Source organism: Micromonospora sp. NPDC092111, assembly GCF_044755745.1.
Taxonomy (GTDB): Bacteria; Actinomycetota; Actinomycetes; order Mycobacteriales; family Micromonosporaceae; genus Micromonospora.
Genome location: NZ_JBIVRQ010000007.1, coordinates 115,344 through 203,068, shown reverse-complemented (window position 1 = coordinate 203,068; position 87,725 = coordinate 115,344). Strand labels below are relative to the sequence as shown.

Annotated in this window: 84 protein-coding genes and 2 pseudogenes (1 of these 86 only partly in view); 54 read left to right on the top strand and 32 right to left on the bottom strand. The window is 74.2% G+C overall.

Annotation, left to right across the window (positions count from 1 at the left end):
- Positions 1-312 precede the first annotated feature (312 nt).
- The 3 genes from ACIQG9_RS16790 to ACIQG9_RS16780 all read left to right on the top strand — a co-directional run bounded on the left by ACIQG9_RS16790 (position 313) and on the right by ACIQG9_RS16780 (position 4,049).
- Positions 313-2,157 (top strand): glycoside hydrolase family 15 protein, encoded by a 1,845-nt coding sequence (locus ACIQG9_RS16790; RefSeq protein WP_400402910.1) that lies wholly within the window; start codon positions 313-315, stop codon positions 2,155-2,157.
- Entirely contained in the window at positions 2,157-2,936 is a 780-nt protein-coding gene (locus ACIQG9_RS16785) for an SDR family oxidoreductase (protein ID WP_400402907.1), read from the top strand. Before ACIQG9_RS16790 ends, ACIQG9_RS16785 begins: the two co-directional genes overlap by 1 nt.
- 168 nt (positions 2,937-3,104) lie before the next feature.
- Positions 3,105-4,049: an NAD(P)/FAD-dependent oxidoreductase gene (locus tag ACIQG9_RS16780; protein ID WP_400403221.1), complete on the top strand. Its 945-nt coding sequence runs from the start codon at positions 3,105-3,107 to the stop codon at positions 4,047-4,049.
- Positions 4,050-4,115: 66 nt separating this feature from the next.
- Here the strand turns inward: ACIQG9_RS16780 and ACIQG9_RS16775 are convergent, their stop codons facing one another.
- Positions 4,116-5,411: a cation:proton antiporter gene (locus ACIQG9_RS16775; RefSeq protein ID WP_400402904.1), complete on the bottom strand. Its 1,296-nt coding sequence runs from the start codon at positions 5,409-5,411 to the stop codon at positions 4,116-4,118.
- A gap of 104 nt (positions 5,412-5,515) precedes the next feature.
- Positions 5,516-7,639: a SpoIIE family protein phosphatase gene (locus tag ACIQG9_RS16770; RefSeq protein WP_400402902.1), complete on the bottom strand. Its 2,124-nt coding sequence runs from the start codon at positions 7,637-7,639 to the stop codon at positions 5,516-5,518.
- Positions 7,640-7,839: 200 nt separating this feature from the next.
- Here ACIQG9_RS16770 and ACIQG9_RS16765 point away from each other — a divergent pair, with 200 nt between their 5' ends.
- On the top strand, positions 7,840-8,715 hold the full coding sequence (locus tag ACIQG9_RS16765) for a hypothetical protein (protein ID WP_400402899.1): 876 nt from the start codon (positions 7,840-7,842) through the stop codon (positions 8,713-8,715).
- Between the two features lie 63 nt (positions 8,716-8,778).
- On the opposite strand, the gene ACIQG9_RS16760 is transcribed toward ACIQG9_RS16765, so the two are convergent.
- A complete protein-coding gene (locus ACIQG9_RS16760) occupies positions 8,779-9,144 on the bottom strand; it encodes a DUF6401 family natural product biosynthesis protein (RefSeq protein WP_400402896.1) in 366 nt (121 codons plus the stop codon).
- 164 nt (positions 9,145-9,308) lie between these two features.
- Between ACIQG9_RS16760 and ACIQG9_RS16755 the strand changes: the two genes are divergently transcribed.
- On the top strand, positions 9,309-9,770 hold the full coding sequence (locus ACIQG9_RS16755; protein WP_400402894.1) for a hypothetical protein: 462 nt from the start codon (positions 9,309-9,311) through the stop codon (positions 9,768-9,770).
- A 210-nt stretch (positions 9,771-9,980) separates the two neighbouring features.
- Here the strand turns inward: ACIQG9_RS16755 and ACIQG9_RS16750 are convergent, their stop codons facing one another.
- A complete protein-coding gene (locus tag ACIQG9_RS16750; protein ID WP_282272823.1) occupies positions 9,981-10,193 on the bottom strand; it encodes a hypothetical protein in 213 nt (70 codons plus the stop codon).
- A gap of 161 nt (positions 10,194-10,354) precedes the next feature.
- Here ACIQG9_RS16750 and ACIQG9_RS16745 point away from each other — a divergent pair, with 161 nt between their 5' ends.
- Complete coding sequence (locus ACIQG9_RS16745) at positions 10,355-11,890, top strand: MFS transporter (RefSeq protein ID WP_400402889.1); 1,536 nt, start codon at positions 10,355-10,357, stop codon at positions 11,888-11,890.
- A 431-nt stretch (positions 11,891-12,321) separates the two neighbouring features.
- On the opposite strand, the gene ACIQG9_RS16740 is transcribed toward ACIQG9_RS16745, so the two are convergent.
- The 4 genes from ACIQG9_RS16740 to ACIQG9_RS16725 all read right to left on the bottom strand — a co-directional run bounded on the left by ACIQG9_RS16740 (position 12,322) and on the right by ACIQG9_RS16725 (position 14,776).
- Positions 12,322-12,585: a hypothetical protein gene (locus ACIQG9_RS16740; protein WP_400402887.1), complete on the bottom strand. Its 264-nt coding sequence runs from the start codon at positions 12,583-12,585 to the stop codon at positions 12,322-12,324.
- Positions 12,586-12,809: 224 nt separating this feature from the next.
- A complete protein-coding gene (locus ACIQG9_RS16735) occupies positions 12,810-13,271 on the bottom strand; it encodes an SRPBCC family protein (protein ID WP_400402884.1) in 462 nt (153 codons plus the stop codon).
- 51 nt (positions 13,272-13,322) lie between these two features.
- The gene (locus ACIQG9_RS16730; RefSeq protein WP_400402882.1) at positions 13,323-13,739 is read right to left on the bottom strand and encodes a DUF2795 domain-containing protein; all 417 of its coding nucleotides are present in this window, start codon (positions 13,737-13,739) and stop codon (positions 13,323-13,325) included.
- Between the two features lie 53 nt (positions 13,740-13,792).
- Positions 13,793-14,776, bottom strand: coding sequence for a YihY/virulence factor BrkB family protein (locus ACIQG9_RS16725; RefSeq protein WP_400402879.1), 984 nt, complete (start codon positions 14,774-14,776; stop codon positions 13,793-13,795).
- A 160-nt stretch (positions 14,777-14,936) separates the two neighbouring features.
- Here ACIQG9_RS16725 and ACIQG9_RS16720 point away from each other — a divergent pair, with 160 nt between their 5' ends.
- A complete protein-coding gene (locus tag ACIQG9_RS16720) occupies positions 14,937-15,338 on the top strand; it encodes a ChaB family protein (protein ID WP_400402876.1) in 402 nt (133 codons plus the stop codon).
- 57 nt (positions 15,339-15,395) lie between these two features.
- Here the strand turns inward: ACIQG9_RS16720 and ACIQG9_RS16715 are convergent, their stop codons facing one another.
- Positions 15,396-16,829: an aldehyde dehydrogenase family protein gene (locus ACIQG9_RS16715; RefSeq protein ID WP_400402874.1), complete on the bottom strand. Its 1,434-nt coding sequence runs from the start codon at positions 16,827-16,829 to the stop codon at positions 15,396-15,398.
- Positions 16,830-16,900: 71 nt separating this feature from the next.
- Between ACIQG9_RS16715 and ACIQG9_RS16710 the strand changes: the two genes are divergently transcribed.
- A complete protein-coding gene (locus ACIQG9_RS16710) occupies positions 16,901-18,505 on the top strand; it encodes a phytoene desaturase family protein (RefSeq protein WP_400402871.1) in 1,605 nt (534 codons plus the stop codon).
- A 42-nt stretch (positions 18,506-18,547) separates the two neighbouring features.
- Here ACIQG9_RS16710 and ACIQG9_RS16705 read toward each other — a convergent pair whose 3' ends face one another.
- Positions 18,548-19,315 (bottom strand): polyprenol monophosphomannose synthase, encoded by a 768-nt coding sequence (locus ACIQG9_RS16705; protein ID WP_400402868.1) that lies wholly within the window; start codon positions 19,313-19,315, stop codon positions 18,548-18,550.
- A gap of 302 nt (positions 19,316-19,617) precedes the next feature.
- On the opposite strand from ACIQG9_RS16705, the gene ACIQG9_RS16700 reads away from it, so the two are divergent.
- The 8 genes from ACIQG9_RS16700 to ACIQG9_RS16665 are packed head-to-tail and all read left to right on the top strand — an operon-like array spanning position 19,618 to position 28,373.
- Positions 19,618-21,339 (top strand): HAD-IIIA family hydrolase, encoded by a 1,722-nt coding sequence (locus ACIQG9_RS16700; protein ID WP_400402865.1) that lies wholly within the window; start codon positions 19,618-19,620, stop codon positions 21,337-21,339.
- The gene (locus ACIQG9_RS16695; protein ID WP_400402863.1) at positions 21,336-22,310 is read left to right on the top strand and encodes a glycosyltransferase; all 975 of its coding nucleotides are present in this window, start codon (positions 21,336-21,338) and stop codon (positions 22,308-22,310) included. The genes ACIQG9_RS16700 and ACIQG9_RS16695 overlap by 4 nt, the downstream gene beginning before the upstream one ends.
- Positions 22,295-23,512, top strand: coding sequence for a glycosyltransferase (locus ACIQG9_RS16690; RefSeq protein WP_400402860.1), 1,218 nt, complete (start codon positions 22,295-22,297; stop codon positions 23,510-23,512). The genes ACIQG9_RS16695 and ACIQG9_RS16690 overlap by 16 nt, the downstream gene beginning before the upstream one ends.
- Positions 23,512-24,285, top strand: coding sequence for an SIS domain-containing protein (locus ACIQG9_RS16685; RefSeq protein ID WP_400402857.1), 774 nt, complete (start codon positions 23,512-23,514; stop codon positions 24,283-24,285). Before ACIQG9_RS16690 ends, ACIQG9_RS16685 begins: the two co-directional genes overlap by 1 nt.
- Positions 24,282-25,763, top strand: coding sequence for a PfkB family carbohydrate kinase (locus ACIQG9_RS16680; RefSeq protein ID WP_400402854.1), 1,482 nt, complete (start codon positions 24,282-24,284; stop codon positions 25,761-25,763). Before ACIQG9_RS16685 ends, ACIQG9_RS16680 begins: the two co-directional genes overlap by 4 nt.
- Positions 25,760-26,461, top strand: coding sequence for an SDR family oxidoreductase (locus ACIQG9_RS16675; RefSeq protein WP_400402851.1), 702 nt, complete (start codon positions 25,760-25,762; stop codon positions 26,459-26,461). The genes ACIQG9_RS16680 and ACIQG9_RS16675 overlap by 4 nt, the downstream gene beginning before the upstream one ends.
- Entirely contained in the window at positions 26,458-27,387 is a 930-nt protein-coding gene (locus ACIQG9_RS16670) for a glycosyltransferase family 9 protein (RefSeq protein WP_400402848.1), read from the top strand. The genes ACIQG9_RS16675 and ACIQG9_RS16670 overlap by 4 nt, the downstream gene beginning before the upstream one ends.
- Before the next feature lie 2 nt (positions 27,388-27,389).
- A complete protein-coding gene (locus tag ACIQG9_RS16665) occupies positions 27,390-28,373 on the top strand; it encodes a DNA topoisomerase IB (RefSeq protein ID WP_400402845.1) in 984 nt (327 codons plus the stop codon).
- Positions 28,374-28,565: 192 nt separating this feature from the next.
- Here the strand turns inward: ACIQG9_RS16665 and ACIQG9_RS16660 are convergent, their stop codons facing one another.
- From ACIQG9_RS16660 to ACIQG9_RS16645, 4 genes are all read right to left on the bottom strand, one after another.
- Positions 28,566-29,585: a helix-turn-helix domain-containing protein gene (locus tag ACIQG9_RS16660; protein WP_400402842.1), complete on the bottom strand. Its 1,020-nt coding sequence runs from the start codon at positions 29,583-29,585 to the stop codon at positions 28,566-28,568.
- Between the two features lie 149 nt (positions 29,586-29,734).
- Positions 29,735-30,238 (bottom strand): hypothetical protein, encoded by a 504-nt coding sequence (locus ACIQG9_RS16655; protein ID WP_400402839.1) that lies wholly within the window; start codon positions 30,236-30,238, stop codon positions 29,735-29,737.
- Positions 30,239-30,317: 79 nt separating this feature from the next.
- Positions 30,318-31,949 carry a RecQ family ATP-dependent DNA helicase gene (locus ACIQG9_RS16650; protein WP_400402836.1) on the bottom strand — a complete coding sequence of 544 codons (1,632 nt, stop codon included), beginning with the start codon at positions 31,947-31,949 and terminating at the stop codon, positions 30,318-30,320.
- 129 nt (positions 31,950-32,078) lie between these two features.
- A complete protein-coding gene (locus ACIQG9_RS16645) occupies positions 32,079-32,201 on the bottom strand; it encodes a hypothetical protein (RefSeq protein WP_400402833.1) in 123 nt (40 codons plus the stop codon).
- A gap of 141 nt (positions 32,202-32,342) precedes the next feature.
- On the opposite strand from ACIQG9_RS16645, the gene ACIQG9_RS16640 reads away from it, so the two are divergent.
- Positions 32,343-33,830, top strand: coding sequence for a glycoside hydrolase family 3 protein (locus tag ACIQG9_RS16640; protein WP_400402830.1), 1,488 nt, complete (start codon positions 32,343-32,345; stop codon positions 33,828-33,830).
- 11 nt (positions 33,831-33,841) lie between these two features.
- Here ACIQG9_RS16640 and ACIQG9_RS16635 read toward each other — a convergent pair whose 3' ends face one another.
- Both ACIQG9_RS16635 and ACIQG9_RS16630 read right to left on the bottom strand, forming a co-directional pair.
- Positions 33,842-34,129 (bottom strand): GNAT family N-acetyltransferase, encoded by a 288-nt coding sequence (locus ACIQG9_RS16635; RefSeq protein WP_400402827.1) that lies wholly within the window; start codon positions 34,127-34,129, stop codon positions 33,842-33,844.
- A complete protein-coding gene (locus ACIQG9_RS16630; RefSeq protein WP_400402824.1) occupies positions 34,126-35,352 on the bottom strand; it encodes a cysteine desulfurase-like protein in 1,227 nt (408 codons plus the stop codon). The genes ACIQG9_RS16635 and ACIQG9_RS16630 overlap by 4 nt, the downstream gene beginning before the upstream one ends.
- A 96-nt stretch (positions 35,353-35,448) precedes the next feature.
- Between ACIQG9_RS16630 and ACIQG9_RS16625 the strand changes: the two genes are divergently transcribed.
- From ACIQG9_RS16625 to ACIQG9_RS16595, 7 genes are all read left to right on the top strand, one after another.
- Entirely contained in the window at positions 35,449-35,811 is a 363-nt protein-coding gene (locus ACIQG9_RS16625; RefSeq protein WP_400402821.1) for a hypothetical protein, read from the top strand.
- A gap of 61 nt (positions 35,812-35,872) precedes the next feature.
- The gene (locus ACIQG9_RS16620) at positions 35,873-36,694 is read left to right on the top strand and encodes a DUF1206 domain-containing protein (protein ID WP_400402818.1); all 822 of its coding nucleotides are present in this window, start codon (positions 35,873-35,875) and stop codon (positions 36,692-36,694) included.
- 80 nt (positions 36,695-36,774) lie between these two features.
- Positions 36,775-38,010 (top strand): mechanosensitive ion channel family protein, encoded by a 1,236-nt coding sequence (locus ACIQG9_RS16615; RefSeq protein ID WP_400402815.1) that lies wholly within the window; start codon positions 36,775-36,777, stop codon positions 38,008-38,010.
- 174 nt (positions 38,011-38,184) lie between these two features.
- On the top strand, positions 38,185-38,619 hold the full coding sequence (locus ACIQG9_RS16610; protein ID WP_400402812.1) for a phage holin family protein: 435 nt from the start codon (positions 38,185-38,187) through the stop codon (positions 38,617-38,619).
- Positions 38,616-38,966 (top strand): DUF3618 domain-containing protein, encoded by a 351-nt coding sequence (locus tag ACIQG9_RS16605; protein ID WP_400402809.1) that lies wholly within the window; start codon positions 38,616-38,618, stop codon positions 38,964-38,966. Before ACIQG9_RS16610 ends, ACIQG9_RS16605 begins: the two co-directional genes overlap by 4 nt.
- Positions 38,963-39,235, top strand: coding sequence for a DUF4235 domain-containing protein (locus tag ACIQG9_RS16600; RefSeq protein WP_400402806.1), 273 nt, complete (start codon positions 38,963-38,965; stop codon positions 39,233-39,235). Before ACIQG9_RS16605 ends, ACIQG9_RS16600 begins: the two co-directional genes overlap by 4 nt.
- 299 nt (positions 39,236-39,534) lie before the next feature.
- The gene (locus ACIQG9_RS16595) at positions 39,535-39,738 is read left to right on the top strand and encodes a cold-shock protein (RefSeq protein WP_013732668.1); all 204 of its coding nucleotides are present in this window, start codon (positions 39,535-39,537) and stop codon (positions 39,736-39,738) included.
- Between the two features lie 132 nt (positions 39,739-39,870).
- Here the strand turns inward: ACIQG9_RS16595 and ACIQG9_RS16590 are convergent, their stop codons facing one another.
- Together ACIQG9_RS16590 and ACIQG9_RS16585 are read right to left on the bottom strand one after the other, a co-directional pair.
- Entirely contained in the window at positions 39,871-40,065 is a 195-nt protein-coding gene (locus ACIQG9_RS16590) for a hypothetical protein (protein ID WP_400402803.1), read from the bottom strand.
- 88 nt (positions 40,066-40,153) lie between these two features.
- A complete protein-coding gene (locus ACIQG9_RS16585) occupies positions 40,154-41,137 on the bottom strand; it encodes an aldo/keto reductase (protein ID WP_400402800.1) in 984 nt (327 codons plus the stop codon).
- A gap of 85 nt (positions 41,138-41,222) precedes the next feature.
- On the opposite strand from ACIQG9_RS16585, the gene ACIQG9_RS16580 reads away from it, so the two are divergent.
- Positions 41,223-42,017, top strand: coding sequence for a trans-aconitate 2-methyltransferase (locus ACIQG9_RS16580; RefSeq protein ID WP_400402798.1), 795 nt, complete (start codon positions 41,223-41,225; stop codon positions 42,015-42,017).
- Complete coding sequence (locus tag ACIQG9_RS16575) at positions 42,014-43,039, top strand: adenosine deaminase (protein ID WP_400402795.1); 1,026 nt, start codon at positions 42,014-42,016, stop codon at positions 43,037-43,039. Before ACIQG9_RS16580 ends, ACIQG9_RS16575 begins: the two co-directional genes overlap by 4 nt.
- Positions 43,040-43,410: 371 nt before the next feature.
- Here the strand turns inward: ACIQG9_RS16575 and ACIQG9_RS16570 are convergent, their stop codons facing one another.
- Positions 43,411-44,811 carry an ATP-binding protein gene (locus tag ACIQG9_RS16570; protein ID WP_400402793.1) on the bottom strand — a complete coding sequence of 467 codons (1,401 nt, stop codon included), beginning with the start codon at positions 44,809-44,811 and terminating at the stop codon, positions 43,411-43,413.
- A gap of 29 nt (positions 44,812-44,840) precedes the next feature.
- A complete protein-coding gene (locus tag ACIQG9_RS16565) occupies positions 44,841-45,530 on the bottom strand; it encodes a response regulator transcription factor (protein ID WP_400402790.1) in 690 nt (229 codons plus the stop codon).
- Positions 45,531-45,603: 73 nt separating this feature from the next.
- Between ACIQG9_RS16565 and ACIQG9_RS16560 the strand changes: the two genes are divergently transcribed.
- Positions 45,604-46,524 (top strand): ADP-ribosylglycohydrolase family protein, encoded by a 921-nt coding sequence (locus tag ACIQG9_RS16560; protein ID WP_400402788.1) that lies wholly within the window; start codon positions 45,604-45,606, stop codon positions 46,522-46,524.
- A 2-nt stretch (positions 46,525-46,526) separates the two neighbouring features.
- Here ACIQG9_RS16560 and ACIQG9_RS16555 read toward each other — a convergent pair whose 3' ends face one another.
- The gene (locus ACIQG9_RS16555; protein ID WP_400402785.1) at positions 46,527-47,432 is read right to left on the bottom strand and encodes a DUF1775 domain-containing protein; all 906 of its coding nucleotides are present in this window, start codon (positions 47,430-47,432) and stop codon (positions 46,527-46,529) included.
- A gap of 221 nt (positions 47,433-47,653) precedes the next feature.
- On the opposite strand from ACIQG9_RS16555, the gene thrS reads away from it, so the two are divergent.
- Together thrS and ACIQG9_RS16545 are read left to right on the top strand one after the other, a co-directional pair.
- Positions 47,654-49,660, top strand: coding sequence for a threonine--tRNA ligase (thrS, locus tag ACIQG9_RS16550; protein ID WP_400402783.1), 2,007 nt, complete (start codon positions 47,654-47,656; stop codon positions 49,658-49,660).
- A gap of 166 nt (positions 49,661-49,826) precedes the next feature.
- A complete protein-coding gene (locus ACIQG9_RS16545; protein WP_400403219.1) occupies positions 49,827-50,339 on the top strand; it encodes an HIT family protein in 513 nt (170 codons plus the stop codon).
- Between the two features lie 76 nt (positions 50,340-50,415).
- On the opposite strand, the gene ACIQG9_RS16540 is transcribed toward ACIQG9_RS16545, so the two are convergent.
- Positions 50,416-50,937, bottom strand: a complete 522-nt coding sequence (locus tag ACIQG9_RS16540; RefSeq protein WP_400402780.1) for a hypothetical protein — start codon at positions 50,935-50,937, stop codon at positions 50,416-50,418.
- 67 nt (positions 50,938-51,004) lie between these two features.
- Between ACIQG9_RS16540 and ACIQG9_RS16535 the strand changes: the two genes are divergently transcribed.
- A complete protein-coding gene (locus tag ACIQG9_RS16535; protein ID WP_400402777.1) occupies positions 51,005-52,063 on the top strand; it encodes an aldo/keto reductase in 1,059 nt (352 codons plus the stop codon).
- A 121-nt stretch (positions 52,064-52,184) separates the two neighbouring features.
- Here the strand turns inward: ACIQG9_RS16535 and ACIQG9_RS16530 are convergent, their stop codons facing one another.
- The gene (locus ACIQG9_RS16530) at positions 52,185-54,338 is read right to left on the bottom strand and encodes an elongation factor G-like protein EF-G2 (protein ID WP_400402775.1); all 2,154 of its coding nucleotides are present in this window, start codon (positions 54,336-54,338) and stop codon (positions 52,185-52,187) included.
- Positions 54,339-54,591: 253 nt separating this feature from the next.
- Here ACIQG9_RS16530 and pgsA point away from each other — a divergent pair, with 253 nt between their 5' ends.
- The 8 genes from pgsA (at position 54,592) to ACIQG9_RS16490 (ending at position 61,255) form a co-directional block, all read left to right on the top strand.
- Positions 54,592-55,212, top strand: a complete 621-nt coding sequence (gene pgsA / locus ACIQG9_RS16525) for a phosphatidylinositol phosphate synthase (protein ID WP_400402772.1) — start codon at positions 54,592-54,594, stop codon at positions 55,210-55,212.
- A complete protein-coding gene (locus ACIQG9_RS16520) occupies positions 55,209-56,150 on the top strand; it encodes a phosphatidylinositol mannoside acyltransferase (protein WP_400402769.1) in 942 nt (313 codons plus the stop codon). The genes pgsA and ACIQG9_RS16520 overlap by 4 nt, the downstream gene beginning before the upstream one ends.
- Positions 56,151-56,164: 14 nt before the next feature.
- Complete coding sequence (locus ACIQG9_RS16515; RefSeq protein ID WP_400402767.1) at positions 56,165-57,334, top strand: glycosyltransferase family 4 protein; 1,170 nt, start codon at positions 56,165-56,167, stop codon at positions 57,332-57,334.
- 17 nt (positions 57,335-57,351) lie between these two features.
- A complete protein-coding gene (locus ACIQG9_RS16510; RefSeq protein ID WP_400402765.1) occupies positions 57,352-57,846 on the top strand; it encodes a hypothetical protein in 495 nt (164 codons plus the stop codon).
- Positions 57,847-58,041: 195 nt separating this feature from the next.
- Positions 58,042-58,959, top strand: coding sequence for a pyridoxal 5'-phosphate synthase lyase subunit PdxS (gene pdxS / locus ACIQG9_RS16505; RefSeq protein ID WP_400402762.1), 918 nt, complete (start codon positions 58,042-58,044; stop codon positions 58,957-58,959).
- Between the two features lie 70 nt (positions 58,960-59,029).
- On the top strand, positions 59,030-59,638 hold the full coding sequence (gene pdxT / locus ACIQG9_RS16500) for a pyridoxal 5'-phosphate synthase glutaminase subunit PdxT (RefSeq protein WP_400402760.1): 609 nt from the start codon (positions 59,030-59,032) through the stop codon (positions 59,636-59,638).
- A 244-nt stretch (positions 59,639-59,882) separates the two neighbouring features.
- A complete protein-coding gene (locus ACIQG9_RS16495) occupies positions 59,883-60,635 on the top strand; it encodes a YebC/PmpR family DNA-binding transcriptional regulator (RefSeq protein WP_400402757.1) in 753 nt (250 codons plus the stop codon).
- Positions 60,636-60,640: 5 nt separating this feature from the next.
- Positions 60,641-61,255: a DUF402 domain-containing protein gene (locus tag ACIQG9_RS16490; RefSeq protein ID WP_400402755.1), complete on the top strand. Its 615-nt coding sequence runs from the start codon at positions 60,641-60,643 to the stop codon at positions 61,253-61,255.
- Positions 61,256-61,271: 16 nt separating this feature from the next.
- Here ACIQG9_RS16490 and ACIQG9_RS16485 read toward each other — a convergent pair whose 3' ends face one another.
- The 6 genes from ACIQG9_RS16485 to ACIQG9_RS16460 all read right to left on the bottom strand — a co-directional run bounded on the left by ACIQG9_RS16485 (position 61,272) and on the right by ACIQG9_RS16460 (position 66,814).
- Complete coding sequence (locus ACIQG9_RS16485) at positions 61,272-62,333, bottom strand: ABC transporter permease (RefSeq protein WP_400402752.1); 1,062 nt, start codon at positions 62,331-62,333, stop codon at positions 61,272-61,274.
- Positions 62,330-63,223, bottom strand: a complete 894-nt coding sequence (locus tag ACIQG9_RS16480; RefSeq protein WP_400402750.1) for an ABC transporter ATP-binding protein — start codon at positions 63,221-63,223, stop codon at positions 62,330-62,332. The genes ACIQG9_RS16485 and ACIQG9_RS16480 overlap by 4 nt, the downstream gene beginning before the upstream one ends.
- 81 nt (positions 63,224-63,304) lie before the next feature.
- Positions 63,305-64,018: a response regulator gene (locus tag ACIQG9_RS16475; RefSeq protein WP_400402747.1), complete on the bottom strand. Its 714-nt coding sequence runs from the start codon at positions 64,016-64,018 to the stop codon at positions 63,305-63,307.
- Positions 64,015-65,301, bottom strand: coding sequence for a sensor histidine kinase (locus tag ACIQG9_RS16470; RefSeq protein ID WP_400402746.1), 1,287 nt, complete (start codon positions 65,299-65,301; stop codon positions 64,015-64,017). Before ACIQG9_RS16470 ends, ACIQG9_RS16475 begins: the two co-directional genes overlap by 4 nt.
- Positions 65,302-65,510: 209 nt before the next feature.
- Positions 65,511-66,476: a permease prefix domain 1-containing protein gene (locus ACIQG9_RS16465; RefSeq protein ID WP_400402743.1), complete on the bottom strand. Its 966-nt coding sequence runs from the start codon at positions 66,474-66,476 to the stop codon at positions 65,511-65,513.
- The gene (locus ACIQG9_RS16460; protein ID WP_400402741.1) at positions 66,473-66,814 is read right to left on the bottom strand and encodes a PadR family transcriptional regulator; all 342 of its coding nucleotides are present in this window, start codon (positions 66,812-66,814) and stop codon (positions 66,473-66,475) included. Before ACIQG9_RS16460 ends, ACIQG9_RS16465 begins: the two co-directional genes overlap by 4 nt.
- 200 nt (positions 66,815-67,014) lie before the next feature.
- Between ACIQG9_RS16460 and dnaE the strand changes: the two genes are divergently transcribed.
- Positions 67,015-70,548, top strand: coding sequence for a DNA polymerase III subunit alpha (gene dnaE, locus ACIQG9_RS16455; RefSeq protein WP_400402738.1), 3,534 nt, complete (start codon positions 67,015-67,017; stop codon positions 70,546-70,548).
- A 186-nt stretch (positions 70,549-70,734) separates the two neighbouring features.
- Here dnaE and ACIQG9_RS16450 read toward each other — a convergent pair whose 3' ends face one another.
- Positions 70,735-71,595: an SPFH domain-containing protein gene (locus ACIQG9_RS16450; protein WP_400402736.1), complete on the bottom strand. Its 861-nt coding sequence runs from the start codon at positions 71,593-71,595 to the stop codon at positions 70,735-70,737.
- A 147-nt stretch (positions 71,596-71,742) separates the two neighbouring features.
- Between ACIQG9_RS16450 and ACIQG9_RS16445 the strand changes: the two genes are divergently transcribed.
- The 8 genes from ACIQG9_RS16445 to ACIQG9_RS16410 all read left to right on the top strand — a co-directional run bounded on the left by ACIQG9_RS16445 (position 71,743) and on the right by ACIQG9_RS16410 (position 80,322).
- The gene (locus ACIQG9_RS16445) at positions 71,743-72,780 is read left to right on the top strand and encodes an aminotransferase class V-fold PLP-dependent enzyme (protein WP_400402733.1); all 1,038 of its coding nucleotides are present in this window, start codon (positions 71,743-71,745) and stop codon (positions 72,778-72,780) included.
- A 337-nt stretch (positions 72,781-73,117) separates the two neighbouring features.
- Positions 73,118-73,879, top strand: coding sequence for an ABC transporter ATP-binding protein (locus tag ACIQG9_RS16440; RefSeq protein ID WP_400402730.1), 762 nt, complete (start codon positions 73,118-73,120; stop codon positions 73,877-73,879).
- Positions 73,866-74,558, top strand: coding sequence for an ABC transporter ATP-binding protein (locus ACIQG9_RS16435; RefSeq protein WP_400402728.1), 693 nt, complete (start codon positions 73,866-73,868; stop codon positions 74,556-74,558). The genes ACIQG9_RS16440 and ACIQG9_RS16435 overlap by 14 nt, the downstream gene beginning before the upstream one ends.
- Before the next feature lie 38 nt (positions 74,559-74,596).
- The gene (locus ACIQG9_RS16430; RefSeq protein WP_400402726.1) at positions 74,597-75,853 is read left to right on the top strand and encodes an ABC transporter substrate-binding protein; all 1,257 of its coding nucleotides are present in this window, start codon (positions 74,597-74,599) and stop codon (positions 75,851-75,853) included.
- A 55-nt stretch (positions 75,854-75,908) separates the two neighbouring features.
- Positions 75,909-76,790, top strand: coding sequence for a branched-chain amino acid ABC transporter permease (locus tag ACIQG9_RS16425; protein WP_400402723.1), 882 nt, complete (start codon positions 75,909-75,911; stop codon positions 76,788-76,790).
- The gene (locus ACIQG9_RS16420; RefSeq protein WP_400402720.1) at positions 76,787-77,797 is read left to right on the top strand and encodes a branched-chain amino acid ABC transporter permease; all 1,011 of its coding nucleotides are present in this window, start codon (positions 76,787-76,789) and stop codon (positions 77,795-77,797) included. The genes ACIQG9_RS16425 and ACIQG9_RS16420 overlap by 4 nt, the downstream gene beginning before the upstream one ends.
- A 339-nt stretch (positions 77,798-78,136) precedes the next feature.
- Positions 78,137-79,702, top strand: a complete 1,566-nt coding sequence (locus ACIQG9_RS16415; protein ID WP_400402717.1) for an MFS transporter — start codon at positions 78,137-78,139, stop codon at positions 79,700-79,702.
- Positions 79,703-79,713: 11 nt separating this feature from the next.
- Complete coding sequence (locus tag ACIQG9_RS16410) at positions 79,714-80,322, top strand: TetR/AcrR family transcriptional regulator (RefSeq protein ID WP_400402715.1); 609 nt, start codon at positions 79,714-79,716, stop codon at positions 80,320-80,322.
- A gap of 3 nt (positions 80,323-80,325) precedes the next feature.
- Here the strand turns inward: ACIQG9_RS16410 and ACIQG9_RS16405 are convergent, their stop codons facing one another.
- Complete coding sequence (locus ACIQG9_RS16405; RefSeq protein ID WP_400403216.1) at positions 80,326-82,245, bottom strand: helix-turn-helix domain-containing protein; 1,920 nt, start codon at positions 82,243-82,245, stop codon at positions 80,326-80,328.
- 14 nt (positions 82,246-82,259) lie between these two features.
- On the bottom strand, positions 82,260-83,042 hold the full coding sequence (locus ACIQG9_RS16400) for a 3-hydroxybutyrate dehydrogenase (RefSeq protein ID WP_400402712.1): 783 nt from the start codon (positions 83,040-83,042) through the stop codon (positions 82,260-82,262).
- Between the two features lie 181 nt (positions 83,043-83,223).
- Between ACIQG9_RS16400 and ruvC the strand changes: the two genes are divergently transcribed.
- The 7 genes and pseudogenes from ruvC to secD form a co-directional block, all read left to right on the top strand.
- Positions 83,224-83,751, top strand: a complete 528-nt coding sequence (ruvC, locus tag ACIQG9_RS16395; RefSeq protein ID WP_400402710.1) for a crossover junction endodeoxyribonuclease RuvC — start codon at positions 83,224-83,226, stop codon at positions 83,749-83,751.
- Positions 83,748-84,350, top strand: a complete 603-nt coding sequence (gene ruvA, locus ACIQG9_RS16390; protein ID WP_400402707.1) for a Holliday junction branch migration protein RuvA — start codon at positions 83,748-83,750, stop codon at positions 84,348-84,350. The genes ruvC and ruvA overlap by 4 nt, the downstream gene beginning before the upstream one ends.
- Positions 84,347-84,673 (top strand): annotated as a pseudogene (locus ACIQG9_RS16385) (Holliday junction branch migration DNA helicase RuvB); the annotation flags it as partial. The gene ruvA and the pseudogene ACIQG9_RS16385, both read left to right, overlap by 4 nt.
- A gap of 18 nt (positions 84,674-84,691) precedes the next feature.
- A pseudogene (locus tag ACIQG9_RS16380) lies at positions 84,692-85,363 on the top strand (LAGLIDADG family homing endonuclease); the annotation flags it as partial.
- Positions 85,352-86,419, top strand: coding sequence for a Holliday junction branch migration DNA helicase RuvB (ruvB, locus tag ACIQG9_RS16375; protein ID WP_400403214.1), 1,068 nt, complete (start codon positions 85,352-85,354; stop codon positions 86,417-86,419). The pseudogene ACIQG9_RS16380 and the gene ruvB, both read left to right, overlap by 12 nt.
- Before the next feature lie 193 nt (positions 86,420-86,612).
- The gene (yajC, locus tag ACIQG9_RS16370; protein WP_400403212.1) at positions 86,613-86,906 is read left to right on the top strand and encodes a preprotein translocase subunit YajC; all 294 of its coding nucleotides are present in this window, start codon (positions 86,613-86,615) and stop codon (positions 86,904-86,906) included.
- Positions 86,907-87,133: 227 nt separating this feature from the next.
- Positions 87,134-87,725 carry the 5' portion of a protein translocase subunit SecD gene (gene secD / locus ACIQG9_RS16365; protein ID WP_400402706.1) on the top strand. The gene runs 1,334 nt beyond the window's last position, so only the first 592 of its 1,926 coding nucleotides appear in the window; its start codon is at positions 87,134-87,136; the stop codon falls past the right edge of the window.

Here is an 87,725-nt window from a genome sequence, read left to right as displayed (position 1 = left end):
CCCTGGTCGAGGAGTCCCGCCTGGCCCGGGTAATGCGGCCCTGGTCGAGGAGTCCCGCCTGGCCCGGGTAATGCGGCCCTGGTCGAGGAGTCCCGCCTGGCCCGGGTAATGCGGCCCTGGTCGAGGAGTCCCGCCTGGCCCGGGTAATGCGGCCCTGGTCGAGGAATCACGCCCGGCCCGGGTAGCCGCGGCCCGGTCGAGGAATCACGCCGGGTGTGGTAATGCGGCCCTGGTCGAGGGATCCTGCCCGGCCTGGGTAACGCGGCGCCGGCCGAGAGGAATGCTGCCCGGCACGCCCGGGTAAGCCGGGCCGTGGACAGCGGACGGATCAGCGACCACGGATTCCTCGCCGACGGGCGCAGCGCCGTGCTGGTGGACCGGGACGGCTCGGTCAACTGGTGGTGCCCCTCCCGCTTCGACGGCCCATCGGTCTTCGGCCGGATCCTCGACGACCGGGCCGGGCACTGGTCGATCGCCCCCGAGAGCGACGCCCGGGTGGAGCGTTCCTATCTGGACGACACCCTGGTGCTGCGGACCGTCTTCACCACCGACAGTGGGGTGGTCGCGTTGACCGACGCGCTGGCGTTGGAGCCGGGGGCCCGTGGGCACGACATCGGCCTGCGCTCGCCCCGGGTGCTGGCCCGGGTGGTCGAGGGGCTCTCCGGCGAGGTGCCGGTGCGGATCGACTACCGGCCCCGGTTCGAGTACGGGCAGGTCACCGCGTACCTGATGGAGTCGTCCGGGTCGATCGACGCGGCGGCCGGCGCCTGCCGGCTGAGCCTGCGGTCGGACCCGCCGCTGACCTGCCGGGACGGCAACGCCACCGGGCGGGTCACCGTCCGGGCCGGGGACACCCTCCGGTTCACCCTCGGGTACGCCCCGACCTACGACGCTGCCGGTCCGGCGCTGCCCGACGCGGACCGGGTGGTGGCCGACGCGGTGGCCGGTTGGCGTTCCTGGGCCGGTCTGCACGACTACCAGGGCCGCTACCGGGACCAGGTGCGGCGCAGCGCGATGGTGGTGCAGGGCATGACGTACCAGCCCAGCGGGGCGGTGGTGGCGGCGGCGACCACCTCGCTGCCGGAGGAGTTGGGCGGCGACCGCAACTACGACTACCGCTTCGTCTGGGTCCGCGACTTCAGCCTCACCCTCCAGGCGTTGTGGCGGGCGGCCTGCCCCGACGAGGCGAACCGGCAGTTCTCCTGGGTGGCCCGGGCGATGGGCCGGATCGACGACGGCCGGGTGCCGATCATGTACGGCGTGGAGGGCGAACGGGACCTCACCGAACACGCCCTCGACCACCTGCGCGGGTACGCCGACAGCCGGCCGGTGGTGGTCGGCAACGACGCGTGGAAGCAGCGGCAGACCGACGTGCTCGGCGAGATCCTGGACGCCGCCTGGCTGATGCGGCACTACCTGGACCCGATGTCGCCCGACGTACGGCACCTGCTGCACGCGCTGGCCGACCAGGCGGTGCGGGACTGGCACCGGCCGGACGCCGGCATGTGGGAGGCGCGCGACGCCGAACGGCACTACACCTCGTCGAAGGTGCAGTGCTGGACCGCGCTGGACCGGGCGGTGCGTTTCGGGCCCCGGATCGGCGACCCGGCCGACCTGGCCCGCTGGGCGCGGGCCCGCGACGAGGTCCGGGCGGCGGTGCTGGAACGGGGCTGGAACGACCGGCTCGGCGCGTACACCGGGGCCTTCGACTCCGACCGGCTGGACGCCTCGGTGCTGCTCATGCCGCTGGTCGGCTTCCTGCCGGCCGACGACCCGCGGATGCGCGCCACGATCGACGTGGTGGAGCGCCGGTTGTCCCGCGGCGGCCTGCTGCGCCGTTGGGACGGCGACCCGGCGGGCTTCGTGATCTGCTCGTTCTGGCTGGCGAGCTGCCTGGCGCTGGCCGGTCAGCGGGACCGGGCGGACCGGCTCTTCGGGCAGCTCGCCGACCGGGTCAACGACCTCGGGCTGTACGCCGAGCAGATCGACCAGGCCACCGGGGAACACCTGGGCAACTTCCCGCAGGCGTTCTCGCACATCGGTCTGATCAACGCCGCCGGCCGGCTCACCGAGGTCGACGAGCGGCACCGCGACGTCGCGGCACGGTCGCGGCAACCCGTGCCGACCGGCACGGGACCGACGGAGGGAGCACGCTGATGACCGGACGACTGACCGGCAAGACCGCCCTGATCACCGGCTCGGACTCGGGCATCGGGCAGGCCACCGCGATCGAGTTCGGCCGGGAGGGCGCCGACGTGGTGGTGCACTACCTGCACGACCACGCCGGGGCGAACCACACCCGGGCCGAGGTCGAGAAGGCCGGCCGGCGCGCGGTGGTGGTGCAGGGCGACATCAGCGTCGAACACCAGGTGGAGGCGATCTTCGACGAGGCCCTGGCGGAGTTCGGCGCACTGGACGTGCTGATGAACGACGCGGGGGTGGACGCCTCCGGCATCCCTGTCGCCGACCTGGACACCGAGACCTGGGACCGGTGCATCCGTACCAACCTCTACGGCATGTTCTTCTGCGCCCGCCGCTTCGTCCGGCACCGCCGCGACCAGGGCGGCCACGGGAAGATCATCAACATCACCTCGGTCCACCAGGAGGTGGCCCGGGCCGGCGGCGCGGACTACGACGCCAGCAAGGGCGGCATGCTCGAACTGGCCAAGAGCCTCGCCCTGGAGGTCGCGCCGATGCGGATGAACGTCAACAACATCGGACCCGGGATGGTGCTGACCCCGTTCAACCAGGAGGCCATCGACAACCCCGACTACCTGCACGAACAGGTGCAGAGCATCCCGTGGAAGCGGGCCGCCGAACCGGCCGAGATCGCCAAGCTGGCCGTCTTCCTGGCCAGCGACGACGCCGACTACGTCACCGGGTCGACGTACTTCATGGACGGCGGCCTGATGCAGAACCAGGGCCAGGGCGCCTGACCGGCGGCCCGTACCGAGCAGCGGGTCCCACCCGGGGGGAGAACGGCCCCGATGCGCGCGGCGACCCGCGCTGACACCCACCGACCCGCAGCGACGGCCGGGACCGGCCCGCGTCGCTCCCGGCCGACCACCCCGCCGGCCACCTACGATCACCTGGTGGATTCGGGTGTGATCGTGGTGGGCGCCGGCATCGCCGGGGTGGCCTGCGCCGGTGAGCTGGCGCGGGCGGGGATCCCGGTGGAGATCCGGGAACGCGGCCGGGTGCCCGGCGGCCGGATGGCCAGCAGGCGCTTCGACGGCCGCCCCGCCGACCTCGGCGCGGCGTACCTCACCGTCGACGATCCGGACTTCGCCGAGGTCGTCGGGCGGTGGCAGGCCGCCGGGCTGGTCCGCGAGTGGACCGACACCTTCGTCGCGTACGGCCCGGACGGCCGGCGCGAGGTGCCCGGGCCGGTGCGCTGGGCCGCCCCGGGTGGGCTGCGCTCGCTCGTCGAGGAGCTGGCCCGGGACCTGCCGGTGACGGTCGACCGGCTGGTGATGACCGTCGCGCCCGGCCCGGTGGTGGACGGCCGGAGCTGCGCCGCCGTGGCGCTGTGCATGCCCGGCCCGCAGGCCGCGCTGCTGCTCGACCCGGCGCTGGCCGGGGCCACCCGGGCCGCGCAGGGGCAGCGCTGGTCGCCGGCGCTGGCCGGGGTGCTGGGTTTCCCGAACCGGCGGTGGGCCGACTTCCGGGGCGCCTTCGTCAACGAGCACCCGGTGCTCGCCCTGGTCTGCGACGACGGCGACCGGCGCGGCGACGGCGCACCGGTGCTGGTCGCGCACACCACGCCGGAGTTCGCCGCCGGCCACCTGGCGCAGCCCACCGCCGCCGGCCCGGCGATCGAGGAGGCCGTCCGCGACCTGCTGGGCCTGCCCGAGCCGGCCGAGCTGACCCACGTGCACCGGTGGACGTACGCCCGGCCCGTCGGGCCCGGCCCGGACGCCGGGTTCCACCTCGACGACGACGGCGTCGGGCTGGCCGGGGACGTCTTCGGCGTACCCCGGGTGCAGACCGCCTGGCGCTCCGGGCGGGACCTCGGCCGGGCCCTGGCACGGCGACTGGCCGGTGGCTGACCGCTCGTGGTGCGGGTGCCGGTGGTCCCGGTCCCCCAAGCAACCCGGCGGAGCGTGGGGGACCGGTCAACCTCGGACGCCACCGAGCGCCGGCTCGTCCCGCCGGCTCCGCTCCGACGGGTCGCTGGTCCGCTCTCCGGCCCGGTCCAGTAGCTGCATCACCGGGGTGGCCGCGACCCCGTGCACCACCACCGAGACCACCACCACCAGGCCGACCGTGGCCCAGACCAGGTCGGCCTGCGCGAAGTCCGCCTTCGTGGTGGCGTACGCCAGGTAGTAGAACGAGCCGACGCCCCGGATGCCGAACAGCGAGATCACCCAGTGCTCGGCCGGTCGGCCCGGCGCACCGCGCAGCGACAGCCACCCGAACAACGGCCGGATGACGAACACCAGGGCCAGGCCGACGGCCGCCGCCGTCCAGGTGAGCGGGGCCAGCAGACCGGTGATCACCGCACCGCCGAAGAGCAGCAGCAGCAGGACGGTCAGCAGCCGCTCGGTCTGCTCGGCGAAGTCGTGCAGCACGGTGTGGAACTCGTGGGTCCGCTCGGCGGCCCGGATCGCCCGGGCGGCGACGAAGACGGCCAGGAAGCCGTACCCGCCGGCCACCTCCACCAGCCCGTACGCCAGGAAGGTTGCGGCCAGCGCGAGGAAGCCCTCGGCGTGCCGGGCCAGTCGCAACTCGCTCGGGGCACGGAAGAAGAGCCGGCCGAGCAGCCAGCCGATCAGCAGCCCGCCGCCGACGCCCACGGCCAGCTTGTAGAGCACGTCGACGGTGAACCACTGCGCGAACCACCCGGCCGGGGCCAGCCCGCTGCCGGCGACGGCGATGGCGGCGTAGACGAACGGGAAGGCCAGCCCGTCGTTCAGGCCGGCCTCGGAGGTCAGCGCGAACCGCACCTCGTCCTCGGAGTCCTCGACGTCGGTGGGCTCGCCGACCTGGACGTCCGAGGCGAGCACCGGGTCGGTCGGGGCGAGCGCCGCGCCGAGCAGCAGCGCGGCGGCCGGCACCAGGCCGGCCCACCACCAGCCGAGCAGGGCCACCGCCGCGATGCACAGCGGCATCGCGATCGCCAGCAGCCGCCAGGTGGACGACCACCGCTTCCCGCCCAACGGCCGGTCGAGCTTCAGGCCGGCACCCATCAACGCGACGATCACCCCGATCTCGGTCAGGTGTGTGGCGACCTGCGGGTACCTCAGCGGGTCGGGCGCGGGCAGCCCGAGCGGGAGCGCGAAGACCAGCATCCCAAGGCCGAGGAACGCTATCGGCATGGACAGCGGGCGGCGTTCCAGCACCCGGGGAAGGATCCCGGCCAGCAGGGCACCCACGCCTACCAGCGCGAACTCGACGTCGACCAGCTCCACCCCGACCACCTCTCGCCCAGCCCGGGACGCCCGGGCGGAGGTGGGGACTGTGCCCCGTGGCCCGGGGAGCTAAGCCTGGTCGGCGGTCCCGTCCTGCCGGTCGGTCAGGCGGGGAGCAGGATCTCGAACCAGACCGTCGAGCCGCGTACCGTCGGGTCGGTGCCCCAGGCGTCGCTGAGCTGCTCGATCAACCCGAGCCCCCGGCCCCGGCTGCTCAGCGTGTCGGTCTGCGCCCGGGTCACCGTGCCCCGGGTTCCCGAGTCGGCGACCGACACCAGCAGCCGTTCCGGGCTGAGGTCGATCTCCACCCGGGCGGCGGTGCCGGCGTGCAGCAACGCGTTGGTGGTCAGCTCGCTGGTGCAGAGCACCGCCGCGCCGATCACCGCCTCGGGGACCTGCCACTCGGTGAGCTGTGCCGTCATCCAGTGCCGTACCCGGCTCGGCGCGGTCGGCTCGGCCGGCATCTCCATCCCGGCCGAGCGGCTGGGCTTGAGCGCGTGCTCCACCGCGAGCACCGCGACGTCGTCCTCGGTGGTGCCGGCCACCGCCCCGGTGGCCACCGCGCAGAGCGCCCGAGGGTCGCCGCCGGCCGCGCCGGCCACCGCCGTGGCCAGTGCCGCCAGCCCGGTGGTCAGGCTCTGCCGCCGCCGCTCGACCACCCCGTCGCTGTAGAGCAGCAGGGTGTCCCCGGGGCGGAACGGCACGGTGGCGGTGCCCGGCCGGCAGCCCAGCCCCAGCGGCGCGCCGGCCGGCACCTCGACGAAGGTGGTGGTCGCCGTGCCGTCGGCCGCGTACCGCCGGATCAGGGGTGGCGGGTGCCCGGCGCTGGCCAGGGTGAGCTGGCTCCGGTCGGCGTCGATCACCCCGAAGACCACGGTCACGAAGAGTTCCTGGCTGCCGGTCTCGGTGCCGAGGCTGGCCACCAGCCGATCCAGCCCGGCCAGCACGGCGTCCGGGTGCGGGTCGGTCAGCGCCAGCGCGCGCAGCGCCGCCCGGACCTGCCCCATCCGGGCGGCGGCCTGCACGTCGTGCCCGGCGACGTCGCCGAGCACCACGCCGAGGCCGCCGGAGGGCAGCAGGAACGCGTCGTAGAAGTCGCCGCCGGCGGCGTTGCCGTCGACACCCGGGGCGTACCGGGCGGCGATCCGCAGCCGGGGCAGCGCCGGAAGCTGTTCCGGCAGCATGCTGCGTTGCAGGAGCTGCGCGGTGCCGTGCTGGGTCTCGAACCGGCGGGCCCGCTCCGCCGCCTGGCCGACCAACTCCGCCGAGGCGGCCAGCAGCGCCCGCTCCGCCGCCGACCAGCCGTGCGGGGCCTGGTGGCCGACGGAGATGCCGCCACGGATCACCGACGAGCGCAGCGGCAGGGCGGCCAGCGAGCGGATCTTCTGGTCGTGCCGGTCCACCGCGCTGTCCCGCAGCGGCTGGCCGTCCCCGGCGAAGAACGGCACCCCGCTGCGGGCGGTCACCACGACCGGTTCGGAGGTGTCGGCCGGGATAGGCCGCCACAGCGGCGGTAGCCGCTCGTCGGCCTCGTCCAGCAACTCGCCCCGGATCCGCCGGACCGTCCGCCAGGCCGCGCCGTCGTCGACCGCGAACGACACCCGGTCGGCGTCGAAGGAGTGCAGCGCGTAGCGCAGGGTCACCCGGGCCACGTCGTCGAGGGTGAGCGTGCCGGAGAGCGCGGCGGCGAAGTCGGACAGGCTCTGCAACTGCTGGGTGAGCTGGGTGGTCTGGGCGGCGACGGTGAGCACGGCGACCACCCGGCCGGTGCTGTCCCGTACCGGGGAGTGCCCCCGGGTGAAGACGGCGTGGTCACCGGTGGCCGCGAGGTGCCGGTCGACCGGCAGCACCGACTCCTTCTGGAGGAAGGACTCGCCGTGCCGGTAGGCGCGTTCGATCACCTCACCCACGCCCGGGACGTGCCAGAGGTCGGCGAAGACCTCGGGGGCGGGCCGGCCGAGGGCGCCGGGGTGCCGGTCGCCGAGCAGCTCCGAGTACGCCTGGTTGTAGACCATGACGAAGTCGTCGCCGTAGTAGAGCCCCATCGGCACGGGGCAGGACAGGATCGCGTCCACCAGGGCGCGGACCGCCCCGTCCCAGTCCTGCCGGGCGCCCAGCGGGGTGTCGGTCCACGGGTGGGCGAGCACGGCGGCGGCCACCTGCGAGACCGCTGCCGGTCCCGGGGCGGCGGCTGGTGACGTCGGGGTCCGTCCGACCGTGCCTGGCATGTCCGCAGCCTAGCCGGAGCTGTCCCGAGGCGTTCCGATCATGCCCCGCGACGCTCCGGCGGCCCCGCCGGCCGGCGCTGTTCGTGCAGGTCAGGGGGTATTTCAGGAGACATGTCGGGAAATTGCTGATGGTCTGCACGGCGTGCCCCTGCGGTCACCGGGTAACCGGGCGGCGCAGTCCATTGGACAGGAGGGACATCATGCCGGAAACCCTTGCGGTCAGGCAGGTCGACATCGGCACCGCCCTGACCGACATGTGGCGGTCGGTGCTGCTCTTCATCCCGAGGGCCGTCGCGTTCATCGTCATCCTCGTGGTGGGCTGGCTCATCGCCCGCGCGGTGCTGAAGATCGTGGACGCGGCGCTGGAACGGGTGGGTTTCGACCGAGCGGTCGAACGGGGTGGCGTCAAGCGGGCGCTCGAACGCACGAAGTACGACGCCAGTGACATCCTGGCGAGACTGGCGTACTACGCGGTGCTGCTGTTCACGCTGCAGTTCGCCTTCGGGGTCTGGGGCCCCAACGCGATCAGCGACCTGATCCGGGGGGTGGTGGCCTGGCTGCCACGCGCCTTCGTCGCGATCGTCATCGTGGTCGTCGCCGCGGCGATCGCCAACGCCGTGCGGGATCTGGTCTCCGGTGCGCTCGGCGGCCTGTCCTACGGCAAGGTGCTGGCGGACCTGATCGCGGTCTTCATCCTGGCGCTCGGCGTGATCGCCGCGTTGAACCAGGTCGGCATCGCCACCACGGTCACCACGCCGGTCCTGATCGCGGTGCTCGCCACCGTGGCCGGCATCCTGATCGTCGGGGTCGGCGGTGGTCTGGTGAAGCCGATGCAGGCCCGCTGGGACGGCTGGCTGGACCGCGCGGCCGAGGAGTCGCGGGCGGTCCAGGAGCACCGTCGGGCCCGTTCGGCCGGGCAGGGCGACATGAACCGGCAGATGGCCGACCGGGCCGGCGAGCGGACACAGCACATGCCGCGCGTCGACGAGGCCCGGTCGATGGCCGGTGGCCAGGGCACCTACCAGTCCGGCAACGCCGGCGACCAGACCCAGCAGTTCGGTCGTCCGGGAAGCTGAGTGGGCGTCACGGGGGAGGGTGTCCGCGCGTGGTGCGGACGCCCTCCCGTCGTGCCCGGTGGCTCAGGCGCGGTCGAGGTGCCGCGGGTCGAGCGTGCGGGCCAGCGCGCAGACCGCGAGCAGCCGGGTCTGCACCCAGTCCGGCTCGGCCCAGTCGAACGCCCCGCCGGGGAGCAGGCCGTGCTCGACGGCCGTCGCCCGGACCCCCTCGGCGTACCCGGCCAGCGTCGCCGGGGTCAGCGGCCGGCGGTCGCCGTCGAGGCTGTCCCGGACCGCCGCGGCGTGCTGGTCGACCAGCGCGAGCAGACCCGGGCGGGCGGCGGCCACGGCGAGGCCGGGGGCACCGACCGACGCGGTGAGCAGGGCAAGGCTGGACCGCGCCGCGCTCACGGCGGTGCCGGTCGGGCCCTGGGGGTACGGCGCTCGCATGAAGACCGAGGCTAACCACCGGGTAACCGGGGTGCCCTCGGCCGCTCGGCCGGTCCCGGGTCCCCCTCCGGCCGGTCGGCCTCCGCCACCGGGATTGACCCGGCCCACGGCGGGCAGAAGGAGAACCGCGCGCACCGGGCGCGTTCGGCACCACGGAGGTACGGATGGGACAGCACGAGGACGGCCCGGACCGCCGGCACCGCCGGCCCGACGGCGTCAGCGACCAGACGGTGGCCGCGCTGGGCCGGCTCAGCGAGGCGCTGGAGACGGTGGAGCGGGCCCGCGGGCACCTCTACTCGATGCACCAGCTCATCGGCCACGCCGACCTGATGCTCGACGACGCGGTGGCGCAGTTGCGCGCGGCCGGCCACCACGGGATCGCCGACCGGGTCGTCACCGAGCTACTCGGCCGCAACGTGATCGCCGGGCGCTGGACCTTCCAGATCGTCGAGGACTTCGACGACAGCTACTACGACCTCTTCCGGACGCTGGACCGCGAGGCCCGCGACGAGCTGGTCGGCGGCCGGCGGCACCTGTACGAGGCGGAGATGAAGGAGCGGCGGCGCACCCCTGGCCGGCCCGGGCACGAGGCCCGCCCCGGCGGGACCGACTCAGGTGACGGGTGACCCGAGCAGGACGGTGCCGGCGCAGGGCAGGACCTTCAGCCCTGCCGGCGCGCATCCCTGCCTGCGCGCATCCCTGCCTCCGCGCATCCCTGCCTGCGCGCATCCCTGCCTCCGCGCAGCCCTGCCTGCGCGGCTTCGTCGGGGTCGTCAGCGGTGGGCGCGGGAGGGACGGGAACGGTGACGTTCCGTCGGTGGGACCGATGCCGTCCGTCAGTCGGCGGAGGTGGCGTCGGCCGGGCGGCGACGGCCGGCGTCGTCGGCGATGATCACGGTGGCCACCATGAGGGCGACGCAGAGGCTGAACAGCCACGAGTCGTCGGTGGCGAACCTGGCGGCGACCGGGGCCTGGACGGCGGCGAGCAGGAAGCCGAGCCAAGCCAGGCGGCGCTGACGTGGGGTGAGGAAACCGGAGCCCTGTTGCATCCCGAAAGTCTTGCGCGATCACCCCGGCTTGCCGTCCCCCGAACGGTGGATTCTGGATGTCCTGTCCGGATTCCTGCCCGTCCGGGCGTGGCATTTTGCCGATTCGGTGGAGGCGACGGTCACATCGACCCGTTCTCGTTGATGCGGCAGGATGGGGCTTCGTGTCCGCTGCCCCGCCCCGTGCCTCCCTGCTCCTCCTCGCCTACCTCGCCTTCGTCAGCCTCGGCCTGCCCGACGGGTTGATCGGCGTCGGCTGGCCGTCGATCAGCGCCGACTTCGACGTACCGACCGGGGCGGTCGGCCTGGTGCTCACCGCCGGCACCGTCGGCTACCTCACCTCCAGCGTCCTCGCCGGGTTCACCCTCGCCCGGCTCGGCGTGGGCCGGCTGCTCGCCGGCAGCACCCTGCTGGCCAGCCTGGCGCTGACCGGGTACGCCTCGGCCCCGGCGCTGACCGTGATGATCTGCTGCGCGCTGGTGCTCGGCCTCGGCTCCGGCGCCATCGACTCCGGCCTCAACGCGTACGCGGCCGGGGCGTTCGGCCCGCGCCACATGAACTGGCTGCACGCCTTCTTCGGCCTCGGCGTGGCGATCGGCCCGCTAGTCATGACCGCGATGCTCAGCACCGGCGCGGGCTGGCGCTGGGGGTACGCGGTGACCGCCGCCGCCCAGCTCGCCCTGGCCACCGCGTTCGCGTTCACCGTCCGGGCCTGGCGGGAGCGGCCGGCGGGTACGACCCCCCGACCCGCCCCGGCCGACGCCGGGCCGCTGCACGCCGACGACCCGGCGATGCCGGACGGGCCTCAGGACAGCCCGATCCCCGCACCGGCCGGTCCGGCCGTGGACGCCCGGCCGCCGTCCGGTCCGGCCGTGGACGCTTCGGCCCTGGGCGGTCCGGCCCTGGGCGGTGCGGCTGTGGACCGTGCGGCCGTGGCTGGTGCGGCCGTGGGCGGTGCGGCCGTGGACGCTTCGGCACTGGGCGGTGCGGCCCTCGACGATCCGACACCGCACGATCCGACACCGCACGATCCGGCATCGCATGTTCCGGTACCGGCCGCTTCGACGCCGGATGGCCCCACGGCGGGCTCCGCGGGGCAGGGGGAGTCGGTCGCCGTGCGGGTGCGGGAAACGCTCCGGCTGCCCGCCGTCTGGCTCGGCGCGCTCGCCTTCGCCGTCTACGTGGCGATCGAGGTATCCGCCGGGCTCTACGCGTACCTGCTGCTCACCGAGGGGCGGGGGCTGGCCGGGGCGACCGCCGGGATCTGTGTCTCCGGGTACTGGGGCAGCCTGTTCGTCGGCCGGGTGGTGCAGGGGCTGGTCGCCGAGCGGCTCGGGACCGGGCGGGTGCTGCGGGGGAGCCTGCTGGGGATGGCGGCCGGGGCGGTGCTGGTCGCGCTTCCCGCGCCGGCCTGGGTGACGGTTGCCGGTCTCTTCGTCATCGGTTTCGCCGCCGCGCCGGTCTTCCCGCTGCTCACGCTCACCACCGCCGAACGCGTCGGGGCGGCGCACGCCGACCGGGCCATCGGCGTCCAGATCGGGGCCGCCGGGATCGGTGCGGCACTGATCCCGGCCGGGTTGGGAGTACTGCTCGGCGACATCTCGGTCCGACTGCTCGGCCCGGTGCTGACCGTGCTGGCGGTGGCGCTGCTGCTGGCGCACGCCGCCGCGACCCGCCGCCCGACCCCGCCGGTCGCCTGACACTCCGCCCGACCCCGCCGGTGGCCTGACACTCCGTCTGGCCACGCCCGGTGGCCTGACACTCCGCCTGGTCCCGGCCGGTGGCCTGACACTCCGCCTGGTCCCGGCCGGTGGCCTGACGACTCCGCCTGGTCCCGGCCGGTGGCCTGACACTCCGCCTGGTCCCGGCCGGTGGCCTGACACTCCGCCTGGTCCCGGCCGGTGGCCTGACACTCCGCCTGGCCCCGCCCGTCCCGTGAGCGACGCGGCCGCCTGACGTCGGGCGCTGCCCTGACCCGCGTTGATCGACTCCAGATCGCCGATATGGCGGCATCTGCGGACCGGGATACCGCCATATAGCCGAAACGGAGTCCGGGACCTAACCGGCCGGCCGGCGGCGGCGGGCGGCGGCGGGCGGCGGCGGGCGGCGGCCGGCGGGGCCGGCGGGGTGGTCACATGGTGTCGGGGCCGGTGCGTCCCGTCGTGGAGGGGCGGTAGGCGCGCTCGGTGTCGGTCATCTCCCGCCGCTCGGCTGCCGGGCCGGCACCCCGGTCCACCGGCTCGGCACCGTGCCCGAAGGCGGCCTCCTCGCCGGCGTCGTTGGCGGTCGGATCGTCGCCCTGCCCGTCGATGGTGGACCGGGCGATGGCCCGGTCCAGCTCCTCCAGCGGCGTCTTCTGCTCGTCCCGCCAGACCCTGTCGTCGTTGTCCGTCATCCCATCGCGGTACCCCCGGCGGATGATCGCAAACGGCCACCGGCTGTACGGAGTGACTCGTTGACGCCATCAGCTCGACAGCGTCCTAACGGCCACACCGGATCCCCCGCCCAGCGCATCGCCAACCGCCCCTGGCCGGGCGGACCGGGCGTCTCCGGCTCGATCGAGGACGGCCGCCGGGGCGATCCGGCGGCCGTCGGTGGACCTGGTGTCCGGGGGAGCGATCAGGGCTGCGGACGGTCGACCGACCCGCGCCAGGCGCCGGTCTCCTGACCACGCCGCTCGATGAACTGCTTGAACCGCTCCAGGTCGCCCCTGGCCCGGCGGTCGACCACGCCCAGCTTGTCGCCGGCCTGCTCGACCACGCCGTGCGGCGCGAAGTCCATCTGGAGGGTGACCCGGGTGTTGTCCTCGTCGAGCCGGTGGAAGGTCACCACGCCGGCCTGCTGGGTGCCGCCGGTCGACTTCCAGGCCACCCGCTCGTCGGGGAGCTGCTCGGTGATCTCGGCGTCGAACTCGCGCGTGACCCCGGCGATCTCCACGGTCCAGTGGGTCATCCGCTCCGACAGTTGCCGGACCTCCTGGACCCCCTCCATGAAGTGGGGGAACTCCTCGAACTGGGTCCACTGGTCGTAGGCCGTCCGCACCGGGACGGACACGTCCACGTGCTCGATAACTCCGCTCATCAGGGATCCTCCTCTACCCGCTGGTGGCTCGCCGGATCGTGGTCGATCCGGTCACCAGCGCGTCGTCTCGTTGCGGTGTCCGAGTGCGGCCCACACCTCGGACACCGTGCGGTACCGCGTACCGTCGGGCAGCCGTTCCAGCGCGGCCACGAGGTCGTCGGGCGCCTCGTTCTCCCGGGCGTTGGCGACCAGCGCCGTCCGGTCCCCGGGCAGGGCCGTCATCGTGATGAACCGGCCCAACCGGCTGCGCGCCTCCACGTCCTCCGAACTCATCCCCTGCGGGGTGCCGGTACGCAGGTCGCCCGCCGGCGCCGTGGTGGTGCCCGGCTGGTCCTCGCCGGAGGGTTCGGGGTCGCGGAACTCCTCGGCGCGCGAGCCACCGATGCCCGGCCCCTGCACGAGGCCGCTCACCTCCTGGCTCATCTGGTCGTCGATCCTCGGTCCGTGCTTGCTGCTGCCACGTTCCATGCCCTGTGTGCTACCCGCGCCGGCCCCCCGGAAACGCCGCACCCGGCACCCGGTCACGAACCGGCGGCGGCCTTCGGCGGGAGCACCGGCTGGCCCGGGTCCGCCGCGCCCGCCTGCAACATCCGTCCCCGCTGCAACTCGGCGTTGATCTGCACGCCGAACATCAGCGCCGAGTTGGACAGGTAGAGCCAGACCAGGAAGGCGATCACCGCGCCGAGGCTGCCGTAGGTGACGTCGTACGAGCCGAAGTTGGCCACGTAGAGGCCGAAACCGAACGAGGCGACGACCCAGCAGACCAACGCGACCGCGCCGCCCGGGGTGAGCCAGCGGAACCGGGGCTGGCGGACGTTCGGGGCGATCCAGAACAGCAGCGACAGCAGCGTCATCATCACCAGCGCCAACACCGGCCACTTCGCGACGCTCCACACCGTGCGGGCCAGCCCGCCCGCGCCCACCAGGTCGCCCACCGCGTCGGTCACCGGGCCGCTGACGATCAGGGCGACGGCCACCACGGCGAGCAGCAGCAGCGACAGCGCGGCCAGGCCGATCTGCAACGGGCGCAGCCGGTAGAACGGCCGGCCCTCCGCCACCCCGTAGATCGCGTTCGACGCCCGGGTGAACGCGCCGATGAACCCCGACGCCGACCAGAGCGCGCCCAGCAGACCGAAGCTGAGCAGCACCTTCGCCCCGCTCTGCTGGTCGACCACCGTCCGGACCACCGAGACGAAACCCTCGTTGCCCACCACCGCACCGGCCCCGATGTCCCGGGCCAGCTCCAGCACCGTGTCCACGGTCCGCTCCCCGTCGGAGACCAGGCCGACCAGGGCGACCACCACCACCGTGGACGGGAAGAGCGCCAGCACCCCGTAGTAGGTCAGCGCGGCGGCCCAGTCGGCGCAGTTGTCCCGGACGAAGCTGCTGGCGCTGCGGACCAGCACCCCGCGCCAGGTGGCCCAGCTCAACTGGCGTACCCGCCGGGGCACCCGCAGCCCCGGCCGGCCCTCGGCGACCGCGGTCGGCTCCGTCGTCGCTGCCATGTCCCGCTCCTCGTCGCCCGGTGGCCGGGCGGTCCGACGTCCGGCCCGCACCTGGGCGGGGCGGTACCCGGCGGCCGGCACCGGCAAACCCGACGACGGGTTTGCCGGTGCCGGCGCAGGGAACGTCGACACCGAGACAGTCGACGCGGAGGAGGACCAGATGCCCGGGCGCGAGGTACTGCCCAGCACGCTGCGGCGCTCTCCGGACAAGGCGCAGCGCACCTGGGAGAAGACACACGACTCGGCGGTGGAGACCTACGGCGAGGGGGAGCGGGCGCACCGTACCGCGTTCGCCGCGGTCAAGCACCAGTTCGAGAAGGTCGGCGACCACTGGGAGCCGAAGGGACGCAAGGGTCCCAGCGACCGGCAGGCGGCCGGTGGCGGTCCCGCCCGGCGGGCCCCCACGGCCGGCGGGGTGGACGCCAACGCCACCAAGGACCACCTGATGGCGGTGGCCCGCAAGCTGGACGTCCCGGGCCGGTCCCGGATGACCAAGCCGGAACTGGTCACCGCGATCGAGAAGGCCAACGACCGGCAGACCCGCAGGGCCCGCGGCGACTGACCGGGGGTATCCGCCACGACGGGGGCTGTCCTGACCGGGACGGCCCCCGTCCGGGTCTCACCAGTGGCCGCCGCCGGGTGCCTCCAGGTGCACCGTCTTGACCGTGCTGAACTCGTCCAGCAACTCCGGGCCGTACCCGAAGCCCTGACCGCTGCCCCGGCGCGGCTGCGCGGCACTGCCCGGCGCCCCGCCGAAGACCGCGTTGATCTTCACGGTGCCGACCGGCAGTTCCCGCCAGGCCCGCTGCGCGTGGCTCATCGAGGCGGTCAACACCGTCCCGGCCAGCCCGTACGGCGAGTCGGCGGCGCACCGCAGCGCCTCGCTGAACGAGTCCACCGTGACCACCGCCGCGACCGGGCCGAACGTCTCCTGGCGGACCAGCGTCATCTCCTGCCGGCAGTCGGCCACCACGGTGGCCGGGTAGAACGCGCCCGGCCCGTCCGGCAGCACCCCGCCGGCCCGCAGCGTCGCCCCGTCCGCCACCGCCGCGGTGACCTGCCCGTGCACGTGGTCGCGGTGTCGCCGGTCCACCAGCGGGCCCAGCTCCGTCGCCGGGTCCCGGCCCGGCCCGACCGTCAGCGCCCCGGCCCGCGCGACCAGCGCGTCGAGGAAGTCCTCCACCACGTCCCGGTGCGCGTAGATCCGTTCCACGGCCACGCAGATCTGGCCCGCGTTGGCGAACGCGCCGAGGGCCGCCTGACCGGCCGCCCAGACCGGGTCCACCCCGGCGTCCACGATCAGCGGGTCGCTGCCGCCGTTCTCCAGCAGCGCCTTCGCGCCGGTCCGGGCGCAGGCCGCGGCGATGGCCCGGCCGGTCGCCGTCGAACCGACCTGGGCCACCACGTCCACCTGCTGCGCGGCCAGCGCCGCGCCCACCTCGCCACCGCCGGTCAGCAGCGACAGCACCCCGGCCGGCAGCACCCCGTCGAGGATCCGGGTCAGCAGCCAGCCGGTGGCCGGGGCGCGCTCGCTGGGCTTGTACAGCACCACGTTGCCGGTGACCAGGGCCGCGCCGAGCAGCCCGCAGGAGACCGCCACCGGGTCGTTCCACGGGGTGATCACGGCGACCAACCCGCGCGGCTCCGGCGCCATGAAGTCGATCGCGTCGGCCCCGCCGTGCAGCGTCCGGCCGCCCCGCAGCGGACCGAGTTCGGCGTACTGGCGCAGCGTGCCGACGCCGGCCTCGACACCACCCCGGGCGTCGCCGAGCGGCTTGCCCATCTCCGCCGTCGTGGCGGCGGCCAGCTCGTCGGCCGCCGCCGCCAGCGCGTCCGCGGCCCGGTGCAGGGCCGCCGCCCGCGCCGCGGCGGGCGTCGCCGCCCACTCGGCGGCCAACCCCCGGGCCGCCTCGACCGCCTTCGCCACCTCGTCCGGCGTCGCCACCGGCACGGTGCTGACGGGGGAGCCGTCGGCCGGGTCACGGACCGTCAACTCACCGCCCGCGCCGCCCGCGCCCCACACCCCACCGATGAGCTGCTCACCCCGGTACATGCGGCGGGGATGCCCGGCTCGCGGCCTGGCAAACGCGCTTCGCCCGGTTGCCGAACGGGTAGCCTGACCCGATGATCTCGGCCGACACGGGCACCGCGGACGCCGTCGTCGTCGGGGCCGGGCACAACGGCCTGGTCGCCGCCAACCTGCTCGCCGACGCCGGCTGGGACGTGCTGGTGCTGGAGGCGACCGCCGCCCCCGGCGGCGCGGTGCGCTCCGCCGAGGTCACCGCCCCCGGCTACCTCAGCGACCTGTACAGCTCCTTCTACCCCCTCGGGTACGCCTCCCCGGTGCTGCGCGGCCTCGACCTCGACCGGTACGGCCTGACCTGGACCCACGCCCCCGACGTGCTGGCCCACCTGCTGCCCGACGGCCGGGCCGCCGTGATCAACCGGGACCTGGACGCCACCGCCGCCTCGCTGGAGCAGTTCGCCCCCGGCGACGGGGACCGCTGGCGGCACGCGTACGCCGAGTGGGAGCAGGTGGCCGGGCCGCTGCTCGACGCCATCACCACCCCCTTCCCACCGGTACGCGGCGGGCTGGGCCTGCTGCGCCGGCTGCGGGTCGGCGGCGCGCTGCGGCTGGCCCGCCGGCTGGTCGTCCCGGTCCGCAGGCTCGGCGACGAACTCTTCGCCGGGGCGGGCGGTCCGGCGCTGCTGGCCGGCTGCGCCCTGCACACCGACCTGTCGCCCGAGGAGGCCGGCTCCGGCGGGTACGGCTGGCTGCTGGCGATGCTCGGCCAGCAGATCGGCTGGCCGGTACCGGTCGGCGGGGCCCAGCGGATCACCGACGCGCTGGTCGCCCGGCTGGTCGAACGCGGCGGGCGGATCACCTACCAGGCCCCGGTGGACCGGGTGCTCACCGCCCGGGGCCGGGCGATGGGGGTACGCACCGTCGGCGGGGCCACCTGGCGGGCCCGCCGGGCGGTGCTGGCCGACGTGCCCGCGCCCGCGCTCTACCTGGACCTGGTCGGGGCGGCGCAGCTACCGCCCCGGCTGGTGGCGGACCTGGCCCACTTCCGGTGGGACGGCTCCACCCTGAAGGTCGACTGGGCGCTCTCCGGCCCGCTGCCGTGGACCAACCGGCAGGTGGCCGGCGCCGGCACCGTGCACCTCGGCGCGGACCTCGACGGCCTCACCGGGTACGCCGCCGCACTGGCCCGGGGGCAGCTTCCCACCGACCCGTTCCTGCTGGTCGGGCAGATGACCACCGCCGACCCCAGCCACTCACCGGCCGGCACCGAGTCGCTCTGGTCGTACACCCACCTGCCGTTCCGGCGGCACTGGCGGGGCGAGGACGTCGACCGGCAGGTGGAGCGGATGGAGCAGGTGCTGGAGGCCGCCGCCCCCGGCTTCCGCGCGCTGATCGTCGGCCGGCACGTCGCCGGACCGGCCGAACTGGAGCGGGGCGACCCGAGCCTGGTCGGCGGGGCGTTGGGCGGTGGCACCGCCGCCGCGTACCAGCAGTTGTTCCTGCGCCCGATCCCCGGGCTGGGCCGGGCGGACACCCCGGTGGACCGGCTCTTCCTGGCCAGTGCGTCGGCGCACCCCGGCGGCGGGGTGCACGGCGCGCCCGGCGCGAACGCCGCCCGGGCCGCGTTGGCCCGGGACCGCACCGTCACCGGCGACCTGTACGCCGGGCTGATCGGCGCCGCCCACCGGACGCTCTACCGCTGAGCCACGGTCGGCCCGACGCGGCGCGCGCCGGGCCGAGCGTGCTCAGGAGTCCAGGTTGCGGTGCCGGGTACGCAGCTTGAACGGCATCAGCGCGCTCTCCACCTTGGTGGCGGTGGTCATCTTCGAATCGCCGTCGCGCCGCTCCTCGAAGCGGATCGGCACCTCCAGGATGGTGTGCCCCAGCTTGGTGGCCAGGTAGTGCATCTCCACCTGGAAGCTGTAACCGTTCGACTGCACCCGGTGCAGGCCGATGTCGCGCAGCGCGTCCGCCTGCCAGATCTTGAAGCCGGCGGTCAGGTCGCGGATCCGCACCCGCAGCAGGGTGTGCACGTAGAGGTTGGCCCAGCCGCTGAGGGCCCGCCGGTAGAGCGGCCACGCCTCGTCGAGCTGGCCGCCGGGCACGTACCGGGAGCCGATGACCACACCGGCCTGGGTGGAGAGCAGCGCGCCGAGCATGCCGGGCAGCGCCTCCGGCGGGTGCGACAGGTCGGCGTCCATCTGCGCGACGAAGTCCGCCCCGCCGTCCAGGGCACGGCCGATGCCGTCCACGTACGCCCGGCCCAGGCCCTCCTTGCCGGCCCGGTGCACCACCTGGATCCGGTCCGGGTGCTCGATGGCCAGCTTGTCCGCCACCTCACCGGTGCCGTCCGGCGAGTTGTCGTCGGCGACCAGCACCTTCAGGCCCGGCAACGGGAGGGCGAGGAGCCGGTCGACCAGCACCGGGAGGTTGCCCGCCTCGTTGTAGGTGGGGACCACGACGGTCAGGCGCGCGTCCCGCCACGGTGACGGCAGCTCCACGGGTTCGATCATCTCGGACATCCTCAGTCGGCGGACGGCGGTCCCCCACAGGGTAGCCAGTGGCCCGGCCGGGCCCCGCCGAGGCTCCCCGCGACCGGCCGGTCACCCCTCGGCACGGTCGCCCGCCGGCAGCCGGACGGCGAGGTCGGCGAGCCGGCGGGCGGTCTCCCGCTTGCCGGCCCGGCCGGTCGCGTTAGCTTCTCCGGGGCGACGGGTAACGCTCGACCGGTCAGCAGTGCCCGGACCGGACGGCGAGCCGCCGTACCGCCGGGTAGCTGATGTTTACACCCCGGGGCGCCGGGAACCCGCCGCCCGTGCGACGGGACGCGGAGCCGTATCAGCGCAGGCCAGGCCGGGTCGACCCGGTCGCTGGCCCCGGCGCGGACGGTCCCGTCCTGTACGACGCGGTGCTGCTGGACCGCGACGGCACCCTGGTGGAGGACGTGCCGTACAACGGTGACCCGGGCAAGGTCCGGCCGGTGCCGGGAGCGCGGGCGGCGCTGGACCGGCTGCGCGCGGCGGGACTGCGGCTGGGGGTGGTCACCAACCAGTCGGGGCTGGCCCGGGGACTGTTCACCGCCGCGCAGCTACGGGCCGTCAACGCCCGGGTGGAGGAGCTGCTCGGGCCCTTCGACACCTGGCAGTTCTGCCCGCACGACGAGCGGGCCGGCTGCGCCTGCCGCAAACCGGCCCCCGGCATGGTGCACGCCGCCGCCCGGTCGCTCGGCACCACCCCGCAGCGTTGCGTGCTGGTCGGGGACATCGGCGCCGACATGACCGCCGCCGGCGCGGCCGGGGCGGCCGGCGTCCTGGTGCCCACCTCGACCACCCGGCCCGCCGAGGTGGCCGCCGCCCCGCACGTCGTCGCCGACCTGCCCGCCGCGGTGGACCTGATCCTGAGCCGGGCCGCCCTGGTCGCCGGCCCGGCACCCCGCCGGGCGGGCACCGTGCTGGTGGTCCGCAGCGACTCCGCCGGGGACGTCCTGGTCACCGGCCCCGCCGTGCGCGCCGTCGCCGCCCACGCCGCCCGCGTCGTCCTGCTCTGCGGCCCGCGCGGCCGGGACGCCGGCAGCCTGCTGCCCGGCGTGGCCGAGCTGATCGAATGGCCGCTGCCCTGGATCGACGGCGACCCGGCACCCGTCGACCCGCGGGACATCGACCGGCTCACCGAACGGCTCCGGGCCGTGCACGCCGACGAAGCCGTCGTCTTCACCTCCTTCCACCAGTCGGCCCTGCCGCTGGCGCTGCTGCTGCGGATGGCCGGGATACCGCGGGTCAGCGCCGTCAGCGACGAGTACCCCGGCTCGCTGCTCGACGTCCGGCACCGGGTCCCCGACGGGCTGCCCGAACCGGAGCGGGCGCTGTCGCTGGCCGCCGCCGCCGGGTTCGCGCTGCCCGCCGACGACGACCCGCGCCTGCGGATCCGCACCGACCGGCTGCCGCCGGCCCCGGCCGGGCTCGGCGGCCCCGGGTACGTGGTGCTGCACCCCGGCTCGGCGGTGCCGACCCGGGCCGTGCCGCCCGAGCTGGCCGCCCGGATCGTCCGGGTGCTCACCGCCGCCGGCCACCGGGTCGCGGTCACCGGCGGACCCGACGAGACCGCGTTGACCGCCCACGTGGCCGGCGACACCGGCGTCGACCTGGGCGGGCGGACCGGGCTGGCCGACCTCGCCGCCGTCCTCGCCGGGGCGGGCGCGCTGGTGGTCGGCAACACCGGACCGGCGCACCTGGCCGCCGCGTTGGGCGTACCGGTGGTCAGCCTCTTCGCCCCCACCGTCCCGTACGGACAGTGGGGGCCCTACCGGGTGCCGGCGGTCCGCCTCGGCGACGCCGCCGCGCCCTGCCGGGACACCCGGGCCACCGTCTGCCCGGTGCCCGGGCATCCCTGCCTGGCGGCGGTCGAGCCGGGCCGGGTCCTCGACGCGGTACGGCTGCTGGGCGTCCCGGCCGACCCGCCGCGCGCCGGTCTGACCCCGACCGCCGGTGGGCCGGACGTGGCGGCGCCGGTGGCCGCCGGCCGGGGAAGTGCCCGATGAACATCCTGGTCTGGCACGTGCACGGGTCCTGGACCACCTCCTTCGTGCACGGCAAGCACCGCTACCTGGTGCCGGTCACCCCCGACCGGGGCCCGTACGGGCTGGGTCGGGCGCGCACCTACCCGTGGCCGGACAACGCCGTCGAGGTCACCCCGCAGCAGCTCCGCCGGGAAGCCGTCGACCTGGTGCTGCTGCAACGCCCGGAGGAGTTCGACCTGGCCTGCGACTGGCTGGGCCGCCTCGTCGGCCGGGAGGTGCCGGCGATCTACGTCGAGCACAACACCCCGAAGGGCGACGTGCCGCACACCCGGCACCCGATGGCCGACCGGGACGACCTGCTGCTCACCCACGTCACCCACTTCAACGAACTCTTCTGGGACAACGGCGCCACCCGCACCGCCGTCGTCGAACACGGCGTCGTGCCGCCCACCGTCGAGTGGACCGGCGAGCTGGGCCGGCTCGCCGTGGTCGTCAACGAGCCGGTCCGCCGCTGGCGGGTCACCGGCACCGACCTGCTGGCCCGGTTCGCCGAGATCGCCCCGCTGGACGTGTTCGGCATGCGGGTGGCCGGGCTGGCCGACCACCTCGGCCTGCCGGCCGACCGGTTGACCAGCTACGACGACGTCCCGCAGCACCGGATGCACGCCGAGCTGGCGCGGCGGCGGGCGTACCTGCACCTGTGTCGCTGGACCTCGCTCGGGCTCAGCCTGGTCGAGGCCATGACGATCGGCATGCCGGTCGTCGCCCTGGCCACCACCGAGGCCGTGATCGCCGTGCCGCCGGGCGCCGGGGCGCTCTCCACCCGGGTCGACACCCTGCTGGAGGCCGCCGCGCGGTTCGTCGCGGAGCCCGCCGAGGCCCGCCGGGCGGGCGCCGAGGCGCGCGCCGCCGCCCGGGGGCGCTATGGCCTGGACCGTTTCCTCGCCGACTGGGACCGCCTGCTGGAGGAGGAAGTATGCGCATCGCGATGATCTCCGAGCACGCCAGCCCCCTCGCCGTGCTGGGCGGTGAGGACGCCGGCGGGCAGAACACCCACGTCGCGGAGCTCTCCGCCGCGCTGGTGGCCGCCGGCCACGACGTCCGGGTCTACACCCGGCGTGACGCCGTCGACCTGCCGGTCACCGTCCGCGCTCCCGACGGGTACGACGTGGTGCACGTGCCCGCCGGGCCCGCCGAGCCGGTCGCCAAGGACGCCCTGCTGCCGCACATGAAGGAGTTCAGCCACTGGCTGCTGGCCCGGTGGCGGGGCGGGGACTGGACCCCCGAGGTGATCCACGCGCACTTCTGGATGAGCGGGCTCGCCGCGCTCACCGCCGGCCGGCAGACCGGGGTGCCGGTGGTGCAGACGTACCACGCGCTCGGCACGGTCAAGAAGCGCTACCAGGGCGTGCAGGACACCAGCCCGGCCCGGCGGATCGCGTACGAGCGGGAACTGGGCCGGTCCGTCGACCGGGTGGTCGCCCAGTGCCGGGACGAGGTGGGGGAGCTGGTCCGCCTGGGCGTACCCCGGTCCCGGATGACCGTCCTCCCGTCCGGGGTCAACCTGGACACCTTCGCCCCGCTCGGCCCGGCCGCCGACCGGGAACCCGACCGGCCGCGCATCCTCACCGTCGGCCGGCTGGTGGAACGCAAGGGCTTCCAGACGGTGATCCGGGCGATGGCGCTGGTGCCGGACGCCGAGTGCGTGGTGGTCGGTGGGCCGCCGGCCGGGCTGCTGGAGACCGACCCGTACGCCCGCCGGTTGCGGGCGCTCGCCAGCACCTGCGGGGTCGCCGACCGGGTCCGGCTGGTCGGCGCGGTGCCCCGGGAGGAGATGGGCCGCTGGTACCGCTCGGCCGACCTGCTGGTCGCCGCCCCCTGGTACGAGCCGTTCGGGCTCACCCCGCTGGAGGCGATGGCCTGCGGGGTGCCCGTGGTGGGCACCGCCGTCGGCGGGATCCGGGACACCGTGGTCGACGGGGTGACCGGCGACCTGGTGCCGGCCCGCGACCCGCAGGCCCTCGGCACCGCGATCGGCCGGCTGCTCGGCGACCGGATCCGCCGCTTCGGGTACGCCACCGCCGCGTTGCAGCGGGCCCGCCGCAGCTACTCCTGGGCCGCGACCGCCGACCGGCTGGCCGAGGTGTACGCCGAGGTGGCCGCCGTGCGCCGGCCGAGCCGGGTGGTCGCCTGATGACGGCGTCGACCCGGGCCGGGGAGGCCGGCCTGCTGGACGTGCACCTGACCCTGCTCGCCGAGGCGCTGTTGCCGTACCGGTCGGCGGAGTCGCTGCTGGGCCGCTGGGGCACCGAGTTGGCCGGGATCCTGGCCGGCGGTGGCCGGCTGCTGGTCGCCGGCAACGGCGGCAGCGCCGCCGAGGCCCAGCACCTCACCGCCGAGCTGGTCGGCAAGCTCCGCGGGGACCGTCAGCCGCTGTCGGCGATCGCCCTGCACGCGGAGACCTCGGCGCTGACCGCGATCGGCAACGACTACGGCTACGACGAGGTCTTCGCCCGTCAGGTACGTGCCCACGGCCGGCCCGGTGACGTCCTGCTGCTGATGTCCACCAGCGGGGCCAGCGGCAACCTGCTCGCCGCCGCCCGCGCCGGACGGGAGACCGGGCTGCGCTGCTGGGCGTTCACCGGTCCCGCCCCGAACCCGCTCGCCGGGGCCTGCCACGAGGCGCTCGCCATCGCCTCCCCCGACGGGCAGGTGGTGCAGGAGCTGCACCTGGTCTCCACCCACGTGCTCTGCGAGTACGTCGACCGGGCGTTGCCCGCGGCGCTCGCCGCCGCCGGGTCGGCGACCGCCGCTGGGTCGGCGACCGCCGCTGGGTCGGCGACCGCTGCTGCGCCGGCGACCGCTGCTGCGCCGGCGACCGCCGCCGGGCCGGTGCGGTCCGGGGTCGAGGTCGTCGTCGACGGCGCCGACCAGCCGATCGAGGCGGGACGGGGAGGCACGGCGTGAGGGGACCTCTGGTGGTGATCGGCGACACCCTGCTGGACCGGGACGTCGAGGGCGTGGTGAACCGGCTCTGCCCCGACTCGCCGGTCCCGGTGCTGGACGAGACGGCGCACGCCGACCGGCCCGGCGGGGCCGGCCTGGCCGCCGTCTTCGCCGCCGCGCAGGGCGCCGAGGTGGCGCTGGTGACCGCGCTCGCCGACGACGCCGGGGGTGCCCGGCTCAGCTCCCTGCTCACCGCCGCCGGGGTGCAGGTGTACGGGTTGCCGCTGGCCGGGACCACCCCGGAGAAGATCCGGCTGCGGGCCCGGGGCCGGGTGTTGCTGCGACACGACCGGGGCGGCACGGCGGCCGAGCCGGGGCCGCCCGCCGAGGCGGTGCTCCGGCTGATCGCCCGGGCGTCCGCCGTGCTGGTCAGCGACTACGGCCGGGGCGTGGCCCGGCAGCCGGCGCTGCGTGCGGCGCTGGCCGCGACCCGGGCCCCGGTGGTGTGGGACCCGCACCCGCGCGGCCCGGCCGCCGTGCCCGGCGTGCAACTCGCCACCCCGAACGAGTCCGAGGCCCGGGAACTGGCCAAGGTGCCGCCGGGCGGGTCCCGGCTGGCCGTCGCCGCGAAGGGCGCGCAGGGGCTGCGCGACCGCTGGCGGGCCGGTGCCGTGGCGGTCACCCTCGGCGGCGACGGCGCGCTGCTCTGCCACGCCGGTGCGACGCCGCTGGTGGTCTCCGCGCCGGCCAACGCCGAGGGGGACACCTGCGGGGCCGGTGACCGGTTCGCCTCGGCGGCCAGCCTCGCGCTGGCCCGGGGGGCGCTGGTCTCCGAGGCGGTCCAGGAGGCGGTGGCCGAGGCGTCGGCGTACGTGGCCGGCGGGGGAGTGGCCGCCGCGCTGCCGCCGCCGGTGCGTACCCCGCCGGCGGTGCTGGTCGGCGGTGGCGGGGACCGGATCGGGGCCGCCGCGGCCGGCGCGGTGGTCGCCGAGGTGCGGGCCGCCGGTGGCACCGTGGTGGCCACCGGTGGCTGCTTCGACCTGCTGCACGCCGGGCATGTGGCGACCCTCCAGGCCGCCCGGCAGCTCGGGGACTGCCTGGTCGTCTGCCTCAACTCCGACGCCAGTGTCACCGGGCTGAAGGGCCCGGACCGGCCGGTGACGTCGCAGGGCGACCGCAGCCGGCTGCTCGCCGCGTTGAGCTGCGTCGACGCGGTGGTGGTCTTCGACGAGTCCACCCCGCACGCGGCGCTGAGCTGGCTGCGGCCCGACGTCTGGGTCAAGGGCGGCGACTACGCCACCGGTGCCGGCGACGAGCCGACCCTGCCCGAGGCCGAGGTGCTGCGCCGGTGGGGCGGGCACACCGTGGTGGTGCCGTACCTGGACGGGCGCTCCACCAGCGGCATGATCGCGGCGGCCCGCGGTGAACGCGGCGCCACCGCGCCCGCCGGGACCCGGGAGACGGGTCCGGCACGTCCGACGGCGGAGGGAGCGCGATGACCACCAGCCCACCCGGTGCCGGCCCGACCGTCCTGGTCACCGGCGGGTCGAGCGGACTCGGCGCGGCGGTGGTCACCGCCGTGGCCCGGGCCGGCGGACGGCCCCTCGTGCTGGACCGGCACCGCCCCGGCGACGGGGTGCCCTGGATCGAGTGCGACCTGGCCGACACCCGGGCCGCCGAGGACGCCACCCGGGCCCTGGCCGAACGCTCCGGCGGGCTGGACGCCGTGGTGACCGCCGCCGGGATGGACGTGCCGGGGAAGCTGGTCGACGTCCCGCGCGACACCTGGGAGCGGATCGTCGTGGTGGACCTGCTCGCCACGGTGGCGGTGGTCCGGGCGGCGCTGCCCTACCTGGAGGCGTCCCGGGGCAACATCGTCACCGTCGCCTCCACCCTGGGGGTCAAGGCGGTCAGCGACGCCACCGCGTACTGCGCGGCGAAGTTCGGGGTGGTCGGCTTCACCCGGGCGCTCGCCGCCGAGCTGGCCGGCGCGGTCGGGGTGACCCTGCTCATTCCGGGCGGGATGCGGACGGGCTTCTTCGACGACCGCGACCCGCAGTACCGGCCCGGCCCGGACGCCAAGCTCAACGACCCCGCCGACACCGCCGCCGCGGTGATGTTCGCGCTCTCCCAGCCGCCCGGTTCCGCCGTCAAGGAGCTGGTGGTCTGCGCCGAGCAGGAGACCTCGTACCCGTGATCCTGGTGCTGCGCGCGCTCGGCGTGGGGGACCTGGCCACGGCCGTGCCCGCGCTGCGCGCGCTGCGGTCGGCGTACCCCGGGGAGGAGCTGGCGCTGGCGGCGCCGGCCTGGCTCGGCCCGCTGGTGGACCTGGTCGGTGGCGTCGACCGGCTGGTGCCGACCGGTGGTCTCGGCCCGCCGCCGTGGCCGGGACCGCCCCCGCAGGTCGCGGTCAACCTGCACGGGCGCGGCCCGCAGTCGCACCGGATGCTGGCCGGCGCGGGCCGGCTGCTCGCCTTCCGCTGCCCGGCGGCCGGGCACCGGACCGGCCCGCCCTGGCGCGCCGACGAGCACGAGGTCGATCGCTGGTGCCGGCTGCTCGACTGGTACGGCATCCCGGCCGACCGCGCCGACCTGGCGCTGCGGCGCCCGCCGCCGGGCCGGACCCCGGCCGGGGTGACCGTGGTGCACCCCGGCAGCAAGATCGCGGCGAAGCGTTGGCCGGCGGACCGCTTCGCCGCCCTGGCCCGGCACCTCGCCGACCGGGGGCACCGGGTGGTGGTGACCGGCTCGGCCGACGAGCGGGACCTGGCCGCCCGGGTGGCGGCCGGCGCGGGACTGCCGGGCGCGGCGGTGCGGGCCGGGGAGACCGACCTGGCCGAGCTGGCCGCGCTGGTGGCCGGGGCCCGGCTGGTGGTCAGCGGGGACACCGGCGTGGGTCACCTCGCCACCGCCTACGGCACCCCGTCGGTGCTGCTCTTCGGCCCGGTGCCACCCGCCCGGTGGGGGCCGCCGGCGGACCGGCCCCGGCACCGGGTGCTCTGGGCCCCCGGTACGGGACGGTCGCATCCGTCGGGGGCGGGACCGGGCCTGACCTTGGCGGCCCTCCCGGTCGACCGGGTGCTGGCCGCGGTGGACGAGGCCGAGGAAACGGTCCGGGTCTGACCGTGCGACTACGGCGGAGCGATCCGGGTCGGCCGGGGTACCGGCGTCGCCGGCGCGGCAAGGGCTGGGCCTTCCTGGACCGGTACGGCGAGCCGGTCCGGGACCCCGGCGAACTGGCCCGGCTCGGCGAGCTGGTCATCCCGCCCGCCTGGCAGGACGTCTGGATCGCGCCGTACCCCAACGGGCACATCCAGGCCACCGGGATCGACGCGGCCGGGCGCAAGCAGTACCTCTACCACCCCGAGTGGCGGCGTCGGCGGGACGAGGCGAAGTTCGACCACGTGCTGGAGGTGGCGCACCGGCTGCCGACGCTGCGCGACCGGATCGCCCACGACCTCGACGGGCGCGGCCTGAACCGGGACCGGGTGCTGGCCACCGTCGCCCGGCTGCTCGACATGGGGACGTTCCGGGTCGGCAACGACCAGTACGCGGTCGGCGAGGACGCCACCTTCGGCGTCTCCACCCTGCGTCCCGAGCACGCCCGGTCCCGGGGCGGCTGTGTGGTCTTCGAGTTTCCCGCCAAGGGCGGCGTCGACCAGGTCCGCCGGATCGAGGACCCGGAGCTGTGCCGGGTGCTGACCCATCTACGCCGCCGGCGGCGGACCGAGGAACGGCTCTTCGGCTACTGGGACGGCCGGACCTGGCGGGACGTGCGCAGCGACGAGGTCAACGGATACCTGCGGGACGCCAGCGGCGGCGAGATGACCGCGAAGGACTTCCGTACCTGGCACGCCACCGTGCGGGCCGCCACTGAGCTGGCGACGGTCGGGGTGCAGCGGTCGGTGACCGCCCGCCGGCGGGCCGTCGCCGGGGTGATGCGGGAGGTGGCCGAGCTGCTCGGCAACACCCCCACGGTGGCCCGGACGTCCTACGTGGACCCCCGGGTGGTCGACCTCTACCACGACGGGGTGGTGACCCCGGTCGGCACCGGTTCGGCCCGGGAGGAGGCCGAGCGGTCGGTGCTGGAGTTGCTGGAGGATGCCTGACCAGCCCCGTCGTCAGCCCTGGGGGAGTGCGACGGGGCCGGCGTGGGTGCGGCCGGGGGACGCTGGGCGCGGCGTCGACCGCACCCGGCGGCTGCGGCACCGGGCGGCCGCCCGTGACCCAGGGCCACGGGCGCCACGCCGCGGTCCCCCGTTACCGTCGGGCCGGGCGGTCGGTCGACCGTCGGCCCACAGTCAGTATGTCGGCCCGGAGTTGACTTCGGACGCCGCGCTGTTGACGATCCGTGCCTGTTCGACGTGGACCGTCCGGTACTCCTGGGGGGTCAGCCGGTGGGTGGCCCGGAAGGCCCGGCTGAAGTGCGCCTTGTCCCGGAAACCCCAGCGCGCCGCGACGGTCTGGATCGGGCGGTGCTCCAGCGCCGGGTCGGCCAGGTCCCGCCGGCACCGCTCCAACCGCAGGTCGCGGATGTACGACGCCACCGTGGTCGCCTCCTCCTCGAAGAGCCGGTGCAGGGTCCGCACCGAGACGTGGTGTGCCTCGGCGATGGCGCGCGGGGTCAGGCCGGCGTCGCCGAGGTGCCGCCGGATGTAACCCCGGACCTGGGTGAGCAGGGCGCGTCGGCGCACCTCCCGGGGCAGTTCGTCCTCGGCGACCAGGTGCCGGCCGAGCATGGTGGCGATCAGGTCCAGGGCGACGGTGCCCAGCCGCTCGGCATCGGCCGCCTGGTACTGCTCCGGGTACGTGGTGATCTGGGTCAGGTACTGGGCGACCAGCGCGCCCACCCCCTCGTCGGCGGACATCCGGCCGGCGAGCAGCGGAGCGAGCCGGTCCGCCGACAGCGGCAGCGTGCCGTACGGGATCAGGGCCACGATCGAGCCGGCGGGCCGTCGGCCCCGGTCGTCGCCGAGGTGGCTGACCTCGTGCGGTCGTGAGCCGTCGTAGAAGGTGAACTCGTCGGTGTCGAGCCGGCTCTGCCGGCCGGCCTGCCCGGCGACGCCGGTGCCATGGGTGGTCAGGGCGAGCAGGTGGTAGTCCACCTCGGTGCGGCGGACCAGCTTCGCGGTGCGGACCGCCTCCAGCGACGGGTACCGGTACCGGACGAGCTGGAGCGGGCCGAGGTCGACGAACTCCGCCCGGGCGACGAAGTCGTTCTCGTGGTCGGAGCGGATCCGCAGCGGCGCGGAGGTCCGGGCGACCAGGTCGAGCCACATGCCGAACCGGTCCGCGGGTGGTAGCTGCTCAGTGTCGATCACCGTGCGGTGCACCATGTCCGGCCCTCCCCGTCGGTGGGTACGTGCCGTTCCATTCTGGACGGAGCGCGAGGCGGTGCCGGGGCAGGGCGGGCCAGCACGACGATCCGCGCGGCCCGGAGGGGGCCGCGCGGATCGGAAGGACCGGGGGATCAGTCGTTGAGCACGTGGGAGAGCCGGTCCCGGAACCGCCGCTCCGAGTCGCTCACCTGGTCGCCGCCGAGGCCGAGCAGGCCGCCGCTGGACGCCGCCCCGACGACCTGCTCGGCGATCTCCACCAGCCAGTGCCGGTACGCCCCGGCCTCCCCCTCGTCCACCTTCGTGCCCAGCAGGGCGGACGCCTGCCCGGCCCGGACCAGCACGTCGTCGATGAGCGACTGCGGGTCGGTCGGCGAGATCACCGGCAACTCCTCGCCGGCCTCCGGGTCGCCGACCCGGGACACGATCTCCCCGGCGACCGCGGCGACCAGCGGGCTGGCCGACTCCCGGCCGGTGGAGATGGTCTCCAGCCCGGCGGCGTTCTCGGCGCGGGTGCGCCGGCTCCCGTCCGACTCGGCGGCGCTCGCCGCGGTCAGCACCGACTGCGGCAGGCCGACCAGCAGCCCCCACTCCTCGTCGGAGAACCCGAACCCGGTGTACGCCGGCTGTTCGATCACGACTGAGCCCCTCTCGGTTTGTTTCGGTGCGGGCGCCGCACGCGTCCGGTCCGGTGCGGGCGCGGGCGCCCGGATCAGGCTAGTCCAGCGTCAGCAGGCCCTGTTCGGACACCACGCGTACGGAGAGCGTCTTGTAGCCCACCTCGTCGAAGAGCACCGTCATCCGGTCGTCCTCGTAGTTGAGCACCAGGCCGGGGCCCCACTCCGGGTGCCGGACCTGGCTGTGCACCGGGAACGGGCCGACCGCGCCGTTGTCGGCGACGCTGGTGCCGGCGTGGCAGTTGTCGCAGTGCCCGCAGACCTTCGACATCTGCTCACCGAAGTACGCCAGCAGCACCTGACCCCGACAGCCGGTGGTCTCGGCGAAGGCGCGCATCATGTCGGTGCGGGACCGGGTGACGGTCTGCTGCCGCTCCGCCTCGGCCAGGGCCGCCGCGGCGGCGTCGGCCGGCGTGGGGGAGTAGCGCGGCGCACCGACCCGCTGCCGGGCCCGCGGTACGGCCGCCCCGATCTGCTCCAGCAGCGCCAGGTACTGGCCGAGCTTGCGCGGGCCGAGCCCGGTGAGTTCGCGCAGCTCCGCCTTGGTCACCGGGCCACGGCGCAGCAGCGCGGCCAGGTCACGCAGCTCGGTCTCGTCGGGCAGCCCGCCGGAGAAGAAGCGTTGCAGGCCGACGTCCTCGGCCCGCCAGAGCAGCAGCACCCGGGCCGGCGCTCCGTCCCGGCCGGCGCGGCCGATCTCCTGGAAGTAGCTGTCCGGCGAGTCGGGCAGCGCCATGTGCACCACCCAGGCGATGTTCGGCTTGTCGATGCCCATCCCGAACGCCGAGGTCGCCACCATGATCGGTACCCGGTCGGCGAGGAACGCCTCGTGCAGCTCGTGGCGGGCGCCGGTGGGCATCCCGCCGTGGTAGTGCCGCGCCGGGTGGCCGGCGGTGGTCAGCCGCTCGGCCAGCTCCTCCGCGGCCCGCCGGGTGGGCACGTAGATGATCCCCGGCCGCCCGTCGTCGCGCAGCAGCGCGACCAGCCGCCGCCAGCGGTAGTCGTCGGTCGGGCAGTGGGCGACCTCGACGAAGAGGTTCGGCCGGTCCAGCCCGGAGACCACCACCTCGGGGTCGCGCAGCCGTAGCCGGTCGATGATGTCGTCGCGTACCGGCGGGGAGGCGGTGGCGGTCAGCGCGACCACCGGCGGGCGGCCGAGGCCGTCGATGAGGTGGCCCAGCGCCAGGTAGTCGGGGCGGAAGTCGTGCCCCCAGGCGGAGATGCAGTGCGCCTCGTCGATCGCCACCAGGGCCGGCCCCAGCGACCTCACCTCGGCCATCCGGTCGGGGTTGCTGAGCGCCTCCGGGGTGATGAAGAGGAACTCCGCCCGGCCCTCGCGGACCTCGGTGATCGCCTCGGCCTGTTGGGTCGGGCTCTCGTCGGAGCTGATCCGGACCGCGCGCAGCTCGGGGCGTCGCCGTTCGTTGAGCGCGGCGATCTGGTCCTGTTGCAGGGCCAGCAGCGGGGAGATCACCACCGTCGGCCCGGGGATCAGGCTCGCCGGGATCTGGTAGATCGCCGACTTGCCCGCCCCGGTGGGCAGGACCACCAGGGCGTCGCGTCGCTTCATCACCGCGCGCATGGCGGCGAGCTGGTTGGGCCGCAGCGCGGTCCAGCCGAAAAGGCTGCGCGCCGCGCGGCGCAACGTCGTCGAATGCGTGGACAGCTTCATCGAGGGCCGGAGGTACCCGGCTGGATCAGCGCCGAAACCGGGCACCCCTCCGCTCCACGGTCGTCCGACGGGCCGGCCGGGACCAGGGCCGGCGCGGTGTGATCACGGGTGCCAGCGCGTCCGTGCGGGTCAGCGGCGGAACATGGCGCGGATGGCGGCGAGCAGCAGCAGCCCGCCGACGACCAGGCCGAGCAGGCGTACGCCCGGCACGTCGGCCGGCGAGGTGGCGTCGGCGAGCGGCAGCGGGTCCATCCCCGCACTGTCGCACGCCGGCCCGTCGGCCGCCAGACCGTAACAGTAAGGTTTATTGACTATTACGTCGCGCGGTGTGACCATGGCAGCACCGCGACGGCACAGGGCCGTCGGCACGCGACACGGGGGTACCGGGGCCGGATGAACGAGCGCAACCTGGCGGGCCTGGCCGCCACCGTCCTGCAACCCGGCTTCGTCGGCACCACGCCGCCCGAGTGGGTCTGCCGGTGGCTCGCCGAAGGGCTCGGCGCGGTGGTGCTCTTCGCCCGCAACGTCGTCGACCCGGAGCAGGTCGCCGCGCTCACCGCGACGCTGCGCGCCGAGCGTCCCGACGTGCTGGTGGCGATCGACGAGGAGGCCGGCGACGTCACCCGGATCGAGTCGGCCCGGGGCAGCTCCCGCCCCGGCAACCTGGCCCTCGGCGCGGTCGACGACCCCGGGCTCACCGAGGAGGTCGCCCGCGACCTCGGCACCGAACTCGCCGCGCTCGGCGTCACCCTCAACTACGCCCCGGACGCCGACGTCAACCTCAACCCGGCCAACCCGGTGATCGGCGTCCGGTCCTTCGGGGCCGACCCGCAGCTCGTCGCCCGGCACACCGCCGCCTGGGTACGCGGCCTCCAGTCCGCCGGGGTGGCCGCCTGCGCCAAACACTTCCCCGGGCACGGCGACACCCGGGTCGACTCGCACCACGACCTGCCCCGCATCGCCGCCAGCCGGGACCGCCTCGACACCGGGGAACTGGTCCCCTTCCGGGCCGCCGTCGCCGCCGGGGTGCAGGCGGTGATGACCGGGCACCTGCTGGTCCCCGCCCTCGACCCCGAGCTGCCCGCCACCCTCAGCCCGCGCATCCTCGGCGACCTGCTCCGTGACGACCTCGGCTTCTGCGGTGTGGTGGTCACCGACGCGGTGGAGATGCGTGCCGTCGCCGACCGGTACGGCTTCGCCGGCGCGGCCGTCCGGGCCCTCGCCGCCGGGGCGGACGCGATCTGCGTCGGCGGGGAACGGGCCGACGAGGAGGCCGCCCGGCACCTGCGCGACGCCATCGTCGCCGCGGTGCTCGCCGGTGAACTGCCCGAGGAGCGGCTCGCCGAGGCCGCGAAGCGGGTCGGCCAGCTCGCCGAGTGGACCGCCGCCGCCCGGTCCGGCCGGCCCGCCCCCGGCCCCCGGCCCGCCGACGGCTCACCGGTCGGCCTGGCCGCCGCCCGGCGGGCGGTGCGGGTCAGCGGCGACCCGGCCGGCCGGCTGCCGCTGGCCGCCGCCGCGCACGTGGTCGAGTTCGCGCCGCCCCGCAACATCGCGATCGGCTCGGAGACCCCGTGGGGGATCGGCGACCCGCTCGCCGCCCTGCTGCCCGGCACCACCACCGTGCGGCTGGCCGAGGCCGACCTGCCCGCCGACCCGACCGCCGGCGCCACCGGTCGGCCGCTGGTGCTCGTCGTCCGCGACCTGCACCGGCACGGCTGGATGCGGGCTGCGGTCGGTCGGGCGCTCGCCACCCGGCCGGACGCGGTCGTGGTCGAGCTGGGCGTGCCCGAGCTGGTCACCGGCCGGGTGCACCTGGCCACCCACGGGGCCACCCGGGCCGCCGCCCGGGCCGCCGCCGAACTCCTCGCCGGGGTGCACTGACGGGCGGCGGGTCAGGCCGGCGCGACCACCAGGTCGGCGTACTCGGGGTGCCGCTCGATGAAGGCCCGCATGAACGGGCACCGGGGCACCACCCGGCCGCCCTGCTCACGGACCTGGTCCAGGGTGGACCGGATCAGCGCGCTGCCGACCCCCCTGCCCGCGAACTCGGGGCGCACCTCGGTGTGGGTGAAGACGCGTGTCTCGCCGCGGGGCAGATACGCGGCGAAACCGGCCAGCGCGTCGTCGACCAGGATCTCGAAGCGGTGCTCGGCGGGGTTCTCCTCGACCAGGTAGCTCACCGGGACATCCTCTCTCCCCGGGCGGCCAACCGGTCCAGTTCGGCCAGCAACCGGTCCACCTCGTCGGTGGTGTTGTAGTGGTAGACGCTGGCCCGGACGGCCCCGCCGCCCGCGCGCAGCCCCATCGCCTGGAAGTACTCGTAGGCGTAGTAGTCGCCGGCGGAGAGGCAGAGGCCGGCGGCGCCCAGCCCGGCCGCCAGCCCGGCCGGCGTCCAGCCGGCCAGCCGGAACGACACGGTGGGGCAGCGGCGCACGGCGGCGCCGTACACGGTCACCGCGGGGCGGGCGGTGAGCCCGTCGAGCAGCCGGGCGAAGACCGACTCCTCGTACGCCTGCGCGGCGGCCAGCCCGGCGCGGACCCGGGCCCGCCGGTCCCCGGTCGCCGCCGGGTCCAGCCCGGCCAGGTGGTCCACGGCGGCGGTCACCCCGGCCAGCAGCGGGAAGCTCGGAGTGCCGGCCTCGAACCGGTCCGGCACCGCGTCGGAGGAGGGAATCAGCTTCGCCGGGCGCAGCGACGCCCAGCGGTCCGGGTCGGCCACCATCGCCGCCAGGTGCGGACCGGACCACTTGTAGGCGCTGGTGACCAGGAAGTCGGCGCCCGACGAGGCGAGGTCGGTCGGGCCGTGCGGCACCGAGTGCACCCCGTCGACGCAGACCAGCGCGCCGGCCGCGTGCGCCGTCCGGGCGATGGCGGCCACGTCCGGCACCGTGCCGATCGCGTTGCTGCCGGCGGTCACCGCGACCAGTCGGGTCCGCGCGCCGACCAGGTCGGCGTACTGGCCGGCGGGTAACTCGCCGGTGGCCGGGTCGAACTCGGCCCAGCGCACCGTCGCCCCGGCGGCCTCGGCCGCCTGCACCCAGGGTCGGACGTTGGCGTCGTGGTCCAGCCGGGAGACCACCACCTCGTCGCCCGGACGCCAGGTGTCGCCGAGCGTCCGGGCCAGGGTGTACGTCAGCGCCGTCGCGCTCGGCCCGAGCACCACCCCGTCCGGGACGGCGCCGAGCAGGTCGGCCACCGCCGTACGGGCCCCGGTCACCAGGTCGAGCGCCCGCCGGCCCGGGGCGGAGGCGGGGCTGCGGTTGCCCAGCGCGGCGCGCATCGTGTCGGCGACCGCGTCGATCACCGACCGGGGGGTCTGGGTGCCGCCGGCACCGTCGAAGTGGGCGAAGCCCTCCGCGAGCGCGGGGTACGCGGCCCTGGTCCGGGCGATGTCGAACGGCATGATCCGGACCCTAACCCGGCCCGCCGGCCCGCCCGTCGCCCGGTTCCGACGATCTTGATGGTGGCGGTGTGGGTCGGCTCTCGTACCCTTGGTCGGGTGACGAACCGAAGCGCTGCCCCGCAGACCCCCATCCGTCGGACCGCCGGCCTGCTGGCCGGCCTGGCGCTCGGCGTGGCCGTGCTCGCCGGCTGCAGCTCGGACGGCGCCGACACCGACTGCGGCCTGGACGCCTGCACGATCACCTTCGAGCGGGGCGTCGAGGCCAGCGCCTCCATCCTCGGGGTCGAGGCCAAGCTGGTCGGCGCGCAGGGCGACCAGGTGACCGTCGAGGTCGCCGGGGAGCAGCTCTCGCTGACCACCGGCCAGCAGGCCAGCGAGGTGGGCGGCTTCGCGGTCACCCTGGACAGCGTCACCGACCAGCAGGTCAAGATCCGGGTGGCCCGGAGTTCCGGAGGCTGACCTGCCGCCGGGCGGCGGTACGCCACGTTTGGGGATCTTCCCAATCGGAGATTGTGCCGCCATGTCACTCACCCGGAACGCCGAAGCCACCGCCGCCCGCACCGCGGACAGCCGCTGGCTGGAACTTCTCGCCCGGGCCGGTTTCGTCGGCTACGGGATCGTGCACCTGCTATTCGCCTGGGTGATCCTGCAGATCGCCTTCGCCGACTCCGGCGAGGAGGGCAACCAGAACGGTGCGCTGCGCGCGCTGGGGGCCCAGCCGATGGGCAAGTTCCTGCTGATCGCGATCGCCGTCGGCCTGGTCGCCATGGCCGTCTGGCAGGCCCTGGAGGCGGCCGTCGGGCACCACGCCCAGCAGGGCAGGGAACGCCTCTTCGAGCGGATCGCCTCGGTGGTCCGTACCGTCGTCTTCCTCTGGCTGGCCTGGACCGCCGTCCAGGTCGTCCAGGACGCCAGCGCCAACAGCGCCGACCAGCAGGAGCAGTTCAGCGAGAAGCTGATGGCCTCCAGCGGCGGGCGCTGGCTGGTCGCGCTCGCCGGGCTGGTGCTCGCCGCCGTCGGCATCGGCATGATGATCTACGGGTACAAGAAGAAGTTCGAGCGGAACCTGAAGACCGGTGAGATGAGCCCGAGGACCCGGACGCTGGCCCGTCGGCTCGGCCTGGCCGGCTACCTCGCCCGGGGCGCGGTGTTCGCCGTCGCCGGCCTGCTGGTCGTGGTCGCCGCGATCAACTACGACCCGGAGAAGGCGCGTGGCCTGGACGCCGCGCTGCGTACCCTGCGGGACCAGCCGTACGGCCCGTTCATCCTGGCGCTGATGGCCCTCGGCATCGCCGCCTTCGGGGTCTACTGCTTCCTCCAGTCCCGCTACCGGAGGGTCTGAGCGTTGGCCGATTCCGGGAACGCCGGGCACCATAGGGCTTTTGCCGCGAACTGATCAGCCCGGCGGAGGGAGACAACCACGTGCAGGACTACCTCGAGACGATCGCCGCCGCGGCCACCGCGGCGGCGATCGCCCTGCTGTCCGTCGAGGTGGTGCACCGGGTGGTACGCCGGCTCGGCCGGCGGTCGCAGGTGATGACCGAGCTCACCGAGCACGTCCACCGGCCGTTCCAGGTCGCCGGCACCGTCCTCGCCGTGCAGTTCGCGGTCCGCCTGACCACCGGCTACGCCGTCGGCACACCCTGGCGGCAGGTGGCGCTGCACACCCTGGTGCTGGGGGTGGTGGCCACGATGGCCTGGCTGGTCGCCTCGCTGCTGGTGGTGGTCGAGGACACCGCGCTGGCCCGGTTCCTGCGGGTGGACGTGCCGAACAACCGGCACGCCCGGCGGGTGCGTACCCAGGTGGTGCTGCTGCGCCGGCTGACCATCGCGGTGATCGTGGTGCTCGCCGTCGGCGTGATGCTGATGACCTTCCCGGCCGTCCGGGGCATCGGCGCGGGCGTGCTCACCAGCGCCGGTGTGGTCGGTGTGGTCGCCGCGCTGGCCGCGCAGAGCCTGCTCGGCAACGTCATCGCCGGCCTCCAGCTCGCCTTCAGCGACGCGGTACGCCTCGACGACGTGGTCGTCGTCGAGGGGGAGTGGGGCCGGATCGAGGAGCTGACGCTCAGTTACGTGGTGGTGCAGATCTGGGACGACCGGCGCCTGATCCTGCCCACCTCGTACTTCACCAGCACCCCGTTCCAGAACTGGACCCGGACCGAGGCGGCGGTGCTCGGCACGGCCGAGTTCGACCTCGACTGGTCGATCCCGGTGCAGGCGATGCGTGCGGAGCTGCGCCGGCTGGTGGAGGGCACCGAGCTGTGGGACGGCCGGGTCTGCGTCCTCCAGGTCACCGACGCCACCGGCGGCACGATCAAGGTCCGGGCGCTGGTCAGCGCCGCCGACGCCGGCAGCCTGTGGGACCTGCGCTGCCTGGTGCGTGAGCACCTGGTCGGCTGGGTGCGGGACCACCGGCCCACCGCGCTGCCCCGGACCCGCACCGAGCTGGGCGACTCCTCGGGCAACCTGCCCTGGCAGTGGGTGCAGCCCCGCCGGCCGGCCCGCCGCCGGCCGGAGGGCGAGGTGCCCGACGACGCCCGGGTCTTCGGCGGCAGCGACGACGGGGACGCCCGCAGCGAGGCATTCGTCGGCCCCGACGCCGACCCCCGGGCCGAGGCGCCCGTCGGCGCAGACGGACCGGTCGACGCCCGCCGCTGAGCGGGACACCGGAGCCCCCGCGACCCACGGTCGCGGGGGCTCCGTCGTACCCGCTTCCGCGTTTCGCCGGACGGTACGGGCCGACCTGGGGTCAGATGTGGTTGGTCACCGTGTGCAGGATTGACGGACGGCGGCTCCGGGCATACAGCGCGGTGATGACGAAAGGAGGACAGCATGGCTGACGTCGCGAACCACCGTACGTCCCGGACCGGGAGCGAGCCGTCCACCGCCGAACTGGTGCAGCGGGCGACCGAGCAGGTCTCCCGCCTGGTCAGGGACGAGTTGGCGCTGGCCCGGGCGGAGTTGACCCAGAAGGGCAAGCACGCGGGGATCGGGATCGGGCTCTTCGGCGGGGGCGGGGCGCTGGCCCTCTACGGGCTGGGCGCGCTGGTCACCGCCGCGATCCTGCTGCTGGCCCTGGTGCTGCCCGGGTGGGCGGCGGCGCTGATCGTCGCGGTGGTGCTCTTCCTGATCGCCGGGGTGCTCGCCCTGGTCGGCAAGAAGCAGGTCAGCCACGCGGTCCCGCCGGTGCCGACGACGACGGTCCGTAGCGTCCGCGCGGACGTGGACACCGTCACCGCCGCGGTGAAGGACAGGGGACGGGCATGACGGGCGCGACGGGCAACGGCACCGGCGACACCGAGGCGCTCCGCGCGGAGATCCGGCGGACCCGGGTGGAGTTGGGCGAGACCATGGAGTTGCTGGCCGCCAAGGCCGACGTCAAGGCCCGGTTGAAGGACTCCGCGGAGCAGGCGAGGGACCGGATGCGCGAGCAGGCCGCGCTGACCGTGGCCCGGGTACGCGGCCAGGCGGCGCAGGGGGCCGGTGTCGCGCGGGCGCAGGCGTACCAGGGGGGCGAGGCGGTCCGGCGTCATCCGGTGCCGTGGGCGACGGTCGCGGCCGGCGCCGTGGCGGTGGTGGTGGTGTTGTTGATCGTCCGGGGGAGGCGCAGGTGAGCAGGGGCATCGGCAAGGTCGCGTACAAGCCCGTCGGGGTGCTGCTCGGGTTGGCCGCCGGTACGGTCGCCGGGGCGATCTTCCGGCAGGTCTGGAAGGTGAGCGCCGGCGACGGCGAGGCGCCCAGCGCGACCGACGAGGACCGCCGATGGGGCGAGATCCTCGCCGCGGCGGCGTTGCAGGGGGCCATCTTCGCGGTCGTCCGGGCGGCGGTGGACCGCGGTGGAGCGGTCGGCGTCCGACGGTTGACCGGCCGCTGGCCCGACTGACCGACCGGCCGCGGAACAGCGTGTGGGCCCCCCGACGTATCGACGGACGGGGGGCCTTTCGCACCGTCCCGACGACCCGGCGAGGGGAGGGCAGGCATCCGTCAGGTCACATGTCGGAGAATTTCGTCGGGTAGGCTGTGCAGAGTTTTTGCGTACGTGGTTTGCTGATCCCCGCTGTTGCGAGATGGCGTGGGTTGAGAGAAGTCTCCTTCACCGGGGGCCGCCTCAGGCGCCGCTGCTCGAAAACGGCCAATCGGCCGCACGGCGTGCTCGGCCGCCAGTTTTAGAAGGAGATACACATGGCGCAGGGAACCGTGAAGTGGTTCAACGCTGACAAGGGCTTCGGCTTCATCACCGTCGACGGCGGGGGTGCTGACGTGTTCGTCCACTTCTCGGCCATCCAGTCCAGCGGCTACCGCACGCTGGAGGAGAACCAGCGGGTGGAGTTCGAGATCGCCCAGGGTCAGAAGGGTCCGCAGGCCGAGCAGGTCCGCCCCCTCTGAGCGATGCCGGTCGGCAGCCGCCGGCCCGGGTGATCCGGCCAGCCGGATCGATGAGGAGCCCCGTGTCCCCAAGGGACGCGGGGCTTTCCGCATCGGTGGCCCCGGCCCGCCGGCCACCCGTCGCGCCCGGGCTCAGGTCCGTCGGCGGGCGCGCAGTCCGCGCCAGAGCAGCACCAGACCGGCCAGCACCAGCAGCGGCCCGACGACGGCCCAGACCCGTTGGTCGGTCATCACGCTGCCGCTGACGTAGCCGAGGCCCTGGACCGTCCAGACGGCACCGACCACCACCGCCAGCAGGCCCAGCGCGAGCGTGAGCCAGCCCCTCACCGGTCCCCCCTCCGTGGGCCGGTGGGTCCGGCCCGGTCACCAGCATGCGGGTCGGCCGGTCGGGGCGCGAGGACCCGGCCGGCGTGCCTCACCACCGGTCGTGCACCCGGGGCCGGACCAACTCGTCGTAGACCGACCGCACGGTGTCCCGTTCCGCCGCCGTCAACGCCGGGGACCCGGCCGCGGCGGCGTTGGCCCGGGCCTGCCCGGGGTCGCGGGCACCGGGGATGACCACGGTGACCCCCGGCTGGTCGATGATCCAGCGGAGCGCGAACTGGGCCGTCGTGCGCCCGTCGCCGGCCAGCGGGGCGAGCCGGCGGACCACCGTCAGGCCGAGGTCGTAGTCGACGCCGGAGAAGGTCTCGCCGACGTCGAAGCTCTCCCCGTTGCGGTTGTAGTTGCGGTGGTCGTCGGCGGCGAAGGTGGTGTGCTCGTCGTACCGGCCGGAGAGCAGGCCACTGGCCAGCGGGACCCGGGCGATGATGCCCACGCCGGCCGCCGCGGCGGCCGGCAGCACCCGGTCGAGGGGCTTGAGCCGGACGGCGTTGAGGATGATCTGGACGCTGGCCACCCCGGGCCGGGCGATCGCGGTGAGCGCCTGGTCGCAGGTCTCGACGCTGACCCCGTAACCGGCGATGCGCTGCTCGCCGACCAGGGTGTCGAGGGCGTCGAAGACCCGGTCGTCGGCGAAGACCTCGGTCGGCGGGCAGTGGAGCTGGACCAGGTCCAGGGTGTGCACGCCGAGGTTGGCCCGGGACCGGTCGGTCCAGGCCCGGAAGTTGTCCAGGGTGTACGCCTGCGGTGTCTGCGCCACCCGGCGGCCCATCTTGGTGGCGACGGTGAGCCCGTGCCCGGGGTGCTCCCGCAGGAATTGGCCGATCAGCCGCTCGCTGCGCCCGTCGCCGTACACGTCGGCGGTGTCGAGGAAGGTGACGCCGGAGTCCACGGCGGCGGCCAGCACCGCCAGGGCGTCGCTCTCGCTGACCTGGCCCCAGTCCGCGCCGAGCTGCCAGGCGCCGAGGCCGACCACACCCACCTGCCGGCCGAGCCGGTCGAAGCTGCGCTGTTCCATTCCGCCGAGCCTAGTGACCGGCTTGCCGGGCCGCGTCGCGGGCCGTATGGTCGCAACAAGACGTACGTACGGTTTGGAGGCTGTGATGTGGGACCCGACCAGCTACCTGCGCTACGGCGACGAGCGGTCCCGGCCCTTCCACGACCTGGTCGCCCGGGTCGCGGCCGACCGGCCCCGGGCGGCGGTCGACCTCGGCTGCGGCCCCGGCACGCTGACCGTCACCCTCGCCGAGCGCTGGCCCGGTGCCCGGGTCAGCGGCGTCGACTCGTCCCCGGAGATGGTCGACCGGGCGCGGGCGCTCGACGCCCCGGTCGACTTCGCGGTCGGCGACGTCACCGACTGGCACCCGGCCCCCGACGTGGACGTGGTGCTCGCCAACGCGGTGCTCCAGTGGGTGCCCGGCCACCGGGACCTGCTCCGCCGCTGGGCCGGCGAGCTGCCGTCCGGCGCCTGGCTGGCGTTCCAGGTGCCCGGCAACTTCGCCGCACCCTCCCACCGCGCGCTGCGCGAGGTGGCCGCCGGCAACCGCTGGGCCGCCACCCTGACGCCGCTGCTGCGCGAGACGCCGGTCGACGACCCGGTCGGCTACACCACGCTGCTGACCGCCGCCGGTTGCGCGGTCGACGCCTGGGAGACCACCTACCTGCACCGGCTGCCGGCCGCCGGTGCCGCCGACCACCCGGTGCTGACCTGGATGGAGGGGACGGCGCTGCGCCCGGTCCGGGCCGCGCTGGACGACACCGACTGGGCCGACTTCCGCGCCGCGCTGGGAATCCTGCTGGCCGAGGCGTACCCGGTACGGCAGGGTCAGGTGTACTTCCCGTTCCGCCGGATCTTCGTGGTCGCCCGTACCGGCGCCCGTGCAGAGGAGAAGCAGTGACCGACCTGTCCACCTTCATCGCCGAACTGCCCAAGGTGGAGCTGCACGTGCACCACGTGGGCTCCGCGTCCCCCCGGATCGTCGCCGAGTTGGCCGCCCGGCACGAGGGACGCAGCCCCGTGCCGGCGGACCCGGACGCGCTCGCCGACTACTTCGCGTTCCGCGACTTCGCCCACTTCATCGAGGTCTACCTCAGCGTCGTCGACCTGATCCGCGACCCGGAGGACGTCTGGATCCTCACCCACGAGGTGGCCCGCGAGCTGGCCCGCCAGCAGGTCCGGTACGCCGAGCTGACCGTCACCCCGTACTCGCACGTGCGCCGGGGCATCCCCGCCCCGGCGTTCTGCGAGGCGATCGAGGACGCCCGCAAGCGGGCCGAGGCCGACTTCGGCGTCGCCCTGCGCTGGTGCTTCGACATTCCCGGCGAGGCCGGCCTGCCGGCCGCCGAGGAGACCCTGCGGATCTGCCTGGAGGAGCGACCCGACGGGCTGGTCAGCTTCGGTCTCGGCGGCCCCGAGATCGGGGTGCCCCGACCGCAGTTCAAGCCCTACTTCGACCAGGCCCGGGCCGCCGGGCTGCGGTCCGTCCCGCACGCCGGGGAGACCACCGGCCCGCAGACCGTCTGGGACGCTTTGCGCGAGCTGGGCGCCGAGCGGATCGGCCACGGCATCTCCGCCGCCCAGGACCCGGAGCTGCTCAGCTACCTGGCCGAGCAGCGCATCCCCCTGGAGGTCTGCCCGACCTCCAACGTCCGCACCCGGGCCGTCGCCCGGATCGAGGAGCACCCGCTGCGCCGGCTGGTCGACGCGGGCGTCCGGGTCACCATCAACTCCGACGACCCGCCGATGTTCGGCACCACCCTCAACGACGAGTACGCGGTCGCCGCCCGGCTGCTCGACGCCGGCCCGGACCAGCTCGCGGCGCTCGCCCGGGAGGCGGTGGCCGCGTCGTTCCTCGACCCGGCCGGCCAGGTCCGGATCACCGCCGAGATCGACGCGTTCGTGGCGGCCAGGTCGCACTGACCGGCCGGACGTCGCCCGACCGGGCCCCCCGGTCGGGCGACGTCAGCACACGGCCCGGCCCGCCGGCCAGCACCCGGCGACGACCGGCGCCAGACCGAACAGGACGGACAACCCGAGGGACACTAGACCCGTGCCGGGCGGACCCGGGGCCACCTCACGACCCGGTGAGGGGGCACGCGCGGCGGGAGCGGGGTGTGGGGGGACCATGCCCCCGCCGCGCGTACTGGCTCCACCGGCCGGCAGTTGTCAGGGGCGACAGGCCGGCGGAACTGATGGGTTCGGGCCTGATCATGTCAGCACGCGCGCCGTCCGTCGCCGCCGTTAAGCCGGATCTAAGGAAACCTTGCACCGCCCCACAGTCAGGGCCCCGGTCAGCCGTCGGTGGGGCGCTGCCGGGGCCACCGCCGGCCGCTCTTCTGCTCCCGGGCCTCCCGCGCCATCCGGCCCACCAGGCCGAACCGGTTCACCTGCCGGGGCGTCGCCTCCGGGTCGGCCAGCAGCATCACCACGCTGGCCCCGCCGAGCCGGGCCCGGTCGATGCTCACCGAGCCGTTGGCCTGCAACGAGACCCGCTTGGCGATGTCCAGCCCCAGCCCGGTCGACCCCTGGTCGCTGGCCCCCCGGCGCAGCGCCCGGTCCGGATTCGCGATGCCCGGCCCGGCGTCGTCGATCCGGATCGCCACGTACCCGTCCCGGCGGGAGACCGCCACCTCGAACGCCGTCCCCTGCGGGGTGTAGCGGAAGACGTTGCCGATCACCGCGTCGAGCGCGGCGGCCAGCTCGGCCCGGGGCACCGGGGCCGGGATGCGTAGCTGGGCGCCGATCACCCGGTGCGGGCGGTTCTGGTCGCCGGCCAGGGCCGCCCAGAACACCATCCGGTCCCGGACCACCTCGCTGACGTCGCACTCCGCCGGCCCCGCCTCGTGGGCGACCGCCTTGCGGGTGGTCTTGATCAGGACGTCGATCTCGCCCTCCAGGGTGACGATCGCCTGCCGGATCCGCCGGATCGTCCGCCGTCGGTCCAGCTCCGCCGGGGTGAACGAGCCGACGCTGGTGTCGTCGGAGTCCAGCCCCTCGGCGTCGAGCCGCAGCACGGTCAGCGGGGTACGCAACCGGTGCGACAGATCCGCCACCAGTTCCCGCTCGTCCGTGCGGGCGGCGACCAGCCGGTCGGCCATCCGGTTGAAGGCGTACCCGGCCTCGGCCAGCTCGCGCGGCCCGGTCGGCTCGACCCGTACCCCCAGGTCGCCGTCGCCGACCGCGAGCGCCGCCCGGACCAGCCCCCGGGTGGAGTCGACCGCCCGGGCCGCCACCCGGTCCACCACGATCACCGCCGCGCCGACCAGTGCCACGGCCACCCCGGTCAGCAGCAGCCAGGTGCCGCCGGCCCCCTTCTCCAGGGCGGCGGCGGGCACGAAGACCTCGACCACGGCCACCGTGCCGTCGAGCACCACCGGGTCGAGCCGCAGCAACCCGCCGTCGACGTCGACGACCAGCGATCGTTCCGCGCTCCGGGCCCGGTCCAGGTCGGCGGCGGCGGCCCGGCCGGCGGGCTCGTCCCCGCCCAGGCCGTGCACCACCGGACGGATCGCCGGATCGTCACCGCTGGCCTCGATCGCCCGGCGTACCGCCGCCGGTTCGGTGCTGACGGCGAGCGCGCCGGTGACCATCGCCCCGCGCCGGGCCGCGTCGGCCAGCGCCTCCTCCCGCACCTCGTCGCGCAGGCTCAACCCGAGCGGGACGAGGAACGCCAGCGCGACCAGCGCGCACATGCCGGCCGTCAGGGCGGCCAGCGCCGGCCTCAGTCCGGGGCCACCAGCCGGAACCCCACCCCCCGCACGGTGCGCAGGTAGCGCGGCTTCGCCGCGGACTCGCCCATCTTTCGGCGCAGCCAGTACAGGTGAACGTCGATGGTCTGGTCCTCGCCGACCGACGGCTGCCGCCATACCTCCTCCAAGAGTTCGCGCCGGGACACCACCCGGCCAGGTCGTGCGGCGAGATACGCCAGCAGGTCGAATTCCTTGCGGGTCAGCGCCAGCAGTTCCCCGTCGAGCACCGCGCTGCGCTCGCCCACGTCCACCCGCAGCCCGCCGACGGTGTGCACGGCCGGGGCCACGGTGCGGCTGGCCCGGCCGGCCCGGCGCAGCACGGTGGTGATCCGGGCGTCCAGGTGGGCGCCGGTGAACGGCTTGACCATGTAGTCGTCCGCGCCGGCCCGGAGCAGCCGGACCACCGACTGCTCGTCGTCCCGCGCGGTGGCGATGATGATCGGGACGTCGGTGATGCCGCGCAGCATCCGCAGCGCGTCCGAGCCGTCCAGGTCGGGCAGGCCCAGGTCCAGCACGACCAGGTCGGGGGTCTCGGCGGCGACCCGGCGCAGCGCGTCCAGCGCCGTGCCGACCGCGTGCACGGCGTGCCCCCGTTCGGTGAGGGAACGCAGCATCGCGCCACGGACGACGTGGTCGTCTTCGACCAGGAGCACGGTGGCCACGTCAGCACCGTACTGCCCGTGGCAAGTTGATCGCGTTGCGACGGACCGGTGAACCGGGCAAGCTGGGACGACGATGCCGTTCACGCTCTTCCCCGACACCCGGCTGGCGCTGGCCCGGGACAGCCTCACCGGGCTGTCCGTCGGCGACGCCCTGGGTTCCCAGTTCTTCGTACCGGGCCACCGGCCCGCCGACCTCGCGGCCGGGTGGCTGCCACCGCCGCCCTGGCAGTGGACCGACGACACCGAGATGGCCTGCTCGGTGCTGGCCGAACTCGCCGGGCACGGCGACGTCGACCGGGACCGGCTGGCGCTCGCCTTCGCCGACCGCTGCGAGCCCTACCGGGGCTACGGCCCGGGTGCGGTGACGATCCTGCGGCTGATCCGGACCGGCACCCCGTGGCCGGTGGCCGCCGCGTCGGCCTTCGACGGCCAGGGCTCCTGCGGCAACGGCGCGGCGATGCGGGTCGCCCCGCTCGGCGCCTGGCACGCCGACTCGACCGCCCGCGCGGCGGCCCGGGCCCGCCGCAGCGCCGAGGTGACCCATGCCCACCCGGAGGGGATCGCGGGGGCGGTCGCGGTGGCCGTCGCCGCCTCGCTGGCGGCCCGGGCCCGGCTGGACGGCGACCGCCCGGACGCGGCCCGGCTGCTCGCCGCCGTCGCCGGGGCCCTCGACCCGGCCGGCGAGGTGCACCTCGGGATACGCCGCGCGGCCGGGCTGCTCGGCCGCCCGCCCGACGAGGCCGTCGCCGCCCTCGGCAACGGCTCCCGGGTGACCGCCCAGGACACCGTGGCCTTCACCCTGTGGGTGGCCGCCACCCACCTGTCCGACTACCCGGCCGCGATCCGCGCCTGCGTCGAGGCGGGTGGGGACGTCGACACCACCGCCGCGATCGTCGGCGGCATCGTCGCCGCGTACGCGGGGGTCGGCACGCCCGGCGGGGTGCCGGACGGCTGGCTCGCCGCCCGGGAACCGCTGCCGCAGTGGCTCGGCTGACCTCAGCCCGACGCCGCCCGCACGCCCGTCCGGTCGACGTCGACCGCCCGTTCCGGCGCGCCGTCGTCCGGCTTCGGGTCGGCGTCCGGTCCGGTCGTCGGGTCGGCGTCCGGTCCGGTCGTCGGGTCGGCGTCCGGTCCGGTCGTCGGGTCGGCGGCGGCCCGGCGGCGGGACCGGCTGGCCGCCCAGCCGATCACCGCGCCGCCGCCCAGCCCGACCAGCAGGCCCCCGCCGAGCAGCAGGTCCGCGCTGGGCCCGCCGTCGCCCGTCGGGTCGCCGTCGCCGTCGCCGTCGTTCCCGGCGGCCCCGGCCGCCGTCCCGTCCGCCGGGCCGGCCCCGCCGTGGCCGTGGCCGGTGGCCGCCCCCGACGCCGGGGAGAGCAGGGCCAGCGTCGGGGCGGGGTGCCCGCCGCCGACCGGGTCGGCCCAGCGCACCACCGTCCCGTCCGAGTACGTCTGCACCACCTCGAAGGCCACCCGGTCGGTCTGCGGCAGTGGGCCCATGGCCAGGGCGAGCCGGGCCGGGCCCGGTACGGCCGGCCCGGCGGCCCGGCTCCAGAGCACCGAGGCGGTCACCGTGCTGACCGAGGGGGCGTGGATGCCGGCCACCGGGTCGGCCAGCTCACGGGAGGTCATCAGCGGCGCCCAGCCGTCCACCGACAGCGGGTAGACCTCCCCGATCGGGGCGTCCGGCGGGAGCTTGACCTCGATCTTCTCGGTGCGCGCGCCGGGGCGCTCCTCCGGCACCACGAACGTCAGCTCCACCGCGTCGCCCTGGGTCGCCTCGGTCGGGCTGGCGGTCACGCCGGCCGCCGATGCCGCCCCCGGCCACCCGAGCACACCGGCCACCGCTGCGGCCAGCACCAGTCCCGTCCGGCTCCGCCGGGCACCGCCGCGGGTCGTCGCCATCCTCGCCCCCATCCGTCTCGCCGTGGGCCGGTACCGGCTCCGGCCACACCCGGTAGTTCGGACGGCGGGCCGGAAAGGTTCAATCCGTCGGCGGGCCGGTCCGAACCCGGCGACACGGCCGGTGCCTGCTTTCCCGACGACCGGACGGAACGGGGCGACCGATAGCATCGCAGGGGCCGGCCCGCCGGCCCATCCGTACCGCCTGCCGCTGAGGAGTCACCGTGTCCGCACCCCGTACCCCCGTCGTGGCCGACCCCGTCGTCGTCGCCGCCGGGACGACGGCGGCCGACGCGGTGGCCGCGGCCGGGCTGCCCGCCGCCGGCCCGAAGGCGATCGTGGTGGTCCGCGACCCGCAGGGCCAACTGCGCGACCTGGACTGGACGCCGGCCGAGGAGACCGTCGTCGAGCCGGTCGGCCTCGACTCGCCGGACGGGCTGAACGTGCTGCGGCACTCGACCGCGCACGTGCTCGCCCAGGCCGTGCAGGACGTCTTCCCCGAGGCGAAGCTCGGCATCGGCCCGCCGATCGAGAACGGCTTCTACTACGACTTCGCCGTCGACAAGCCGTTCCAGCCGGACGACCTGGCCAAGCTGGAGAAGCGGATGCAGGAGATCGTCAAGTCCGGCCAGCGGTTCCGCCGCCGCCGCTTCGGCAGCCTGGACGAGGCGAAGGCCGAGCTGGCCGCCGAGCCGTTCAAGCTGGAGCTGGTCGACGTCAAGGGCGAGGGGCTGGACACGACCGAGGTGATGGAGGTGGGCGGCGGCGAGCTGACCATCTACGACAACCTCGCCGCCACCGAGGACAAGGTCTGCTGGTCGGACCTGTGCCGTGGCCCGCACCTGCCGAACACCCGGCTGATCGGCGCGTTCAAGCTGATGCGCTCGGCCGCCGCCTACTGGCGGGGCAGTGAGAAGAACCCGCAGCTCCAGCGGGTGTACGGCACCGCGTGGCCGACCCGGGACGAGCTCAAGGCGTACCTGAAGCTGCTGGAGGAGGCGGCCCGGCGCGACCACCGCAAGCTCGGCGCGGACCTCGACCTGTTCAGCTTCCCCGACGAGGTCGGCTCCGGCCTGGCGGTCTTCCACCCCAAGGGCGGCATCATCCGCCGGGAGCTGGAAAACTACTCGCGTCGTCGGCACGAGGCCGCCGGTTACGAGTTCGTCAACACCCCGCACATCACCAAGGCGCACCTCTTCGAGACCTCCGGGCACCTGCCCTACTACGCGGACACCATGTTCCCGCCGATGCAGTTGGAGGGCGCGGACTACTACCTCAAGGCGATGAACTGCCCGATGCACAACCTGATCTTCAGGGCGCGCGGGCGGTCCTACCGGGAGCTGCCGCTGCGGCTGTTCGAGTTCGGCACGGTCTACCGGTACGAGAAGTCCGGCGTGGTGCACGGCCTGACCCGGGTGCGCGGCCTGACCCAGGACGACTCGCACATCTACTGCACCCGGGAGCAGATGCCCGGCGAGCTGTCCACCCTGCTCACCTTCGTGCTCGACCTGCTGCGCGACTACGGCCTGGACGACTTCTACCTGGAGCTGTCCACCCGGGACGACTCACCGAAGTTCATCGGCGCGGACGAGGACTGGGCGGAGGCGACCGAGGCGCTGCGTACCGCCGCCGAGGCGTCCGGGCTGGACCTGGTGCCCGACCCGGGCGGCGCGGCCTTCTACGGCCCGAAGATCTCCGTGCAGGCCCGGGACGCGATCGGCCGGACCTGGCAGATGTCGACGATCCAGGTCGACTTCAACCAGCCCGCCCGGTTCGGGCTGGAGTACCAGGCCGCCGACGGCAGCCGCAAGCAGCCGGTGATGATCCACCGGGCGCTCTTCGGCTCGATCGAGCGGTTCTTCGGGGTGCTCACCGAGCACTACGCGGGCGCGTTCCCGGCCTGGCTGGCCCCGGTGCAGGTGATTGGCATCCCGATCCGCGAGGACCACACCGACTACCTGCACGGCTTCGTCGCGGCGCTGCGCGCCGAGGGGATCCGGGCCCAGGTCGACACCGGTGACGACCGGATGCAGAAGAAGATCCGTACCGCCCAGCAGCAGAAGATCCCGTTCATGGTGATCGCCGGCGACGACGACGTGGCCGCCGGCACGGTCTCCTTCCGCTACCGGGACGGCTCGCAGCGCAACGGGGTGCCGATGGCCGAGGCGGTCACCCACGTGCTCGACGTGGTCTCCTCCCGGACCAACTCGGGCCCGTCGGCCGAGGGCTGAGCCGGGCGGTGGGATCGTCGACCGCCCCGGCTGACCGTCGGGGCGGCCGGCCGGCTGTCCCCGCGCACCCGGCCGCCCGGTGCGGCCGGGTGGGACCCGCCGCGGTGACCGTAGGATCGGCGGTGTGACTGGGGTGGAGCGGCACGACGGCGGCACCGACAACGGCCTGGCGGACGGGCTGGACCGGCTCTGGACGCCGCACCGGATGACCTACATCTCCGGCGAGGACCGGCCCGAGGGCGGCTACGAGAAGCCCACCGGCTGCCCGTTCTGCCTGGCCCCGGGGCGGCCGGCGGCGGAGAGCCTGGTCGTGGCCCGGGGCGGGCACGTCTTCGTGGTGCTCAACCTCTACCCGTACAACCCGGGGCACCTGCTGGTCTGCCCGTACCGGCACGTGGCCGACTACACCGACCTCGACGAGGCCGAGACGGTCGAACTGGCCACCTTCACCCAGACCGCGATGCGGGTGGTCCGGCGGGTCAGCAGCGCCCACGGGTTCAACCTCGGCATGAACCAGGGCGGGGTGGCCGGCGCCGGCATCGCCGCCCACCTGCACCAGCACGTGGTGCCGCGCTGGGGCGGGGACGCCAACTTCATGCCGGTGATCGGCCGGACGAAGGTGCTGCCGCAGCTCCTCGCCGACACCCGCGAACTGCTCGCCCGGGCCTGGCCGGCCTGAGTCCCGGCCCGGCCCGGGGGTGCCGCGGGGCCGAGGTCACCCACCACCGCCGGGTCGTCGCGCCGCCGTCGGCCGGCTACCCGGCGTCGCCGGCCGGCCCGCCCCGGCCCGGCGGAGGCGGGGGAGTCAGCGCGGCCACCAGCTCCGACCAGCTCTCCACCCGGTGTACGCCGGGCAGGTGCGCCGCGTGCGCGGCCAGCTCCGGCGGGTACGGCCGGAACAGGTAGCGGTGCCCGACCGTGTCGAGATAGCCGAGCACCTCCAGCCGGTCGTCGACGAAGTGGGTCAGCCCGAGCCGGGCCGCGACCGGCGCCTTCGCCGGCCGGGTACGGCAGAAGTGCAGCCGTTCCGGCGCGATCCCGGTGCGGGTGTAAAAGTCGTGGTGGTCCAGCCAGGCCCGGGTGTGCCGTTCGGTCCGCTCCCCGCACGTCGACACCACGTGCGTCTCGTCGAAGAGCGGCACCAGCGCGGCCAGCCCCTCGAAGACCCCCGGCACCGGCGGCGTACGCAGGTAGTTCGGCCCGAAGAACGAGGTGTCGTCGTCCCTGCTGGTCGGCTCGATCACCACGCCGCCGACGTCCACGCCCAGCCGTCCCATGTGGTCGAGCATGCACGATGCGTCGACTTCCTGCCCTCCAGCGCGCTGGAGGTGACACGATGCGTCGATGGCAGTGACGACACGGACGTTGGGCCGCAGCGGCATCGAGGTCAGCGCCCTCGGCATGGGGTGCTGGGCGATCGGTGGCCCGTGGGCCGAGGGGGCCCAGCCGTTGGGCTGGGGTGCGGTCGACGACGAGGAGTCGGTCCGGGCCGTACGCCGGGCGCTCGACCTCGGGGTGACCCTGTTCGACACCGCCGACACGTACGGGGCGGGGCACGGTGAGCGGGTCCTCGGGCGGGCGCTGGCCGGCCGCCGGGACGAGGCGGTGATCGCCACCAAGTGGGGGTACACCTTCGACGAGCGGTCCCGGCAGGCCACCGGTGCGGACGCCTCCCCGGCGTACCTGCGCCGGGCGGTGACCGACTCGCTGCGCCGGCTGGACACCGACCGGATCGACCTCTACCAGCTACACCTGGGTGACCTGCCGCTGCCCCGGGTGGAGGCGTTGGTCGGCACCTGCGAGGAGCTGGTCGCCGACGGCCTGGTCCGGACGTACGGCTGGAGCACCGACCGGGCCGACCGGGCCGCCGCCTTCGCCCAGGTCGCGCGGCACGCCACCGCGGTGCAGCACAGCCTGTCGGTGCTGCGGGACGCCCCGGCGATGCTGGCCGCCTGCGACAAGCACGACCTGGCCAGCGTCAACCGTGGCCCGCTCGGGATGGGGCTGCTCACCGGCAAGTACACCACCGGCTCGACGCTGCCCCGCGACGACGTGCGGGGGACGGCCCCGGGCTGGCTGGAGTGGTTCCGCGGCGGCCGGCCGGCGCCGGAGTGGCTGCGCCGGGTGGCCGCCGTCCGGGGCGCGCTCACCGCCGACGGCCGGACGTTGGCCCAGGGCGCGTTGGGCTGGATCTGGGCGCGCAGCGGCCGGACGGTGCCGATCCCCGGCTGCCGCACCGTCGCCCAGGTCGAGGAGAACGCCGCCGCCCTGCGGCTCGGCCCGCTCACCCCGGACCACTTCGCCGAGGTGGAACGCCAACTCGCCGCCCTCCGCTCGGCCGCCCTCCGCGACGCCGACCGCCCCTACTGGCCGCTGCCGCCCACCCCCACCGCCCGCCCCTGACCCGGCCCGACCTCACCCGCCCACCGCGTCGATCGATGGGGTCGTGGTGCCTCCGCAACAGGCGCTCACCGGGGCACCACGCCCGCCACGACTCCGTGCTCGACAGGGCGGGAGGGAGCGGCTAGGGGTGGGTCTTGCGGACCTGGTCGGCCAGGTGGGCGGGCATCGGGTCGTAGCGGGCGAACTCGCGGCGGAAGGTGCCGGTGCCGGCGGTCAGCGCCCGAAGCTCGACCGCGTAGCGCAGCAGCTCGGTCGCCGGCACCTCGGCGCGGACCAGGCTGCGGCCCTCGGCGTCCGGGTCGGGTTCGGTGCCGAGCACCCGGCCGCGCCGGCCCGACAGGTCACCCAGCACCGCGCCGACGGCGGAGTCGGCCACCCGGATCACCACCTCGTCCACCGGCTCCAGCAGCGCCGGCTCGCCCTTCTCGGCCGCGTCGCGCAGCGCGAGCGCGCCGGCGGTCTGGAACGCGGCGTCGGAGGAGTCGACGCTGTGCGCCTTGCCGTCGACCAGGGTGACCCGCAGGTCCACCGCCGGCTGCCCGGCGACCAGGCCCCGTTCGAGCTGCGCCCGGACGCCCTTCTCCACCGACGGGATGTAGTGGTGCGGCACCGCCCCACCGACCACCCGGTCGACGAACTCGAAGCCGGCACCCCGGGGCAGCGGCTCCACCTCGATGTCGCAGACGGCGTACTGGCCGTGCCCGCCGGACTGCTTGACGTGCCGGCCGTGCCCGTTCGCGGGGACGGTCAGCGTCTCCCGCAGCGCCACCCGCACCGGCTCGGTGTCCAGCTCCACGCCGCCGCTGCGCAGCCGGTCGAGCAGCACGTCGGCGTGCGCCTCGCCCATGCACCAGAGCACGAGCTGGTGGGTCTCCGGGTTGCGCTCCAGCCGCAGCGTCGGGTCGCCGGCCACCAGCCGGCCCAGGTTGCGGGCCAGGGCGTCCTCGTCGGCCCGGCTGCGGGCCACGATCGCCACCGGCAGCAACGGCTCGGGCATCGCCCAGGGCGCGATCAGCAGCGGCTCGTCCTTGGCGGAGATGGTGTCGCCGGTCTCCGCGCTGCCCGACTTGGTGATCGCGCACAGGTCGCCGGCCACGCACGAGGTGACCTCGCGCAGGGTCGCGCCGAGCGGGGTGTAGACGTGCCCGACCCGCTCGTCGGCGTCGTGGTCCGGGTGCCCGCGTTCGGCCATGCCGTGCCCGCAGATGTGCACGGTCTGGTCGGGGCGCAGCGTGCCGGAGAAGACCCGGACCAGCGACACCCGACCGACGTGCCGGTCGACGGTGGTCTTGACCACCTCGGCGACCAGCGGGCCGTCCGGGTCGCAGCTCAGTGGCGGCCGGGGGGAGCCGTCCACCCCGGTGACCGCCGGCAGTTCGTGCTCCAGCGGCGACGGGAACGCCGACACCAGGCCGTCCAGCAGGACGTCCAGGCCGACGCCGGTGGTCGCGCAGACCGGCACCACCGGGTAGAAGTGCCCCCGGGCGACCGCCTTCTCCAGGTCGGTGACCAGCACCTCGGTGTCGATCTCCGCGCCGTCGAGGTAGCGGTCCATCAGGGTCTCGTCCTCGCTCTCGGCGATGATCCCCTCGATCAGCTCGTCGCGGGCCTCGGTGATGGCCGGCAGGTGCTGCGGGTCCGGTTCGCGTACGGCGGCGGGCAGCCCGGCCGAGTAGTCGAAGACCCGCCGGCTGATCAGCCCCATCAGCCCGGCGACCGACTCGCCGTCGTCACCGAGCATCGGCAGGTAGAGCGGGAGCACGTTGTCCCCGAAGACCCGCTGGCAGAGCGCCACCGCCTCGTCGAAGTCGGCGCGCGGGTGGTCCAGCCGGGAGACCGCGACGGCGCGCGGCAGGTCCACCGCGGCGCACTCCTCCCAGAGGGCGGCGGTGGCCGCGTCCATCCCGTCGACGGCGGAGACCACGAACAGGGCGGCGTCGGCGGCCCGCAGGCCGGCCCGCAGCTCGCCGACGAAGTCCCCGTAGCCGGGCGTGTCCAGGAGGTTGACCTTGACGTCGGCGTGCGTCAGCGGGGCGCAGGCCAGGCTCACCGAGCGCTGCTGGCGTACCGCCGCCGGGTCGTGGTCGCAGACGGTGCCGCCGTCGGCGATCGTGCCGGCCCGGCCGATCGTGCCGCTGGCCGCCAGCAGCGCCTCGACCAGGGTGGTCTTGCCGGCTCCGGAGTGCCCGACGAGCACCACGTTGCGGATCCTGCCGGGCTCGGTCACCACCGGCACGTTGCCGGCGGCCCCCTTCTCCTGGTTCTTCTGCGCCATCGCGGCGCACCTCCCTCAGCCGGTGGTGGGTGGCGACCGCCGCGCGCGACGGGGAGCGGGCCCGGGCGGGTGCCGCGGCGATATCCTCCGGTGGTCCGCCGGACGACGAGCGGTCAACGGGCGGGTCGGTGAGTTGGCTCACCTTCCGTACCCGATCTCAGCACCCGTCATCGACCCGGCACAAGCCTTCGTCGGGCGGGTCGGACGACCGGGCGTATCGCCGTCCGCTGCCGGCCGTTATCGTGGGACCCCCATGGCGAAGATCTTCCAAGTGACGGCCCGCGCGGCGATGACCCGCGTCGTGGAGCCGGTCGCGCGCGGTCTGCTCCGCGCGGGTGTGTCCCCCAACGCGGTCACCGTGACCGGCACCGTCGGCGTGCTCGCCGGCGCCCTCGGCTTCGGCGCCCGTGGCCACCTGGTCGCCGGAGCGCTGATCGTGACGGTGTTCGCGCTCACCGACATGCTCGACGGGACGATGGCCCGGATGAGTGGCGGCTCGACCCGGTTCGGCGCGTTCCTCGACTCGTCGATGGACCGGGTCGCCGACAGCGCGGTCTTCGGCGCGGTGGCGTACTGGTTGGCCACCGAGGGCAACCACTCGGGGGTGGCCGCCGCGCTGATCTGCCTGGCCGCCGGCGGGCTGGTCTCCTACGTCAAGGCCCGCGCGGAGGGGCTGGGGATGACCTGCAACGTGGGCATCGCCGAGCGCACCGAGCGGCTGTTGATCGTCGGGGTGGGTGGCCTGCTCACCGGCCTCGGCGTCCGGCCCGCCCTGGAGATCGCGCTCTGGCTGCTCGCCGCCGTGTCGATCTTCACGGTCGGGCAGCGGGTGGCCCACGTGTACCGGCAGGCGCAGCTGGTCGGCCGGGAGTGAACCTCACCGAACTCGGCTACGTCGCCGGCTGGCGTCTGGTCCGTGCGCTGCCCCGGTCCGTGGTGGCCGCAACCTTCCGGGCGGGCGCCGACCGCGCCGCCCGCAACAACGGCGCCGGTACCACCCGACTGCGCGCCAACCTGCGCCGGGTGGTCGGCCCCGAGCTGCCCGAGGCGGAGCTGGACGCGCTGGTCAGGCGCGGCCTGCGGTCGTACGCCCGGTACTGGATGGAGGCGTTCCGGCTGCCCACGCTGAGCCGCCGGCAGATCCTCGCCGGTTTCCACCTCGGCGGGGCGGACCTGCTCGCCGCCGACGTGGCGGCCGGCCGGGGCGCGGTGGTGGCCTGCCCGCACGCCGGCAACTGGGACGCCGCCGGGGCCTGGGTGGCCGCCGCCGGTCTGCCGATCACCACGGTCGCCGAGCGGCTCAAGCCGGAGGGCGTGTACGAGCGTTTCCTCGCCTTCCGGCAGGGCCTGGGCATGGAGATCCTGCCCTCCCACGGCGGCCCGCGTCCCGCCTTCGACGTGCTGCTGGAGCGGCTGCGGGCCGGCACGGTGGTGCCGTTGCTGGCCGACCGTGACCTGTCCGCCCGGGGCATCGAGGTCGACTTCTTCGGCGGCCGGACCCGGATGCCGGCGGGGCCGGCCCTGCTGGCCATCCGCACCGGCGCCCCGCTCTACGTGGCCTCCCTGTGGTACGAACCGGACATGGCGTACGCGCAGTTGGAGGGCCCGCTGCCGGTGCCGGATCCGGACAGCGCGCCGCTGGACGAGCGGGTCCGGATCCTCACCCAGCGGATTGCCGACCGTCTGGCGGCGGGCATCGCCCGCCATCCGGAAGACTGGCACATGTTGCAGCGGATGTGGCTGGACCAGCGGGGCTCCGTCGACGGCGGGTCCGCCGCGTCGCCGCCCCCGGCCAGCACGGGTTCGGTCTGAGGGAGGGGGCGCCAGTGCGGATCGGCATCGTGTGCCCGTACTCCTTCGACGTCCCGGGTGGCGTGCAGAACCACGTGATGGACCTGGCCGAGGCGCTGATCGGGCTGGGACACGAGGTGAGCGTGCTGGCCCCGGCCGACGAGGAGTCGGCGCTGCCGCCGTACGTGGTCTCCGCCGGCCGGGCGGTGCCACTGCCGTACAACGGGTCGGTGGCCCGGATCGCGTTCGGCCCGGTCTCCACCGCCCGGGTGCGCCGGTGGATCACCCGGGGCGACTTCGACGTGCTGCACGTGCACGAACCGCTGACCCCGAGCCTGTCGATGTTGGCGGCGCTCTCCGCCCGGGGCCCGGTGGTGGCCACCTTCCACACCGCGATGACCCGGTCCCGGGTGCTCGCCGCCGCGCAGGGCGTGCTGCAGATCCTGCTGGAGCGGATCACCGCCCGGATCGCGGTCAGCGCGCTGGCCCGCAAGGTGCAGGTCGAGCACATGGACGGCGGGGCGGTGGAGGTCCCCAACGGGGTGGCGGTGGCGAAGTTCGCCGGCGTCGAGCCGCTGCCCGGCTGGCCGGGGGAGTGCGGACCGGGCCACGGCGGGACGCTGGGCTTCCTGGGCCGGTTCACCGAGGCCCGCAAGGGCTTCCCGATCCTGCGGGACGCCTTCGTCGCGCTCGCCCCGCACCGACCCGGGCTGCGCCTGCTGGTGGCCGGGCCGGGCGACCCGGACGACCTGTTCGGGCGGTTCCCGGCCGAGCTGCGGGACCGGGTGACCTTCCTGGGCCTGGTCTCCGAGGTCGACAAGGCCCGGATGCTGCGCAGCGTCGACCTGTACGTCGCCCCGAATACCGGTGGGGAGTCGTTCGGCATGATCCTCACCGAGGCCCTGGCGGCCGGCGCCACGGTGGTCGCCAGCGACCTGGACGCGTTCCGCCGGGTCCTCGACGGCGGCCGGGCCGGCCGGCTCTTCCCGACCGGGGACTCGGCCGCGCTGCGGGCCGCCCTGGCGGAACTGCTCGACGATCCCGGGCAACGGGCCGCGCTGAGCGCCTGCGGCGACCAGGTGGTGGCCCACTACGACTGGCCGGTGGTGGCCCGCCGGGTGCTGGAGGTCTACGCGGCGGCCATCGAGGCCACCGACGGCCGGGTCATCGACCAGGAGTGGGTGGGACTGGGCGGTCCGGTGTGACCACTACGATGCCGCACATGTGGTGGGTGCTGGGCGCGGCGGTCCTCGTCGGCCTGGTCGTGGTCTACCTGGTCTGGACGGTCGGCCGGGTGGAGCGGTTGCAGACCCGGGCGGAGTCGGCGGCCCGCGCGCTCGACGCCCACCTGCTGCGCCGGGCCGCCGCCGCCGCGGTGCTGGCCGAGAAGAGTTTCGGCGTCGAGCTGTACGCGGCGGCGCGGATCGCCCTGGACGCGCCCCCGGAGGAGCGCGAGGCCGCCGAGAACGACCTCACCCGGCAGTTGCGGGCGGTCCGCCTCGACCCGGCCGACCCCGCCTGCGAGGCGGTCATCGCGGCGAGCCGGCGGCTGGCCCTGGCCCGGCAGGTGCACACCGACCTGGTCCGGGACGCCCGCGCGGCGCGCGGCCGGCCGCTGGTGCGGCTGTTCCGGATGGGTCGCCGGCACCCCTGGCCGCGCTACTTCGACGTCGACGACCCGACCCTGGCGCTGCCGGCGGACGTTCCGGCGGGCTGACGTCCGGGGCGTCCGACCGTCGTGCCGGCTGTCCGGTCCGTCCCGTCCTGGGGCGGGTGCGGTGCGGGTCCGATCCCGGGTGATGACTGCCACACCGCAGGCCACCGTGGGTCTGATTGGCTGTCGGACCGGCGTTGGGCCCGTCGTAGCATCGTCCGTAGCCACCCCCCGAGCACGTCCGAGGAGCGATGACCCGTGCCCGAGAACACCTCCCCGAACGCCAACGCCACCCCCGTCGTCGGCACCGCCCGAGTCAAGCGCGGCATGGCCGAGATGCTCAAGGGCGGCGTGATCATGGATGTGGTCACCGCCGAGCAGGCCAAGATCGCTGAGGACGCCGGTGCCGTCGCCGTGATGGCGCTGGAGCGGGTGCCCGCCGACATCCGCGCCCAGGGCGGGGTGTCCCGGATGAGCGACCCCGACATGATCGACGGCATCATCGCCGCCGTCTCCATCCCGGTGATGGCCAAGGTCCGGATCGGGCACTTCGTCGAGGCGCGGATCCTCCAGTCGCTCGGCGTCGACTACATCGACGAGTCCGAGGTGCTGACCCCGGCCGACTACGCCAACCACATCGACAAGTGGGCCTACACCGTCCCCTTCGTCTGCGGGGCGACCAACCTGGGCGAGGCGCTGCGCCGGATCACCGAGGGCGCCGCCATGATCCGCTCCAAGGGCGAGGCCGGCACCGGGGACGTCTCCAACGCCACCACCCACATGCGGAAGATCCGTCAGGAGATCCGCCGGCTCCAGTCGCTGCCCGCCGACGAGCTGTTCGTCGCCGCCAAGGAGCTCCAGGCCCCGTACGAGCTGGTCAAGGAGATCGCCGAGACCGGCAAGCTGCCGGTGGTGCTGTTCACCGCGGGCGGCATCGCCACCCCGGCCGACGCCGCGATGATGATGCAGCTCGGCGCGGAGGGCGTCTTCGTCGGCTCCGGCATCTTCAAGTCCGGCAACCCCGCCCAGCGGGCCGCCGCGATCGTCAAGGCCACCACCTTCCACGACGACCCGGACGTCCTGGCCAAGGTCTCCCGGGGCCTGGGCGAGGCGATGGTCGGCATCAACGTCGACGAGATCCCCCAGCCGCACCGGCTGGCCGAGCGCGGCTGGTGATCCCCGGCGGGGCGCGGAGGCGCCCCGCCGAGGTGCGGCCGACCCGTCCAGACGAAGGAGCGACGACGCGATGAGTGACGCACCGGTCATCGGGGTGCTCGCCCTCCAGGGCGACGTGCGTGAGCACGTCGCCGCCCTGGCCGACGCCGGCGCGGACGCCCGCCCGGTACGCCGTCCGGCCGAGCTGGACGCGGTCGACGGGCTGGTCGTCCCCGGCGGGGAGTCCACCACCATGAGCAAGCTCGCGGACATCTTCGAGATGCGCGAGCCGATCGACAAGCGGATCGCCGGCGGCATGCCGGTCTACGGGTCCTGCGCCGGCATGATCATGCTGGCCACCGAGGTCCTGGACGGCCGTCCCGACCAGCGCGGGTTCGCCGGGATCGAGATGACGGTGCGGCGTAACGCGTTCGGCCGCCAGGTCGACTCGTTCGAGGCCCCGGTGGAGATCACCGGGGTCGACGGCGGTCCGTTCCACGCGGTCTTCATCCGCGCCCCCTGGGTCGAGCGGGTCGGCGCCGACGTCGAGGTCCTCGGTCGGGTCACCGGCGGCCCCGCCGCCGACCGGATCGTCGCCGTCCGCCAGGGCAACCTGCTGGCCACCTCGTTCCACCCCGAGCTGACCGCCGACTCCCGCCTGCACCGCTACTTCGTCGACCTGACCCGCACCGCCCGCTGACCCCGGCGATCGGGCGCCGTCGGCCCCGACCGGCCGGGATCGCACCGTCGTGGGGCGGGCCCCGGGTGCAGGATCGCGGTGTGGCGCGCCGGGTGTGACGGCGGGTGGGGGTGTCTCGGTAGGATTGCCGCGGTTCGGCTCGGGCACCGCCCGCCGCAGCCCTCGATGCGACCGGCGGCGGTCCTGGTCTGGAGTCGGCGCGGACTGTCGACGCAAGGCGTGAGTCAACAGACGGAGGTATGAGATGTCCGGCCACTCAAAGTGGGCGACCACCAAGCACAAGAAGGCCGTCATCGACGCCAAGCGCGGCAAGATGTTCGCCAAGCTGATCAAGAACGTCGAGGTCGCGGCCCGCACCGGCGGCGGCGACCCGGCCGGTAACCCGACGCTCTACGACGCCATCCAGAAGGCCAAGAAGAACTCGGTCCCGAACGACAACATCGACCGTGCGGTCAAGCGCGGCTCCGGCCTGGAGGCCGGCGGCGCCGACTGGCAGACGATCATGTACGAGGGCTACGGCCCGAACGGCGTGGCGATGCTGATCGAGTGCCTCACCGACAACCGCAACCGGGCCGCCACCGAGGTCCGCACCGCGCTGACCCGCAACGGCGGCTCGCTCGCCGACGCCGGCTCGGTGTCGTACATGTTCTCCCGCAAGGGCGTGGTGATCGTCCCCAAGGCCGGGACCACCGAGGACGACGTGATGATGGCGGTCCTCGACGCCGGCGCGGAGGAGGTCAACGACCTCGGCGAGGCGTACGAGGTGGTCTCCGAGCCGACCGACCTGATCGGTGTCCGCACCGCCCTGCAGGACGCCGGCATCGAGTACGAGTCGGCCGAGTCGTCCCTGATCCCCAGCATGAACGTGCCGCTGGACGAGGACGGCGCGCGCAAGGTGTTCAAGCTGATCGACGTCCTGGAGGACTGCGACGACGTGCAGAACGTCTACGCGAACTTCGACGTCTCCGACGACGTGCTGGCCGCGGTCGACGCCTGATCCCGGTGACGCGACACGGATTCCCGCCGGGCGACGTGGTCGTCCGGCGGGAGATCCTGCGCGGTGAGGTCTGGTTCGGCTGCCCCACCATCTGCGTGGTGGACTCCGCCGACCTGCTCGCGCTCTACCTGCCACCCGGCGCCGAGTTCGGCTTTCCCGAGCGGGGCACCTTCCCGTGCGGGCGGCACCCCTGGCAGACCGCCGGGCACACCGCGTGGTCCGGGCACGGCAAGCTGATGCTGCAACGCCCCGGCGAGGGGCACTCGGTCGACGTCTTCTGGACCGGACCGGACCGCGCCTTCGCCGGCTGGTACTTCAACCTCCAGGACCCGTTCCGGCGTACCCCGATCGGGGTGGACACCCTCGACCACGAGCTGGACCTCTGGTGGGCGGCCGACGCCGACCGGTACGTCTGGAAGGACGTGGAGATGTTCGCCCAGCGCCTCGTGGAGGGGCGCTACCCGGGGATGGCCGACACGATCCGCGCCGAGGGCGACCGGATCGCCGCCCTGCTCGACGCGGGCCGGCGCTGGTGGGACGACGGGTGGGCGCACTGGCGTCCGGACCCGTCCTGGCCGGTGCCCCGGCTGCCCGCCGGCTGGGACACCGTCCCCGGCTGACCCCGGCCCGCGCCGGTCAGCCGACCGTCTCCCGTTCCCGCCAGGCGGCCCGTACCGAGGTCTTCCCGTTGGTCCGCAGCAGCGACCCCTGGTAGACCCGGGCGCCCGCGGCGACGAAGGCACCGGCGGTGACGAGCAGCAGCGCCAGCGACACCACCGGCTCCCAGGCCGCCGCGTCCCCGGTGAACAGCCGCAGCGGCATCGCCGTCGGAGCGGAGAACGGCAGGTAGGACAGGACCCGCATGGCGACCGTGTTGTCGTTGAGGAAGACCACCCCGAAGAACGGCAGCATGACGGCGAACTGCACCGGCGTGGACACCCCGGCGATGTCCTCCTGCCGGTTGACCAGCGCGCCGGCCACCGCCCACATCGCCGCCAGCAGCAGGAAGCCGAGCAGGAAGAACGGCACGAACCAGCCGATCGCCGGCCCCAGCAGGGTGAGCAGGTCCCCGCTGCCGGCGATCCGGGTGCCGGCCACCGCGGCCACCGCGATCAGGGTGATCTGGCCCAGCGCCAGCAGACCGGCGGCGACCATCTTCCCGGCCAGCAGCGCCCGGACCGGTACCGCGGCCACCAGGATCTCGACGATCCTGGTCTGCTTCTCCTCGGTGACGCTCTGCGCGATCTGTAGGCCGAACATCTGCGAGGTGGCGAAGAAGACGAACGCGAAGGCGAACGGCACCAGGTACGCGACGAGCGGGTCGACGGCGTCGGGGTTCAGCAGCCGGACCGCCGGGGCGGCGCTCAGGGCCCGCACCACGTCGTCGGGGGCGTCGTCCACGGCGAGGACCGTCGGGCCGGCGACCACCGCCGCGTCCACCTCGCCGTCCCGGACCGCCCGTTCGGCGGCGGCGTCGTCGGCCACGACCCGGACCTCCAGGCCGGCCGCGCGCAGCGTGCCGGCGCCGGCCCCGGTCGTCGCCACCGTCGACGGTCCGCCGCCCAGCAACGCCGGGAGCACCGTCGCGGCCACCGCGACGAGCAGGAAGAACAGGGTGCCGTAGAGGAACGTCTTGTCCCGTAGCCGGACCTTCAGCTCGCGGCCGGCGACCAGCCTGGTGGCCTGGTAGGTGTTCACTGGTTGACCTCTCGGAAGATCTCGGCGAGGGACGGGGTGACCGGACGGAAGGCGCGGACCGGGCCACGGGCCAGCGCCGCGCGCAGGACGGCCTGGTCGTCGGTGTCGGCGGTGAGGTCGACCACGGCGCGGGCGCCGTCGAGGTCGACCAGGGTCACCCCGGGCTGGTCCCGTACCCATCCCGCGTCGCCGTCGACGACCAGCTCGAAGCGGGGCAGGGTGTACGCCGCGCGCAGCTCGTCGCGTCGTCCGGCGGCCCGGATCCGCCCGTCGGCGATGATCACGAGGTCGTCGCAGAGCCGTTCCACCACGTCGAGCTGGTGGCTGGAGAAGAGCACCGGGACGCCGGTGGCGGCCCGCTCCCGCAGCACGTCGACCACCGTGTCGACGGCCAGCGGGTCGAGCCCGGAGAACGGCTCGTCCAGCACCAGGACCTCGGGATCGTGCACCAGCGCGGCGGCGATCTGGGCCCGCTGCTGGTTGCCCAGGGACAGCGTCTCCAGCAGGTCGTCGCCGCGTTCGGCGAGGCCGACCCGGTCCAGCAGCGCGTCGGTGTGCCGCCGGGCCGCCGCCGGGTCGAGGCCGTGCAGCCGGCCGAGGTAGACCACCTGCTCCCGGGCGGTCATCTTCGGGTACAGCCCGCGTTCCTCGGGCATGTAGCCGAACCGGCGGCGGGTCTCCCGGGTCAGCCGTTCGCCCCGCCAGGTCACCCGGCCGGCGTCGGCGGCGAGCACGCCGAGGACGATCCGCATGGTGGTGGTCTTGCCGGCGCCGTTGCCGCCGACGAAGCCGGTCATCCGGCCGGCCGCCACCTCGAAGGAGACGTTCCTGAGCACCTGGCGGTCGCCGAAGCTGCGATCGACGCCGTCCAGGCGGAGCACGCTGGTCATGGTTCCGAACGCTAGATCGCCGGGGGCCGCCCGCCGTCCCTCCCGGGAATGAGCATCCGGGTCCGTCGCGCGACGGACCCGTCAGCCGCCCGGCCGGACCACGCCGTGCTCGTAGGCGAAGACGACCGCCTGCACCCGGTCCCGCAGGCCGAGCTTGGCCAGCACCCGGCTGACGTGGGTCTTCACCGTCGCCTCGCCGAGGTGCAGCGCGGCGGCGATCTCCGCGTTGCTGTCGCCCCGGGCCAGCAACTCCAGCACCTCGTGTTCCCGTGGCGTCAGCTCGGCCGGCGGGGGGCCGGCCGCCGGCCGGTGGGGGGTGCCCGCCGCCCCGCCGGGCCGGGCGAAGCTGGCGATGACCCGCCGGGTCAGCGCCGGTGCGATCAGCCCGTCGCCGCGGGCGACGACCCGTACCGCGTCGATCAGCTCCTCCGGGGTGCCGTTCTTGAGCAGGAAGCCGCTGGCCCCGGCCCGCAGCGCGGCGAACAGGTAGTCGTCGCGGTCGAACGTGGTGAGGATCAGCACCGCGGGGCCGTCCGGTCCGGCGTCGGCGGTGATCCGGCGGGTCGCCGCCAGCCCGTCGAGGACGGGCATCTCCACGTCCATCAGCACGACGTCCGGTCGGGTGGCGCGGGCCATCGTGACGGCCCGCTCGCCGTCGGCCGCCTCGCCCACCACCTCGATGTCGTCCTCCACCTCGAGGATGACCCGGAAGCCGGTCCGCACCAGGTGCTGGTCGTCGACGAGCAGCACCCGGACGGGCCGGGACGGGTCCGGGCCGGTGGTGGCGGCGGTCACGTCGACTGCTCCCCGGCGGCCAGCGGGATGCGGGCCCGCACCCGGAAGCCACCGCCCTGGCGGGGTCCGACCTCCAGCACCCCGTCGTGCGCGGCGACCCGTTCCCGCATGCCGATCAGCCCGAGGCCGCCGGTCCCGGTCGGCCCGCCGGCCCGTCCGTCGTCGCTCACGTCGATCTCCAGTTCCCGGGCCAGGTAGCGGATCCGCACGTCCAGCACGGTAGCCCCGGCGTGCTTGACGGTGTTCGTCACCGCCTCCTGCACGATCCGGTACGCCGCCTGCGACACCGACTGCGGCAGCGGCACCGGCTCGCCGTACACCCCGAGGTCGGCCCGCAGGCCCGTCCCGGTGGCGCGGGTGACCAGGTCGCCGAGCCGGTCGATGCCGGCGGCGTCCGGCCGGCCCGCGTCGTCGGCCCCGGCGACCCCCCTCGGGTCGCGCAGCACACCGAGCATCCGGCGCAGCTCGTCGACGGCGGTCCGGGCGGTGGTCTCGATGGCGGTCAGGGCGGTCCGGGCCTTGTCCCGGTCCCGGTCGAGGACCCGTCGGCAGGCCGCCGCCTGCACCCCCATCACCGAGACGTGGTGGGCCACCGAGTCGTGCAGCTCACGGGCGATCCGGACCCGTTCACCGATGACCGCCCGCTCGCCCGCCTGGGCCTGCGAGCGGCGCAGCTCCTCGGCCTGCTCGCGGAGTTCGTGCTGCCGCCGGGCGGCCAGCCAGGCGGTCTCGCCGAAGTAGTGGGCGAAGGCGAAGAACAGCACGTTGAACAGGACCCCGTTGATGATCGCGGCGAGCACCGGGGGCACCGGCCCGGCCGCGTCGGTGAACGACGCCGACGAGAGGCCGTCCATCCGCAGCAGCAGGGACAACCCCAGCCAGCCGAACATGGCCGCGATGATGCCGATCCGTACCCGGCCGGCGAGCCGCCGGTCGGTGCCCCAGGCGCCGAGCGTGTAGAGCGCGGTGAACAGCGCGGCCGAGGGGAGTTGGGTGAGGGGGACGGCCCGTACCTGCCCCGCGACGAACGCGACCGCGACGACGACGGCCACGGCGGTCGGCGTCCGGCGTCGCCAGGCCAGCGGTACGGTGACCGCCAGCACCCACCAGACCTGTTCGGGCAGCGGCGGTGGCGGGCCCAGCCCGAACGCGCCGGTGCTGCGGGCGAGCGCCAGGTCGAACAGGGCCAGGACGGCGACGGCCAGCGCGACGGACAGGTCGTTCCGGCGTTGCCGGGTGGTCGGTGGGGGGCGGCGCCAGGGGGTGGGAGGTGTGCTGCTCACCCACTGACCATGCCATCCGCCGGCGGAGGGCGTCGTCGCCCACCCCGGAGGGCCGGTCAGGCGGGAGTGGTCCGGCGAGGCGGTGCACGCCCTGCTGGCCCGCGCTGGCCCGCGCTGGCCCGCGCTGGCGCGGGTGGCGGGCCGGGGCGGCAGCCGGGTGACCGGATCCCGGCCCGGCGTCCCCGTGTGCGCCGGGCCGGGATCCGGGGTCACCCGTCGTGCCGGGGCGCGTTGTGCCGGCGGGCCTTGACGACGCTCTCGACGACGTCCCAGAGGGTGATCGCCGCGACGACCACGACGCTGACCCGGGTGGCGATGCCCAGGCCGTCGCCGTCGCGCAGCCAGGAGAACCGGGCGACCAGATCCGGGTTGAGCAGCCGTTCGGTGAGCAGCAGCCAGACCACCGGGACGGCGAAGGCCAGGTCGAGCAGCGCGTTGACCGCGACGAGCGACCAGGTCCACCGCCCAGTGCGGTACTTCACGACCTCCAGCACCAGGCTGGCCACCAGGACGGCCGCCAGCACCGGCAGCCAGGACCTCCACAGCGTCGGGTCGAGCAGCGGGATCCGCTCGCCCCCGGTGCCGGAGACCCAGGACCGGAAGTGCTGCCAGGGCAGGAAGGCCAGGGTGAGCAGGATCGTCGCCACCGAGGCGCAGGTGTCGGTGAGCCGTACGTCGCGTTCCACCGGGGCCTCGGGGAGTTGGTCGACGCCCCACTCGGGGAGCTTCAGCGAGGCGTCGGTGCGTTCCAGGATGGCGAAGCACAGCGTCACCCAGAAGGCGATCTGCACGGCCGTCTGGATGGCGGCGCTGATGCCCGACCCGATGGCCCCGCCCGGGTGGTCGCCGACGGTCGCCTGGACCACCCCGACGAGGACGCCGACCGCGCCGGGGATCGTGCTGAGCAGCCGCCGTAGCAACCGCTGCCAGACCAGGTAGTAGGTGGGGCCGATGAGCTGGAGTCGGCGGTCGGCGTAGCGGGCGGCGAGCCGCTCCGGGTGGCCCAGTTCGGTGAGCACCTCGCGTTCGGCGGTGGCGGCGTCCTGACCGCCGCCGGTGCGGTCGTCGATCATGTCCTCGATCGAGGCGCGCAGCTCGGTGGCGATCTCCTCGCGGCGGGGCGCCGGCACCGCCCGTAGGGTGGCGGCGAGGTAGCGGTCGGTCAGGGAACTCATCGGTCGGCTCCTTCGATCAGCCCGGTCACGGAGGTCTGTACGGCGGCGAGGTCGGCCAGCAGGCGCACCAGCACCGACTCCCCGTCGGCGCTGGTCCGGTAGAACTTGCGCGGCCGGCTCTCCTCGGTGTTCCACTCGCTGGTCAGCAGCCCCTGCTCCTCCAGCCGGCGCAGCAGGGGGTAGAGCGTGTTGGCGTCGACCGGGAAGCCGTGCCCGGCCAGCCGCTGGAGCAGGGCGTAGCCGTAGTCGGCCCGGCGCAGGGCCACCAGGCTGGCCACCACCACCGTGCCCCGGCGCAGCTCCTGGAGATGGGTCCGCAGGACATCCTCGCTAACCATGTCTCACACCATAGTGTGTGGCACACACTAATGTCGAGGGATATAACGTCGTGTCGGTGCACGTCGATCGCCGTCGGGGTGGCGGATTGCCGACGCGGACCACCCCCGGCGCGGCGGTGGAGCCGCCCGGACGACGTCGGTAGGGTGGGCCGGTCGAAGCCGACACCAGCCTTGATCCACACCGCCGGGGGGCGCCACGCATGGGTGATTCGTTCGCGCATCTGCATGTCCACACCGAGTACTCGATGCTCGATGGCGCGGCCCGGCTGAAGGACCTCTTCGCCGAGGCCAACCGGCTCGGCATGCCGGCGGTGGCGATCACCGACCACGGCAACATGCACGGCGCGAACGACTTCTACAAGCAGGCGATGGCCGCCGGCATCACCCCGATCCTGGGGGTCGAGGCGTACGTGGCGCCGGAGTCGCGCTACCACAAGGCGCGGGTCAAGTGGGGCCGGCCGGAGCAGAAGAGCGACGACATCTCCGGTAACGGCGCGATCACCCACAAGACGATGTGGGCGCGCAACGCGCAGGGCCTGAAGAACCTGTTCACCCTCAACTCGCGCGCCTCCATGGAGGGGCACTACGTCAAGTGGCCCCGGATGGACATGGAGCTGATCGCCGAGCACGCCGAGGGCATCATGGCCACCACCGGCTGCCCGTCCGGCGCGGTGCAGACCCGGCTGCGGCTGGGGCAGTTCGACGAGGCGCTCAAGGTCGCGGGCAGCTACCAGGACATCTTCGGTAAGGAGAACTACTTCCTGGAGATCATGGACCACGGCCTGGAGATCGAGCGTCGGGTCCGGGACGGGCTGACCGAGATCGCCCGCAAGCTGGACATCCCGCCGGTGGTCACCAACGACTCGCACTACACCCACGAGGCGCAGGCCGAGGCGCACGACGTGCTGCTCTGCGTGCAGACCGGCAGCAACGTCGCCGACCCGAACCGGTTCCGCTTCGAGGGCGGCGGCTACTTCGTCAAGTCCGCCGACCAGATGCGCGCGGTCGACTCGTCCGAGCTGTGGCAGCAGGGCTGCCGCAACACCCTGCTGGTCGCCGAGAAGGTCGACCCGACCGGGATGTTCGAGTTCCACAACCTGATGCCGCGCTTCCCGGTGCCGGAGGGGGAGACCGAGGAGTCCTGGTTCCGCAAGGAGACCTTCGCCGGGCTGGCCCGCCGCTACCCGGGGGGGATCCCCGAGGGGCACGTGGTCCAGGCCGAGTACGAGCTGGGCGTCATCATCCAGATGGGCTTCCCGTCGTACTTCCTCGTGGTCGCCGACTTCATCCAGTGGGCGAAGAACCAGGGCATCGCGGTCGGACCGGGCCGTGGCTCGGCGGCCGGCTCGCTGGTCGCGTACGCGCTGGGCATCACCGACCTGGACCCGATCCCGCACGGGCTGATCTTCGAGCGGTTCCTCAACCCCGAACGGGTCTCGATGCCGGACGTCGACATCGACTTCGACGAGCGTCGGCGCGGCGAGGTGATCAAGTACGTCACCGACAAGTGGGGTGAGGACAAGGTCGCCCAGATCGCCACCTTCGGTACGATCAAGGCGAAGGCCGCGATCAAGGACTCGGCCCGGGTCCTCGGCTTCCCGTACGCGGTGGGCGACCGGATCACCAAGGCGATGCCCCCGGCGGTGATGGGCAAGGACATCCCGCTCACCGGCATCTTCGACCCGAAGCACCCCCGCTATGCCGAGGCCGGCGAGATCCGGGGCCTCTACGAGTCGGACCCGGACGTCCGCAAGGTGATCGACACCGCCAAGGGCATCGAGGGGCTGATCCGGCAGACCGGGGTGCACGCCGCCGGCGTGATCATGTCCGCCGAGCCGATCATCGAGCACATCCCGCTGATGCGCCGCGACGCCGACGGGGCGATCATCACCCAGTTCGACTACCCGACCTGCGAGTCGCTCGGGCTGTTGAAGATGGACTTCCTCGGCCTGCGCAACCTGACGATCATCGACGACGCGGTCAAGAACATCCAGCTCAACCACGGCAAGCAGCTCGACCTGCTGGGCCTGGAGCTGGCCGACAAGGCCGCCTACGACCTGCTGGCCCGGGGCGACACCCTCGGCGTGTTCCAGCTCGACGGCGGGCCGATGCGCTCGCTGCTGCGGCTGATGAAGCCGGACAACTTCGAGGACATCTCCGCCGTCCTGGCGCTCTACCGGCCCGGCCCGATGGGCGTCGACTCGCACACCAACTACGCGCTGCGCAAGAACGGCCTCCAGGAGATCACCCCGATCCACCCGGAGCTGGAGGAGCCGCTGCGGGAGATCCTCGCCCCGACCCACGGCCTGATCGTCTACCAGGAGCAGGTGCAGCGCGCCGCGCAGATCCTCGCCGGCTACACCCTCGGCCAGGCCGACCTGCTCCGCCGGGCGATGGGCAAGAAGAAGAAGGAGATCCTCGACAAGGAGTTCATCCCGTTCCGGGACGGCTGCCGCGAGCGCGGCTACTCCGACGCCGCGATCCAGGCGGTGTGGGACGTCCTGGTGCCGTTCGCCGGGTACGCCTTCAACAAGGCGCACTCCGCCGCGTACGGCCTGGTGTCGTACTGGACGGCGTACCTCAAGGCGCACTACCCGGCCGAGTACATGGCGGCGCTGCTCACCTCCGTCGGCGACGACAAGGACAAGATGGCGCTCTACCTGTCCGAGTGCCGACGGATGCGCATCCAGGTGCTGCCACCCGACGTCAACACCTCGGCCGGCCCGTTCACCCCGGTCGGCCAGGACATCCGGTTCGGCCTGGCGGCGGTCCGCAACGTCGGCGCGAACGTGGTCGCGGCGATCATGCGGTGCCGCGACGAGAAGGGCGAGTACGCCGACTTCTACGACTTCCTGTCGAAGGTCGACGCGGTGGTCTGCAACAAGAAGACCATCGAATCCCTGATCAAGGCGGGCGCCTTCGACTCGCTGAAGCACACCCGCAAGGGCCTGCTCGCCGTGCACGCCGACGCCATCGACGCCTTCGCCGACGTCAAGCGCAAGGAGGCGGTCGGCCAGTACGACCTCTTCGGCGCCGGCTTCGGCGACGCCGACACCGGCGGCAGCACCACGGTGATGCCCGTCATCGGCGACAGCGAGTGGGACAAGCGGGACAAGCTCGCCTTCGAACGCGAGATGCTCGGCCTCTACGTCTCCGACCACCCGCTGTTCGGCCTGGAACACGTCCTCGGCGCGGCGGCCGACACCACGATCGCCGCGCTGTCCGAGGAGGGCACCGTGCCCGACGGGGCGGTGGTCACCCTGGCCGGCATCCTCTCCGGCGTCCAGCGCCGGGTCACCAAGCAGGGCCGGGCCTGGGCCTCGGCCACCCTGGAGGACCTGGCCGGCGGGGTGGAGACGCTGTTCTTCCCCAACACCTACGAGGTGATCGGCCAGTACATCGCCGAGGACGCGATCGTGGTGGTGAAGGGCCGGGTGGACCGCCGCGACGACACCCCACGGATCATGGCGATGGACATGTCCATGCCGGACGTCAGCAGCAACCCGGCCAACAAGCCGGTCACCCTCACCATCCCGGTGCACCGCTGCACGCCGCCGCTGGTCGAACGGCTCAAGGAGACCCTGGTGCTGCACCCGGGCGACACCGAGGTGCACGTCAAGCTGCTCAACGGCGGCAAGGTGACCACGCTGCGGCTCGGGCCGTTCCGGGTGGCCGCCACCACCGCGTTGATGGGCGACCTGAAGAGCGTCCTCGGCCCGGCCAACGTGAGCTGACCCGTCGCGGGGCGGTCCTGCCGGCGCTGGGCCGGACCGTTCCGGGCCGCTGATCCCCCGGGCCGGGGCAGGAGGCCGGCCGCCCCCGCGACAGCCGGTGCTCGCCCCGAGGCCGTCGGTCGGCGGCCAGCAGGATCTGCTGGCCGCCGTGGGTGGGGCGCGACGGCTGACCGCTGCGGTCGGTCGTCACTTGCCCCCGGTGACGATCCCCGGGTTGATGCACAGCCCGGGCGTGCTGCCGTTCTTCTCCGCGATCTCCAGGCAGCGGGACACCTTGTCGACCTTGGCGTTGGTCTCGGTGATCTGCTTCTGGATGTCGGCGTTCTTCCGGTCCTGTTCGAGGTTGCGGGTCTGCGCGAGCTTGTCCTGGAAGGCCTTGATGTTGCCCTCGGTCTTGTCGTCGTGGTTGACCCGGGTGATGGTGACGGAGAGGATGTCGACGTCGCCGGAGAGCCGCGCCTCGGCGTTGCCCCGGATTCCCTGGGCGAAGGGCTTGAGGTCGACGTTCAGGTTGCCGGTCCGGGCGTCGATCTTCTCCAGCGGGTTGTAGGCGGCGAAGGCGTCGTTGACGGCGCTGTCGAGCTGCACCCCCACCCGCTGGCCCCGGAAGCTCTGGAAGTCGCCCTTGTAGTCCATGAACTGCTTCGGCGCGTTCTCGGGCTTGACCTGCCACTCGATCAACACTTCCACGCAGGCGTCGGCGAGGGTGCCGGTACGGACCCGGACGCACCGGTCGCCGCCGATGTGGTCGTACTTCTGCCGGCCGGCGTCCCACTCGCCGACCTTCTGCCAGGGAGCGACCCACTTCAGCCCGGAGCCGGTGACCCTGCCGGTCGGCTTGTTGAAGCTGGTGACGATCCCGACCGAGCGGATCGGGACGGAGTGTGCGCTCGACCCCACGGTGAAGACCAGCGTCCCGGCCAGGCAGCCGAGCGCGACCAGCGCGGCCATCTGCGTGATGCCCCGGTTCCGGGCGATGATCGCCACCGCGCCGGAGATCGCCAGCCCGATTCCGAGGATGACGGCGAATGTGAAGCCGACCGGCACGGGGCATCACCCTTTCAGGGTTCGTCACGATGTGGATCATCAACCTAGGGCAGGCTGTCAAGCCGGGCCGGGCACCGCCCGGCCCGCCGGGCCACCACCGCACGATTGGCGCTGACGACCGGGCTCGGCGGTCAATAGCCTCGACGCATGGAGTTGGAACAGGCGAGCAAACTGTGGCAGCCGGACCCGGGCTGGTTGAACACCGCCAGCTACGGGCTACCGCCCGAGCCGGCGTGGACGGCGGTGCAGGACGCCATGGCCGGCTGGCGGGTGGGGCGTACCCCCTGGGAGACGTGGGGGGAGGCGACCGAGCGGTCCCGGGCCGCCTTCGCCGGTCTGGTCGGCGTGCCGAGGGCGGACGTCGCGGTCGGCAGCGCCGTGTCGCAACTCCTCGCGCCGGTCGCCGCCGCCCTGCCGGCCGGGGCCACCGTGGTCGTCCCGGAGGTCGAGTTCACCTCCAACCTGTTCCCCTGGCTGGTGCAGCAGGAGCGGGGGGTGCGGGTGCGTACCGTGCCGCTGGCCGGTCTACTCGACGCGATCGACGCCGACACCGACCTGGTCGCGTTCAGCCTGGTGCAGTCCGCCGACGGGGCCGTCGCCCCGTACGCCGAGGTGGTGGCCGCGGCCCGGGCGCACGGCGCGCTGGTGGTGGTGGACGCCACCCAGGCGTGCGGCTGGCTGCCGTTCGACGCGTCGCTGGCCGACGCGGTCGTGGTCGGGGCGTACAAGTGGTTGATGGCCCCGCGCGGCTCGGCGCTGGGTTACCTGGCCCCGGCGCTGCGGGAGCGGATGCGCCCGGACGCCGCCGGCTGGTACGCGGGCCAGGACCCGCACTCCTCCTACTACGGCCCGCCGCTGCGGTTGGCCGACGACGCCCGCCGGTTCGACATCTCCCCGGCCTGGTTCAGCTGGGTCGGCACCGCACCCGCCCTGGAACTGATCGCCGAGATCGGCCTGCCGGCGATCCGGGCGCACGACGTGGCGCTGGCCAACCGTTTCCTCGCCGGCCTGGGTCGGCCACCGGGGGAGAGCGCGATCGTCACCGTGCAGGTGCCCGGCGCGCAGGAGAAGCTGGCGCGGGCCGGGATCCGGGCGGCGGTGCGTGCCGGCCTGGTGCGCGCCTCCTTCCACGTGTACACCACCGAGGAGGACGTCGACCTGGCACTGGACGCGCTGGCCGGCTGAACCGGCGGCCCGCCCGTGCCGGCCGGTCCCGGCTGCGACGGCTCACCGGGCGGCTGTTCCCCGGCCGGGCCGACGGGAACAGCCGGCCCGGGTACCCCCGGGTGGGCCGAGCGGTGGCCGGGCCACATGGGCGCGCCCACCGGCGGCACCGTCGGTCCGCACCGGCCGCCCGGTGCGGGGGCGCGCATGGCCGTGGTCCCCGCCTGGCCCGCCGGGAATGTGTGTGACATCGACATGGCTCGACTCCACCGGGTCCCCGTAGGTTTCCAGCACGCGACGGTCCTGTGACCCCGGTCACCGACCTGGCTGCCGCGGTGGACCTGCGGAGGATGAGGCGATGGCCGGGCACGCGCTCCTGTCGGCCCGGGGGCTGACCCGCGACTTCCGGGGCTTCCGGGCCGTCGACCACGTCGACCTGGACGTCGCGCCGGACAGCGTGCATGCCCTGGTCGGGCCGAACGGCGCCGGGAAGACCACCCTGTTCAACCTGCTCACCGGATTCCTGCCGGCCACCGCCGGGCGGATCGAGCTGGCCGGCCGGGACGTCACCGGGCTGCCGCCGGAGCGGGTCGCCCGGCTGGGCGTGGCCCGCTCCTTCCAGATCACCAGCCTCTTCCCGCAGCTCTCCGCCCGGGAGCACGTCGAGTTGGCGTTGCAGAGCCCCAGCGGGCTGGGCTGGCGGTTCTGGCGCTCGGCGAAGCTGCTGGACCGCTACCGGCAGCGGGCCGACGAACTGCTCGACATGGTCGGCCTCGGCGCGCTGGCCGAGGCGCCCGCCGAGGCCCTCGCCTACGGCCGCAAGCGGGCCCTGGAGTTGGCCCTCGCCCTCGCCCTCGACCCGAAGGTGCTGCTGCTCGACGAGCCGACCGCCGGGATGGGGCTGGAGGACGTCGACCGCACCGTCGCCCTGATCGGCCTGGTCCGGTCCGGTCGGACCGTGGTGATGGTCGAGCACAACATGAGCGTCGTCGGCCGGCTCGCCGACACCGTCACCGTCCTGCAGGCCGGGAAGATCCTGGTGGAGGGCTCCTACGACCAGGTCCGGGCCGACGAGCGGGTCATCACCGCCTACCTGGGAGCCGCTGATGCTGCGCATTGACAAACTCTCCGCGTTCTACGGCGAGGCGCAGGTGCTGCGGGAGGTGAGCCTGGACGTCGCCGCCGGCGAGGTGGTCACCCTCGTCGGCCGCAACGGGGCCGGCAAGTCCACCCTGCTGCGCTGCGTGATGGGGCTGCACCCGGACCAGCGCGGCACGGTCGAGCTGGACGGCCGGGACGTCGGGCGGCTGCCGGCGTACCGGCGGGCGCGGGCCGGGCTCGGCTGGGTCCCCGACGACCGGGGCGCGTACGCCACCCTGACCGTCACCGAGAACCTGACCCTGCCGCCCCGGGTCGGCCCCGACCCGTGGCCCCTCGAACGGGTCTACGAGGCGTTTCCCGCGTTGTGGCAGCGCCGCGACTCGGCCGCGACCATGCTCTCCGGCGGCGAGCAGCAGATGCTCGCCCTGGCCCGGGTGCTGCGGATGGGCGCCCGGCTGCTGCTCTGCGACGAGCCCACCGAGGGGCTCTCCCCGCTGCTCGTGCAGCAGGTCGGCGACCTGCTGCGGAACGCCAAGCAGCACGGCGTGACCGTGCTGCTGGTCGAGCAGAACCTGCACTTCGCCACCGGCGTCGCCGACCGGCACTACCTGCTGGCCGAGGGGCGCGTCGTGGAGGCGATGGCCAACTCCGAGGTGCGCTCGCGGGAACGCGAGCTGCTGGCGTACCTCGGCATCTGACGACGGCTGACCCGCGCGGAGGCCGCGCGGCGGAAGGGATGGACATGCGTAGGAGCGTGGGTGTGGCCGCCGCGTCGGCGGCGGTGCTGCTGGCCGCCGGCTGCGGCGGTGGTGGCCCGGCCGGTGGCGGCGACCAGAAGCTGACCGGCGACAAGATCGTGCTGGGCGTGCTCAACGACCAGTCCGGGGCCTACTCGGAGCTGTCCGGGAAGAACTCGGTGAAGGCCGTGGAGCTGGCCATCGCCGACTTCAAGGCGAAGTACGGCGACAAGGCGGTGACGAAGGACATCAGCGTGGAGACCGCCGACCACCAGAACAAGCCGGACGTGGCCAACGCCAAGGCCCAGGAGATGTACGACCGCAAGGGCGTCGACCTGATCCTCGACGTGCCCACCTCGTCGGCCGCCCTCAAGGTCGCCGACGTGGCGAAGGAGAAGAAGAAGCTCTACTTCAACATCGGCGCGGCCACCACCGACCTGACCGGCAAGAGCTGCAACAAGTACACCTTCCACTACGCGTACGACACGTACATGCTGGCCAACGGCACCGGTAAGACCACCACCGAGCAGGTCGGCAAGAACTGGTACATCCTCTACCCGAACTACGCGTTCGGTCAGGACATGGAGAAGAGCTTCTCCGCCGCGATCGGCCAGGCCGGCGGCACGGTCGTCGGCAAGGACGGGGCGCCGTTCCCCAACACCACCGGCGACTACTCGACCTTCCTGCTCAAGGCCCCGACGCTGCACCCGAAGCCGCAGGTGCTCGGCACCATGCAGGCCGGCGCGGAGCTGGTCAACGTGGTCAAGCAGTACAACGAGTTCAAGCTGCGGGACAAGGGGATCGGGCTGGCGGTGGGCCTGATGTTCATCACCGACATCCACTCGCTCACCCCGGCGGCGTTGGCGGGCACCACCTACACCGACGCCTGGTACTGGAACTTCGACCAGCAGAACCGGGAGTTCGCCGACCGGTTCCAGGCCGAGACCGGGACCCGGCCGTCCTTCGCCCACGCGGCCAACTACTCGGCGGCGACCCAGTACCTGGAGGCGGTGCAGGCCGCCGGGACCGACGACGCCGACACCGTCGTCAAGGGACTGGAGGGCAAGACCGTCAACGACGTCTTCCTGCGCAACGGCCGGATCCGCGCCGAGGATCACCGGGTCGTGCACGACGCGTACCTGGCCCAGGTGAAGCCGCAGGCCGAGGTCACCGAGCCGTGGGACTACGTCAAGGTGCTCAAGACCATCCCGGCCGCGGAGGCGTTCCGCGCCCCGTCGGCGGACTGCAAGCTGTGAGCGCGAGGAGCGAGCCGGTTCTGCGAGCCCCGCAGTCGCGAACGAAGGTGGCGCGGTGACCGGCTTTCTCCAGAACACCTTCAACGGGTTGGTGAGCGGGGCGTTCTACGCCCTGCTCGCCCTCGGGCTGGCGGTGATCTTCGGCATGCTCCGGGTGGTCAACTTCGCCCACGGCGCGTTCTACATGCTCGGTGCCTTCGGCGCGTACGTGCTGCTCGCCGAGGCCGGGGTGCCGTTCTGGGCGGCCCTGGTCGTGATGCCGCTGGCCCTCGCCGTGCTCGGCATGGTGCTGGAACGGGCCGTCATCCACCGGCTCACCCGGCTCGACCCGCTCTACAACTTCCTGCTCACCTTCGGCCTCACCCTGATCCTCCAGGACCTGGTGAAGACCCGGTACGGCGTGCAGTCCAGCCCGTACGCCACCCCGGCGGAGCTGTCCGGCTCGGTGGACTTCGGGCTGTTCGACTTCCCGACGTACCGGGTCTTCATCCTCGCCTTCACGGTGCTGCTCTGCGGCGCCGTGTGGTGGGTGCTCAGCCGTACCCGGATCGGCATGGTGGTCCGGGCGGCCACCGAGCGGCCGGAGCTGACCCGGGCCCTCGGTATCGACGTCGGACGCTGGGTGACGCCGGTCTTCGGCTTCGGCATCGGGCTGGCCGGGCTCGCCGGGGTGCTCGCCGCCCCGATGCGCGCGGTGAACCCGCTGATGGGCGCCGACCTGATCATCGTGGTCTTCGCGGTGGTGGTGATCGGTGGGCTCGGCTCGATCTTCGGGTCGGTGGCCGCCGGCTTCGGCATCGGCCTGGTCCAGGCGTGGGGTGAGGCGTACCTGTCCGACTTCCCGATCGTGTCCCAGACGATCGTCTTCGTCGTGATGGCTGCCGTGCTGCTCTGGCGGCCGGCCGGTCTGTTCGGCCGTGAGGAGGCACCGGCATGACCACTGTGGTGGACACCGAGGCGGCCCCGGGGCCGGCCCGCTCCGGCCTGGTCGCGGTGGCCCGCGCCCCCGGCTGGGTCCGGTACGCGCTGCTCGCCGCCGGTCTGGGTGCCGCGCTCTGGCTGCCCAACGGGCTCTACCCGGCGGTCGCGGTCGACATCCTGTGCTGGGCGCTCTTCGCCGTCTCGGTGGACCTGCTGCTCGGCTTCACCGGCCTGATGTCCTTCGGGCACGCCGCGTTCTGGGGCACCTCCGCCTACCTCACCGGACTGGTCGCCATCCACGCCGGCCTGCCGTTCCCGCTGGCCGTGCTGGCCGGTGCGCTCGGCGCGGCGGCGCTGGCCCTGCCGATCGGGTACCTGGCGGTGAAGCGGACCGGCATCTACTTCGCCATGGTCACCCTGGCCTTCGCGCAGATGATCTACTACGTGGCGAACGAGTGGCGGTCGGTCACCCAGGGCGAGAACGGCCTCCAGGGGGTGCCCCGCGCGCTGTTCGGCCTCGACCTGTCCGACGACTACTACTTCTACTACGCGATCCTGCCGATCGTGCTGCTCGGGCTGGCCGCCGCCTGGCGGATCACGCACTCCCCGTTCGGGCGGGTACTGGTCGGCATCCGGGACAACCCGGCCCGGGCCCGCGCGCTCGGCTACCCGGTGCACCGCTACAAGCTGACCGCGTTCGTCCTCTCCGGATTCATCGCCGGACTCGGCGGCGGCCTGTTCGCCGTCGGCCACCGGTTCGTCTCCCTCGACGTGCTGCACTGGACCACCTCCGGCAAGGCCGTGATCGTGGTGGTCCTCGGCGGCATCGGCACGCTCTGGGGTGGAGTGCTCGGCGCGGCGGTGGTGGTCCGGCTGGAGGACTGGCTGTCGTTCTCCGGGTTCGAGTCCGTCGGCCTGGTCACCGGCGGCATCTTCGTCCTCGTCGTGCTGGTGTTCCGGCGCGGCTTGTGGGGCACCGTGGCCGCCCTGGCGCTGCGGTGGACGGCGGCCCGGCGCAGATAGCCGCGCCGGCGGCGGATCCGAACCGCGCCGTCCCAGCGAACCCCTGGTAGTGGTCACCTACCCGGGGGTACGTCTGGTGCTGACAGATCCGCTGCCGGCCGGGGCCGTCGTCGGCCCGCCTGACCAGCTTCTCCGCCGCGCTCGCGGCCTGCGGCGCGCCGTCCTGACCGGCCGGACCCGGGGCCGGCCGTCACCCGCCGCACGGGTGGCGTGACTCCCGACACATCCGATACGAAACGTCGCCGTATCGAAAACCTGACCCGTAAGGTGAACGACGTTACGAGTCTGCCCCGTATCGTATTGCGCGACGCGGGTGAGCCGGGGGGAGAACCGGAACCGATGGAACCGCACGAGAACACCGGACATCCGAGGCGGTGGGCGATCCTCGGCGTGCTGGTGATCAGCCTGCTGGTCGTCGTCCTCGACAACACCATCCTCAACGTCGCCCTGCGCACGCTGGCCGACCCGGTGCACGGCCTCGGCGCCAGCCAGGGCGAGCTGGAGTGGTCGATCAACTCCTACACCCTGGTCTTCGCCGGCCTGCTGTTCACCTTCGGGGTGCTCGGCGACCGGGCCGGCCGCCGCCGGTTCCTGCTGATCGGTCTGGTCCTGTTCGGCCTGTCGTCGCTGCTGTCGGCGTACGCGCAGAGCCCCGGCCAGCTCATCGCGGCCCGCGCCCTGATGGGCATCGGCGGCGCGGCCATCATGCCGGTGACCCTGTCGATCATCTCCAACGTCTTCGACCCCCGGGAGCGGGGCCGCGCCATCGGCATCTGGGCCGGCGCGGTCGGCCTGGCGGTGGCGATCGGCCCGATCCTCGGCGGCGCGCTGCTGGAGCACTACTGGTGGGGTTCGGTCTTCCTGATCAACGTGCCGGTGGTGGCGCTCGGCGTGCTGCTGGTGGCCCTGCTGGTGCCCGAGTCCCGCGACCCGAACCCGGGCCGGGTCGACGTGCTCGGCGTGCTGCTCTCGGTCGTCGGTCTGGTCGCGCTGACCTACGGCATCATCGACGGCGGCGAGCACGGCTTCGACCGTCCGCTGGTCTGGGCCGCCATCGTCGGTGGGCTGGCGGTGCTGGCCTGGTTCGTGGCGCACGAGCGGCGCAGTGACCACCCGTCGCTGGACGTCCGGCTGTTCCGGGTGCCCCGGTTCGCCGCGCCGGTGGCGATCGTCGGCCTGGTCTTCTTCGCCGCGATGGGGGTGATGTTCTTCAGCTCCTTCTACATGCAGTTGGTCCGGGGCTACAGCCCGCTGGAGACCGGCCTGCTCTTCCTGCCCTTCGCCGGCGCGCAACTGGTCTTCGCGCCGCGCAGCGCCGCGATGGTGCGCCGGTACGGCGGCCGGACGGTCGCCACGGTGGGCCTCGCGCTGACCGCCGTGGCGCTGGCCGCGTTCGCCTTCGTCGACGCCGACACGCCGATCTGGGTGGTGCTGGTGGTCTTCTTCCTCCAGGGCACCGGGATGGCGAACATCATGCCGCCGGCCACCGAGTCGATCATGTCGGCGCTGCCCCGGGAGAAGGCCGGCGTCGGGTCCGCGGTGAGCAACACCGTCCGCCAGGTCGCCGGCGCGCTGGGCGTCGCCGTGCTCGGCTCGGTGCTCTCCGCCGTCTACCGGCAGGACATCGCCTCGACGGTCGACACCCTGCCCGCCCCGGCCCGGGAGGCGGCCACCGAGTCCGTCTCCGGCGCGTACGCGGCGGCGGCCCAGCTCGGCCCGGCGGCGCCGAAGCTGATCGCGGCGGCCAACGACGCCTTCGTCTCGGCCATGCACTGGGCGGCGGCGATCTCCGCGTTGGTGGCCGCCCTCGGCATCCTCGTGGTGCTGCGCTGGATGCCCGGCCGGTCCGCCGCCACCACCGCACCGGCGGTGGTGGAGGAGCGGGAGTTGGCCGGAACCGCGTAGGTTCGGATTCAATGTCTGACATGAGTCACACCGCCGATGCTCCGCGGTCGCCCGGGCGACCGCGGAGCATCCGCGCGGACGAGGCCATCATCGAGGCCACCCTCGACCTGCTCGCCGAGGGCAGCACCATCGAGACGCTGTCCATCGAGGCGATCGCCGCCCGCGCCGGGGTGGGCAAGGCCACCATCTACCGCCGCTGGCCCGGCAAGGACGCGCTGCTGCTGGACGCGCTGCGCCGGCTCAAGGGCGTCGTGTCGCAGCCCGCCGGGAACTCCGTCCGGGACGACCTGGTGCTGCTCGTCGGGGCCGTCGGGCACAACATCGACCCCCGGGCCGCCAAGATCATGCCCTGCCTGGTGCCCGAGGTGAACCGCAGCCCGGACCACTTCCAGCTCTACCAGAACATCATCGAGCCGCGCCGGAAGCTGATGCGCGAGGTGCTGCGCCGGGGCGTCGCCAGCGGCGAACTCCGGGCCGACCTCGACGTCGAGGTGGCGATGGCGCTGTTCACCGGGCCGATGCTGATCCAGCGGATGCTGCGCTGGCACCCGGAGCTGGACGACCGGCTGCTGCCGGAGAAGATCGTCGACGGGGTGCTGGACGGCCTGCGGACCCGCTGAGACTCAACCCGCCGGGGTCCGCAGCCGGTGCAGGCGCAGCGCGAGCTGCACCTCCAGTGCCCGCTCCGGCCGCTGCCAGTCCGCGCCGAGCAACTGCCCGACCCGCTCCAGCCGCTGGGTCACCGTGTTGACGTGCACGTGTAGCTGCTCGGCGGCCCGGGCCAGGCTGCCACCCACCCCGAAGTACGCCTCCAGCGTGCGCACCAGCGCGGTGCCCCGCCGCGCGTCGTAGTCGACCACCGGCCCGACGGTGCCGGTGAGGAACCGGGCCACGTCCCGTTCCCCCTGGTCGCCGACCGTGCCGAGGAGCAGGCCGACGAAGCCCAGCTCGGCGGTGCTCGCCCCCTCGCCGGTGCGGCCCAGCGCGCCCAGCGCGGTGAGGCAGCGGTCCGCCTCGGTGAAGGTCGTCGCCAGCCCCGCCGCCCCCGCCGCCGGGCCGCTCGCCCCGGCGGTCACCGGCCGACCGGTCACCCGGGACAGGTCCCGGGCCACCGCGCGGGCGCTGCCCCCGGCGTCCCGGCCGGGCAGCATCAGCACCACCCGACCGTCGCGCGCCGCGGCCAGGCCACCCCGGGTCGAGGCGTACGTGGTGGCCCAGGAGAGCACCCGCAGCCGGGCCGAGCCGGTGGCGGCGAACGCGTCGTCGCCGACCGCCACCAGCACGTGCGGCGCGTCCAGGTCCACCCCGAGCCGGCGGGCCCGGCTGCGCAGCGCGTCGAGATCCCGCAACGGCCGGGCGATCAGGTCGTCGAGCAGCTCGCCCCGGACCCGCCCCTCCGCCTCGGCGACGGTCCGCCGGAACAGCAGCAGCAGCGCGGTGACCAGCGACGCCCGCTCCAGGATCCGCTGGTCGGCGTCGACCAACTCGCCGTCCGGGCGCAGCACCAGCGCGCCCAGGTTCTCGGCCCCGGCCACCACCGCGGCGTACCAGAGTCGGCCCCGCCGCACGCTGCGCCCCTCGGTACGGGAGGCCGCCACTGCCTCCACCAGGTCGGCCCGGTCCGGCTCGCCGATCTCGCCCACCCGGGCCAGCAGCCGTCCCTCCGCGTCCAGCGCCAGCAGCGCGCCGCCCAGCACCTCGGTGACCGCCGCGGCGACGTCCTCCATCCCGCCGCCGCGCAGCACCAGCGCGGTCATCCGGTCGTGCGCCGCCGCCGCCCGCTCCACCGAGCTGCTGTGCGCCCGGATGGTGGTGTTCGCCGCCGACAGCTCGGCCAGCGCCGAGCGGGTCTCGGCCAGCAGCCGGGCGGTGTCGATCGCCACCGCCGCGTGCGCGGCCAGGGAGACCAGCAGCGACACCTCCTCGCGGGCGAACGGCCGGGCCGACCGGTTCGCCGCGTACAGCACCCCGATGACGCTCGACCCGAGGCGCAGCGGCACCCCGAGGATCGCCACCAGCCCCTCCTCGCCCACCCCGCCGTCGATCTCCCCGGTGTGGTGGAACCGCTCGTCCTCGGCGTAGTTCGCGGTCACGTACGGGGTGCCGGTCTGCGCCACCAGGCCGCCCAGGCCGTCGCCCATCTCCAGCCGCAGCCGTTGGAACCGCGCCGAGATCGACCCGTCGGTGACCCGCATGTACGTGTCGCCGCGCTCGTCGTCGTTGAGCGTCATGTACGCCACGTCCGCGCCGAGCAGGTGCCGGGCCCGGTGCACGATGGCCCGCAGCACGTCGTCCAGGTCGCGCAGCCCGGCCAGGTCGCCGGCGGTGTCGTACAGGCCGGACAGCTCGGTCTCCCGGCGGCGCCGACGTTCCAGCAGGCCGCGTACCCGCAGCGCGACCAGCTTGGCCTGTTCGAGTTCGGCCAGCCGCTCGGGGGGCAGCCCGGCGGCCCGGGCCGCCACCAGCGGGCCCTCGAACTCGACGGGCGCCGCCTCCCGGGCGAGCAGCTCCAGGAACTCGACCGGCGACGACATGACGCCCATTGTGCGGGTTGCCACTAGTTCGCCGTCCAGCCCCCGTCGAGGGCGATCGACGCGCCGGTGATGAACGCCGCCGGCGCCGAGCACAGGTACGCCATCAGCTCGGCGACCTCCTCCGGCTCGATCAGCCGCTTGATCGCCGCCCGGGCCAGCATGATCTTCTCGACCACCTCGTCCTCGCCGATGCCGTGACTGGCCGCCTGGTCGGCGATCTGGCTCTCCACCAGCGCGGTGCGCACGTACGCCGGGTTGATGCAGTTGGCGGTGACGCCGTGCGCCGCGCCCTCCAGGGCGACCACCTTCGACAGCCCCTCCAGCGCGTGCTTGGCCGACACGTACGCCGCCTTGTAGGGCGAGGCGCGCAGCCCGTGCACGGAGGAGATGTTGACGATCCGGCCCCAGCCCTGGGCGTACATGTGCGGCAGCGCCCGCCGGATGATCTGGAAGGGCGCCTCGACCATCACCCGGTGCAGGTGGGCGAAGCGTTCGGTGGGGAAGTCCTGGACCGGCGCGACGTGCTGGAGACCGGCGTTGTTGACCACGATGTCGACGGCGGCGTCGATCCGCTCCAGCGCCCCGGGCTCGGCGAGGTCGACGCCCTCCGCCCGGCCGCCCGCCTCGGCGGCCACCGCCGTGGCCGCCTCGACGTTGCGGTCCACCACCAGCACCGCCGCGCCCGCCGCGGCCAGCCGCAGGGCGCAGGCCCGGCCGATGCCGCTGCCACCACCGGTCACCAGGGCGCTACGACCGGAGAGGTCGACGTGTACGACGTGGGGGACCGCCACGGGTTCTGCCGTCATGGCGCAAGAAGTTACGAGCTGGGTGGCCGGCGGCACATGGGGCGGCGACACATACTCCGACCCGGAACTGTGTGGCGGGCGCCGCGTCCGCCGGTGGTCGGCGTGTCCGCCCCGCCGGTCGTCGGGGCGGACCAGTAGGGTGTCGAACACACGTACTGCCGGCGGTCGGGGAGGAGGCGGCGTGCGGGTGTTGGGCGTCGACCCGGGGCTGACCCGGTGCGGGGTCGGCGTGGTCGAGGGCGTGCCGGGGCGGCCCTGCACGCTGGTCGCGTACTACGTCGTCTACACCGATCCGGCCGACGACCTGCCGCTGCGCCTGCTGCACCTGGACCGGGCACTGACCGACCTGGTGGCCGAGCACCGGCCCGACGCGGTCGCCGTCGAGCGGGTGTTCAGCCAGCACAACGTCCGCACGGTGATGGGCACCGCCCAGGCCAGCGGGATCGCCGTGCTGGCCGGGGCGCGCGCCGGGCTGCCGGTGCAGACGTACACGCCGAGCGAGGTGAAGGCGGCGGTGACCGGTTCCGGCCAGGCCGACAAGAAGCAGATGACCGCCATGGTCACCCGGCTGCTGCGGCTGGCCGAGCCGCCGAAGCCGGCCGACGCGGCCGACGCCCTGGCGCTGGCCATCTGCCACGTGTGGCGGGGCGGCACCCGGTCCAAGCTGGCCGCCGCCGCCGACCGGGTACGACGAGGAGGGGCACGATGATCGCCAGCGTGCGCGGCACGGTGACCGCGACCGGTCCGGACCACGCGGTGGTGGAGGTCGGCGGGATCGGCCTGGCCGTGCAGTGCGCCCCCGGCACCCTGGCCGACCTGCGGGTCGGCCAGCCGGCCCGGCTCGCCACCAGCCTGGTGGTCCGGGAGGACTCGCTCACCCTCTACGGCTTCGCCGACGACGACGCCAAGCACCTGTTCGAGCTGCTCCAGACGGCCAGCGGGGTGGGCCCTCGGCTGGCCCAGGCGGTGCTCGCCGTGCACTCCCCGGACGCGGTCCGCAAGGCCATCGCCAACGCCGACACCGCCGCCCTGACCCGGGTGCCGGGGATCGGCAAGAAGGGCGCCGAGCGGCTGGTCCTGGAGCTGCGGGACCGGATCGGCCCGGTGCCGGTGGGCGCCGACGGGGCGGCCGGGGTGACCGGTGGGGCCTGGCCCGACCAGGTCCGCCAGGCGCTGGTCGGGCTCGGCTGGACGGCCGGGCAGGCCGACCAGGCGGTGGCCGCGGTGGCGGAGACCGTCGACGGCCCGACCCCGCCGGTGCCGGTGCTGCTCAAGCAGGCCATCCGGCTGCTGGGCCGGACCCGGTGACCGGCGACGGCCTCGTCTCGGCGTACGCCGACGACGCGGAGCGCGACGCGGAGGCCAGCGTCCGGCCGAAGCGGCTGGACGAGTTCATCGCCCAGCACCGGGTGCGGGACCAGCTCGACCTGCTGTTGCAGGGCGCGATGCGGCGTGGCGCCCCGCCGGACCACATCCTCCTGTCGGGGCCGCCTGGCTTGGGGAAGCCGGTATCCGTCGATGCCCTGGTGTTGCTGGAGGACGGCACCCGGCGGCGCCTGGGTGACATCGTCGTGGGTGATCGCGTCATTACCCGTACCGGTGCCGGTGCCCTGGTCACCGCCGTCCACGAGCAGGGTGAGCTGCCATCGGTGCGGATTCGGACCACCAGCGGCCGGGAGGTGGTCGCCGCGCCGGACCATCCGTTCTGGACACCCGACGGTTGGACCAAGGCGGGCGACCTGACCGAGCAGGATTTCGTCGCGAACGTGCTGCGTCCGGAACTCGTCGCCGACGGCACGGAGGACCTGGCCGAGTACAAGCTCGCCGGGTACCTGGTCGGGGACGGCTGCACCACCAACCAGGTGACCTTCACCGGGGTTGACCCGGAAGTACTCGCCGACTTCCGGTCGACCTGTGACCGGCTCGGTCACCCCCATACCACCCGGCCCAACAGCGCGCGGAGTTCCCTGATCCGGATCTCCGGACTGCGGCCCTGGCTGGCCGAGCACGGGCTACTCGACAAGAATGCCTGGCAGAAACGGGTGCCGGAGTTCGTCCTCCGAGGGGACAGTTGGCAGGTCGGTGCGTTCCTCGGTGCGTACTTCGCCTGTGACGGCACCGTCAGTCGGCGTGGCCGCGACCGCTACGACCTCGTGGTGGAGTACTACAGCGTCTCCCATGGGCTGCTCGCCGACGTCCAGCATCTCCTGCTGCGCCTGGGCATCCAGTCGCGGCTTAAACTCAAGCGGGGTCGTTACCAGGGCAGGCCGCACGAGTCTTGGCGGCTCAGCATCACCAGTCAGGACGACGTGGCCCGGTTCGCGGAGCGGATCACCGTCATCGGTGATCGCGGGACCCGACTGGCCGAGTGGGCGCCGCGCCGGAACCGCTTCGAGGAGCGTCTCGCCGCCGACCGAGTGACCTCGGTGGAACCCGTCGGCCTGCACCGCTGCCGCTGTCTGACCGTCGACGGCGACCACACCTTCACCGTGAACGACTTCGTGGTCCACAACACCACGTTGGCCAACATCGTGGCCGCCGAGCTGGGCTCGGGCATCCGGGTGACCAGCGGCCCGGTGATCGAGCGTTCCGGCGACCTGGCCGCCATCCTGACCAGCCTCGCCGAGGGCGACGTGCTGTTCATCGACGAGATCCACCGGATCGCCAAGCCGGCGGAGGAGCTGCTCTACAGCGCGATGGAGGACTTCCGGGTCGACGTGATCGTCGGCAAGGGACCGGGGGCCACCGCCATCCCGCTGGACGTGGAACCGTTCACCCTGGTCGGCGCGACCACCCGGTCCGGCCTGCTGACCGGCCCGATGCGGGACCGGTTCGGCTTCGTCGCGCACCTCGACTTCTACTCCCCGGCCGACCTGGAGGCGCTACTGCACCGGTCGGCGCGGATCCTGGGCGTGCCGATCACCCCGGAGGGGGCGGTGGAGATCGCCGGCCGGTCCCGGGGCACCCCCCGGATCGCCAACCGGCTGCTGCGCCGGGTCCGCGACTACGCCGAGGTCCGGGCAGAGGGGGTGGTCACCCTGGAGACCGCCCGGGCCGCCCTGACCGTGTACGACGTCGACGCGCTCGGCCTGGACCGGCTGGACCGGGCGGTGCTGACCGCGCTGGTCGACTCGTTCCGGGGTGGGCCGGTGGGGCTGTCCACGCTGGCGGTGGCGGTGGGGGAGCAGCCGGACACGGTGGAGGAGGTCTGCGAGCCGTTCCTGGTCCGGGCCGGCCTGCTGGCCCGGACGCCCCGGGGGCGGGTGGCCACCGAGGCCGCCTGGCGGCACCTGGGCCGGACCCCGCCAAATGGTACATTCGGCACCGAAGCTCCCGCTGTGCCCGATCTGTTCTCGACTGCGCCCGATCAGCCGTGATCCGAACGTGATCTGTGCCGCATTCGGCGTTCTCAGGTGCAGGGATTAGACTCGCCGCGGTCTGTACAGGATGTGAATATCCGCCTCCGCTCCGGCGCCTCCCGCGCCGCGACGGAGGCCAATGGGAAGGTCGCACACCGTGCTTTACGCAGCACAGTCCGGCGGAGGCGCCGGCAGTCTGACGCCGATCATCATGATCGCCCTGCTCTTCGGGGTCATGTACTTCATGATGATCCGACCGCAGCAGAAGCGCCGCCGCGAGGCCGAGGCCATGCAGTCCGGGCTGGGCCCGGGTGACGAGGTCGTCACCATCGGAGGGCTCTACGGCGCGGTCGTGGGCGTGGAGGACGACACCGTGCTGCTGGAGGTGGCCCCCGGCGTGCAGACCCGCTACGCCCGTCCGGCCATCGCGCGGGTGGTCACCCGGGCCGAGCAGCCGGTGGTCGAGGAGCCCGTCACCGAGGACGCGGAAGCCGTCAAGGAGTGATTGTCCCGCCCGTCGCTTCCGGGGCGGGCGCGACGTGACAACTGGATAGGTGGGCCGGTTCCCGTGACCGGCACGCGCCCCGTCCGCCCGACGCCCCCACGTCGGCGGTGGGACGCCGTGCCGGCCGTCGGGGGCGGGTCCGCGGAGAGCATGTCGGACGGGAGACCCCGGTCCGACTTCGTCGCCACTGCACCGGCGGCGCGACCGTTACAGGGAGACAGACAGCCGTGGCACCACCTCAGGGACAGATGCGCCCCGGGCGGCAGCTCGCCGTGCTCGGGTTCATCTTCGTCGTCCTCTATCTCTTGGTGTTCTTCTCGGGCGGCGCCAGCGGCGGCTGGAAGGACCGGTTGGAGCCGCGGCTCGGCCTGGACCTGATCGGCGGTACCCGGCTGACGCTGGAGGCGACCAACAGCCTCGACGGCAAGCCCCCGACGGCGGCCAACCTGGAGGAGGCCCGGCAGATCATCGAGAGCCGGGTCAACGCCTACGGTGTGGCCGAGGCCGAGGTGGTCACCGAGGGCAACCGGAACATCGTCATCTCCCTGCCGGGTGAGAACCGCGAGCTGACCGACGTCGGCAGCGCGGCGGAGCTGCGCTTCCGCAAGGTTCTCAAGGCCGCCGACGGCAGCGGCGCGGTCACCGCGCCCCCGTCGGCGACCCCGACGCCGACCCCGTCGGGCAGCGCGTCGGCGCAGCCCACGGGCAGCGCGTCGCCGAAGGCCACGGGCAGCACCGCCCCGAAGGCGACCAGCTCGCCGAGCGCCGGTGGCCAGGGCGGCGGCGCCCCCGCGCCGAGCGCCAGCGCCAGCGCCTCGC

What these genes read in the sequence shown, in the direction of transcription:
- yajC (WP_400403212.1), top strand. Translation starts at nt 86,613, where the DNA reads ATGATCGCCCTGCTCTTCGGGGTCATGTACTTCATGATGATCCGACCG.
- ACIQG9_RS16415 (WP_400402717.1), top strand. Translation starts at nt 78,137, where the DNA reads ATGGAACCGCACGAGAACACCGGACATCCGAGGCGGTGGGCGATCCTC.
- ACIQG9_RS16675 (WP_400402851.1), top strand. Translation starts at nt 25,760, where the DNA reads ATGACCACCAGCCCACCCGGTGCCGGCCCGACCGTCCTGGTCACCGGC.
- ACIQG9_RS16740 (WP_400402887.1), bottom strand. Translation starts at nt 12,585, where the DNA reads ATGACGGACAACGACGACAGGGTCTGGCGGGACGAGCAGAAGACGCCG.
- ACIQG9_RS16495 (WP_400402757.1), top strand. Translation starts at nt 59,883, where the DNA reads ATGTCCGGCCACTCAAAGTGGGCGACCACCAAGCACAAGAAGGCCGTC.
- ACIQG9_RS16715 (WP_400402874.1), bottom strand. Translation starts at nt 16,829, where the DNA reads ATGTACCGGGGTGAGCAGCTCATCGGTGGGGTGTGGGGCGCGGGCGGC.
- ACIQG9_RS16755 (WP_400402894.1), top strand. Translation starts at nt 9,309, where the DNA reads ATGGGACAGCACGAGGACGGCCCGGACCGCCGGCACCGCCGGCCCGAC.
- ACIQG9_RS16440 (WP_400402730.1), top strand. Translation starts at nt 73,118, where the DNA reads ATGGCCGGGCACGCGCTCCTGTCGGCCCGGGGGCTGACCCGCGACTTC.
- ACIQG9_RS16735 (WP_400402884.1), bottom strand. Translation starts at nt 13,271, where the DNA reads ATGAGCGGAGTTATCGAGCACGTGGACGTGTCCGTCCCGGTGCGGACG.
- pdxT (WP_400402760.1), top strand. Translation starts at nt 59,030, where the DNA reads ATGAGTGACGCACCGGTCATCGGGGTGCTCGCCCTCCAGGGCGACGTG.
- ACIQG9_RS16710 (WP_400402871.1), top strand. Translation starts at nt 16,901, where the DNA reads ATGATCTCGGCCGACACGGGCACCGCGGACGCCGTCGTCGTCGGGGCC.
- ACIQG9_RS16410 (WP_400402715.1), top strand. Translation starts at nt 79,714, where the DNA reads ATGTCTGACATGAGTCACACCGCCGATGCTCCGCGGTCGCCCGGGCGA.
- ACIQG9_RS16435 (WP_400402728.1), top strand. Translation starts at nt 73,866, where the DNA reads ATGCTGCGCATTGACAAACTCTCCGCGTTCTACGGCGAGGCGCAGGTG.
- ACIQG9_RS16445 (WP_400402733.1), top strand. Translation starts at nt 71,743, where the DNA reads ATGGAGTTGGAACAGGCGAGCAAACTGTGGCAGCCGGACCCGGGCTGG.
- ACIQG9_RS16690 (WP_400402860.1), top strand. Translation starts at nt 22,295, where the DNA reads ATGCGCATCGCGATGATCTCCGAGCACGCCAGCCCCCTCGCCGTGCTG.
- ACIQG9_RS16695 (WP_400402863.1), top strand. Translation starts at nt 21,336, where the DNA reads ATGAACATCCTGGTCTGGCACGTGCACGGGTCCTGGACCACCTCCTTC.
- ACIQG9_RS16430 (WP_400402726.1), top strand. Translation starts at nt 74,597, where the DNA reads ATGGACATGCGTAGGAGCGTGGGTGTGGCCGCCGCGTCGGCGGCGGTG.
- ACIQG9_RS16535 (WP_400402777.1), top strand. Translation starts at nt 51,005, where the DNA reads ATGGCAGTGACGACACGGACGTTGGGCCGCAGCGGCATCGAGGTCAGC.
- ACIQG9_RS16580 (WP_400402798.1), top strand. Translation starts at nt 41,223, where the DNA reads ATGTGGGACCCGACCAGCTACCTGCGCTACGGCGACGAGCGGTCCCGG.
- ACIQG9_RS16730 (WP_400402882.1), bottom strand. Translation starts at nt 13,739, where the DNA reads ATGGAACGTGGCAGCAGCAAGCACGGACCGAGGATCGACGACCAGATG.
- ACIQG9_RS16770 (WP_400402902.1), bottom strand. Translation starts at nt 7,639, where the DNA reads ATGCCAGGCACGGTCGGACGGACCCCGACGTCACCAGCCGCCGCCCCG.
- ACIQG9_RS16645 (WP_400402833.1), bottom strand. Translation starts at nt 32,201, where the DNA reads ATGGACCCGCTGCCGCTCGCCGACGCCACCTCGCCGGCCGACGTGCCG.
- ACIQG9_RS16640 (WP_400402830.1), top strand. Translation starts at nt 32,343, where the DNA reads ATGAACGAGCGCAACCTGGCGGGCCTGGCCGCCACCGTCCTGCAACCC.
- ACIQG9_RS16585 (WP_400402800.1), bottom strand. Translation starts at nt 41,137, where the DNA reads ATGGAACAGCGCAGCTTCGACCGGCTCGGCCGGCAGGTGGGTGTGGTC.
- ACIQG9_RS16765 (WP_400402899.1), top strand. Translation starts at nt 7,840, where the DNA reads ATGCCGGAAACCCTTGCGGTCAGGCAGGTCGACATCGGCACCGCCCTG.
- ACIQG9_RS16630 (WP_400402824.1), bottom strand. Translation starts at nt 35,352, where the DNA reads ATGCCGTTCGACATCGCCCGGACCAGGGCCGCGTACCCCGCGCTCGCG.
- ACIQG9_RS16400 (WP_400402712.1), bottom strand. Translation starts at nt 83,042, where the DNA reads ATGACGGCAGAACCCGTGGCGGTCCCCCACGTCGTACACGTCGACCTC.
- dnaE (WP_400402738.1), top strand. Translation starts at nt 67,015, where the DNA reads ATGGGTGATTCGTTCGCGCATCTGCATGTCCACACCGAGTACTCGATG.
- ACIQG9_RS16555 (WP_400402785.1), bottom strand. Translation starts at nt 47,432, where the DNA reads ATGGCGACGACCCGCGGCGGTGCCCGGCGGAGCCGGACGGGACTGGTG.
- ACIQG9_RS16610 (WP_400402812.1), top strand. Translation starts at nt 38,185, where the DNA reads ATGGCTGACGTCGCGAACCACCGTACGTCCCGGACCGGGAGCGAGCCG.
- pgsA (WP_400402772.1), top strand. Translation starts at nt 54,592, where the DNA reads ATGGCGAAGATCTTCCAAGTGACGGCCCGCGCGGCGATGACCCGCGTC.
- ACIQG9_RS16480 (WP_400402750.1), bottom strand. Translation starts at nt 63,223, where the DNA reads ATGACCAGCGTGCTCCGCCTGGACGGCGTCGATCGCAGCTTCGGCGAC.
- ACIQG9_RS16460 (WP_400402741.1), bottom strand. Translation starts at nt 66,814, where the DNA reads ATGGTTAGCGAGGATGTCCTGCGGACCCATCTCCAGGAGCTGCGCCGG.
- ACIQG9_RS16685 (WP_400402857.1), top strand. Translation starts at nt 23,512, where the DNA reads ATGACGGCGTCGACCCGGGCCGGGGAGGCCGGCCTGCTGGACGTGCAC.
- ACIQG9_RS16560 (WP_400402788.1), top strand. Translation starts at nt 45,604, where the DNA reads ATGCCGTTCACGCTCTTCCCCGACACCCGGCTGGCGCTGGCCCGGGAC.
- ACIQG9_RS16465 (WP_400402743.1), bottom strand. Translation starts at nt 66,476, where the DNA reads ATGAGTTCCCTGACCGACCGCTACCTCGCCGCCACCCTACGGGCGGTG.
- ACIQG9_RS16785 (WP_400402907.1), top strand. Translation starts at nt 2,157, where the DNA reads ATGACCGGACGACTGACCGGCAAGACCGCCCTGATCACCGGCTCGGAC.
- ACIQG9_RS16405 (WP_400403216.1), bottom strand. Translation starts at nt 82,245, where the DNA reads ATGGGCGTCATGTCGTCGCCGGTCGAGTTCCTGGAGCTGCTCGCCCGG.
- ACIQG9_RS16650 (WP_400402836.1), bottom strand. Translation starts at nt 31,949, where the DNA reads ATGAAGCTGTCCACGCATTCGACGACGTTGCGCCGCGCGGCGCGCAGC.
- ACIQG9_RS16530 (WP_400402775.1), bottom strand. Translation starts at nt 54,338, where the DNA reads ATGGCGCAGAAGAACCAGGAGAAGGGGGCCGCCGGCAACGTGCCGGTG.
- ACIQG9_RS16725 (WP_400402879.1), bottom strand. Translation starts at nt 14,776, where the DNA reads ATGGCAGCGACGACGGAGCCGACCGCGGTCGCCGAGGGCCGGCCGGGG.
- ACIQG9_RS16420 (WP_400402720.1), top strand. Translation starts at nt 76,787, where the DNA reads ATGACCACTGTGGTGGACACCGAGGCGGCCCCGGGGCCGGCCCGCTCC.
- ACIQG9_RS16750 (WP_282272823.1), bottom strand. Translation starts at nt 10,193, where the DNA reads ATGCAACAGGGCTCCGGTTTCCTCACCCCACGTCAGCGCCGCCTGGCT.
- ACIQG9_RS16595 (WP_013732668.1), top strand. Translation starts at nt 39,535, where the DNA reads ATGGCGCAGGGAACCGTGAAGTGGTTCAACGCTGACAAGGGCTTCGGC.
- ACIQG9_RS16720 (WP_400402876.1), top strand. Translation starts at nt 14,937, where the DNA reads ATGCCCGGGCGCGAGGTACTGCCCAGCACGCTGCGGCGCTCTCCGGAC.
- ACIQG9_RS16540 (WP_400402780.1), bottom strand. Translation starts at nt 50,937, where the DNA reads ATGGGACGGCTGGGCGTGGACGTCGGCGGCGTGGTGATCGAGCCGACC.
- ACIQG9_RS16570 (WP_400402793.1), bottom strand. Translation starts at nt 44,811, where the DNA reads ATGTGCGCGCTGGTCGCGCTGGCGTTCCTCGTCCCGCTCGGGTTGAGC.
- ACIQG9_RS16705 (WP_400402868.1), bottom strand. Translation starts at nt 19,315, where the DNA reads ATGATCGAACCCGTGGAGCTGCCGTCACCGTGGCGGGACGCGCGCCTG.
- ruvA (WP_400402707.1), top strand. Translation starts at nt 83,748, where the DNA reads ATGATCGCCAGCGTGCGCGGCACGGTGACCGCGACCGGTCCGGACCAC.
- ACIQG9_RS16510 (WP_400402765.1), top strand. Translation starts at nt 57,352, where the DNA reads ATGTGGTGGGTGCTGGGCGCGGCGGTCCTCGTCGGCCTGGTCGTGGTC.
- ACIQG9_RS16605 (WP_400402809.1), top strand. Translation starts at nt 38,616, where the DNA reads ATGACGGGCGCGACGGGCAACGGCACCGGCGACACCGAGGCGCTCCGC.
- ACIQG9_RS16760 (WP_400402896.1), bottom strand. Translation starts at nt 9,144, where the DNA reads ATGCGAGCGCCGTACCCCCAGGGCCCGACCGGCACCGCCGTGAGCGCG.
- ACIQG9_RS16620 (WP_400402818.1), top strand. Translation starts at nt 35,873, where the DNA reads ATGTCACTCACCCGGAACGCCGAAGCCACCGCCGCCCGCACCGCGGAC.